At 59.4% G+C, this 113,592-nt stretch carries 104 protein-coding genes (1 of these 104 cut by a window edge); 51 read left to right on the plus strand and 53 right to left on the minus strand.

Features of this window, described 5'->3' with window-relative positions:
* Nucleotides 1–50: 50 nt before the first annotated feature.
* Nucleotides 51–2,795 (plus strand): RHS repeat domain-containing protein, encoded by a 2,745-nt coding sequence (locus AC3WJW_RS15355; RefSeq protein WP_493726582.1) that lies wholly within the window; start codon nt 51–53, stop codon nt 2,793–2,795.
* 82 nt (nt 2,796–2,877) lie between these two features.
* On the opposite strand, the gene AC3WJW_RS15360 is transcribed toward AC3WJW_RS15355, so the two are convergent.
* The 13 genes from AC3WJW_RS15360 to yaaA form a co-directional block, all read right to left on the minus strand.
* Complete coding sequence (locus AC3WJW_RS15360) at nt 2,878–4,329, minus strand: mannose-1-phosphate guanylyltransferase/mannose-6-phosphate isomerase (protein ID WP_104449345.1); 1,452 nt, start codon at nt 4,327–4,329, stop codon at nt 2,878–2,880.
* A 212-nt stretch (nt 4,330–4,541) separates the two neighbouring features.
* Entirely contained in the window at nt 4,542–5,198 is a 657-nt protein-coding gene (locus AC3WJW_RS15365; protein WP_007972635.1) for an alginate O-acetyltransferase AlgF, read from the minus strand.
* A 14-nt stretch (nt 5,199–5,212) separates the two neighbouring features.
* Complete coding sequence (locus AC3WJW_RS15370) at nt 5,213–6,388, minus strand: alginate O-acetyltransferase (RefSeq protein WP_493726583.1); 1,176 nt, start codon at nt 6,386–6,388, stop codon at nt 5,213–5,215.
* Nucleotides 6,389–6,399: 11 nt separating this feature from the next.
* On the minus strand, nt 6,400–7,965 hold the full coding sequence (locus AC3WJW_RS15375; RefSeq protein ID WP_218477504.1) for an MBOAT family O-acyltransferase: 1,566 nt from the start codon (nt 7,963–7,965) through the stop codon (nt 6,400–6,402).
* A 213-nt stretch (nt 7,966–8,178) separates the two neighbouring features.
* Nucleotides 8,179–9,300: a mannuronate-specific alginate lyase gene (locus AC3WJW_RS15380; RefSeq protein ID WP_493726584.1), complete on the minus strand. Its 1,122-nt coding sequence runs from the start codon at nt 9,298–9,300 to the stop codon at nt 8,179–8,181.
* Nucleotides 9,301–9,308: 8 nt separating this feature from the next.
* Complete coding sequence (locus tag AC3WJW_RS15385) at nt 9,309–10,757, minus strand: alginate O-acetyltransferase (protein ID WP_218500780.1); 1,449 nt, start codon at nt 10,755–10,757, stop codon at nt 9,309–9,311.
* Nucleotides 10,758–10,767: 10 nt separating this feature from the next.
* Nucleotides 10,768–12,348, minus strand: a complete 1,581-nt coding sequence (gene algG, locus AC3WJW_RS15390; protein WP_493726585.1) for a mannuronan 5-epimerase AlgG — start codon at nt 12,346–12,348, stop codon at nt 10,768–10,770.
* A gap of 26 nt (nt 12,349–12,374) precedes the next feature.
* On the minus strand, nt 12,375–13,859 hold the full coding sequence (locus AC3WJW_RS15395) for an alginate export family protein (protein WP_493726586.1): 1,485 nt from the start codon (nt 13,857–13,859) through the stop codon (nt 12,375–12,377).
* Entirely contained in the window at nt 13,856–15,358 is a 1,503-nt protein-coding gene (gene algK / locus AC3WJW_RS15400) for an alginate biosynthesis TPR repeat lipoprotein AlgK (RefSeq protein WP_493726587.1), read from the minus strand. The genes AC3WJW_RS15395 and algK overlap by 4 nt, the downstream gene beginning before the upstream one ends.
* A 15-nt stretch (nt 15,359–15,373) precedes the next feature.
* Complete coding sequence (locus tag AC3WJW_RS15405) at nt 15,374–16,543, minus strand: PilZ domain-containing protein (protein ID WP_493726588.1); 1,170 nt, start codon at nt 16,541–16,543, stop codon at nt 15,374–15,376.
* A gap of 35 nt (nt 16,544–16,578) precedes the next feature.
* Nucleotides 16,579–18,060 (minus strand): mannuronan synthase, encoded by a 1,482-nt coding sequence (gene alg8, locus AC3WJW_RS15410; RefSeq protein ID WP_493726589.1) that lies wholly within the window; start codon nt 18,058–18,060, stop codon nt 16,579–16,581.
* Nucleotides 18,061–18,331: 271 nt separating this feature from the next.
* Nucleotides 18,332–19,648, minus strand: a complete 1,317-nt coding sequence (locus AC3WJW_RS15415; RefSeq protein ID WP_007972653.1) for a nucleotide sugar dehydrogenase — start codon at nt 19,646–19,648, stop codon at nt 18,332–18,334.
* An 810-nt stretch (nt 19,649–20,458) separates the two neighbouring features.
* Nucleotides 20,459–21,238 carry a peroxide stress protein YaaA gene (yaaA, locus tag AC3WJW_RS15420; protein WP_116581162.1) on the minus strand — a complete coding sequence of 260 codons (780 nt, stop codon included), beginning with the start codon at nt 21,236–21,238 and terminating at the stop codon, nt 20,459–20,461.
* A gap of 269 nt (nt 21,239–21,507) precedes the next feature.
* Between yaaA and AC3WJW_RS15425 the strand changes: the two genes are divergently transcribed.
* The 6 genes from AC3WJW_RS15425 to AC3WJW_RS15450 all read left to right on the plus strand — a co-directional run bounded on the left by AC3WJW_RS15425 (nt 21,508) and on the right by AC3WJW_RS15450 (nt 26,840).
* On the plus strand, nt 21,508–22,632 hold the full coding sequence (locus AC3WJW_RS15425) for a polysaccharide deacetylase family protein (protein ID WP_493726590.1): 1,125 nt from the start codon (nt 21,508–21,510) through the stop codon (nt 22,630–22,632).
* 336 nt (nt 22,633–22,968) lie between these two features.
* The gene (locus tag AC3WJW_RS15430) at nt 22,969–24,363 is read left to right on the plus strand and encodes a PhoH family protein (RefSeq protein WP_007972659.1); all 1,395 of its coding nucleotides are present in this window, start codon (nt 22,969–22,971) and stop codon (nt 24,361–24,363) included.
* A 225-nt stretch (nt 24,364–24,588) separates the two neighbouring features.
* Entirely contained in the window at nt 24,589–25,062 is a 474-nt protein-coding gene (moaC, locus tag AC3WJW_RS15435; protein WP_007972660.1) for a cyclic pyranopterin monophosphate synthase MoaC, read from the plus strand.
* Entirely contained in the window at nt 25,059–25,301 is a 243-nt protein-coding gene (gene moaD, locus AC3WJW_RS15440; protein WP_075945584.1) for a molybdopterin converting factor subunit 1, read from the plus strand. Before moaC ends, moaD begins: the two co-directional genes overlap by 4 nt.
* Before the next feature lie 3 nt (nt 25,302–25,304).
* The gene (gene moaE, locus AC3WJW_RS15445) at nt 25,305–25,757 is read left to right on the plus strand and encodes a molybdopterin synthase catalytic subunit MoaE (protein ID WP_218477550.1); all 453 of its coding nucleotides are present in this window, start codon (nt 25,305–25,307) and stop codon (nt 25,755–25,757) included.
* Between the two features lie 306 nt (nt 25,758–26,063).
* Nucleotides 26,064–26,840 (plus strand): ABC transporter substrate-binding protein, encoded by a 777-nt coding sequence (locus tag AC3WJW_RS15450; RefSeq protein WP_095965502.1) that lies wholly within the window; start codon nt 26,064–26,066, stop codon nt 26,838–26,840.
* Nucleotides 26,841–26,924: 84 nt separating this feature from the next.
* On the opposite strand, the gene AC3WJW_RS15455 is transcribed toward AC3WJW_RS15450, so the two are convergent.
* The 5 genes from AC3WJW_RS15455 to AC3WJW_RS15475 all read right to left on the minus strand — a co-directional run bounded on the left by AC3WJW_RS15455 (nt 26,925) and on the right by AC3WJW_RS15475 (nt 32,261).
* A complete protein-coding gene (locus tag AC3WJW_RS15455) occupies nt 26,925–27,566 on the minus strand; it encodes a helix-turn-helix transcriptional regulator (protein WP_493726591.1) in 642 nt (213 codons plus the stop codon).
* A 90-nt stretch (nt 27,567–27,656) separates the two neighbouring features.
* Nucleotides 27,657–28,784 (minus strand): NAD(P)/FAD-dependent oxidoreductase, encoded by a 1,128-nt coding sequence (locus AC3WJW_RS15460; protein WP_493726592.1) that lies wholly within the window; start codon nt 28,782–28,784, stop codon nt 27,657–27,659.
* 150 nt (nt 28,785–28,934) lie between these two features.
* Nucleotides 28,935–29,879, minus strand: coding sequence for an ornithine cyclodeaminase family protein (locus AC3WJW_RS15465; protein ID WP_493726593.1), 945 nt, complete (start codon nt 29,877–29,879; stop codon nt 28,935–28,937).
* 124 nt (nt 29,880–30,003) lie between these two features.
* Nucleotides 30,004–31,494 (minus strand): ATP-dependent RNA helicase RhlB, encoded by a 1,491-nt coding sequence (rhlB, locus tag AC3WJW_RS15470; protein WP_493726594.1) that lies wholly within the window; start codon nt 31,492–31,494, stop codon nt 30,004–30,006.
* A 110-nt stretch (nt 31,495–31,604) separates the two neighbouring features.
* On the minus strand, nt 31,605–32,261 hold the full coding sequence (locus AC3WJW_RS15475; RefSeq protein WP_493726595.1) for an alpha/beta hydrolase: 657 nt from the start codon (nt 32,259–32,261) through the stop codon (nt 31,605–31,607).
* 467 nt (nt 32,262–32,728) lie between these two features.
* On the opposite strand from AC3WJW_RS15475, the gene AC3WJW_RS15480 reads away from it, so the two are divergent.
* The 6 genes from AC3WJW_RS15480 to AC3WJW_RS15505 all read left to right on the plus strand — a co-directional run bounded on the left by AC3WJW_RS15480 (nt 32,729) and on the right by AC3WJW_RS15505 (nt 39,086).
* Nucleotides 32,729–33,760, plus strand: coding sequence for an amino acid ABC transporter substrate-binding protein (locus AC3WJW_RS15480; protein WP_493726596.1), 1,032 nt, complete (start codon nt 32,729–32,731; stop codon nt 33,758–33,760).
* 65 nt (nt 33,761–33,825) lie between these two features.
* A complete protein-coding gene (locus AC3WJW_RS15485; protein ID WP_493726597.1) occupies nt 33,826–35,007 on the plus strand; it encodes an amino acid ABC transporter permease in 1,182 nt (393 codons plus the stop codon).
* Between the two features lie 10 nt (nt 35,008–35,017).
* Nucleotides 35,018–36,115 (plus strand): amino acid ABC transporter permease, encoded by a 1,098-nt coding sequence (locus AC3WJW_RS15490; RefSeq protein ID WP_095943796.1) that lies wholly within the window; start codon nt 35,018–35,020, stop codon nt 36,113–36,115.
* 10 nt (nt 36,116–36,125) lie between these two features.
* Nucleotides 36,126–36,890, plus strand: coding sequence for an amino acid ABC transporter ATP-binding protein (locus AC3WJW_RS15495; protein ID WP_104449323.1), 765 nt, complete (start codon nt 36,126–36,128; stop codon nt 36,888–36,890).
* Between the two features lie 236 nt (nt 36,891–37,126).
* Complete coding sequence (locus AC3WJW_RS15500) at nt 37,127–37,786, plus strand: FadR/GntR family transcriptional regulator (RefSeq protein ID WP_429396661.1); 660 nt, start codon at nt 37,127–37,129, stop codon at nt 37,784–37,786.
* Complete coding sequence (locus tag AC3WJW_RS15505; RefSeq protein WP_493726598.1) at nt 37,776–39,086, plus strand: CynX/NimT family MFS transporter; 1,311 nt, start codon at nt 37,776–37,778, stop codon at nt 39,084–39,086. The genes AC3WJW_RS15500 and AC3WJW_RS15505 overlap by 11 nt, the downstream gene beginning before the upstream one ends.
* Before the next feature lie 7 nt (nt 39,087–39,093).
* Here AC3WJW_RS15505 and AC3WJW_RS15510 read toward each other — a convergent pair whose 3' ends face one another.
* The 5 genes from AC3WJW_RS15510 to AC3WJW_RS15530 all read right to left on the minus strand — a co-directional run bounded on the left by AC3WJW_RS15510 (nt 39,094) and on the right by AC3WJW_RS15530 (nt 44,996).
* On the minus strand, nt 39,094–39,744 hold the full coding sequence (locus tag AC3WJW_RS15510; protein ID WP_493726599.1) for a DUF1120 domain-containing protein: 651 nt from the start codon (nt 39,742–39,744) through the stop codon (nt 39,094–39,096).
* Nucleotides 39,745–39,822: 78 nt separating this feature from the next.
* Entirely contained in the window at nt 39,823–40,434 is a 612-nt protein-coding gene (locus tag AC3WJW_RS15515; protein ID WP_493726600.1) for a DUF1120 domain-containing protein, read from the minus strand.
* Between the two features lie 86 nt (nt 40,435–40,520).
* Nucleotides 40,521–41,663 carry a DUF1120 domain-containing protein gene (locus AC3WJW_RS15520; protein ID WP_493726601.1) on the minus strand — a complete coding sequence of 381 codons (1,143 nt, stop codon included), beginning with the start codon at nt 41,661–41,663 and terminating at the stop codon, nt 40,521–40,523.
* A gap of 10 nt (nt 41,664–41,673) precedes the next feature.
* On the minus strand, nt 41,674–44,157 hold the full coding sequence (locus tag AC3WJW_RS15525) for a fimbria/pilus outer membrane usher protein (protein WP_493726602.1): 2,484 nt from the start codon (nt 44,155–44,157) through the stop codon (nt 41,674–41,676).
* A 110-nt stretch (nt 44,158–44,267) separates the two neighbouring features.
* Entirely contained in the window at nt 44,268–44,996 is a 729-nt protein-coding gene (locus AC3WJW_RS15530; RefSeq protein ID WP_493726603.1) for a fimbria/pilus chaperone family protein, read from the minus strand.
* 472 nt (nt 44,997–45,468) lie between these two features.
* Between AC3WJW_RS15530 and AC3WJW_RS15535 the strand changes: the two genes are divergently transcribed.
* From AC3WJW_RS15535 to AC3WJW_RS15550, 4 genes are all read left to right on the plus strand, one after another.
* Nucleotides 45,469–46,092 carry a response regulator gene (locus AC3WJW_RS15535; RefSeq protein ID WP_493726604.1) on the plus strand — a complete coding sequence of 208 codons (624 nt, stop codon included), beginning with the start codon at nt 45,469–45,471 and terminating at the stop codon, nt 46,090–46,092.
* A 110-nt stretch (nt 46,093–46,202) separates the two neighbouring features.
* On the plus strand, nt 46,203–46,673 hold the full coding sequence (locus AC3WJW_RS15540; RefSeq protein WP_493726605.1) for a nuclear transport factor 2 family protein: 471 nt from the start codon (nt 46,203–46,205) through the stop codon (nt 46,671–46,673).
* 40 nt (nt 46,674–46,713) lie between these two features.
* Nucleotides 46,714–46,998 (plus strand): GIY-YIG nuclease family protein, encoded by a 285-nt coding sequence (locus AC3WJW_RS15545; RefSeq protein WP_007972703.1) that lies wholly within the window; start codon nt 46,714–46,716, stop codon nt 46,996–46,998.
* 84 nt (nt 46,999–47,082) lie between these two features.
* A complete protein-coding gene (locus tag AC3WJW_RS15550) occupies nt 47,083–48,018 on the plus strand; it encodes a glutathione S-transferase family protein (RefSeq protein WP_493726606.1) in 936 nt (311 codons plus the stop codon).
* A gap of 128 nt (nt 48,019–48,146) precedes the next feature.
* Here the strand turns inward: AC3WJW_RS15550 and AC3WJW_RS15555 are convergent, their stop codons facing one another.
* Nucleotides 48,147–48,497: a glutaredoxin family protein gene (locus AC3WJW_RS15555; RefSeq protein ID WP_493726607.1), complete on the minus strand. Its 351-nt coding sequence runs from the start codon at nt 48,495–48,497 to the stop codon at nt 48,147–48,149.
* The gene (gene yejK, locus AC3WJW_RS15560) at nt 48,497–49,501 is read right to left on the minus strand and encodes a nucleoid-associated protein YejK (protein WP_008018580.1); all 1,005 of its coding nucleotides are present in this window, start codon (nt 49,499–49,501) and stop codon (nt 48,497–48,499) included. The genes AC3WJW_RS15555 and yejK overlap by 1 nt, the downstream gene beginning before the upstream one ends.
* Before the next feature lie 474 nt (nt 49,502–49,975).
* Here yejK and AC3WJW_RS15565 point away from each other — a divergent pair, with 474 nt between their 5' ends.
* Together AC3WJW_RS15565 and AC3WJW_RS15570 are read left to right on the plus strand one after the other, a co-directional pair.
* Nucleotides 49,976–50,257, plus strand: coding sequence for an HU family DNA-binding protein (locus tag AC3WJW_RS15565; RefSeq protein ID WP_007905514.1), 282 nt, complete (start codon nt 49,976–49,978; stop codon nt 50,255–50,257).
* Between the two features lie 302 nt (nt 50,258–50,559).
* Complete coding sequence (locus tag AC3WJW_RS15570) at nt 50,560–50,997, plus strand: DUF3757 domain-containing protein (protein WP_493726608.1); 438 nt, start codon at nt 50,560–50,562, stop codon at nt 50,995–50,997.
* Between the two features lie 125 nt (nt 50,998–51,122).
* Here the strand turns inward: AC3WJW_RS15570 and rlmF are convergent, their stop codons facing one another.
* Complete coding sequence (rlmF, locus tag AC3WJW_RS15575) at nt 51,123–52,154, minus strand: 23S rRNA (adenine(1618)-N(6))-methyltransferase RlmF (RefSeq protein ID WP_493726609.1); 1,032 nt, start codon at nt 52,152–52,154, stop codon at nt 51,123–51,125.
* A gap of 232 nt (nt 52,155–52,386) precedes the next feature.
* Between rlmF and AC3WJW_RS15580 the strand changes: the two genes are divergently transcribed.
* The gene (locus AC3WJW_RS15580; protein WP_493726610.1) at nt 52,387–52,782 is read left to right on the plus strand and encodes a hypothetical protein; all 396 of its coding nucleotides are present in this window, start codon (nt 52,387–52,389) and stop codon (nt 52,780–52,782) included.
* 210 nt (nt 52,783–52,992) lie between these two features.
* Here AC3WJW_RS15580 and AC3WJW_RS15585 read toward each other — a convergent pair whose 3' ends face one another.
* From AC3WJW_RS15585 to AC3WJW_RS15600, 4 genes are all read right to left on the minus strand, one after another.
* Nucleotides 52,993–55,839: a valine--tRNA ligase gene (locus tag AC3WJW_RS15585; protein WP_493726611.1), complete on the minus strand. Its 2,847-nt coding sequence runs from the start codon at nt 55,837–55,839 to the stop codon at nt 52,993–52,995.
* 240 nt (nt 55,840–56,079) lie between these two features.
* Nucleotides 56,080–57,396, minus strand: a complete 1,317-nt coding sequence (locus AC3WJW_RS15590) for an MFS transporter (protein ID WP_493726612.1) — start codon at nt 57,394–57,396, stop codon at nt 56,080–56,082.
* 313 nt (nt 57,397–57,709) lie between these two features.
* Nucleotides 57,710–58,951: a transporter associated domain-containing protein gene (locus AC3WJW_RS15595; protein WP_493726613.1), complete on the minus strand. Its 1,242-nt coding sequence runs from the start codon at nt 58,949–58,951 to the stop codon at nt 57,710–57,712.
* Nucleotides 58,952–58,963: 12 nt separating this feature from the next.
* Nucleotides 58,964–59,776, minus strand: a complete 813-nt coding sequence (locus AC3WJW_RS15600; RefSeq protein WP_493726614.1) for a cytochrome C assembly family protein — start codon at nt 59,774–59,776, stop codon at nt 58,964–58,966.
* A gap of 210 nt (nt 59,777–59,986) precedes the next feature.
* Between AC3WJW_RS15600 and ffh the strand changes: the two genes are divergently transcribed.
* The 11 genes from ffh to AC3WJW_RS15655 all read left to right on the plus strand — a co-directional run bounded on the left by ffh (nt 59,987) and on the right by AC3WJW_RS15655 (nt 70,412).
* Nucleotides 59,987–61,363, plus strand: a complete 1,377-nt coding sequence (ffh, locus tag AC3WJW_RS15605) for a signal recognition particle protein (RefSeq protein ID WP_102698468.1) — start codon at nt 59,987–59,989, stop codon at nt 61,361–61,363.
* A gap of 250 nt (nt 61,364–61,613) precedes the next feature.
* Nucleotides 61,614–61,865 (plus strand): 30S ribosomal protein S16, encoded by a 252-nt coding sequence (gene rpsP / locus AC3WJW_RS15610; protein ID WP_007972721.1) that lies wholly within the window; start codon nt 61,614–61,616, stop codon nt 61,863–61,865.
* Between the two features lie 5 nt (nt 61,866–61,870).
* Complete coding sequence (gene rimM / locus AC3WJW_RS15615; protein ID WP_007972729.1) at nt 61,871–62,407, plus strand: ribosome maturation factor RimM; 537 nt, start codon at nt 61,871–61,873, stop codon at nt 62,405–62,407.
* Between the two features lie 2 nt (nt 62,408–62,409).
* Nucleotides 62,410–63,162: a tRNA (guanosine(37)-N1)-methyltransferase TrmD gene (trmD, locus tag AC3WJW_RS15620; RefSeq protein ID WP_493726615.1), complete on the plus strand. Its 753-nt coding sequence runs from the start codon at nt 62,410–62,412 to the stop codon at nt 63,160–63,162.
* A gap of 45 nt (nt 63,163–63,207) precedes the next feature.
* The gene (rplS, locus tag AC3WJW_RS15625; RefSeq protein ID WP_003175895.1) at nt 63,208–63,558 is read left to right on the plus strand and encodes a 50S ribosomal protein L19; all 351 of its coding nucleotides are present in this window, start codon (nt 63,208–63,210) and stop codon (nt 63,556–63,558) included.
* A gap of 98 nt (nt 63,559–63,656) precedes the next feature.
* Nucleotides 63,657–64,553: a site-specific tyrosine recombinase XerD gene (xerD, locus tag AC3WJW_RS15630; protein ID WP_102698467.1), complete on the plus strand. Its 897-nt coding sequence runs from the start codon at nt 63,657–63,659 to the stop codon at nt 64,551–64,553.
* 251 nt (nt 64,554–64,804) lie between these two features.
* Nucleotides 64,805–65,536 (plus strand): bifunctional protein-disulfide isomerase/oxidoreductase DsbC, encoded by a 732-nt coding sequence (dsbC, locus tag AC3WJW_RS15635; RefSeq protein ID WP_102698466.1) that lies wholly within the window; start codon nt 64,805–64,807, stop codon nt 65,534–65,536.
* Between the two features lie 133 nt (nt 65,537–65,669).
* Nucleotides 65,670–66,974 carry a homoserine dehydrogenase gene (locus tag AC3WJW_RS15640; RefSeq protein ID WP_085724141.1) on the plus strand — a complete coding sequence of 435 codons (1,305 nt, stop codon included), beginning with the start codon at nt 65,670–65,672 and terminating at the stop codon, nt 66,972–66,974.
* A 104-nt stretch (nt 66,975–67,078) separates the two neighbouring features.
* Nucleotides 67,079–68,488, plus strand: coding sequence for a threonine synthase (thrC, locus tag AC3WJW_RS15645; protein ID WP_493726616.1), 1,410 nt, complete (start codon nt 67,079–67,081; stop codon nt 68,486–68,488).
* Nucleotides 68,489–68,607: 119 nt separating this feature from the next.
* Nucleotides 68,608–69,963 carry a transporter substrate-binding domain-containing protein gene (locus AC3WJW_RS15650; protein WP_493726617.1) on the plus strand — a complete coding sequence of 452 codons (1,356 nt, stop codon included), beginning with the start codon at nt 68,608–68,610 and terminating at the stop codon, nt 69,961–69,963.
* 161 nt (nt 69,964–70,124) lie between these two features.
* Nucleotides 70,125–70,412: a DUF3509 domain-containing protein gene (locus AC3WJW_RS15655; protein ID WP_007971293.1), complete on the plus strand. Its 288-nt coding sequence runs from the start codon at nt 70,125–70,127 to the stop codon at nt 70,410–70,412.
* Between the two features lie 170 nt (nt 70,413–70,582).
* On the opposite strand, the gene AC3WJW_RS15660 is transcribed toward AC3WJW_RS15655, so the two are convergent.
* Together AC3WJW_RS15660 and AC3WJW_RS15665 are read right to left on the minus strand one after the other, a co-directional pair.
* Complete coding sequence (locus tag AC3WJW_RS15660) at nt 70,583–71,551, minus strand: TIGR02285 family protein (protein WP_493726618.1); 969 nt, start codon at nt 71,549–71,551, stop codon at nt 70,583–70,585.
* Nucleotides 71,505–72,704 (minus strand): CaiB/BaiF CoA transferase family protein, encoded by a 1,200-nt coding sequence (locus AC3WJW_RS15665; protein ID WP_493726619.1) that lies wholly within the window; start codon nt 72,702–72,704, stop codon nt 71,505–71,507. Before AC3WJW_RS15665 ends, AC3WJW_RS15660 begins: the two co-directional genes overlap by 47 nt.
* Nucleotides 72,705–72,851: 147 nt before the next feature.
* On the opposite strand from AC3WJW_RS15665, the gene AC3WJW_RS15670 reads away from it, so the two are divergent.
* The 3 genes from AC3WJW_RS15670 to AC3WJW_RS15680 all read left to right on the plus strand — a co-directional run bounded on the left by AC3WJW_RS15670 (nt 72,852) and on the right by AC3WJW_RS15680 (nt 76,557).
* Nucleotides 72,852–73,394 carry a YaeQ family protein gene (locus AC3WJW_RS15670; RefSeq protein WP_007971297.1) on the plus strand — a complete coding sequence of 181 codons (543 nt, stop codon included), beginning with the start codon at nt 72,852–72,854 and terminating at the stop codon, nt 73,392–73,394.
* Nucleotides 73,395–73,460: 66 nt separating this feature from the next.
* Complete coding sequence (gene recJ, locus AC3WJW_RS15675) at nt 73,461–75,170, plus strand: single-stranded-DNA-specific exonuclease RecJ (RefSeq protein ID WP_102698462.1); 1,710 nt, start codon at nt 73,461–73,463, stop codon at nt 75,168–75,170.
* A 280-nt stretch (nt 75,171–75,450) separates the two neighbouring features.
* Nucleotides 75,451–76,557: an NADH:flavin oxidoreductase/NADH oxidase gene (locus AC3WJW_RS15680; RefSeq protein ID WP_007971299.1), complete on the plus strand. Its 1,107-nt coding sequence runs from the start codon at nt 75,451–75,453 to the stop codon at nt 76,555–76,557.
* Nucleotides 76,558–76,624: 67 nt separating this feature from the next.
* Here the strand turns inward: AC3WJW_RS15680 and glpD are convergent, their stop codons facing one another.
* The 4 genes from glpD to AC3WJW_RS15700 form a co-directional block, all read right to left on the minus strand.
* On the minus strand, nt 76,625–78,163 hold the full coding sequence (gene glpD, locus AC3WJW_RS15685; protein WP_493726620.1) for a glycerol-3-phosphate dehydrogenase: 1,539 nt from the start codon (nt 78,161–78,163) through the stop codon (nt 76,625–76,627).
* A 325-nt stretch (nt 78,164–78,488) separates the two neighbouring features.
* Entirely contained in the window at nt 78,489–79,244 is a 756-nt protein-coding gene (locus tag AC3WJW_RS15690) for a DeoR/GlpR family transcriptional regulator (RefSeq protein ID WP_007971301.1), read from the minus strand.
* A gap of 95 nt (nt 79,245–79,339) precedes the next feature.
* On the minus strand, nt 79,340–80,845 hold the full coding sequence (glpK, locus tag AC3WJW_RS15695) for a glycerol kinase GlpK (RefSeq protein WP_492584587.1): 1,506 nt from the start codon (nt 80,843–80,845) through the stop codon (nt 79,340–79,342).
* Between the two features lie 74 nt (nt 80,846–80,919).
* Complete coding sequence (locus AC3WJW_RS15700) at nt 80,920–81,771, minus strand: MIP/aquaporin family protein (protein WP_218477669.1); 852 nt, start codon at nt 81,769–81,771, stop codon at nt 80,920–80,922.
* 348 nt (nt 81,772–82,119) lie between these two features.
* Here AC3WJW_RS15700 and ybaK point away from each other — a divergent pair, with 348 nt between their 5' ends.
* Nucleotides 82,120–82,590, plus strand: coding sequence for a Cys-tRNA(Pro) deacylase (gene ybaK / locus AC3WJW_RS15705; protein WP_493726621.1), 471 nt, complete (start codon nt 82,120–82,122; stop codon nt 82,588–82,590).
* Nucleotides 82,591–82,684: 94 nt separating this feature from the next.
* The gene (locus AC3WJW_RS15710; protein ID WP_493726622.1) at nt 82,685–83,467 is read left to right on the plus strand and encodes a PhzF family phenazine biosynthesis protein; all 783 of its coding nucleotides are present in this window, start codon (nt 82,685–82,687) and stop codon (nt 83,465–83,467) included.
* A 115-nt stretch (nt 83,468–83,582) separates the two neighbouring features.
* Here AC3WJW_RS15710 and AC3WJW_RS15715 read toward each other — a convergent pair whose 3' ends face one another.
* Both AC3WJW_RS15715 and argF read right to left on the minus strand, forming a co-directional pair.
* Complete coding sequence (locus AC3WJW_RS15715; protein ID WP_493726623.1) at nt 83,583–84,692, minus strand: ABC transporter ATP-binding protein; 1,110 nt, start codon at nt 84,690–84,692, stop codon at nt 83,583–83,585.
* Nucleotides 84,689–85,609, minus strand: a complete 921-nt coding sequence (gene argF / locus AC3WJW_RS15720; RefSeq protein ID WP_033047492.1) for an ornithine carbamoyltransferase — start codon at nt 85,607–85,609, stop codon at nt 84,689–84,691. Before argF ends, AC3WJW_RS15715 begins: the two co-directional genes overlap by 4 nt.
* A 404-nt stretch (nt 85,610–86,013) precedes the next feature.
* On the opposite strand from argF, the gene plzR reads away from it, so the two are divergent.
* The 3 genes from plzR (at nt 86,014) to grxD (ending at nt 88,984) form a co-directional block, all read left to right on the plus strand.
* The gene (gene plzR / locus AC3WJW_RS15725) at nt 86,014–86,304 is read left to right on the plus strand and encodes a PlzR type 4 pili assembly inhibitor (RefSeq protein ID WP_493726624.1); all 291 of its coding nucleotides are present in this window, start codon (nt 86,014–86,016) and stop codon (nt 86,302–86,304) included.
* A gap of 132 nt (nt 86,305–86,436) precedes the next feature.
* Nucleotides 86,437–88,545, plus strand: coding sequence for a molybdopterin oxidoreductase family protein (locus tag AC3WJW_RS15730; protein ID WP_493726625.1), 2,109 nt, complete (start codon nt 86,437–86,439; stop codon nt 88,543–88,545).
* A gap of 97 nt (nt 88,546–88,642) precedes the next feature.
* The gene (gene grxD / locus AC3WJW_RS15735; RefSeq protein WP_007971318.1) at nt 88,643–88,984 is read left to right on the plus strand and encodes a Grx4 family monothiol glutaredoxin; all 342 of its coding nucleotides are present in this window, start codon (nt 88,643–88,645) and stop codon (nt 88,982–88,984) included.
* Nucleotides 88,985–89,213: 229 nt separating this feature from the next.
* Here grxD and bfr read toward each other — a convergent pair whose 3' ends face one another.
* The gene (gene bfr, locus AC3WJW_RS15740; RefSeq protein WP_493726626.1) at nt 89,214–89,687 is read right to left on the minus strand and encodes a bacterioferritin; all 474 of its coding nucleotides are present in this window, start codon (nt 89,685–89,687) and stop codon (nt 89,214–89,216) included.
* A gap of 198 nt (nt 89,688–89,885) precedes the next feature.
* The gene (locus AC3WJW_RS15745) at nt 89,886–90,104 is read right to left on the minus strand and encodes a bacterioferritin-associated ferredoxin (RefSeq protein WP_007985869.1); all 219 of its coding nucleotides are present in this window, start codon (nt 90,102–90,104) and stop codon (nt 89,886–89,888) included.
* A 310-nt stretch (nt 90,105–90,414) separates the two neighbouring features.
* Here AC3WJW_RS15745 and AC3WJW_RS15750 point away from each other — a divergent pair, with 310 nt between their 5' ends.
* Nucleotides 90,415–91,017: a peroxiredoxin gene (locus tag AC3WJW_RS15750; RefSeq protein ID WP_007971324.1), complete on the plus strand. Its 603-nt coding sequence runs from the start codon at nt 90,415–90,417 to the stop codon at nt 91,015–91,017.
* Between the two features lie 205 nt (nt 91,018–91,222).
* Here AC3WJW_RS15750 and rnt read toward each other — a convergent pair whose 3' ends face one another.
* Nucleotides 91,223–91,900, minus strand: a complete 678-nt coding sequence (gene rnt / locus AC3WJW_RS15755) for a ribonuclease T (protein ID WP_007972317.1) — start codon at nt 91,898–91,900, stop codon at nt 91,223–91,225.
* Nucleotides 91,897–92,943: a dihydroorotase gene (gene pyrC / locus AC3WJW_RS15760; RefSeq protein WP_493726627.1), complete on the minus strand. Its 1,047-nt coding sequence runs from the start codon at nt 92,941–92,943 to the stop codon at nt 91,897–91,899. The genes rnt and pyrC overlap by 4 nt, the downstream gene beginning before the upstream one ends.
* Nucleotides 92,944–93,102: 159 nt before the next feature.
* On the opposite strand from pyrC, the gene AC3WJW_RS15765 reads away from it, so the two are divergent.
* Complete coding sequence (locus tag AC3WJW_RS15765) at nt 93,103–94,008, plus strand: flagellar protein MotY (protein WP_493726628.1); 906 nt, start codon at nt 93,103–93,105, stop codon at nt 94,006–94,008.
* Between the two features lie 129 nt (nt 94,009–94,137).
* Complete coding sequence (locus tag AC3WJW_RS15770; RefSeq protein WP_007972320.1) at nt 94,138–95,355, plus strand: argininosuccinate synthase; 1,218 nt, start codon at nt 94,138–94,140, stop codon at nt 95,353–95,355.
* Between the two features lie 150 nt (nt 95,356–95,505).
* Here AC3WJW_RS15770 and AC3WJW_RS15775 read toward each other — a convergent pair whose 3' ends face one another.
* Nucleotides 95,506–96,216, minus strand: a complete 711-nt coding sequence (locus AC3WJW_RS15775; protein ID WP_493726629.1) for a hypothetical protein — start codon at nt 96,214–96,216, stop codon at nt 95,506–95,508.
* Between the two features lie 474 nt (nt 96,217–96,690).
* On the opposite strand from AC3WJW_RS15775, the gene AC3WJW_RS15780 reads away from it, so the two are divergent.
* On the plus strand, nt 96,691–97,317 hold the full coding sequence (locus AC3WJW_RS15780) for a response regulator transcription factor (protein ID WP_085724164.1): 627 nt from the start codon (nt 96,691–96,693) through the stop codon (nt 97,315–97,317).
* 81 nt (nt 97,318–97,398) lie between these two features.
* On the opposite strand, the gene AC3WJW_RS15785 is transcribed toward AC3WJW_RS15780, so the two are convergent.
* The 8 genes from AC3WJW_RS15785 to metG all read right to left on the minus strand — a co-directional run bounded on the left by AC3WJW_RS15785 (nt 97,399) and on the right by metG (nt 104,329).
* On the minus strand, nt 97,399–97,578 hold the full coding sequence (locus AC3WJW_RS15785; protein WP_007972325.1) for a PA3496 family putative envelope integrity protein: 180 nt from the start codon (nt 97,576–97,578) through the stop codon (nt 97,399–97,401).
* A 106-nt stretch (nt 97,579–97,684) separates the two neighbouring features.
* Nucleotides 97,685–98,323, minus strand: coding sequence for an endonuclease III (gene nth / locus AC3WJW_RS15790; protein WP_007972326.1), 639 nt, complete (start codon nt 98,321–98,323; stop codon nt 97,685–97,687).
* Between the two features lie 25 nt (nt 98,324–98,348).
* The gene (locus tag AC3WJW_RS15795) at nt 98,349–98,933 is read right to left on the minus strand and encodes an Rnf-Nqr domain containing protein (protein ID WP_493726630.1); all 585 of its coding nucleotides are present in this window, start codon (nt 98,931–98,933) and stop codon (nt 98,349–98,351) included.
* Nucleotides 98,926–99,537 carry an RnfABCDGE type electron transport complex subunit G gene (locus AC3WJW_RS15800; RefSeq protein WP_493726631.1) on the minus strand — a complete coding sequence of 204 codons (612 nt, stop codon included), beginning with the start codon at nt 99,535–99,537 and terminating at the stop codon, nt 98,926–98,928. Before AC3WJW_RS15800 ends, AC3WJW_RS15795 begins: the two co-directional genes overlap by 8 nt.
* Nucleotides 99,534–100,520, minus strand: a complete 987-nt coding sequence (locus AC3WJW_RS15805; protein WP_493726632.1) for an RnfABCDGE type electron transport complex subunit D — start codon at nt 100,518–100,520, stop codon at nt 99,534–99,536. The genes AC3WJW_RS15800 and AC3WJW_RS15805 overlap by 4 nt, the downstream gene beginning before the upstream one ends.
* A complete protein-coding gene (rsxB, locus tag AC3WJW_RS15810) occupies nt 100,507–101,520 on the minus strand; it encodes an electron transport complex subunit RsxB (RefSeq protein WP_493726633.1) in 1,014 nt (337 codons plus the stop codon). The genes AC3WJW_RS15805 and rsxB overlap by 14 nt, the downstream gene beginning before the upstream one ends.
* Nucleotides 101,517–102,086 (minus strand): electron transport complex protein RnfA, encoded by a 570-nt coding sequence (locus AC3WJW_RS15815; protein WP_493726634.1) that lies wholly within the window; start codon nt 102,084–102,086, stop codon nt 101,517–101,519. Before AC3WJW_RS15815 ends, rsxB begins: the two co-directional genes overlap by 4 nt.
* 191 nt (nt 102,087–102,277) lie before the next feature.
* Complete coding sequence (metG, locus tag AC3WJW_RS15820) at nt 102,278–104,329, minus strand: methionine--tRNA ligase (protein ID WP_095965459.1); 2,052 nt, start codon at nt 104,327–104,329, stop codon at nt 102,278–102,280.
* Between the two features lie 222 nt (nt 104,330–104,551).
* Between metG and apbC the strand changes: the two genes are divergently transcribed.
* Nucleotides 104,552–105,646 carry an iron-sulfur cluster carrier protein ApbC gene (apbC, locus tag AC3WJW_RS15825; protein ID WP_493726635.1) on the plus strand — a complete coding sequence of 365 codons (1,095 nt, stop codon included), beginning with the start codon at nt 104,552–104,554 and terminating at the stop codon, nt 105,644–105,646.
* A gap of 95 nt (nt 105,647–105,741) precedes the next feature.
* On the opposite strand, the gene AC3WJW_RS15830 is transcribed toward apbC, so the two are convergent.
* Nucleotides 105,742–106,500 (minus strand): SDR family oxidoreductase, encoded by a 759-nt coding sequence (locus AC3WJW_RS15830; RefSeq protein ID WP_493726636.1) that lies wholly within the window; start codon nt 106,498–106,500, stop codon nt 105,742–105,744.
* 166 nt (nt 106,501–106,666) lie between these two features.
* On the opposite strand from AC3WJW_RS15830, the gene AC3WJW_RS15835 reads away from it, so the two are divergent.
* The 4 genes from AC3WJW_RS15835 (at nt 106,667) to groL (ending at nt 110,179) form a co-directional block, all read left to right on the plus strand.
* Complete coding sequence (locus tag AC3WJW_RS15835) at nt 106,667–107,398, plus strand: HugZ family pyridoxamine 5'-phosphate oxidase (protein ID WP_493726637.1); 732 nt, start codon at nt 106,667–106,669, stop codon at nt 107,396–107,398.
* 66 nt (nt 107,399–107,464) lie between these two features.
* The gene (locus AC3WJW_RS15840; RefSeq protein WP_015096676.1) at nt 107,465–107,941 is read left to right on the plus strand and encodes an FxsA family protein; all 477 of its coding nucleotides are present in this window, start codon (nt 107,465–107,467) and stop codon (nt 107,939–107,941) included.
* Nucleotides 107,942–108,189: 248 nt separating this feature from the next.
* On the plus strand, nt 108,190–108,483 hold the full coding sequence (locus AC3WJW_RS15845) for a co-chaperone GroES (RefSeq protein ID WP_007985847.1): 294 nt from the start codon (nt 108,190–108,192) through the stop codon (nt 108,481–108,483).
* Between the two features lie 49 nt (nt 108,484–108,532).
* The gene (groL, locus tag AC3WJW_RS15850) at nt 108,533–110,179 is read left to right on the plus strand and encodes a chaperonin GroEL (RefSeq protein WP_102698443.1); all 1,647 of its coding nucleotides are present in this window, start codon (nt 108,533–108,535) and stop codon (nt 110,177–110,179) included.
* 149 nt (nt 110,180–110,328) lie between these two features.
* Here groL and AC3WJW_RS15855 read toward each other — a convergent pair whose 3' ends face one another.
* Nucleotides 110,329–111,072: a phosphatase PAP2 family protein gene (locus tag AC3WJW_RS15855; RefSeq protein WP_493726638.1), complete on the minus strand. Its 744-nt coding sequence runs from the start codon at nt 111,070–111,072 to the stop codon at nt 110,329–110,331.
* A 217-nt stretch (nt 111,073–111,289) separates the two neighbouring features.
* Between AC3WJW_RS15855 and colR the strand changes: the two genes are divergently transcribed.
* From colR to AC3WJW_RS15870, 3 genes are all read left to right on the plus strand, one after another.
* Entirely contained in the window at nt 111,290–111,973 is a 684-nt protein-coding gene (colR, locus tag AC3WJW_RS15860) for a two-component system response regulator ColR (RefSeq protein WP_007985839.1), read from the plus strand.
* Nucleotides 111,963–113,237: a sensor histidine kinase gene (locus AC3WJW_RS15865; RefSeq protein WP_493726639.1), complete on the plus strand. Its 1,275-nt coding sequence runs from the start codon at nt 111,963–111,965 to the stop codon at nt 113,235–113,237. Before colR ends, AC3WJW_RS15865 begins: the two co-directional genes overlap by 11 nt.
* Before the next feature lie 153 nt (nt 113,238–113,390).
* A protein-coding gene (locus tag AC3WJW_RS15870) for a class I SAM-dependent methyltransferase (protein ID WP_493726671.1) crosses the window boundary here: on the plus strand, nt 113,391–113,592 show its start. It continues 467 nt past the right edge of the window; the window shows 202 of its 669 coding nt (coding positions 1–202); it begins with the start codon at nt 113,391–113,393; the stop codon falls past the right edge of the window.

The following is a 113,592-nucleotide window of genomic DNA, read 5'->3' on the forward strand; positions in this document are numbered from 1 at the left end:
ACCGATAAGTTTTCGGTGTTAGCTGGCATGAGTTAATCAGGCGACTCCCCATGTGGCCACATACTCCGTCAGTTCAACGCAATACCCCAACGCTGAGCGTCGCTGATCCGCGCAGCCTGGCTGTGCGTTCGGTGGCTTATTGCCGGGGAACAGAAGCCGCGGCGGCTGAAGTGCGGATCAATCGTTCGGTCTATGACCCGGCCGGGCATGTTGTCGCCGCGTGGGGTCCGCGGCTGTTTCAGGAGGGGGCGGCGCTGGCTAATCTGAGCGAGGTTCGTACCCTGTCTGGCAGCGTGTTGGCTTCGAGCAGTGTCGATGCCGGTTTGCGCGTCAGTCTGTTTGGTGAGGCCGGTCAAGCGCTGCACAGTTGGGATGGCCGGGGTTCCCGGCGCTGGATGCAGTATGACGAGCAGTTGCGTCCGCTGGCGGTGTTCGAGCAGGCGGTGGACGGCGAAGCGCTTTGCACGGAACGCTTTTGTTATGGCTTGAGCGATCAGGCTGCTGCCGAGCGCAACCAATGCGGCCAACTGATCCGCCACGATGACCCGGCGGGCTCCCTGCGGTATACCGAGTTCGGGATGCACGGCACGGCGCTGGAGCAGACGCGGCATTTTCTGAGGGTGTTGTCGCTGCCTGACTGGCCGGAGTCGATAGCGGATCGTGAGTTGCTGCTGGAGGCGGGCGAGGGCGCAACCACTCGCTTGCACTTCACCGCGCTGGCCGAGGCGATCGAACAGACCGATGCCAAAGGTAACCGACAGTTGTTCAGATGGACCCTCGACGGCGAGTTGCACGAGGTTCGCCTGCAACTCAGCGGTGCATCAACCCCGAAAACGCTGGTCAGCGCCATCGCTTACAACGCCTACGGCCAGACCGAACGGGAAGTCGCCGGCAATGGCGTAATCACCACGCTGGAATACGACGCGCAAAATGGCCGCCTGACCCGCCTCAGCGCCCAACGCGGCAACAAAGCCCTGCAAGACCTGAGCTATGCCTACGACCCGGTGGGCAACGTGCTCAGCATCGAGGATGCCGCGCTTCCGATTCGCTACTTCGCCAACCAGCGCATCGAGCCGACCAGCCATTATTGCTACGACAGCCTCTATCAACTGATCGAAGCCACCGGTTGGGAGGCTGGGGGCTCAAACAAGGGGCCGCAGTTTTCAACTTTCGATGATCCCGCGGCTTGCGCCAATTTCCGCCAGCAATATCGCTACGATCCGGGCGGCAATCTGCTGGAGTTGACCCACGAAGGTCCGCAACGCCACGGTCATCGATTGGTCGCGTCGACGCACAGCAACCGGTGCCTGCCGGTGATTGAAGGCGTGGAACCGGGCGAGGAGGATTTCCTTGGCAGTTTTGACGCCAATGGCAATCTGCTCAACCTGCAACCAGGACTATCGCTGTGTTGGGACCAGCGTGATCAATTGCACGAAGTACGGCCGGTCGAACGTGATTCCGGCCTCAATGATAGCGAGCGCTACGTTTACGGCGCCGACGGTATGCGCGCGCGCAAGGTTCGTTTGACGCAAACCAATGCACGAACGCTGATCTCTGAAGCTCGCTATCTACCCAATCTGGAACTGCGCAGCCACAGCGGCACCGGCGAAGTGCTGCAGGTGATCAGTGTGCAGGCCGGACGCAGCAGTGTACGGGTGTTGCACTGGGAGTCAGGGCCACCCAATGACCAATACCGTTACAGCCTGAATGATCACCTGGGGTCCTGCGTCCTGGAACTCGATCAGGCGGGGGAGGTGATCAGCCAGGAGCGTTATCACCCGTTTGGCACTACCGCGTGGTTTGCCGGTAGAGGGGAAGTTGAAGCCAGTTATAAAACCGTGCGTTATTCGGGGAAGGAGAGGGATGCGACCGGGCTTTATTATTATGGGTTCAGGTATTACGTGCCTTGGCTACATCGATGGTTGAATCCAGATCCGGTGGGCACTATAGATGGATTGAATTTATATCGATCCATGGGCAACAATCCCTTGTTCTATCGTGATAGGTATGGCCTTGTGGGGACCCCCTCCCAAGAACGTGGAGATAACCGTTATCACGATCTTTCGAGCAAGAGAATTATTTATCCATTACAGGCTGCCGGTATGCAGCCGATTCGTAATTTTTTTGCAAATAGTCAGGACTTTCCAACACGCGCTTACCGCGATGAAATTCCGCGGGTACTTGAAGAGCTTAACGTTCAGCGTGGCCTCTCCTTTACTAACACGCATCAAGCCCATGTCATTGCAGCTGTTCGAACACAAACGGCTCCCCCTTCGGGGGCCGTGCTCTACCACTCTGGAGAAATTATTTCCGGTGCCTTGAATTTTACAGTAGGAGAGCGTGCAACGAGTCGGATCATGGGACCTATGTCTGTAATCTTTAACAGCCCCATTGAGACGCCTAAGGTACTTTTTACGCGACGGCAACAAGTGGCCAGCACAGTGGATTTTGTCGGAAGATTGGGGATGTACGCTCGAAACCCTATAACCAGTATGGCGGGGCACACAGCAGTGACCTTCGCGCGTGTAATGAGGGTTTCCGAGGCTCAAACACAAATGCAATACCGCCAGTTGGCTGTAAAAACTGCAATAGCAAAAGGGCAACCGGACAGTTTTGACATGATTCGATCAGTAACCGATCAACATAATTGGTTAAGCACTTTGGCATTACCTACACCACCTACGCCCCCTAATTCACCGAGTGGCTTGGTGATCCGCTCATTCGCTGCGGCATTCCCTGTTACGGCCGCAGTTCATACCATTGAAATACCGCGTGTCAGGCGCAAATCAATTTGAAAAAAAACGTCCAACCGCCTGCGGATCGGGAGCGCAGTCGGCTGGACGGAGGCTTCAAGTTAAACGGTTTTTACCAGCGCAATCACTGCGCGATCGTCTTCACCGCAACTCCACGCTCAACCGGCGTCGAGCGCCCGTAGATATCTTCAAACCGCTCGATATCGTCCTCACCCAGATAACTCCCGGATTGCACTTCGATAATCTCCAACGGAATCTTCCCCGGGTTACGCAGGCGATGTACCGAAGCAATCGGAATGTAAGTCGACTGGTTCTCCGTCAGCAGGAACACATTCTCATCACAGGTCACCTCGGCCGTGCCACTGACTACGATCCAGTGTTCAGCACGGTGGTGATGCATCTGCAGCGACAGGCAAGCGCCCGGTTTGACCGAGATGTGCTTGACCTGGAAGCGGCCGCCCATGTCCACCGAGTCGTAGGAGCCCCACGGACGGTAGACCTCGCAGTGGTTCTGGGTTTCGCTGCGGCCCTGTTCGTTGAGGGTGTTGACCATCTGTTTCACGCCTTGGACCTTGTCCTTGTGGGCGATCATCATGGCGTCCTTGGTTTCGACCACGACGATGTTTTCCAGGCCGATCACCGACACCAGTTTGCCGTTGCCGTGGATCATGCAGTTTTTGCTGTCCTGGATCACCACGTCGCCTTTGGTGACGTTGCCGTTGGCGTCTTTTGCATTCACTTCCCACAGCGACGACCAGCAACCGACATCGCTCCAGCCGGCGGTCAGCGGCACGACGCAGGCGCGTTGGGTTTTTTCCATCACCGAGTAGTCGATGGAGTTGTCCGGGCAGCAGGCGAAGGTGGCTTCGTCGAAGGTGATGGTGTCGGCGTCCTGGTGGCTGCGTTCCAGGGTCAGCAGGCAGGTGTCGTAGATGTCCGGATCGTGCTTTTTCAGCTCTTCGAGGAAGCGGCTGGCGCGGAACAGGAACATGCCACTGTTCCAGAAGTAACCGCCGGACTGGACGAACTCGGTGGCGCGCTTCACGTCGGGTTTTTCCACAAAGTGCGAGACGCGGCTGACGCCTTCGGGCAGCAGCGAGTCGTTGGTCGACTTGATGTAGCCGTAACCGGTTTCCGGCTTGGTGGCCGGCACGCCGAACAACACCATTTCACCGTTTTCGGCGGCGACTGTGGCCAGGGCCAGGGCGCGTTGCAGGGCTTTCTGGTCTTCCAGGACGTGGTCGGCCGGCAATACCAGCATCAGTTCGTCGCGACCTTCATTGACCAGCATCATCGCGGTCAGGGCCACGGCCGGCGCGGTGTTGCGACCGAACGGCTCCATCAGGATGCGCTGGGATTCCAGTTTGCGCGCCGCTAATTGCTCGTTGACGATGAAGCGGTGGTCCTTGTTGCAGACCACGATGGGCGTGTCCATGCCTTCGAACACCAGGCGTTCCAGGGTTTGCTGGAACAGGGTGTGTTCGCCGGTCAGGGCCAGGAACTGTTTAGGGAATTGTTTGCGGGAAAGCGGCCAAAGACGTGAGCCACTACCACCTGACAAGATCACCGGAATCATGTTGTTACTCCTTGAATATCGATTGGTTAGAGCTACTGCGTTCTGTCGTTTCACTCTTGTTTTTGTTCCGTGCCGAAAGGCTGCTGTAGGAGCTGCCGAAGGCTGCGATCTTTTGATCTTTGGCGTCCTGACGAGCGCAAAAAATCAAGATCAAAAGATCGCAGCCTGCGGCAGCTCCTACAGGGATCAATGCCGGCCTTTCGGTAAATTCATTAGCGCGTCGATACCGGGCGTTTCACCCAGACCGGCGACAGGCTGCTGCCGCTGCCGGTGACGTACAGCACCGCGGCTTCACCGCGTTCCAGGGCGACCGGTTTCACGTCGCCGACTTTGGTGGTGCCGTCATAGAGCGCCAGGCTGACTTTCACCGGGTTGATTTCACGTTCGCCGCGACCCTTGGGGGCAACGTTCGGCACCACGTCAGTCTTGCCATCGGCGGTTTTCAGGGTCAGCGCCTTGTCGCTGAGGTTCTGTACGCGGACCAGTGACTTCTGCTTGTTCTTGAACGGCGGCTCTTCGATCAGTTGCGGTGCGCCGCTGGCGTTGTTGACCAGGGTGTAATAGTGGTCGCCGGCCAGTTTCACCGGCAGGCTCTGGCTGCCGACCTTGGCGCTGTAGTCGCCGCCCGGCATGAAGCTGAAGTCACTGCTCGACAGTGGTGCGACATCGCTCAGGTTGGTGCTGCCGACGGTGGCGCTGACTTCGGCGTTGCTGGCGTTGTAGATGCGCACGAAGGTCGAGCCTTTCGGCGCGGTCGGGCCGTACAGGGCGGCGTCGCCAGCGGCGAAAGCCTGTACCGACAGCACGCTGAGGCCGGCAACCAGAGCAAAGCTTTTAGCGAGACGACGAGGAGTTGTAGTGAAAGTCATGGTGTACCTCTCTTTCAGTTTTGCGCCCGGTCGGGCGTCTCGGATTTAGTGTTTGCAGCTACGTTTTGTTGGCGGGCGCCGGCTTGTTTAAGCTCTGCGACCCACTGCGGGTCGGCGTCGCCGATTTCGTTGTTCACAGGCAGATATCGTTCAGGGAACTCCCAGATCAGCACCTGTGGCGGGCTGTTCTTGAAGGCATCGCTTTTCAGGTAGCTGAGCATCGGCAGAATCGGGCCGTGGCCGTCTTCGGCGTAATTGACCACGTCGCTGTGCAGCGCCTGCTTGAGCGCACCCACAAAATTCCAGCTGGGGTTGGCGCTGTAGCTGGTGCCGATCAGGGCCACTGGCACTTCGGTGTTGGCGAACAGCGCGTCGTCGCCGGCGGGCTGATCTTCAGCCGCGACCGTATTGCGCTTGTGCAAGGTTTCTTGCTTGGGCATCAGGTTTTCGAACAGCGGGTCCAGTGGCAGGAACAGACGCAGGTCGCCCTTGTGGGTGACGGTTTCGGCCGGTTCGGTGACGAAGCGCTGCGGTTCGCCGCTCAGCGGGTACTTGTCGGCAATGGTCTTGGCCAAACGATTGGCCGCGATCTCGGCGCCTTCCGGGGTCCAGTGGGTGTCGGTGCGCAGGAACACTTGCTGGCCGTTCTGCTTGGCCTGTTGCAGCGGGCCGAGCAGGTCAGGGGCCGGAATCCGGTCGGCGGCCAGGCGCTGGTGGAAGTCCTTGTAGAGGTTGGCGTGGATGCTCGCCGGTTTCTCCTCACCGAGGTGTTCCGGGTACAGACGCACCTTGGCCGGCACCACCGCCATCACCAGTTGCACGCCTTTCTCTTTCAAGGTCTGGCGCACGCCTTCGACCAGCGCGTAGTTGCCTTGCAGGTTCAGCTCTTCGTTGACCACCGGATGAAACTCTTCATCGCTGTACAACCACTGGTCGCGACCGAGCACCACGCCCGGACGACCTTCGTTGAACAGTTTGAAATCCAGCGCGGCCCAGAGATTGGTGCCCAGGCGCTTGATCGGGAACTCGTCGTCGTAGTGGGTTTCCACGGCCTTGGACCAGCGACCGTTGAGCACCGTCGCATCGGCGTTGGTGCTGAAGCCGAAGAAGCTGCGCACCGACCACAGACCGAGCACCAGCAGGGTCACAAGGAACAGCGCGATGTAGAAGATGCGTAATGAGCGGGTCATGGTCAGATCCCTCAGAACTGGAAGTAAAGGAACGGCGAGAAGCTTTGCGCCGAGAGTTTGAGAATCGAGGCGATGAACAGCAGCAGCACCAGCGCACGCATCACGTAGCGCGACCAGTCAGCGGTCCAGTAGGCCGGTTGCACCTGGGCTTCGACGCCGACGGTGTAGCCAGGCTGGTGGATGCTTGCCGGGTTATCCCCAGGCACGGCCTTGATCGTTCCCGGTGTCGCCGCGGCCGGGCCGTCGGCGTCGACGTTCACTGCAGGCTTGGTCTTCACCGGAGGCTGATTGGTGTAGAAGTCGCGCAGGCCGAAAAACGCCAGAGTCACGTAGGCCACGATCAGCGTTGCCACTTGCAGGCCGGTGAGGCTGGCCTGGTTGAGTTCCGACAGCGACCAGTCGCTGAAGCTGAACATCGCGCCGTACATGCGCCCGGCGACGTGCAGGTTTTCCGCACGGAAGATCACCCAGCCCATCACCACCAGCAGGAAGGTCATTGCCCAACGGATCGGGTTGAAGCTGCGTGGCGAGGTATTCAGGCCGATGGCTTTTTCAATCGCCAGCCACATGCCGTGCCATGCACCCCAGACGATGTAGGTGATGTTCGCGCCGTGCCACAGACCACCGAGCAGCATGGTCAGGAACAGGTTGCGATAGGTCATCAGCGTGCCTTTGCGGTTACCGCCCAGGGTGATGTACAGATAGTCACGCAGCCAGGTCGACAGGCTGATGTGCCAGCGCCGCCAGAACTCGGTGATCGACTGGCTGACGTAAGGCTGCTTGAAGTTTTCCATGAAGCGGAAACCCATCATCAAGCCCAGGCCGATGGCCATGTCGCTGTAGCCGGAGAAGTCGAAATACAGCTGCGCGGTGTACGCCAGGGCGCCGAGCCAGGCATCGCCCGTTGTCGGGTTTTGCAGGGCAAAGCAGTGGTCGGCCACGACGGCCAGGGTGTCGGCAATGAAGACTTTCTTGATGAAACCCTGCATGAACCGCGTGCAGCCCTCGGAGAACTTGTCGAGGGTGTGGGTGCGGTTGTTGAACTGGTCGGCCAGGTCGCGAAAACGCAACACGGGACCGGCGATCAAGTGCGGGAAGATCGCCACGAACGCCGCGAAGTCGATCAGGTTGCGGGTCGCCGGGGTGTCGCCACGGTAGACGTCGATGATGTAGCTGATGGACTCGAAGACGTAGAACGAGATCCCGATCGGCAGCAGCACGTGGGTCAGGATGAAAGGCTCCAGGCCCACCGACGTCATCATCGCGTTGATGCTGTCGACGCCGAAGTTTGCGTACTTGAAGTAGCCGAGGATGCACAGGTCGACGGCCACGCCGAGCAGCAGCCAGCGCTGTGCCGGTTTGGTCCTGACCCCGGCAGCACCGACTTTCAGGCCGATCCAGTAGTTCCACAGCGTGACGCCGGCGAACAGTGCGAGGAAGTCCACACGCCACCAGGCGTAGAACACGTAACTGGCAATCAGCAGCAGCAGATTGCGATAGCGTTGCCCGCTCAGGTAGTACAAGCCGAGGAAGATCGGCAAGAACAAAAACAGGAACACGTTGGACGAAAAAACCATCCCGATCTCTCCTTGTTTGAACCAACAGTCAAGGGCCAACGGCCCCCCCAAACCCCCCACAGAAATTCGGGGGGCATAACCCACATCTCACAGCTGACAACTAACCCTGTGGGAGCGAGCTTGCTCGCGATTGCGGTCTGACATTCAGCATCGATGTCGGCTGACACTCAGTCATCGCGAGCAAGCTCGCTCCCACAGGGTTTTGTATTTGGTCTAGGAACCCTTGCCCTTTTCATTGGCCGGGTCGTAGACCTTGGTCAGGTCACCGCCGAGGCGGAAGGTCTTGAACGGTTGCATCTTGTGTTTCTTCGCCAGCACCTCGGGCGAGCAGGTGTAGAGCGTGCAGAACGGTTCGAGCCAGGCAAATTTCGAGTCGACCTTAAGGTCGGTCATGTCCTGTTCCTTGCCGTTCTTTTCCTCGAACTCATCCGGGTCTTTCACCCCGGCGAGCACGCGATCACCGAGGCGTTTCAATGCACCGTTGTTTTCCTGACGCAAGTCCACACCGTTGACCTGGGCGAAACTGGCGATCATCGCCAGCGGCGGCAGGGCATAGTTGTGGTACGCCAGGGCCCGTTGTTCACGCTTGAGTTCGTTGGGCAGATAACCGTTGGCGTCGACCTGGTTGGCGCCGACCTTGAATTCCTTCACGGCCCAGTCGAACAGGTCGCGGCGGTTGGTGGCGACGGACGTGGCCATCACCGACCAGGCGGCCCAGTACGAGTGGTTGTTGGTCTGCTCGAGCGGCAGGTTGTCCCAGTCGCTGACCACCTGGTCGGCCATCTTGCTGAACCAGGCTTCGATCAACTGCGACTCTTGCTGATGGTTGGCCAGCGGACGGGAGTCGGAAAACTTCAGGCGAATGTATGAAGACGCCATGCTGCCCAGCGCCCATTTGCGCATCGACTTGCCGGTGTGGTTGAAGTCCTTGGACATCAAGGCATCGGCCTTGGCCCACGCGGTCAACCAATTGAGCGTGCATTCCAGTTGTTCCGGGCGACCGTCACGCATGAACTGCATCACGCGCTTGCTGGTGCCGCGCTCGATCTTGGTGATGTCGGCGGTGCTGTCGCGGAAGGCTTTTTCCGACTGCACGTTGAGGGTCGCGCGGGCCTTGTCCGAACCTTCGTACTTGCTGCGAAATTGCAACGAGCCGGTGTAAGGCGTCGGCATCGCATCGCAGCCTTCGCTCTTGTCGCCCGTCTTGAATTTATCCACAGGCGCAAAATAGCCCTGGGGTGGACGCAGTGGCGCCGCCGCTTGCGTGGCCCCGGCGAACATCGCCAGGCTCAAGAGCGTCGGTGCCAACAGTGTTGATAATTTCGGATTGCGCATAGCAGACCTCATTGCCCGACCGAAGCAGTACGCTGCTCGGTGCCCGGGAATACGTTGCGTTTGCAAATTTTCGCTTCGACTTTCTGAGGCGCGGCACCGGCTTCGGGGCCCTGGACTTCAACGGCCAGCAGGTTTTGCGAAGCCCAGTCTTCGTCCGTGCGCAACTCGAAAGCGAAACGCCCGTCAGTCTCGGAGGTTTCCGGTTTGTCGATCTTGATGTCCTCGTGGCGACCATTCATGTACCAGAGGGTGGCTTGCAGGGTTTTCACCGACGTATCGGCGAAGCGGATGTCGACCTGGTGGCTAGCGTTGCGCAGGTCCATGTTCTTGCTGTTGACCATCAACTCGTTTTTGCCCGGCTTGAGCGTGGCGCTGCCGGACATCTGTGCATCCTTGCCTTCGCAACCGTTGTCCAGCAGCGCCATCATCTGGCGGTAGATGGTTTCCTGGTCGAGGCGGTACAGCGGCGAGAATTCCCAGATGAGAATCTTCGGCGGGTTCTTCTGGAATTCGTCGCTGCCCAGGTACTGCAGCATCGAACCTTCCAGGCCGCCGCCGGGGAACGCCACGTTGAGAATGTCGGCGCCTATGGCCTCTTCGAGAAAACCGGCGAAGTTGTAGTTCTTGCCACTGTGGGAGGTACCCACGAGGGTGATTTGCGGGTTGCCGGAGTCGCCGAACAGGTCGCCATCACCCGCTTCGCCCTTCGGCTCGGTGGTGAACTGATCCATGTACTGGATCGCGTAGCTGGTGCCACAGAGTTGACCGGCCATGTTGTGCAATGTTCCGGTCTTGCCCATACGCCCCGACTTTTTGGTCTCGAATTCGCGCTTGGGAATGTCAGCGAATTCAGGCAATTGCTTGACCTTCTCGGCGACGATTTTCGCCGTGCGCTGGGCACCGTACGGGGTCCAGTGCTGGTCGCCACGGAAGTAGAAATCGTGGGCGGGCAGGGTGTCTGGCAACGACTCGTTGGTCAGCGGCGACAGATCCGGAACGACGTAGCCCATCTGCGCGAAACGGCCGAGCATGGACTTGTAGTTCCGCAGCGCCTTGTCGAAGTCGAAGCTGGCTTTCTCCGCCGGGTTGAGCTTGTTGCGGTTCACCAGGCCACGGGTCGGCTGGTACACGACAACCAGTTCCACGCCTTTGCTCTTGAACGCATCGTGCAGTTGCTTCATGCGTTTGTAGCCGGCGGGCGTGGTGTCGAATTCGGTGCGCAAGTCTTCTTGCGTACGGAACAGCCAGTCGCCCTGGGCCTGCACCAGCGTGGTGAAGTTCTGCTGATAACGGGTGGTGTAGTTCTTCGCGTCGTGGGCGGCCGGGCACAGGCTGCAGCAAGGCTCCGCGGTGAAGCTCGGTGCTTTGACTTCGTCGGCGCGAACACCGCCGCTGGCCGCGAGAATGCCGGCGGTCAGGGCCGACAGGCTGAGTAACTTGATCAAGTGTGGGTGCATAAGATTATCCTCAGTCCCGCATTTCGGTCTGGCGTTCGACGGGGTCGATCAGCACGGCTTTCTGCTGGCGCACCAGCAGGTCGAGAATTTCATCCTGGCGCTCGCCAAGGATGCCGGTGAAGCTGATACCGCTGGACTTGGTCGGTGCGAGCATCGACACGCGATACAACTCGACACTCAGCGGCGAGTCGATGGACAGCGGGCCGCTGCCGTTGGCCGCCAGTTCACCGCCGACCACGATCAGCGACACCTGGGCGTCGAACGGGTCGAGCTTGATGTCACGGTCGGTGTTGCTCAGGTCCTTGATGTGGCCGTAGACGCCGGTCAGGCCGTTGGCCATGGCGACGTTTTCGTACAGGCGAATGTTCACGCTGTTACGAATACGGATGCCGTGGCGCCGGTTGCTCAACACGCGGTTGCCCCACAGCAGGTTGTCGGCACTCTCGTAGAGGGTGATGCCGTCGGTATGGTTCTGGTAGATCTCGTTGTGGGCAATCAGGTTGTTCACGCTGTTACGGTCGATCACCAGACCCGACAACTTGTTGTCGTAGCTGCGGTTGTTGAAGATGAAGCTGTCGTTGACCTCACGGGAAATAATGATCCCGTGCTTCTTCTTGGTCCCGTACACCGTGTTGTCGGCAATGATCAGGCCGTGGGAACGGTCGTGCGGGTCGATGCCGTAGACGATGTTGTCTTTGTAGGTGTTGCCCTTGACCACGAAGTCGCGGGTCTCATAGCAGTAGAAGCCGTACCACATGTCCGAGAACTCGGAGCCGACGATCCAGCCGGTCGGCTCAGGACGCTTGAGCACCTTGGCCATGTTCGGCGTGTACTGGGAAATACTCACGCCGTAGGACTTACTGTTGGCATAACCGAAACTGGCGATCTTGCTGTTGGCGATGTAGGTCTCGGTGCCGCCCCAGGACAGCAGGAACGGACGGAACTCCTTCGGCGAATTGAACGTCGCCGGGCCGTTGTCCTTCTCGCGCCAGCCAGTGATTTTGGTGTCACGCACGAACAACTGGCCGTCGTTGACCAGGAACGCACCGCCCTCCTGGGACAGGCGCAGTTCCTGGGTCTGCTTGTCGATTTCGAGGATGCCGTGACGACCGACCACGATCGGCAAGCGGGACAGGAACACACCCGGCGAGGTTTCGCTGAAGTACTGCTTGGGGACTTTTTTCGCCAGGTCCTTGAGGTTCATGTAGCCGTCATCGACGAAGATCGCCTGGGGGATGCCGTGCTGACGCACCACCCACTCGGCCATCTTGTTGTCGCCACCGATGAAGTCCTTCAGGGCGTCTTCCTGCATCATCCGGCGCAGGCTGATCTTGCCCGGTTTGCTGCGCACGATTTTTGCCGCGATGGCTTCGGCTGTGTAGCCGGAAACGTCCGGCAGTTTCGGCGTGGCCAGTTCCAGCGGCGCGGTCGGTGCGCTGCTGACGGTGTAGGTCTTGGCCTGTTGCAGTTCCTTGGCAACAGTGGCCGGCTTGGCGGGCGCAGCGGGCTCCACAGTCGCGAAGGCAGCCGCACTTGCCAGTAGCATCGCGCCAGCCAGCAAGGTCAAGGAACCTTTCTTGGCACTGTTCATGTCGGGGACTCCCTTCGCGCTCTGCATCAGAATTTCCAGACCACGTCGATGAACGCGCGATGCATGTACGAATCGACTTCTTTGCCATAGGCGTCGCCGGGCTTGAACACACCGCCACGGAAGCGCACCAGGGCCGAAGGTTCATCGATCGCCTGACTCATCGACGCCGGCAACAGGCCTTGCTTGAAGTACTTGGTGACCACCAGGTCCATTTCCTGACCGAGGTCTTTTTCGCCATCGTTCAGCGGCAGCGAAGTGCTGGAGAGAATCGCGCCGGTGACGTCGTCGGTGTTGTTCTGCACGGCGTCGATGCCGTCGCTGGTGATCGGCTTGTTGCCGTCGACGCGCCAGAATTTGTGGTAGATCAGACTGGCGTCGTACTCGTCGTTGAGCATCCACGAACCGAACAGCGTGGCCGATTGCATGTTGTTCATTTCGCCACGGAAGGCTTCGCCGAAACGGTGCACGCGTGAACGTGTACCGGTGTAGTTCGAGCGGTTGCTTTCCAGGCCGTTCTGTTCGTAATCGGCGCTGGCCCGGGCGTAGGCCGCACCGACTTGCCAATGCGGATCGAGGCGCAGGCGCACGCCCAGGTCGGTGGCCCAGCCATCGACATTGCCGCTGCTCTTGGGTTGTGCCGGAGCGGTGCCATCAGCGTTCAGCGGGTTGACCGTGTCGCGGTCGCCACTCATGCCGGTGATGCTGCCCCAGTAGTTGAAGGTATTGGTGTTGCGCCAGTTGTAGGCATCGCTGTTGGCCTGCAAGCCCAGCCAGCTGATGTCGCCATTCTGTTTTTTGTCCAGCGAATCGGAAGGTACACCCGGTTCCGGATAGTCGAGCTTGCCGTCATCGTGAGTGTGGTGACCGCGAATGCCGGCCCAGTGACCCGGTGTCCATTGGTATTCGGCATCGGCGTAGGCGTGCAGGCGATCCTTGTCCTTGGGGGACAGTTCTTTCAGGTCAGTGCGGTACTCGCTGAAGCGCTCGGCGACACCCGCGTTGGCGCGCAACAAGGTGGTGTCGAAGGTCCAGTTCAGGGCTTCGATGTTGGTATCGCGCCATTGACCGTCGTCGTTGTGCAGACGCTGACGACCGAATTTCAGGATCTCGCCGGGGTAGGGCGTGAAACCGCTGTAGCCGACCCAGAATTCGCGCATGGCCAGGTAGTTCTTCTTGGTCTGGCGGTCATTGTTGCTGGTGTTCTCGGTGCCTTCGGACTCTTGCAGTGTGTCGGTCTCGATGATGTCGGTGGACGTCACCGCCTGACCCATGGCGTAAGCGCTCCACGCGCCGCTTTCGCCATATACCCACGGGCGCAGGTCAAGGCCGACGCCGTTGACGTCGCCGCCGCGCTGGGTGCCGAGGTCACGGTCGTCTTCGGACTGGCCGGTGATCTTCATGTCCAGGCCGAAGTTCTTGGTTTCTTCAGTCATCGCAGCAAGCGTCGGGCAAGACCAGATCAGCGCGAATGTCAGGCCGATACCAGCCTTCATGAATGGATTCAACTTCATTGGGATTCCTCGCTGACTTCTTCTTGCAGGGTATGCAGTTCCGGCGTGTTCGGGCTCAGGGCACCGCGCACGGCCTGTTCTTGTTTCAACAGGCGTTGGGCTTCGGCCAACCTGTCGGGCGGCAATTGCGTTTGGATTGTTTGCGCAAGCTCGGTGGCTTGCGGCGTATTCTGGGCCAGGGCCAGTTGGCTGAAGACGTAGGCGTTCAGCGGATCGGGCTTGGTGCCCTTGCCTTGGGAAAACAGTTGGGCGATGGCGAAGTCGGCGCTGTTCTGGCCGTTGCGCGCAGCGGTCAACAGATGGTCGAGAGCCTTCTGCGGATAGACCTTGCCCAGGTAGCCACGGCGATAGATCTGACCGAGGTAGTAATCGGCGGCGACTTCGCGGCCAACGGCTTTCTGGAAATGCTCCTCGGCGACCTTGGCGTCGGCCGGCACCAGCTTGCCTTCGAAGTAGAGCTTGCCCAGCAACAACTCGGCGCGTGGCTGGTCGGCGGCGCGGCCATTGTCCAGGTACTTCATCATCTGGTCGACGTCGCCCAGTTCGGGGAAGTCGTAGATCAACTGCGCGAGGCTGACCCACGACGCCGGGTAGCCCGGTGCGATCGGTTCGAGCAGCGATTGCGCGGTCTTCTCGTCGGTCTTGCCCAGGGTCGCATCGGCGAGCACGCGAGCGACGCTGTCGACGCGCTGCGCCGAAACGCTGCCGCGAGCGTGAGCCGCTTGCATCTGCTTGATCAGCTCGGCCTGTTGTTCTGGCTTGGCCTGTTTCTGGTAGACCGTGGCCAGCTCGACGTAGCAGATGTCGCTGGTGTTGAGCGCGGCCTTGCAGATCTTTTCCACGTCATCCAGATGCTGGTCGTAGGTGCCCTGGGTGCGATAGAGCAGCACTTGCGCCAAGCCGGCTTCCGGCTTGTTCTCGGCACGCCATTGGCTGATCTGCTGCTGGGCGTTGACGTTGGGGAAGCTGTGCGGGTACTGCAGGTACAGCATCGCCAGTGGAATCAGCGTGTTGCCTTCGCCCGCGGCGGCGGCTTTTTTCAACAGGGTTTCGGCTTCGTGCTGCTCGGCTTCGGTGGAACCGGGCTTGGCCACCAGCAGGCGACCGAGGCGTGCCTGGGCGCGCGGCGAAACGCTGGCCGCGGCGCGGTAAGTCGCCTCGGCCTGTTTCATCTGCGCCGGGTCATGGCTGTCGACCTGGATATCGGCCAGGCCGACCTGTGCTTCGCTGTAGCCCAGGTCTGCCAGTTGCCGGTAGTTCGCCGCAGCGGTGGCGGTATCGCCGCGCTTGAGCGCTTCGTTGGCCAGGCGCTGGTCGGGGAGGCCGGCGCAGCCAGTGAGGCTGACTGCCAGGGCTAGCGAACAGAACGCAAATCCCCTGTGGGAGCGAGCTTGCTCGCGATGCGGCTGGCTCGGTGCATCAGACAAACCGCGTCGATCCCATCGCGAGCAAGCTCGCTCCCACAGGGTCGGCGGCGTGTTGAGGGTTGGAGTAGTCACAGGCATGTCCTCGACTTAAAGACCGACAGCCATGGCTTTGTCGATCAGCCAGTTCAGGTTCGGGCCACGGTCGCTGTTCACTTCCACCGGGCGGCCGGCGAGGGAGCTGTCCAGGCTTTCGTCCGGCTGGATCAGCACGCGGATGTCCGAAGACAGGTCGGCGCTTTTCAGGCTGGTGCTGCTGACGATCTTGCCGGTGCGGCTCTTGTCCTCGCCGGCGATCTGGAAGCGCACCGAAGTACCCGGACGCACGTCGCCGAACTGGCGATAGGAGAAGCGCGCTTCAACATTGGCTTCGCTGTTGCGCGGCACCAGTTGGAAGATCACGTCGCCCTTGCTGGCGTACTGACCGTTGGCGACCATTTGCTGGGCCACGGTGCAATCGCAAGGCGAGGTCAGGGTGCCGGTCATCTGCTTGCCGAACAGTTCTTCAACCTTGGCCGGTTGCAGTTGGTCTTCGTCCAGATGGCCCTTGAGCACGTCGAGCATGCTGGTGCTGAAGGTCGCCAGCGGTGCGCCCTTGGCGGCCACGCCATCGGCTTTCACCAGACTCTGCACGGTGCCGTCGCGGGGCATGGTGATGTTCACGCCCGGTACGCTGACCAGACCGGCCTGGGCGTGGCTGACGAAGTACATGCCGTACACCGATTTGAAAACAAAACCGAAGGCGGCCAGACCGACAACGAAGATCCCCAGGCTGAAGGTCACGGCTTTCAGGCGTCCGAACGCGGACATGCCGTGGCCGCCGTCCTTGACCTTGCGCGCCTTGGTGAAGTTGTCGCGCTGCAGGGTCGCCAGCATTTCACCCACGCTGACGATGTCACCGGCCAGGTGCGAAGTGATCAGGTGGCGCAGGGTCGAGATGTCCCGTGGTTCCAGGTTCTGGAACTGGCAGCCGGCGCGTCCGGTCTCGCGGTCGAAGGAGCGGACCTGCAACTCGACGTCCATGGCCAGGCCGAGGTTGTCGATGACGAACTGCAGGCGGGCCTTGTACACATCGCCATTTTTCAGCGGCAACTGACCGGCGTTGAACGCCAGGCCACCGGCGGACAGGTCGATCACCCGGGCTTCGACCGGTGTCCGGTCAGGGCCGAAGAAGCGCAATTTGGCCGGGATTTTCACGCGGGCGTGTTGGCGCTGGGCTTCGGATTCGTGCACTACGTTGGCGTTGACGGCGGTATTCATAAGGGCGATTTCCTGGTTAATTCAATAAGGGGCGGTCAGACCATCAACAGCAGCACGGCGACAAAAATGCTGCCGGCAGAGAAGGTCATGGTCCGAGACGACCAGGTGTTGAACCAACGTTGAAAGCTGGCGAGATCACGGGTCAGAGAAGTGGGTTGGCGAGTCCAGGACTGTTGGTCGAGGCGGAAGAACACGTAGATCTTCACCAGCGCGCCGACGATCTGGTTGTAATAGAGAATCGCCGGGTAGGCCGGGCCGATCCGGTGTCCGGAGCACGACAGCAACAAGGTCAGGATGAACCGGGTGATGCCAATCCACAGCAGGTACACCAGGATGAACGCGGTGCCGTACTTGAAGCTGGCGATCAACGCCACGGTCAGGCCCAGCAGCGAGGTCCACATCGATACGCGCTGGTCGAACAGCACCACCGAAGTGAACATGCCGAGGCGTTTGATCCCCAGGCCCAGGGCACGGGAGTTCTGCCGCAGGTTGTTGCCGTACCAGCGGAACATCAGTTTGCGACTGGCCTTGATGAAGCTCTTTTCCGGCGGGTGTTCAACGGTGTTGATCGCCGCGTCGGGCACGTAGAAGGTGTCGTAGCCCAGGCGCATCAGGCTGAACCAGCTCGACTTGTCATCGCCGGTAAGGAACTTGAAGCGACCCAGGCGCCAGTGTTGCAGCGAGTCGCTTTCCACGTCGGCGATGAATTCCGGGTTGGTGACCACGGTGGCACGGAACACCGACATGCGCCCGGTCATGGTCAGCACGCGCTTGGACAGGGCCATCGAGCACATGTTGATGTGGCGCTGGGCGAAACGCAGCTTGTGCCATTCGCTCATGATGTAGCCGCCGCGCACTTCGCAGAACTCGTTGGTGGTCAGGCCACCGACGTTGCCGAACAACTGGAACCACGGCACGGTCTTGCGCACTGCGCCTTCGCCGAGCACGGTGTCGCCATCGATCACCGCGACCACGGCGCGATCATCCGGCAGGTGCCGGGAGATGGCGCGGAAGCCGTAGGCCAGGCCATCGCGTTTGCCAGTGCCAGGAATGCGCACGAAGTCGAGCTTGACCCGGGCCGGCGGGTTCATCCGGTTCCACAGGCTTTTGACCAGCAGCTCATCGGACATTTCCACGATGGAGCAGACCACGGTGGTCGGCAGGTCGCAGTCGATGGCTTCGCGGATCACCGAGCAGTAGACCTGCGCAGTGGTCAGCGCGTCGATACGGAAACTGGTGACCATCAGAAACACGTGGGACGGGTCAGCCGCTTTGCCCAGCTTGCGCACTTTGCGCCGCAGGTGCGGGTAGACGATGTACAGAAAGATCATGCCGCGCACAAAGTGCGTGGCACCCATCGAGTAGCGCCAGATACCCACGGCGCCAATCAGGAAAATGAAGTCCTTCGACTCGGAGTCGAACGTGGACACGGGCAACGCCATGGCGAGGCCCATCAGTAAACTCAGGTAGAACAGCCAACCGGCGGCCTGGAGTAGGCCGTGCTTTAGCCTGTGCATAATCTGCATCCGTCTCGATCTCGGGCGAGGCCCGATTGGGTTAAGGCAGGCTTACAAAAACTTGCAAGGTCACTGGTGACACCGATTTTCGAAACTCGGGTGAACCCGTGTAGGAGCTGCCGAAGGCTGCGATCTTTTGATCTTTTTCGGATTCACTCGGGACTCAAGTGATCCCGGTAAAGATCGCAGCCTCGTTTCACTCGTCAGCTCCTACAGTCAGCTCCTACATCGGTTTACACAGTTGCCGCGCGTCGCCGCGTGGTTTCTGTGTTTACCAGCAGATGCCTTCGGTACGACCTTTGACGCTGGTGGCTTTGGACATGAAGCCCACCAGGTCGATCACCTGCTTGCCGTGTGGTACGTCCTGCACCAGGGCACGGAATTTCTCGTCACGGTTGCCGAGGATGATCACGTCGGAGTTGTTGATCACCGCGTCGAAGTCGGCGTTGAGCAAGGACGAGACGTGCGGGATCTTCGACTCGATGTAGTCCTTGTTCGCGCCGTGAACGCGGGCGTACTCGACGTTGCTGTCGTAGATGCTCAGGTCGTAGCCCTTGCCGATCAGCATTTCCGCCAGGTCAACCAGCGGGCTTTCGCGCAGGTCGTCGGTACCGGCCTTGAAGCTCAGGCCGAGCAGGGCGACTTTGCGTTTGTCGTGGCTGGAAACGATGTCGAAAGCGTTCTGCACCTGGGATTCGTTGCTGCGCATCAGCGAGTTGAGCAACGGCGCTTCCACGTCCAGGGAGCCGGCGCGGTAGGTCAGCGCGCGCACGTCCTTTGGCAGGCACGAGCCGCCGAAGGCGAAGCCCGGGCGCATGTAGTACTGGGACAGGTTGAGGGTCTTGTCCTGGCAGACCACGTCCATCACTTCGCGACCGTCGACGCCGACCGCCTTGGCGATGTTGCCGATTTCGTTGGCGAAGGTGACCTTGGTGGCGTGCCACACGTTGCAGGTGTACTTGATCATCTCGGCGACCGCGATGTCCTTGCGGATGATCGGTGCGTCGAGTTCTTCGTACAGCGATTGCAGAACGTCACCGGACGCTTTGTCGAACTCGCCAATGACGGTCATTGGCGGCTGGTCGTAGTCGGCGATCGCGGTGCTTTCGCGCAGGAACTCAGGGTTCACGGCCACGCCGAAATCGACACCGGCCTTCTTGCCGGAGCAGTCTTCGAGAATCGGAATGACCACGTTGGCCACGGTGCCCGGCAACACGGTGCTGCGCACGACGATGGTGTGGCGAGTGGTCTTGTCACGCAGGACAAAACCGATTTCGCGGCACACTGCCTCGATGTAGTTCAGTTCCAGGTCGCCGTTTTTCTTGCTCGGCGTGCCCACGCAGATCATCGACAGGTCGGTGTCGCGAATCGCCTCGGCGAAGTTGGTGGTGCCACGCAGGCGACCGGTCTGGATGCCCTGGGCCAGAAGTTCGCCCAGGCCTGGTTCAACAATCGGCGATTTGCCGGCATTGATCATATCGATCTTGTCTTTGGCCACATCGACGCCAACGACGTCATGACCCCGTGCAGACAGGCAACCGGCACATACTGCGCCAACGTAACCCAAACCAAATATGCTGATGCGCATCGCAATTACCTCTGTATTGATCAAGCCATTAGATGGCCGGAGTTAATGGTGTTCAGCGTGTTTTAGTGCACTCGCAAGTGCGCCTTACAGGCGCAGCAATGCCCTGTGCTGGCATATAAGTTACGAGTGTCTAAATAAATGCACTCAATGGGTGCGCAACTAGGCCTTGTTGTTATGATTTGCCCTGTTATGCAGCCGATCCTCCTTTCGAAGGATGCAGGTGCAACGGCCTTGCACGCTTGATGTCAGGCCGAAAGCCCGTAGATCAAGCGGTTGGGTGCTCGGGTGAGCACGTTTATAGGGGCGCTGCCGTGGCCTTGTAGGGGATAGTCATACCGCGTTATCTCCTGTCCGCTCGCTGTTGTTCAAATCAGTGATTAGTCAGCGCAAGTTAGTATTGCAACTTCGCTACAAGAATCGCTTATCTGCGTAAGTTATCTCGTACAGGTTCGGCGAGAATCGTTACCGGTGGTATGAGCGGCGCGTTTGGACATAGTTCCGGTCCGCTCATCGTGAAATCTGAAATTTCTTGAAATATTGAGAAAGATGGCACTGCTCTCAAATTGATAGCACTTGCCGTTTGGCCCTTTATATATAGGCGGATAATTGGGGCGGATAGTTTTTTGCCACTACTGTTAAAAAAAGTCAGTGCCACTACGCAAAAAAATGATTGAAGTCGAGTGAAACTAAAGTTAGGAAAACGATCGATGGTTTTTTGACGCCAATAGGCTGGCGATCAGGGGGGGGAATTGTCGGACGATCAATGGGCAGCGCATGAGGGGGTGTTCGCTCATGCGCTGACCGGCTGCATCACTCTGGTGCGTGATCGCGCAGAAACACCAGGTTGTCCGGTTTGGACTGTTCAGCGCTGTAGCGATAGCCTTGAACGTCGAATTGCTTGAGGGTGGCCGGATCGTTGATGCGCTCTTCGATGACGAAGCGGCTCATCAAGCCGCGGGCCTTTTTCGCGTAGAAGCTGATGATCTTGTACTGGCCGTTCTTCAGGTCCTTGAATTCGGTATTGATGATGCGTGCGTTCAAGGCGTTGCGCTTGACCGCCGAGAAGTACTCGTTGGACGCCAGGTTGAGCAGCACGTCATCGCCTTGATCGACCAGGGCTTCGTTCAGCCATTCGCTGATGCGTGTACCCCAGAAGGCATACAGGTCCTTGCCCCGGGCGTTGGCCAGCCGGGTGCCCATTTCCAGGCGATAGGGTTGCATCAGGTCCAGTGGACGCAGCAGGCCGTACAGGCCGGACAACATGCGCAGATGCTGCTGGGCATAGTCGAAATCGGCTTCGCTGAAGGTTTGTGCATTCAGGCCGGTGTACACATCGCCCTTGAAGGCCAGCAGCGCCTGCTTGGCGTTTTCCGGGGTGAACGCGGGCGTCCAGCTGCCGAAACGCGCGGCGTTGAGCCCGCCGATCTTGTCGGAAACGTGCATCAATTCGCTGATCTGTGCCGGGGACAACTCGCGCAACTGCAGGATCAGCTCCTGGGAGTGGTCGAGGTACTGCGGCTGGGTGAAGCGCTGGGTGGCGGGCGGTGTTTCATAGTCGAGGGTCTTGGCGGGTGAAATCACCATCAGCATGAAGTCGTCTCCTTTAATCGTGGCCGCGATTCTAGGGGGTTGTCGGCGTTGACTCCAGCTATCGGGGTAATAGGTGATGGCCGGTGGCCTTGCACCAAACCCTGTGGGAGCGAGCTTGCTCGCGATTGCGGTCTGACATTCGGAAAAGATGTTGGCTGATGCACCGTCATCGCGAGCAAGCTCGCTCCCACAGGAGATTGGGGTTGCTGCGGGAATGAGGGCCGCGATCAGCTATAGTGCCGCGCGGGTTTTGTTATGGAGACATCCCATTGCGCATCGCTTTTCTCATTTCGATCTGGCTACTGAGCGTCGGCGCCATCGCGGCACCGGGCGATGTGGCGACGCTTGATCGCAGCACCTGGCCAGAAAAACTCGTCAGTCCAACGCTGTTCGACGTGGCGTCGAGGGCCGAGATCCTCATGTTTTCCAGTGTGCTGTTGGCCAGCGAATCGCTGGATGAACCCGCCCTGGCCCAGCGCCTGGGCTTGCGCACCATCAACCTGGAGTCGGTCAACCGGGTTCGCCAGCATCTGTGGCAACGGCTGCTGGCCAACTACAACTACGCCCAACAGAGTTGCGATCAGGATGCGTCGTTCTGTTTTCTGGTCGAAGACATGCCCACCCTGCGCGAACAAGCCGCCAAGTTCCAGGTCAGTGCAGAAAGCTACTACATCAAGTGGGCCGAACCGAGTCGTGCGTTCCATACCCAGTACCTGGACGAACAATTGCGCAAGGCCGCCCTGTTCCCGCAAACCAGCAGTGAAGTCGATCATTTTGGCGACTATGAGCGCTCCGGCGACGGGATGCATGACCGGCTGTTTCTGCTGACCTTCGACAGTGCTGCCAACGCCGCGCCGGACAACACCGCCTGGGTCACCGAGTACCTGCGCAAGTCGAACATGAGCGGGACGTTCTTCGTCCTCGGCAAGGACATCCAGGCCCGTTTGGCCGAGCAATCGGTGAGTCACCTGCAAGCGACCTACTCGACCCAGTGCATCGGCGTGCAAGGCTGGGAGTTTCGCTCCCACAGTCACTGGCAGGACTGGCAGGACTCGGTGCGCCGCAGCGCCGAACTGGTCAAAAGCAAGCTGCCGGAGAACTTCGTGCCACTGTTCCGTCCGCCCGATGGCCAGCGTCGTTCCGATGCCGAAGGTTTCTTCAAGGCTCAGGGTTTGCAGGTAGCGCTGTGGGACATCGATGCCCAGGACGGCGCCGGCAAACTCAAGGGCAACCCGAGTGCGCAACGGGTGCTGACCCTGATGCTGCTGTGGCGGCACGGGGTGATCAATTTCAATGTGAAACAGGATGCAGTGAAAACGGCGTTGCCGTGGCTGGTCACGCAAACGGCGCCGGTCGGGATCGGTTGGGAGGATTGCCAGGATGCGTTTCGCTGAAACGGCCAAACCCAGTAAACATTGGGTTTTTTGCGAATTTGCAGGAGAATTCGTTGCAGGTTGACTTCCGACTGTAAACGGGTGATGGCAGTCCGCCAAGTGTTATTGGTCACTCTGAAAAATAAACTTCAAAAAAGCGTCAAAGTACTTTTTTCTGTCACACGTTTTGGAGTATTACGAAGACAGACCGCCGAAACCTGCAACACAGGTGGCGTCTCCCAAGACCCCGCTATGCAGGCAAAACACTTGAGTCCCCGCAGGTGTATTCGGCAGTCACTTCGAGGCGCAGCACCGTCAGGGTATTGCGTCGAATGGCTCCCACAAAGGTGACCGAGTATGGATGATCACGGACGTAGCTCTTCTTCCAACCAGCCAATCCTTTATGTACTCGATACCAACGTATTGATTCACGATCCAAACGCGCTGCTCAACTTCGAAGAACACCACGTCGCAATCCCGATGACCGTGCTTGAAGAGCTCGACAAGCTCAAGAGCGGGCATCACAGCGTTGCCGCCGAATGCCGCCAGGCCATCCGCCTGATCGACAAGACCCTGGGCGATGCCTCACCCGAGGACGTCGAGCAGGGTGTTCCGATCCAGCGTGGCAAAAGCGGGCCCAAGGGTTTGCTGTCAATTCTGATGAGCAAGCATGCCGAGCCGAACCTGATTCTGCCCGAGCACCTGAATGACAACAAAATCATCAATCAACTGATCGATCTGCACACACGCGACCCGAAAAAGCCCGTGGTGCTGGTCACCAAAGACATCAACATGCGCCTCAAGGCGCGCGCCTGCGGGATCGCGGCCGAGGACTACAGCACCGACCAACTGGTCGATGACGTGTCCTTGCTGCCCAATGGCTACCACAACATGACCGGCTCTTTCTGGGACCGTGTGAGCAAGGTCGAAACCCGTCAAGACCACGGCCGCACCTGGCACCAGGTACAGTTGATCGACAACCTGCCGGCGGTGCACATCAATGAATTCATCATTGATGAGCAGGGCTTTGTCGGCTGGATCAAGGAGATCGAAGAGGACCGCTTGCTGATCCTTGACCTGCACCAGGAACCACTGTTGCACCAAGAGGCCTGGGGCCTGAAACCGCGTGATATCTATCAGAGCCTGGCGTTGTACGCCTTGCTCGATCCGGACATCCACCTGGTCAACCTGTCGGGTGCCGCGGGCTCGGGTAAAACCATCCTGGCGCTGGCCGCTGCGATCGAGCAGACCATGGTCAGCAAACGTTATCGCCGCATCATCGCCACCCGGAGCGTGCAGGGCCTGGACCAGGAAATCGGCTTCCTGCCCGGCACCGAGGCGGAAAAAATGGAGCCGTGGCTGGGCGCCATCACCGACAACCTCGAAGCCTTGCACATGGATGACGAAAGCACCCATGGCAGCGTCGACTACATCCTCAGCAAAGTGCCGTTGCAGTTCAAATCCCTCAACTACATCCGGGGGCGCAGCTTCCAGCAGAGCCTGATCCTGATCGACGAATGCCAGAACCTCACGCCGCACCAGATGAAAACCATCATCACCCGTGCCGGCGCCGGTTCCAAAGTGGTGTGCCTGGGCAACCTGGCACAGATCGACACCCCTTACCTGTCCGCGACCAGCTCCGGGCTGACCTACCTCACTGAACGCTTCAAGGACTTCCCGAACGGGGTGCACATCACCCTGCAAGGGGTACCACGCTCGATCCTGGCCGAATACGCCGAATCGCACTTGTAATCGCTTCATCGAAACCGGGCGGCCTCAAAAGCCGCCCGGTTTTTTATGGCGAACAACAATCCCTGTAGGAGCTGCCGAAGGCTGCGATCTTTTGATTTTGCTTTTAAGGGCAAGATCAAAAGATCGCAGCCTTCGGCAGCTCCTACAGGGGCACGTCCGATAATCGTGCGTGCGAAAAATTGACCCACAGGTTTACAATCGACGCTCCTGATCAGGAGTAATCCCGTGCTGACACATCTCGATTCCCAAGGCCGCGCCAACATGGTCGACGTCACTGAAAAAGCCGTGACGTTCCGTGAGGCGACGGCCCAAGCGCTGGTGCGCATGCTGCCCGAGACCCTGCAGATGATCGTCAGCGGCGGCCACCCCAAGGGTGATGTGTTTGCCGTGGCGCGCATTGCCGGCATCCAGGCGGCGAAGAAAACCAGCGATCTGATTCCCCTGTGCCATCCGCTGATGCTGACCGGCGTCAAGGTCGAGCTCAGTGCCGAAGGCGACGATTCGGTGCGCATCGTGGCGCGCTGCAAGCTGTCCGGGCAGACCGGCGTCGAGATGGAAGCCCTGACCGCCGCCAGCGTCGCCGCGCTGACGATCTACGACATGTGCAAGGCCGTAGACCGCGGCATGACCATCGAAAGTGTGCGTCTGCTGGAGAAGGTCGGCGGCAAGAGCGGACATTTCCAGGCGGAGCAGCCATGAACGTGACCGTGAAGTTTTTCGCCCGTTATCGTGAAGCGCTGGGGCTGGACTCGGTGAAGGTTGAAGGCAACTTCGCCACCGTCGACGATGTCCGCGCGTTGCTGGCCCAGCGTGACGGTGCCGAGGTATTGAGCGAGCAGAACCTGATGTGCGCCCGCAACGAAGACCTCTGCCAGCTCGACGAGCCGGTCAGCGAGGGCGATGAAGTGGCGTTCTTTCCGACCGTGACCGGAGGCTGAACCATGGCCATTCGCGTGCAGTCCACGCCGTTCGATCCGGGCGCCGAGGTCAACGCCATGCACGACGCCAATGTCGGTGTGGGGGCGGTGGTGAGTTTTGTCGGCTATGTGCGCGACTTCAATGATGGCCTGGACGTCGCCGGGATGTTCCTCGAACACTATCCCGGCATGACTGAAAAGGCCTTGGGCAAGATCGCCATCGAGGCCGAGCAGCGCTGGCCGCTGCTCAAGCTCGAAGTGCTGCACCGCATCGGCGCCCTGGAACCGGGCGAGCCGATTGTCTTCGTCGGCGCGGCCAGCGCTCATCGCCAGGCGGCATTCGACGCCTGCGCCTTTGTCATGGATTACCTGAAAACCCGCGCACCGTTCTGGAAGAAAGAAATCACCAGCGACGGGCCGCGTTGGGTCGAGGGACGTGACAGTGATCATGCGGCGGCAGATCGCTGGAAGCAGTAGTTCCTTCTGCGTTCTTTAGTCAGTCATCGCGAGCAAGCTCGCTCCCACAGTGGATCTGGTCGAACATGAATTTTGTGTACGACGAAGAACCTGTGGGAGCGAGCTTGCTCGCGATGAGGCCTTTCGATTCAACCAATCACTCCTGGATTCACCACCCGACCATCGGCCGGCACGGTCTGCATTTGCCCGATTGACGGGCAATACATAAAAGTCCAAGATGGAATTATAAGTACAAAAAAGGTTTCCACCCCGTTTCAGCTTTTTCTTCTGTCTTGCCAAACCAACAACAACCGCGAGAAAACGAACATGAAGAAGTTCCCCCTCATCACCGGTCTGGCCCTGAGCCTGTTGGCGTGCAGTTCTGTGTTCGCCGCCGAGAAAACCCTGCGCATCGGCATCGAAGCCGCGTATCCACCGTTCGCTTCGAAAACCGACAAAGGCGAAATCGTCGGTTTCGACTATGACATCGGCAATGCCCTGTGCGCGCAGATGAAGGCCAAGTGTGTGTGGGTCGAAGGCGAGTTCGACGGTCTGATTCCTTCCCTGAAGGTGAAGAAAATCGACATGGCGCTGTCGTCCATGACCATTAATGAAGACCGCAAGAAGTCGGTGGACTTCACCCACAAGTACTATTTCACTTCGTCACGGCTGGTGATGAAGGACGGCGCGGTGGTGGATGACCAGTACGCCAGCCTCAAGGGCAAGACCGTCGGCGTGCAGCGTGCCACCACCACGGACCGTTACGCCACCGAGGTGTTCGAGCCGAAGGGCATCAACGTCAAGCGCTACAGCAATAACGAAGAAATCTACATGGACCTGGCGGCCGGTCGCCTCGACGCGATTTTTGCCGACACCATTCCACTCAATGACTTCCTGTCGATGCCGCGTGGCAAGGGTTACGCCTTTGTCGGGCCTGAGCTGAAAGATCCGAAATATGTGGGCGAGGGTGCGGGGATTGCCGTGCGCAAGGGCAACACTGAACTGGTCAGTGAGTTGAACACGGCCATTGATGGCATTCGTGCCAGTGGTGAGTATCAGAAGATTTCCGACAAGTATTTCAAGTCGGATATTTATGGCGACTGATTAAAAAGATCGCAGCCTGCGGCAGCTCCTACAGGGGAATGCGTTCTACTGTAGGAGCTGGCGAAGCCTGCGATCTTTTGATTTTCAGCCCTTCAATTCCTTCAAATGCTTGTACACCGTCGCCCGGCCCATGTTCAGCACATTGGCTACGTAGTTCGATGCGCTTTTGCCTTTGAACGCGCCTTCGGCGTGCAACGCCAGCACCAGCTCACGCTTGTGGTCGCGGGTCAGCAGGTTCAGGCTCAACTGACGTTCGCGCAACCAGGCGTGGAGGAAGGTGTTGATCCGCTCCTGCCAGTCATCGCGGAACAGTGCATCCGGTTGCGGGATCAGCTTGGTCGGCGACAGGAACAGGTCCAAAGCGGCCTTGGCATTCTCGAACAGCGAAATATTCAGGTTGATGCATAGCACCGCCAGCGGATGACCTTCGTTGTCGCGCAGTACCGTGCTGAGGCTGCGAATCTTCTGGCCATCCCAATTGAGCTTTTCATACGGCCCGATGTTTCGTTCGCTGACATCGTCGCTGAGCATGTCTTCCAGCGCCGAGTCGTCGCCGATTTCCCGCTTGGACAGGTTGTTGGCGATGTAGTCGACCTTTTGCGTGCGCAGGTCATGCAGCACCACTTCGGCGTGGGGGAAAAACAACGTGGCGATGGCATCGGCGATCGCCCGGAAGTTATCCAGCGATAGGGTGTTCGGGGCCGAGTCTTTTTCGGGGGCGTTCATACTGTGGAACTCCAGGCAGCGTCAGCGCCCCATCAAAGGGGCGCTGAAAGTGTGCCGTAATCGTGTGGGCACGTCACCTGAGGATCAGGCTCAGCCGAGGCGGGCAGGGGAGAGCATGTCGGCATTCAGGCCGAAACGGCCGAGCGACTCGGGCAACGCTGCACCGCGCACCAGTGCCGCACTGGCCTGGCCCATGGCCGGCGAAGTCTGGATGCCATACCCGCCTTGCGCCGCGACCCAGAACAGCCCTGGCACCTGTGGATCGAAGCCGGACAGCAAATCGCCGTCGCTGACGAAGCTGCGCAGGCCGGCCCAGGTGCGGGTCGGGCGGCGAATGGTCAGGGTCGTGGCTTCTTCGATCTGGTAGATGCCCATGGCGATGTCCAGCTCTTCAGGCTGTACGTCATGGGGTTCCACCGGGTCGGCGTTGGCCGGCGAACCGAGGAACATCCCGGCGTCGGGTTTCATGTAGAAGGATTCGTCGAGGCTGACCAGCATCGGCCAATGATGGATGTCCACACCCTCCGGGCCGGCGAAGATGAATGCGGCGCGACGTTTCGGTTGCAGGCCCAGGGGCCTGGCGCCGGCCAGTTCGCCGATCCTGTCGGCCCAGGCGCCGGCGGCGTTGATGATGACCGGGGCGCTGAACGTCTGAGTGCCGGTCTGGACGTGCCATGTACCCTGGTCATCGCGGCTCAGGCTGACGACTTCGGCGTCGGTGTGGACTTCGCCCCGGTTGCGGCGGATGCCGCGCAGGTATCCCTGATGCAGGGCATCGGTGTCGATGTCGGTAGCGGTCGGATCGTAGATCGCACCGTGGACTTTTTCCCGGCGCAGGATCGGCACCAGCGCGCAGGCCTCGTCGGTGCTGAGCAATTGCATCTCCGGCACCGTGGCTTTCGCGCTCTGGTATTGCCTGTTCAGTTCGTCCGGGTCGCCGGTGAAATCCACGGTCATTTCGCCCCGTGGGGTCAGCAGCGGGTGTTCGCAGAAACCGCTGGGCGGATTGTCGAAAAAGTCCCGGCTGGCCAGGGTCAGTGCGCGAACCTGCGGGGTGCCGTAGGCGGCGGTGTACAGCGCCGCCGAACGTCCGGTGGAATGGTAGGCCGGATGGGATTCGCGTTCGAGAACGATCACACGGCCATGCTGCGACAGCCAGAAACCGGTGGAAGCGCCGGCGATACCGCCGCCGATGATGATGAAATCTGCCTGGCTCATGAACGTCTCCTGATGGGGCGTAAATGCCAATGGTGTAGAGATTTCCTGTGGGAGCGAGCCTGCTCGCGAAAGCGTCGGATCAGTCAACATCTATGTTGAATGAAAGATCGTATTCGCGAGCAGGCTCGCTCCCACAGGTGAGTGGTGGTGTCAGCGGGACAGGCGGTAGATGGCGTTGGCCAGCGCAATGTCTTCCAGGCCCAGGCCGATGGAGCGGAAAAACACATGCCGATCGTAACCGGGGCGCTGGACTTTATCGCTGTGCAGGTCCGGCAGGTCGCCGACAATCAGGCTCTTGTCCCAACCGTGTTGTTCGCCGGCGATCAGCATTTCACCGGCCGCGCCCGGGGTGGTCAGGCGATAGTCGCAGAACACCTGCATGTCATTGAGGCTTTGCGGCGGCACTTCGTGGGCACGCGGGGCGTTGGTGCTGATAGAGGTGATCAGCGCCGGTTTGCGCAAGCTCGACGGATCGATCACCGGACCGGCGGATGAGGTGCAGAGCATGATCACGTCGGCGTCCTGCACGGCAGCTTCGCGACTCTCGACGATGTTCAGGCGTGGCTCGATGTTTTTCAGCAGGCTCACGGTTTGAGCGTCATCGCTCAGGTTCGGCGCGTACAGGCTGATGCTCTGCCAGTCGCGCAGGCTTTTCACGTAATGCAGGTGCGCCTGGGCCACTTTGCCGCTGCCGATGATGGCCAGGCGATTGGCTGTCAGTGGCGCGAGTGCATCGACCGCCACGGCAGTGGTCGCGGCGGTGCGTGCGGTGGTCAGTTCACCCGCGTCGCACAGCAACAGCGGCTGGCCGGTCTGCATCGACATCAGCACAGTCCACGCGGTCACCAAGGGGCCCTGCTCACGGACGATGTACGGCGAAGTCTTGATGCCGTACACGCCGTCTTGGGCCAACACCCCCAGGTAGTTGATGAAGTCGCCGGCGCCCTGGGGAAATTCCACCAGTTGTTGTGCCGGTTGCACGGCTTGCCCGGCCGCCAGGTCACGGAACATTTTGCGCAGGATCTGCGGCACGTCGACCTGCGCCAGTAACTCGCGAGCCTGATGTTGGTTGATCACTTGGGGCGTATGGGACATGGTCGGCTCCGGGACTGAAAGTAAACTAATTTGTCTATTATGGACTTTTAGTTGTATCTCACAATATCCGGGCGAAAAAAAAAGCGCAGTCCGTTTCCGGCTGCGCTTGTCTTTCCAGCGTCGTTTAGTGCGGACGCTTGCGCTCAACCGCCCGCAACAGATGCGTCGGTGGTGTTTCACAGCTGATCTTGCGCCCCAGTTTTTCCTCGATGGACGGTAACTGGTAGGAGTCGTCTTCACCGGCAAAGCTGATGGACACACCGTCGGCGCCAGCACGACCGGTCCGTCCGATGCGGTGCACGTAGTCGTCGGGCACTTCCGGCAGGGTGAAGTTGATCACGTGGCTGATGCCGTCGATGTGGATACCGCGACCGGCCACGTCAGTGGCGACCAGGACGCGGATCTTGCCTTCGCGGAAGCCTTCGAGGGTCTTGATGCGCTTGTGCTGCGGAACATCGCCGGACAGTTGCGCGGCGTTGATGCCGTCGCGCACCAGGCGTTCTTCGATGCGCCGCACTTCATCCTTGCGGTTGGCGAACACGATCACCCGTTCCCAGCCATTGTCGTTGACCAGGTTGTAGAGCAGTTTGTATTTGTCGGCAGCGGCCACGGCGTAGATGTGCTGCTCGACGTTTTCGTTGGCCACGTTGGTGACTTCGATTTCGACGATGGCAGGGTCGGTGGTCCATTGCTTGGCCAGGTTCATCACGTCTTCGGTGAAGGTCGCGGAGAACAGCAGCGTCTGGCGCTCGGCCTTCGGCGGCGTCTGGCGAATGATCTGGCGCACTTGCGGGATGAAGCCCATGTCGAGCATGCGGTCGGCTTCGTCCAGCACCATCACTTCGACCATGTCCAGGTGCACGTCGCCGCGCTGGTTGAAGTCCAGCAGGCGGCCCGGTGTGGCTACCAGGATGTCGCAGTGGCGGGCTTCGAGGTGCTTGAGCTGCTTGTCGAAGTCCATGCCGCCGACGAAGGTCATGACGTTGAGGCTGGTGTACTTGGTCAGGTCGGCGGCGTCCTTGGCGATCTGCACCACCAGTTCGCGGGTCGGCGCGATGATCAGCGCCCGTGGCTCACCCATGTAGCGCTCTTTCGGCGGCGGGGTTTGCAGCAACTGGGTGATGATCGAGATCAGGAACGCAGCGGTTTTGCCGGTACCGGTCTGGGCGCGGCCGATGGCGTCTTTGCCGGCGAGGGTGAAGCCCAGCACCTGAGCCTGGATCGGCGTGCAATACGGGAAGCCCAGGTCCTGGATGGCGTGCATCAGTTCAGGGGCCAGCTTGAAATCGTGGAAGCGGGTTTTGCCTTCCTGGGGCTCGACAACGAAGTCTTCGAGTTTCCATGGGATGACCGGCGCCTTGGGCTTGGGTTCGCGGCGCGGTTTGGCGGGTTTCGGTATTTCGCTGAGCGGCTGTTCCGGGGCTGCTATCGCCACAGGCTGGGCAGTGGGTGCGGGCTTCGGCTCATGCTTGGGTGCCGCCGTGGTGGCGGCCCGTTCAGACTGATTACCGTCGGTGCGGTGGCTGGGAGCGTGAGACGGAGCGCTGGGGACTGGCGCGAGTTGCTCAGTCTCGCTTTTACCGAACATTTTCTTGAGTGCTTTGAGCACGGTCATCTCATCAATTGGTTAAGGAATGTACGCCGGCCAGTGTAATGCAAGAATCGGGCGCGGCGTAGTGGGATGGATCAAAGGGGCCTTTTAAACAAAGAAAGGAACCTGAGTGGTTAACGCAAGCGCTCGGTGAGCCAGGTGCCGATGTCGCGAATTTCCTCGGGTAACACTTCGTGGCCCATTGGGTATTCCTGCCATGTCACGGTGACACCACGATGCTTCAAGTGCTCGTAGGCGCTGCGTCCCATCGAGTTCTGCACCACATCGTCGTATTGGCCGTGCATCGACAGTACCGGAATGCGCTGCTGGCTGGCGGACAGTTGCAGTTCGTCGCTGAAGGTCGGTGCATAAGTAGAAAGGGCAACGACGCCACCCAGCGGTCCCTGCCACTTCAGAAACGCAGTGTGGAACACCACGGCACCGCCTTGGGAAAAACCGGCCAGAAAAATCCGCGAGGCGTCTATTCCGCTGGCCTTCTGCGATTCGATCAGTTCGATGATCCAGTTGGCAGACTCTTCCAGTTGCTCGCGGTTGATCGCGCGCGCGGGGCTCATGGCCAATATGTCGTACCAGCTCGGCATCTCGTATCCGCCGTTGATGGTGACGGCGCGGCTCGGCGCCTGGGGCAAAACAAAGCGGGTGCTCAACAGGGATTCCTGCAGGGCTTCGGCCACTGGCAGGAAGTCGTAGCGATCGGCACCCAGGCCGTGCAGCCAGATAACGCAGGCGTCTGCGGTCTTGACGGGTTCAAGAATCAAGGGGTTGGTCATGGCTGCTCCAAAAGTGTGCGTGCGCTCTCATTGAGTGCGAGTGCTGAGTGCGTGTCTGGTTGATCAGTTACGAAGATGTCGCAAGGTTACAAGTTTTGCTATTGACCTGCAGCTGAACCGCTTCGACGAGCGGTGTGGTACGGGCTTTGCTATGGGGAAACGGTGCAACCCATCTCGCGCCCGGCGGTAACACTATCAGTGTACTGCCGACTGTGGGATAGCAATGAATCCGGTGATGGATGTTCGCCAAAGGCCGATTCGGGGCTTCGCGAACGTGAAAGGGCTACAGCCCGTTCGGCCGACTGGTGAGAGCGAGTTTTCCATGACGTGGATTTTCTCCTACTAGACTCATAGCTAACGTCTTACGTCGGTTGACCCAAAAACAAGCCAACACGGGTCGACTACGCCTCAAAAGGGTGCGACAGGACTCACGCTCCGACACAACAAGAGCAAAACTGGAGGTTTGAATGAAGATGTTGAAATCCACCCTGGCTATCGTGACTGCAGCCGCAGTACTCGGTGTCAGCGGGTTTGCCCAGGCGGGCGCAACCCTGGATGCAGTGATGAAGAAAGGTTTCGTGCAGTGTGGCGTCAGCGATGGCCTGCCAGGCTTCTCGGTTCCGGATTCCACCGGCAAGATCGTCGGTATCGATGCTGACTACTGCCGTGCAGTGGCGGCCGCTGTCTTCGGCGACGCGTCCAAGGTCAAGTTCAGCCAGTTGAACGCCAAGGAGCGCTTCACCGCGCTGCAGTCCGGCGAAATCGACATTCTGTCGCGCAACACCACCATGACCAGCTCCCGTGATGCGGGCATGGGCCTGAAATTCCCGGGCTTCATCACTTACTACGACGGCATCGGCTTCCTGGTAAACAACAAGCTGGGCGTGAAAAGCGCTAAAGAGCTGGACGGTGCAACCATCTGCATCCAGGCCGGTACCACTACCGAGCTGAACGTTTCCGACTACTTCCGCGGCAACGGTCTGAAATACACCCCGATCACCTTCGACACCTCCGACGAAAGCGCCAAGTCGCTGGAATCCGGTCGTTGCGACGTACTGACCTCCGACAAATCCCAGCTGTTCGCCCAGCGCAGCAAGCTGGCTTCGCCGAAGGACTACGTGGTTCTGCCGGAAACCATTTCCAAGGAACCTCTGGGCCCGGTCGTGCGTAATGGCGACGACGAGTGGCTGGCCATCGTGCGCTGGACTGGCTACGCCATGCTCAACGCTGAAGAAGCCGGCATCACTTCGAAGAACGTCGAAGCCGAAGCCAAGGGCACCAAGAACCCTGACGTTGCCCGTCTGCTGGGTACCGACGGTGAATACGGCAAAGACCTGAAAGTGAAGAAAGACTGGGTCGTGCAGATCGTCAAGCAAGTGGGTAACTACGGCGAAGTGTTCGAGAAAAACCTCGGCAAGAGCACTCCGCTGGAAATCGACCGCGGGCTGAACGCTCTGTGGAACGCTGGCGGCATTCAATACGCACCACCAGTGCGCTGATGGTTCTATCACCCGGTGGGCCAACCACCGGGTGATGTTCTGTTCCATTATTTCCGGGGCACTTCATGCAAAATTCAATCGGCGCACCAAAGCAGAGGCTCAGCCTCAGCGATCCACGAGTGCGCGCGTGGGTATTCCAGATCATCACGATTGTCGGGGTGGTCTCGCTGGGCTGGTATCTGTTCGATAATACCCAGACCAACCTGCAACACCGGGGCATTACCTCCGGTTTCGACTTTCTGGAGCGCAGTGCCGGTTTCGGCATCGCTCAACACCTGATCGACTACACCGAAGCGGACACATATGCCCGGGTGTTTGTCATCGGCCTGCTCAACACGCTGCTGGTGACCTTCATCGGCGTGATCCTGGCGACGATCCTGGGTTTCATCGTGGGTGTGGCGCGGCTGTCGAAGAACTGGATCATCGCCAAGCTGGCGACGGTGTATGTGGAAGTCTTCCGCAACATTCCGCCGCTGCTGCAGATCCTGTTCTGGTACTTCGCGGTGTTCCTGACCATGCCGGGGCCGCGCAACAGTCATAACTTCGGCGATACCTTCTATGTCAGCAGTCGCGGCCTGAACATGCCGGCGGCGTTGATGGCGGACGGTTTCTGGCCGTTTGTGATCAGCGTTGTAGTCGCCATCGTCGCCATTGTGCTGATGAGCCGCTGGGCCACCAAACGCTTTGAAGCCACCGGTGTGCCATTCCACAAGTTCTGGGTCGGCCTGGCGATGTTCCTGGTGATCCCTGCGCTGTGCGCGCTGGTTTTCGGTGCGCCGGTGCACTGGGAGATGCCGGAGCTCAAGGGCTTCAACTTCGTCGGTGGCTGGGTACTGATCCCGGAACTGCTGGCGCTGACCCTGGCGTTGACCGTGTACACCGCGGCGTTCATCGCCGAGATCGTGCGCTCGGGCATCAAGTCGGTCAGCCACGGCCAGACCGAAGCGGCGCATTCCCTCGGCCTGCGCAACGGCCCGACCCTGCGCAAGGTGATCATCCCGCAAGCCCTGCGCGTGATCATTCCACCGCTGACCAGCCAATACCTGAACCTGGCGAAGAACTCCTCGCTGGCGGCCGGTATCGGTTATCCGGAAATGGTCTCGCTGTTTGCCGGGACCGTGCTCAACCAGACCGGCCAGGCGATCGAGGTGATTGCCATCACCATGAGCGTGTACCTGGCGATCAGTATCAGCATTTCCCTGCTGATGAACTGGTACAACAAGCGCATTGCGCTGATCGAGCGGTAAGGAAAAGCGCATGAGTACTCATACTTTCAAACCTGACATGCCGCCACCGAACCGCAGCATCGGTGCGGTGGCGTGGATGCGCGCGAACATGTTCTCCAGCTGGCTCAACACCCTGTTGACCCTGTTCGCGTTCTACCTCATCTACCTGGTGGTTCCACCGATCCTGCAGTGGGCGATCCTTGACGCCAACTGGGTCGGCACCAGCCAGGCCGACTGCACCAAGGAGGGCGCCTGCTGGGTGTTCATCCAGCAGCGCTTCGGCCAGTTCATGTACGGATACTATCCGCCGGTACTGCGCTGGCGCGTGGACCTGACGGTGTGGCTGGCGATCGTTGGCGTGGCGCCGTTGTTCATCTCGCGCTTTCACCATAAGGCGGTGTACGGGCTGAGCTTCCTGGTGCTGTACCCGATTATTGCCTGGTGCCTGCTGCATGGCGGCGTATTGGGTCTGGACGCTGTGGCGACCAGCCAGTGGGGCGGCCTGATGTTGACCCTGGTGATCGCCACTGTCGGTATTGCCGGTGCGCTGCCGCTGGGGATTGTCCTGGCCCTGGGGCGTCGTTCGAACATGCCGGCGATTCGGGTGGTCTGCGTGACCTTCATCGAGTTCTGGCGCGGCGTGCCGTTGATCACGGTGCTGTTCATGTCCTCGGTGATGCTGCCGCTGTTCCTGCCTGAGGGCATGAACTTCGACAAGCTGCTGCGGGCGCTGATCGGCGTGATCCTGTTCCAGTCGGCCTATGTGGCAGAAGTGGTGCGCGGTGGTCTGCAAGCGATTCCCAAGGGGCAGTACGAGGCGGCTGCGGCGATGGGGCTGGGCTACTGGCGCAGCATGGGCCTGGTGATTCTGCCGCAAGCCCTGAAGCTGGTGATCCCCGGCATCGTCAACACCTTCATCGCGCTGTTCAAGGACACCAGCCTTGTGATCATCATCGGCCTGTTCGACCTGCTCAACAGCGTCAAGCAAGCCGCAGCCGATCCGAAGTGGCTGGGCATGGCCACCGAAGGCTATGTGTTCGCTGCCCTGGTGTTCTGGATTTTCTGTTTTGGTATGTCGCGCTATTCCATGCATCTGGAACGCAAGCTCGACACAGGCCACAAGCGTTAGGAGTTCTTTTATGAGCGAAGCAAATAAAAAGCCTGTGAGCCCTGAAGGCATTATTCAGATGCAGGGCGTGAACAAGTGGTACGGCCAGTTCCACGTGTTGAAAGACATCAACCTCAACGTCAAGCAGGGCGAGCGTATCGTGTTGTGCGGCCCGTCGGGTTCCGGCAAGTCCACCACTATCCGCTGCCTCAACCGTCTGGAAGAACACCAGCAGGGCCGCATCGTGGTCGATGGCGTGGAACTGACCAACGACCTCAAGCAGATCGAAGCGATCCGCCGCGAAGTCGGCATGGTGTTCCAGCATTTCAACCTGTTCCCGCACCTGACCATCCTGCAGAACTGCACGTTGGCGCCGATGTGGGTGCGCAAGATGCCCAAGCGCAAGGCCGAGGAAATCGCCATGCACTACCTGGAGCGCGTACGCATTCCGGAGCAGGCGCATAAATACCCGGGGCAGTTGTCCGGCGGTCAGCAACAGCGTGTGGCGATCGCCCGCGCGTTGTGCATGAAACCGAAAATCATGCTGTTCGACGAGCCGACCTCGGCACTCGACCCGGAGATGGTGAAAGAGGTACTGGACACCATGATCGGCCTGGCCGAAGACGGTATGACCATGCTCTGCGTGACCCACGAAATGGGCTTCGCCCGCACCGTGGCCAACCGCGTGATCTTCATGGACAAGGGCGAAATCGTCGAACAGGCCGCACCGAACGACTTCTTCGATCACCCACAGAACGAGCGCACCAAGCTGTTCCTGAGCCAGATCCTGCATTGATCGAACCCAGGCGCTGAAATAAACCCGGACCGAGTTCCGGGTTTATTTTTGCCCGCGATTTTGTGCCCATCCCTGTAGGAGCTGCCGAAGGCTGCGATCTTTTGATCTTCGCTTCTGAAAAAACAAAATCAAAAGATCGCAGCCTTCGGCAGCTCCTACAGGGGGTTGTGTGGGCAGCTTAAGCTGACTAACATGTCAGAAAATTCATCCTATGATTGGATGAGAGGGCGAATTGCATGTCAGAAATCTCTCCATTGGTAAAACGATCCCTGGTCGATCAGGCCCTGGACCAACTGCGCCTGCGTATCAACCAGGGCATCTGGGTCGTTGGCCAGCGTTTGCCCACCGAGCCAGAGTTGTCGGCGGAGCTGGGCATCAGCCGCAACACCGTGCGCGAAGCCATGCGCGTGTTGGCGTTTTCCGGGTTGATCGAAATCCGCCAGGGCGACGGCAGTTACCTGCGGGCGGTAGTCGATCCGCTCGATACCCTGAAGGCGCTGTCCCGTTGCTCCCTTGAGCAGGCCCGGGAAACCCGGCACATCCTTGAAGTCGAGGCCATCGGCCTGGCAGCCATGCGCCGCACCGATGAAGACCTGGTGGCATTGCGCGAGGCGCTGGGTGTCAGCGGCAGTCACTACCATGGCGATCTCGACACCTACATCGCCTGCGATCTGGTGTTCCACCGTCGCCTGGTGGACGCCGCGCACAACCCGACCCTCAGCGAGTTGTATCGCTATTTCTCCAGCATCGTCGGCGCGCAGTTGCGCCAGACCCTGAGCATCGTCCCGCGCCGCCAGGAAGTGTTCGACCTGCATATCGAATTGCTCGATGCCGTCGAACAACGCGACCCGGAGCGGGCCAAATCCCTGTCGAGGCAGTTGATCAATGAACCTTGAAACCGAGAAGTCGATACCGCGCGGTGAATTATCCACAGCCGCAAAACGTTCGGCAGAGCTGGAAGAGCTGCTGATCGACGCCGAGGCCGATGACGAACAGGTTCAGCAAACCCACCCGGTTCTGCGCCGTCCGTGGCTGTTGCTGCTGGGCCTGATTCTGGTGGCGCTGAACCTGCGCCCGGCGCTGTCGAGCATGGCGCCGATGCTCAGCGAGGTCTCGAAGTCCCTCGGCTTGTCGGCGTCCGCTGCAGGATTGCTGACCACGTTGCCGGTGCTTTGCCTTGGCCTGTTTGCGCCCTTGGCACCGCTGCTGGCCAGACGCTTTGGGGCTGAGCGGGTGGTGCTGGGCATTCTTCTGACCCTGGCTGGCGGGATCATCCTGCGCAGTTCATTCGGTGGGATCGGCCTGTTTGCAGGCAGTGTGCTGGCCGGTGCCAGCATCGGCGTGATCGGTGTGTTGCTGCCAGGCATCGTCAAGCGCGATTTCCCGAAACAGGCCGGGACCATGACCGGTGTCTACACCATGGCTCTGTGCCTGGGCGCGGCGATGGCGGCGGGTGCGACCGTGCCGCTGAGTGAGCACTTCGACAACAGCTGGGCGCTGGGCCTCGGCTTCTGGGTTATTCCAGCATTGGCGGCGGCGCTGTTCTGGCTGCCGCAAGTCAGCCAGCAACACGGCGCGCACAACGTTGCCTACCGCGTTCGAGGCTTGCTGCGCGATCCGCTGGCCTGGCAGGTGACCTTGTACATGGGCCTGCAATCGTCCCTGGCCTACATCGTGTTCGGCTGGTTGCCGTCGATCCTGATCGGTCGCGGCCTGACCCCGACCCAGGCCGGGCTGGTGCTGTCGGGTTCGGTGATCGTGCAACTGGTCAGCTCCCTCGCCGCGCCATGGCTGGCTACACGTGGCAAGGACCAGCGCCTGGCGATCGTGATCGTGATGGTCCTGACCCTTGGCGGTCTGTTCGGTTGCCTGTATGCGCCGATCGAAGGCTTGTGGGGCTGGGCGATCGTGCTGGGGCTGGGGCAGGGCGCCACGTTCAGCCTGGCATTGACCCTGATCGTGCTGCGCTCGCGGGACTCCCACGTGGCGGCGAACCTGTCGAGCATGGCCCAGGGTTTTGGTTACACCCTGGCGTCCATGGGGCCGTTCGCGGTCGGTATCGTGCACGACTGGACCGGTGGCTGGACGGCGGTGGGCTGGATCTTCGGTGTCATCGGCCTGGGTGCGATCATCGCCGGTCTCGGTGCCGGGAGGGCGCTGTATGTGCAAGTCAGCAGCGAGAAGATTCAACCGTGACGGATGCCTATAAATAGACAAGCTCCAGGGTCGCGGAACCGTCGAGCATTGCATCGTCACTCAGGTCCAGCGTTGAGGTGGGGGCAATGATGGCGACGAGAGTGACCCGGCTGCTCAGGTTCTTGATCTCGACAGGGCCTGCGGTGCTGCCCGCCACATCGGTGAAGCCCAGATAGCTGTTGGCGGCAATCGGTATGGGGTTGAAACTGGATGTACTCCACCCCCGCCCGCCAGTGGTGGAGTCGGTTCGATACACTTGCGGCAGAGCGTCCGCTACGGTGCGGGCAGGATCGAAGCGCAGTGAGTACAGGCCGATCCTGTTGCCGCTGCGGTCGAAATTCAGACCGTAATAGATCTCACTGTTGACGATGGCCGAGCCTTCGCGGTTATCCCGCATGATCAATGCGAAAGGCGCCGCTGTGTTGCAGCTGATGTTGAGGTCGAGGAATTCGTCACGCAGTCGCGTCCTTGTGTCGACGTTAAGGTCCTGTCGGGAGATTTTTCCGTAGTCGACAAGACCGTTGTTGGAAAAAGTCGGGGTGCAGGCGACCGGGGTGATGGTGCCTTTGACCAAGAGTGCATTGGGGGACGCCGCGAGAGCAGCAGTCGCCGTGCCCATCAGCAGTCCGGTGGTCAGAGTCATGGGAATACGCTTCATCGATAAATTCCTTTTATTCGTAGAGGCATAGGCGCTGAACCGTTCATTCAGACCACGAACGGTTCAGCGACTTGACGCTTAGTAGTAAATCACTTCGAACGTCGCGGAGCCGTCAAAGGTGATTTCGTTAGTCAGGTCCAGCGAGTCGGCGCGAGCGATATAGGTGTCGACCTGAAAATCATAGGTGACATCTTTAGCCTCAATCGGTAGGGAGCCGCCAGTAGTGGTAAAGGACAAGAAATGTCCCGGTTTGGCGTCGGTGGCTTTCACCCAGTTTGTATGGTCGGTAGATTCGATTGCGTCCACTGGAGTTGCCTCCGCTGTGACTCCCTTGATAATGGGTGCAAAGAAGCCCAACTGTTGGTTGGCAGGGGTCAGACCAAGGCCAAAATACCTACCAACCGGTGATGTGTTGGGTTTATTGTCAATCGGATTCAGTGAGAAACCGATTGCAGCAGTACAGGCTATGGCCAATTTCATCGGATGTTCCCCAATCAGCGTATTCTGATCTAGCTTAAGTTTTGATGACGAGATCTTGCCGATATCAATGAGACCGTTGTTGGAGAAGGTCGGTGTGCAAGCTTCTGGCGTGATAATGCCTTTGACCTCCAGGGTATCGCCCACGGCGAAGGCCTGAGGGGCGGTGCCGATCATGGCTGTTGTAGCAAGTGCTGCGAGGTACTTTTTCATGGATCAAACTTCCTTTCTTTCATTGTTGGCCTTGAATGTTCCGAGGGGCGTAAGTGCACCGCGGCTTCAACGAGGCAAGGTGGGTGTTACGGGTAAAGAATTTCGATCGTCCCCGAGCCGTCGAGGTGAACGGCGGTGCTCAGATCCAGGCTCGCGGTGGGGGCAATGACGGCCTCGACCGTCACCGTGGTTGTGAGGTTCTGGATAAAGGCCGGGCCTGCGGTGCTACCGGCGCTGTCGGTAAAGCCCAGATAGCTTCTCTGGGCGAATGGAATCGGGTTCGGACTGGAGGTGCTCCAGGCCGCGCCTGAGGTGGTGGAGTCGGTTCGATACACACGGGCGAAGCTGTCGGCGCTGGCGTTAGTGGGATCGACATTCAGTGAGTACAGGCCGATCTTGTTGCTGCGGTGATCCAGACCCAGCCCGTAGTAAATCTCGCTGTTGATCGTTGCCGAGCCCGGGCGGTTGTCATGCATGACCAGGGCAAACTCCATCGGGGCGTCGCAGTCGACCCGCAGGGTCAAATCCTTGGGTGGCAGTCGGGTGCTTTTGTCAGCGTTCAGGTCGTTTTTCGATAGCCGACCGAAATCCACCAGGCCGCCATTGGACAGTTCCACTTTGCACGCGGTGGGCGCGAAACTGGCGCGCAGGGTTATCTCCCTTGAGAGGCCCGTCGCGACCGCGTCGAACAGGCCGGTGGTTTCCCAGACTACGGCGTCACGTATCTGCAACGCTTTTTCCGACGCCCAGGCGGTCAGCTCCAGTTGCGCCGAAAGACTTTGCCCTTGCGCCGCCACACCGCCCCGAACCGGAACGATGGCTTGCTGCGGTTGCCAATGCAGACTCGAAGCGGATGTTTCAGGTACTTGGCCGACGGCAGAAATCAAGCCCAGTTCCACTGGTTGCCCATCGAGCACGGCGTCACTCATGCGCACGGCATAGCTGCCGTTTTCGGCAAAGCGAAAGCGCTCGGCGGTCGCGGACATGGCACGGTAGAACAGGGTCATGTCAGTGGGTTGGGGGCAGCTCAGGTTCAGGCTCAGGTGGCGCTCGCCCAGGGTTCGCTCTGCGGAGCCATTGGCGCGTATAGCCCGATTCGTCAAACCGTAATCGAGTACCGGCTGACTCAGGGTGAGCTTGCATTCGTCGGCGAGGGCCCAGGCGTGCGGCGCCAGTCCGCTCGACATCAACGTGCCGAGTGTCAGCAACAAAGGGTGGGGCAGCTTCATGGGGAGATCCTCAAAGTGTGCGGCACCGGGCGGCAGCGGTCTCGTAATACACCTGGGTATTGGCCTTGGCCGGCAGTTCGAAACGCAGTTCGCAGCGCTCCAGCCCTGGTGCGGTTATCCACAGGTCGCGGGTGTTCAGTACGTTGGGCAGAAACACCAATCCACCTTCTTGAGCGAGCGTGATGAACTCACCGTCTGCGCTGCTTACCGTTGCGCCACGGGGCAGGGGGGCACCGTCGTCCGTGGTGACTTTGAGCAGGGCTCGGCGGGTCAAGGTGACGCCGAACTCGACCTTGTCGACGGCCCCGCGCCCGGCGGAAACCACGGCCAGTCCGTTGTTGATATCGAGGTTGCGTGGCAGCGAACGGGTGTCGACTTCTACCGGGCTGCGCCCATAGGCGCTCACTTGAGGCACCACTGCCTGACCTTTCCAGTCGGTCCAGACCGGACCGCTTGGGGTCGAGACTTTGATGGCGCTTTCATCGCCAACAGAAAGCAACGCGAAGGTGTCCCGCACGGCGTATGGCGATAACGTCAAGCCGTCGCCGTGCAGGACGGCCCCGCCACGCGCGCCAACCTGGTAGCTGGAACGTTCGGCATCGGAGCGGGTGTAGTTCAAGTCCAGTTGGCTGTAGCGCGGCAGCAGGGACACCCCCGCCGAGGACTGCACTTGTCTGTCTCGTGTGTCGTGCTCAACACCGACCCGGTAGCTCAACTGGTCGTTGATCTGCTCGTTCAAGCCGACACCGCTGCGGTATTCGTCAGCGGAACTGCGTACCCAGGTGCGCGCCCGGCGACGTTCACCCAGTGGAATGCTGAGGCTCAGGTAAACACTGTCGTCGCTACGTTGGGTGCCGCTGACTTGCCATTGCGCGGTGGCCGACACCGACACGTCGCCAAACCGAGTGCCCCAGGACGCCAGGGCGCGGCTGCTGTTTTGCCCGTCGAATGTCGTTGAACGATTGAAGCCGCTGCTGAGCGCGCCAAACCCGGGGTGTGACCAGGTCAGCGACAGGCTCTGCTGATCGCGGTAGCGCGACTGGCTACGCTCCGACTGAGTATCGAACACCGCCTCGGACAAGTCGCGATAGCCGAATGTCCTGTACGAAGTTGCGGCATTGATCGACCACTGTTCACCCAAACGTTGCGAAACATTCAGGTCGGCCTGAAGCCCCCTGTCGGCCTCGCGGGTGCTGGTGTCGGCCGCTTGCAGGGTGGTCTGGATCTGTGTGGCGGGCCCTGGCAGCAGGCTCAGGCCAGCGCCCGCAGCACGGTAATCGGCGGTACCGGTGGCACCGGTGCTGAGCAGGACATTCGGGTTGAGTGCTCCACTCCAGCCGCCGCTGATCACCCAGGGGGCGCCGCTCCGGGCATCACCGAGACTGCGTACCTGGCCGGCGGCCAACGAAAAGCCGGGAGCCGGCAGGCCAACGCCGAGCATGGCGACGGGGACCGTGAAGCGTTGCTCGCTGCCATCCGTTTCCTTGACGGTGACTTCAACATCGGAGCGACTGTCGAGCCGACGTACGTTACTCAGGGAAAAAGGTCCGGCCGGTACCACTGTCGAGTGGATCAGCGACCCGTTCTGGCGTATTTCGACCTGGGCCTGGCTGCGGGCAATCCCTTCGATGGGATTGCTTTGGCCTTCGACCTGGAGCGCCTGCTCCGTCATGACCTGAACGCCGGTGATCTGCGCGCCGGCCAGTACCGGGTTGTAGAGATTGACCTGACCCGCTTGAAGCACGGTTTCGTAGCGGGCAAAGGTACGCTGGGCGTAAGCCGCCAGGTGAGTGGTGTGCGATACATCGTTCTGCCAGGTCTGCACCTGACGGCTGCGCACAATCCAGTCGCCGGCATTGAAACCGGCTTCGGTGTTGGCTGAGAGGTAGCGGCTCGATCCATTGCCGTATTGGCTGTGGAGGCTGTTGACGTCGTAGTTGAGTAACCCGGCGATACCGCCGGTTTGATAGCCGGAGATATCCCGGACCACCGGACGTATCGCCTGGGTCGGCACTATCAATGAAAGACCGAGATTGGCCGGATCCTGTTCGATTCGGGCCTGCGGCCAGGTGGCAAGTACATCGAAACAGCCTTTGTCGTTGGCCGGAAACGATGGCTCGCTAAGGTTTGCCGCATCAAGCAGGGAACGGTCAAAGCACAAGTCGCCGTCGCGATTGAACGTGACGTCGACCCGGCCGTGACGCTGGCCATTGACTGTGAGGGTGATCGGATGTCGGCCAGTGGTGAAGCTCGGGGCGGCCAATAGTTGGGTTGCGAGACTGGGGTCGATACCACGTTGAATCAGCGTTTTCCGGTCGAACGAAGTCAGCAACAAATCGGCATTGAGGTCTTCGGCATTGGCTTCGAGTCCTGTCAGCACGTTGCCAAGCAGCAACACCATGCCGGTCCGGACTCGCGACAGATGAGGGGACGTGCTGGCCGACCGAATCGCAGGCATGGCTTCGCCATCACGGTATTTCAATACGGTGTTCATGGGGTTCACTTGGGTTCTGCCAGGGTGCCGGATTGATCCGCTTCGGCTTCCGTCACGCTGAAATGTCGACGCCTGCTTTTCCCTGCACGGCGCTATCGATGATGTCTGCTCTAGAGGGCGATCGGCGCGTCATAGGGCGGCACGGCAAAGCCATAGACGGTCGCTGGATTGATTCGGACCTGGGTCGCAGTCTTTGCAGGGACCGAAATGCTGATCTGGTCACCGGGCAGTACGTAGGTTCGCGGTAGCGTCGCGGCGCTTCCGGAAGGCAGCAGTTGTACTTCCTGAGCCAGGCGTACGACATAAGGTGTTTCGTTGCGTACGGTCAGTTGACCCTCCTGCAGCGACCATTTCAGGTCGGTCCATGGGGTGCGGTTGGGCGCCAGGCCCGCAGGATGGAGGATGATCGGCAGGTTCTGGCGCACCGTCACACCCACACGGGCATGCCCGGCTTCGGTAGCAGGTTTGCCTTGGGGGATCCCTTCAAAAATCGCCCGCTTCAAACGCTGGGTGAGCAGGGGCTTTTCCGATTGCAGGATGAAGCGCACCAACTGCGTCCTGGTGGCTTCAACGCGTGCCAAGGGTGGCGTCACGAACACCAATGGTTCGGTGTCTTCGGGAATGTCTTCGATGGTGACGTGTAGCAGTGCCAGGCTGGCGTCGGTATTGGTCACGGATACGGCGGTTTCCCCGTTGGCTTCATTGACGATAATCACGGAGGTATCGGGCACCATGCCGTCGGCGTGGACCTGTACGGTCCATATCAGAGCGCACGCACCGATACCCGTGTGGGTCAGGCGGCGCAACTGCTTGAAAAATATTGTCTTGATGTCGCTCATTGGATTTCCCGGATAAAAGACTGTTGGCATGGCTCGCAATACAGATAGCGCAGGGACTCCGTGAACAGGCAGGCAGTGCTCAGGGGTGTAGGCGTCGTCTTCATGTAATGGATAGTCAGGCAAAGAGTGTGTGCAGTTCTGGGCAGGTGTGGCCGGACTGCTTGGCAGGCGACAAGTTAGCGGGCAAGGGGCGCTGGAGGAATGCAACTAATACGAAAAGAGAGCGGGCGTGTATGAAAGAGTGTTGCGGACTACGCAACGTTTTCTAACGAGGACTCTTTTAGTTGTAGTCCTCCTGCGTAGTCCTCAGCGCACTGCAATGTAGGAACCATCTATTTGTTGGATGGGCAAAGAGTTAGCCCATTGAATACATTGGGGATACGAGGTCGGAGGATTTTTCGAGGCGTTGTGGAAGGGGCAGGAACGGCGCTACTTTCCGCGCTTTTGCGCCACCTGCAGGAGGTATCCCACAATGCGAGTCGTTATTGCTGACGACCATTCCGTCGTTCGTGTCGGGCTGCGCATACTCATCAACGCCAGTCGACGATGCGTGATCGTCGGCGAGGCCGACAGTGTCGACAACTTGATGGATCTGCTTTCAAGTACGTCCTGCGAACTGCTGATCACCGACTTCTCCATGCCGGGAGGGCTGCAGGCCGATGGCTTGAAAATGTTGAGTACGATTCAGCGTCATTACCCGACCTTGCCGATCATCCTGGTGACAATGTTTACCAGTGTGGTAACGGCAAGGGCTGCACTGGCGCAAGGGGTAATGGCCATCGTCGCCAAAACCGCATCGGCGACGGAGTTGCCCCTGGCAATCAATGCGGTGCAGGAAGGGCGCCGTTACCTCAGCAAGTCCCTGCGCACGCTGTTGGCCAATACCCGCGATCAGTTTCACGAATCACCCTTGTCGGCCAAGGAGCACGAAGTGGTCCGAATGCTCGCCACTGGCATGACCGTCAGCGAAATCGCCGTTCACTTCAATCGCAGCGTGTCGACCATCAGTAAACAAAAGAAAATGGCTATGCTCCGGTTAGGTATTTCCACGGACGTTGATCTTTTTTCCTACGCCCGGGACAGCGGAATGACCTGAATAGTCATCGCGTTATTTTCATCGTGAATGCCGATAGTGTTCGATGCATTTGCAGACTATCGTGCGGGCACTCTTTCGAAATCATTATGCAAACCCGGGGGACCCCGTAGATGAGTGAAGCCCATAGCGCCTTGATCACCCGTTTCTATCAGGCTTTCCAGCGCCTGGATGCCGAAGCCATGGCTGCCTGCTACACCGACGACGTGGTGTTCAGTGACCCGGCGTTCGGTGAGCTTCGCGGTCGCGATGCCGGTGACATGTGGCGCATGCTGACGACTCGGGCCAAGGATTTCTCCCTGACCTTCGATCATGTTCAGGCCGACGGGCGCACCGGTGGCGCCCATTGGGTCGCGACCTACCTGTTCAGCCAGACTGGCAACACTGTGGTCAACGATATCCAGGCGCGCTTTGTCTTCCGTGACGGCAGGATTTGCGAACACCACGACAGCTTTGATCTCTGGACCTGGTCGCGTCAGGCATTGGGTTTCAAAGGTCTGCTGCTGGGCTGGACGCCACTGGTGCGCAACGCCGTTCGCGCCCAGGCATTGAAGGGGCTGAAGGCATTTCAGGCCGGTCGCTGATAAGATCGCGGCTTGTTTCCTTTCAAGTCTTGATCGTGCCGTGACCACCCCAAGCGAGTCTCCCGTCAGCAAGCCCTGGTTCGTCTACCTTGTTCGCGCGGCCAATGGTTCGCTGTATTGCGGGGTCAGCGATGATCCCGTGCGCCGCTTCGCCAAGCATCAAAGTGGCAAGGGGGCACGGTTCTTTCTTTCCAGCCCGGCCATGGCGCTGGTCTACACCGAACTTTGTCGCGACAAAAGCGATGCGCTGCGCCAGGAACGGCTGATCAAGAAACTGCGCAAAAGCGCCAAGGAATGTCTGGTCGCGTCTTATCAATCTGGCTGATCGGCTCCCATCAGGCACATCTGTAGGCTGCCAACCGATTGCGCGCTAAGCTGCGGATTCCTAATCTGTGCGGCGGAGCCGAGCATGTCCGAGTTGATTCTGCATCATTACCCGACGTCCCTCTTTGCCGAGAAGGCCCGCCTGCTGCTGGGCTTCAAGGGCTTGTCATGGCGCTCGGTGAAGATCTCGCCAGTGATGCCCAAACCGGACCTTACGGCATTGACCGGTGGCTACCGCAAGACGCCGGTGTTGCAGATCGGTGCAGATATTTATTGCGATACGGCATTGATTGCCCGGCGACTGGAACAGGAAAAAGCCTTGCCGGCTTTCTTTCCGGAAGGTCAGGAAATGATTACCGCGTCGTTTGCAGCCTGGGCCGACTCTGTTGTGTTCCAGCACGTGGTCAGCCTGGTGTTCCAGCCGGAATCGATAGCGGTGCGCTTTGGCAGTTTATCGCCGGAAGCGATCAAGGCGTTTCTGGCCGACCGCGCCGGTTTGTTCAGTGGTGGTAGCGCGACAAAATTGTCTGCCGAGCAGGCCAGGCATCAGTGGCCAACGATCATGTCGCGGCTGGAGCTGCAGTTGCAACGTGAAGGGGGTGATTTCCTGTTCGGTGAACCGTCGATTGCCGACTTTGCCCTGGCCCATTGCCTCTGGTTCCTCAAGGCCACACCGGTGACGGCTCCACTGGTCGAGGCTTACCCGGCAGTCAATGCGTGGCTCTCTCGGGTATTGGGCTTTGGTCATGGCGCCTCCAGCGAGATGACGTCCGAAGAGGCACTGGAGGTGGCGCGCAGGTCCACACCAGCGGCATTGCCGGATGAGCAGTTCGTCGATCCCAACGGATTCACGGCGGGTCAGCAGGTGGTGATCGCCGCCACGGACTACGGCGTTGATCCGGTCGCGGGAGAGCTGCTGTTTGCCGGCAGCGAAGAATTGATCGTACGGCGCAAGGATGAGCGTGGCGGGGTGGTGCATGTGCACTTCCCGCGGTTTGGTTTCCGTATCGAAGCCATCTGAAACCGACATACACCTGTGGCGAGGGAGCTTGCTCCCGTCGGGTCGCGAAGCGGCCCTTGAAGAGGGACTGCTGCGCAGTCCAGCGGGAGCAAGCTCCCTCGCCACAAGGGTTTTGTGAACCTGGTCAGTTATTTCAACGCCGCCAGAATCGCATCCGGGTCATACCCACGAATCAGGGTTCCGTTCACATCGATGATCGGAATCCCTCCGCCACCCAAGGCCTCATAGTCCTTGCGTGCGACGGCATCTTTCTCGATATCGAATTCCTTGTACGGAATGCCTTTCTGATCGAGAAAGCGCCGGGTCAGCTTGCAGTAACCACACCATTCGGTGGCGTAGAGCACGACGTTGGCCCGGGCCTGCGTCTGGGCTGGCACCACTTGCGAAGGGTTGAACACCCGCTCGATCTTGCCCCAGTTCTGGTAAGCCACGACCACCAGCAGGATCAGCAGGAATTTTTTCAGTATGCCGCCGAGCATCAGTTGCGCCGCTTCAGCTGATCGGTGAGCGAAGTGGGCAGGCCCTTGATGATCAACGTGCCGGCTTCTTCGTCGTACTCGATCTTCGAACCCAGCAGGTGCGCTTCGAAACTGATCGACAAGCCTTCGGCGCGGCCAGTGAATCGACGGAACTGGTTCAGGGTGCGTTTATCGGCCGGGATTTCCGGCGACAGGCCGTAGTCCTTGTTGCGAATGTGATCGTAGAAGGCCTTCGGGCGTTCTTCGTCGATCAGCCCCGACAATTCTTCCAGGCCCATCGGCTCACCGAGCTTGGCTTGGCTGCTGGCGTAATCCACCAGGGTCTTGGTCTTCTCACGGGCGTCGTCTTCCGGCAGGTCTTCGCTTTCAACGAAATCACTGAAGGCCTTGAGCAGGGTGCGGGTCTCACCCGGACCGTCGACGCCTTCCTGGCAGCCGATGAAGTCGCGGAAATACTCCGAAACCTTTTTGCCGTTCTTGCCTTTGATGAACGAAATGTACTGCTTGGATTGTTTATTGTTCTGCCACTCGGAAACGTTGATCCGCGCCGCCAGGTGCAATTGGCCCAGGTCCAGGTGACGGGACGGGGTCACGTCCAGCTCATCGGTCACGGCCACGCCTTCGCTGTGGTGCAGCAGGGCGATGGCCAGGTAGTCGGTCATGCCTTGCTGGTAGTGTGCGAACAACACATGGCCGCCGACGGACAGGTTCGATTCCTCCATCAGTTTTTGCAGGTGCTCGACCGCCACGCGGCTGAACGCCGTGAAATCCTGGCCGCCCTCAAGGTACTCCTTCAGCCAGCCGCTGAACGGGAACGCGCCGGACTCCGGATGGAACAGGCCCCAGGCTTTACCCTGTTTGGCGTTATAGCTTTCGTTGAGGTCGGCGAGCATGTTCTCGATGGCCGCGGACTCAGCCAGTTCGGAGTCACGGGCGTGGAGAACTGCAGGTGTGCCGTCGGGTTTTTTGTCGATCAGGTGGACGATGCAATGACGGATCGGCATGGGCTTCTCGGCTGAATGAGGAGAGGAGGGCGTGCTCCCCCGAAAAAGCGCCCAGTGTACCGCAACCCTCTGTAGGAGCTGCCGAAGGCTGCGATCTTTTGATCCTGTTTCTAAAAATACAAAGGCAAAAGATCGCAGCCTTCGGCAGCTCCTGCAGGAGGGATAGAGGGCAATTGGCAGGCGACCGACGGCGCTTATGCGTTTTTTTCCTGTTTTAGCGCAATAAAGCTGACCAAATGGGTAGCTAGAGGCGGATATTTCCACGTCTGTGTGCTAGCTTTGCCCGGTCTTGCGCGAAGTCACTGCGTTAAGCGTGCAGTCAGCATTTGTCAGGTCGAACCAAACCCTGATTTCGGTATCTATAACCCCGATCCCGAGGTTATTTGGCCGAGGGTGCCAGATCCAGAAGATCGGGCTCGATGGCTGACATTGCACTCTGCAATCCATATGAATTTGATAGGGAAGGAACACTAAATGGCTCTTACTAAAGACCAACTGATCGCCGACATCGCTGAAGCTATCGACGCGCCGAAAACCACCGCGCGTAACGCTCTGGACCAACTGGGCCAAATCGTTGCCGATCAGCTGGAAAACGGCGGCGAAATCACTCTGCCAGGTATCGGCAAGCTGAAAGTGACTGAGCGTCCTGCCCGCACTGGCCGTAACCCTTCGACTGGCGCTGCCATCGAAATCGCTGCCAAGAAAGTGATCAAGCTGGTTGTGGCCAAAGGCCTGACCGACGCTGTTAACAAGTAAGACTTGTTAAGAAAAACCGTGCGCCGGAGCGATCCGGGCACGGTTTTTTTATGGGCGTTGAAAAAGTTTACGCAAGGTAAACTTTGGCAATAACTTCTTTGTGGAAGCGGTTGTTACCGCGCGTTTCATCGGGATTGCTCGTTTGTTCTGAATAACACTTTTCTCCCTGTATAAAACGAATGCTCCTACAGAGCTGATAGTTGAGTGCGCGCCTTGGGTCGGTAGTATCGATAAGGTGTAGCGCACGGCTTTGCGTAAAAGCCAAATCCAAATTTCAGTTGTTCGTTACAGGGGCGTTTTTTATGAAAGTTAAACAGTTGTTGATGTGTGTATCGTTTCTGGTGTCCGGTCAGGCGTTGGCCAATGTGACCGAGTACTGCCCAAGCCCTGCTGACATCAAGGAGTTGGCAGCCGGTGCCTATAAGGCCCCGACAGCCAGTGGCGACGGGGAATGGTACGGTGTTTCGCAAACCGGGCGTGGGCCGGTAGGTGAGTTCGAACTGGCGATATTCGCCCCTCGCGTAGCAGCCGAGGGTGGCACTGTTGCCGGTGAAATTCTGCGTTGTGGTTACATGCTGAAAAATGGAGGCGAACTGGATATGCGGTACAAGCGAGAGGGAACTGTCGTCAGTATTGATACCAATGGGCCATGGGAGGAATGGCTGGGTCAGTATTACTGTGATAGCAAGGAGGCGCGGACCTGTGCGTTCAAAGAGAATGTTCGTGTAACAAAGCGCTGAGTTGCCAGGAAAGTTGTCAGTTAGTTTAAGATTGCGGGCCTGAGCATCAGCGTTAACCGCCAAGGCTTGTAAAAAAGCCGTGTACAGGAGTCATCCCGACACGGCTTTTTTGTGCGTCCGGGTTTTTACTCTGCAGTAGCTTTCAACCATCGCGCCTGACGCCAGGCCTGTTGCTGCGCCTGGGTCTGGAAGGTCCAGGCGACGAAGCGGCTCTGCTTCTGTCCCTGACCCATTTCCACCACCCGACTGTCCAGCGCGCCGGCCTTGGTCAGGGCCGTCTGGATCGCCGGCAGGTTCGACGCTTTCGACACCAGCGTGCTGAACCACAGCACTTGTTGCGCCACCTGCACGCTCTCGCTGACCAGTTGCGTGACGAAACGCACTTCCCCGCCCTCACACCACAGTTCCGCCGCCTGCCCGCCAAAGTTCAGCACCGGCAGCTTGCGTTTCGGATCGGCCTTGCCCAGGGCTCGCCATTTGCGCGTACTGCCCCGCGTAGCCTCGTCCAGCGAGGCATGGAATGGCGGGTTGCACATGGTCAGGTCGAACCGCTCTGCGCTCTCCAGCAGGCCTGTGAGGATCTGCTTGGGGTTGCTCTGCTGGCGTACCTGGATCGCCTTGTTCAGGCCATTGGATTGAATGATGGCCTTCGCCGCGGCGATGGCGGTCGCATCGATGTCGGAGCCAAGGAATTGCCAGCGATAATCGCTGTAACCGATCAGCGGATACACGCAGTTGGCGCCCATGCCGATGTCCAGCACCTTCACGGCAGCACCACGGGGGATCGCTCCGTCATTCCCGCTGGCCAGCAGGTCGGCGAGGAAGTGCACGTAATCGGCACGACCTGGCACTGGCGGGCACAGGTAGTCGGCCGGAATGTCCCAGTGAGCGATGCCATAGAACGACTTGAGCAGCGCCCGGTTGAACACCCGCACGGCCTCCGGGCTGGCGAAGTCGATGCTTTCCTTGCCATACGGATTGATGATTACGAATTTTTTCAGTTCCGGCGTGCTTTTGATCAGCGCCGGAAAGTCGTAGCGACCCTGATGGCGATTGCGCGGGTGCAGGCTGGCCTTCTCACGCGGCGCCGCGGCTTTGGCCGCAGGCGCGGATTCAGGCTTTTTGCGCGCAGGTTTTGGTGTGCGGGGGGCGGTCATGGCGGTGGTCGATTCGGGTATGGCTAAAAGTGGCGGGCATTGTCCCACATCTGAAAACTGACGGGTTGTTTTGTCTGGATTTTGAATGTGCTTATTGCTAATGAATATAGCTAACTGTCAGATATGACAGTAGGTTTATTGTTTTTTATTGTTTTTAATTAAGTTGTCTTGATGGTGCTTGTTGATACAAATGTTCCTCATATAAAAGGGTATGTTATCTTGGAGATATAAAATGATTAATCCTACTGTTGAGTTTTTGCATACGATCGACTCTGAACTTTCCTGTGGTTCTTTTAAACCGGCGGATCAGGATGTGTGGCTCGAAGTGCTCGTAGGGTCGCTGGAAGGGGCGCAGAGCGGTGCTGTGCTCAAGCTTGATTTTGAGGGGAGTAATAAGCAGGATGGCTCCGACCCAATTCCCGAAACAAAGACATCGTTGAAACACTTTCTCACTCCGGAGAATATTAGGGATGGGGTGGTTTTAAAGATTGCAGCATGGGAGAAAAATGTTAAATATGTTGAAGATGGTTCGGTTCGTGCCACTCTCACCATTAATGGCGGTAACTCTACGACTGTTCTAACTCGGGCTCATTTTCTCCTTCCTGGCGGTGGTAGTTGTAGGTTCTAAATTTATGCTGGTCGCTCGGGGAACCCCCAAAAATATCTCGCCGATTTTGTATCTCTCGGCCCCGAACCATGTCTTGCCGCATAGACGGGAAAGCGCATTTATCCTCGGGCAATCAGGTTCAAATCCCCGAAGTATCCGATCAAAAAAAATGCCAGTCAGTTTAACTGACTGGCATTTGTCTATCGGGTGCCCTATATCACCTAGCGGTGTTTACAGACTGGCAATCCGCGCATGCTGCTCGGCCAGTTTGCCCAGGGCCTGTTCGGCCTCGGCCAGTTTGGCGCGTTCTTTCTCGATGACTTCGGCTGGCGCCTTGTCTACGAAACCGGCGTTGGACAGCTTGCCGCCGACACGTTGCACTTCACCCTGAAGACGCTGGATTTCCTTGTCCAGACGCGCCAGCTCCGCACCTTTGTCGATCAGGCCGGCCATCGGCACCAGCACTTCCATCTCGCCGACCAGTGCGGTGGCGGACAGTGGTGCTTCTTCGCCGGCAGCCAGCACGGTGATCGATTCGAGGCGCGCCAGCTTCTTCAGCAGGGCTTCGTTTTCGGTCAGGCGGCGCTGATCTTCGGCGCTGACGTTCTTCAGGAACAGCGGCAGCGGTTTGCCCGGGCCGATGTTCATTTCGCCACGGATGTTACGGGTGCCGAGCATCAGGCCCTTGAGCCATTCGATGTCGTCTTCGGCCGCCTGATCGATGCGTGTTTCGTTGGCCACCGGCCAAGGTTGCAGCATGATCGTCTTGCCTTCGATGCCCGCCAGCGGCGCGATGCGCTGCCAGATTTCTTCTGTGATGAACGGCATGAACGGATGCGCCAGGCGCAGGGCGACTTCCAGTACGCGCACCAGGGTGCGGCGGGTGCCGCGCTGGCGTTCAACCGGAGCGTTTTCGTCCCACAGCACAGGCTTGGACAGTTCCAGGTACCAGTCGCAGTACTGGTTCCAGATGAACTCGTACAGCGCTTGTGCCGCCAGGTCGAAACGGAACTGGTCGAGTTGGCGGGTCACTTCGGCTTCGGTGCGTTGCAGCTGCGAAATGATCCAGCGATCCGCCAGCGACAGCTCATAGGCTTCGCCGTTCTGGCCGCAGTCTTCGCCCTTGTCCAGCACGTAACGTGCGGCGTTCCAGATCTTGTTGCAGAAGTTGCGATAGCCTTCGACGCGGCCCATGTCGAACTTGATGTCGCGACCGGTGGACGCCAGCGAGCAGAAGGTGAAGCGCAGGGCGTCGGTGCCGTAGCTGGCGATGCCTTCGGCGAACTCGTCGCGGGTCTGCTTCTCGATCTTCTTCGCCAGTTTCGGCTGCATCATGCCGGAGGTGCGCTTCTGCACCAGGGCTTCGAGCTCGATACCGTCGATGATGTCCAGCGGGTCCAGGACGTTGCCCTTGGACTTGGACATCTTCTGGCCCTGGCCGTCACGCACCAGGCCGTGAACGTACACGGTCTTGAACGGAACCTGCGGCGTGCCGTCTTCGTTTTTCACCAGGTGCATGGTGAGCATGATCATCCGGGCAACCCAGAAGAAAATGATGTCGAAGCCGGTTACCAGGACGTCGGTGGAGTGGAATTTCTTCAGGAACTCGGTTTTTTCCGGCCAGCCGAGGGTGGAGAAGGTCCACAGGCCCGAGCTGAACCAGGTGTCGAGAACGTCGTTGTCCTGTTGCAGGGCAACGTCCGGGCCGAGGTTGTGCTTGGCACGCACTTCGGCTTCGTCGCGACCGACGTAGACCTTGCCCGACTCGTCGTACCAGGCCGGGATGCGGTGGCCCCACCAGAGTTGACGGCTGATGCACCAGTCCTGGATGTCGCGCATCCACGAGAAGTACATGTTTTCGTACTGTTTTGGTACGAACTGGATGCGGCCGTCTTCAACGGCGGCAATCGCAGGTTCGGCCAACGGCTTGGTGGACACGTACCACTGGTCGGTCAGCCACGGTTCGATGACGGTGCCGGAACGGTCGCCTTTCGGCACTTTCAGGGCGTGGTCGTCAACGCTGACCAACAGGCCGGCAGCGTCGAACGCGGCCACGATCTGCTTGCGCGCTTCGAAGCGGTCGAGACCGGCGTATTCGACCGGGATCTTGCCGTCGATGGTCTCGTTCAGCGTGCCGTCGAGGTTGAACACCTGGCAGGCCAGCAGAACGGTGGCGTTCTTGTCGAAGATGTTCAGTAGCGGCAGGTTGTGACGCTTGCCGACTTCGTAGTCGTTGAAGTCGTGGGCCGGGGTGATTTTCACGCAGCCGGTGCCGAATTCAGGGTCGCAGTAATCGTCGGCGATGATCGGAATGCGGCGGCCAACCAGTGGCAGCTCGACAAATTTGCCGATCAGGGCTTTGTAGCGTTCATCGTTCGGGTTCACGGCCACGGCGGAGTCGCCGAGCATGGTTTCCGGGCGAGTGGTCGCGACGATCAGGAAATCGTTGCCTTCAGCGGTCTTGGCGCCATCGGCCAGTGGGTACTTCAGGTTCCACAGGAAACCTTTCTCGTCGTGGTTCTCCACTTCAAGGTCGGAAATCGCGGTGTGCAACTTGGTGTCCCAGTTCACCAGACGCTTGCCGCGGTAGATCAGGCCGTCTTCGTGCAGGCGTACGAAAGCTTCTTTAACGGCTTCCGAGAGGCCGTCGTCCATGGTGAAACGCTCGCGGCTCCAATCTACGGACGAGCCGAGGCGACGGATCTGACGGCTGATGTTGCCACCGGACTCATCCTTCCATTCCCAGACTTTCTCGAGGAATTTTTCGCGGCCCAGGTCATGGCGGCTCTGGCCCTTGGCTTCGAGCTGACGCTCTACCAGCATCTGCGTGGCGATACCGGCGTGGTCGGTACCCGGCTGCCACAGGGTGTTGCGACCCTGCATGCGGCGGAAACGGATCAGGGCGTCCATGATCGCGTTGTTGAAGCCGTGCCCCATGTGCAGGCTGCCGGTGACGTTCGGCGGCGGGATCATGATGGTGTAGGACTCGCCCGCGCCTTGCGGGGCGAAGTAATTCTCTGACTCCCAGGTGTTGTACCAGGAAGTTTCAATGGCGTGCGGCTGGTAGGTCTTATCCATGCGCGGCGGGACCCTATTGGCATTTATTCAGGAAAAGCCGGGAAGTATAGCGGGGATGAGCCGATGCGCGTAGAGCGAGGTGACAATGGGCTTGGGAAAAATTGTTGTTTTTCGGGAGGCGTTTTGTCTGCAATGACGCCATCGCGGGCAAGCCACGCTCCCACAGGATCAGTGTCGATCACAAAATAGTGGTTCGACAACAGACCTGTGGGAGCGTGGCTTGCCCGCGATGGCGGTGGGTCAGGCGACCTGATTCAAATCGTTATGCCGCGTTTCCTTCAGGCACAGCACCGCAATCAAACTCAGCACCGCGGCCCCGGACACATAACCGCCGACGTAGCTCAGACCGCCCATCGCCACCAGTTTCTGGGCGAAGAAGGGCGCTGCGGAGGCGCCCACGATACCGCCCAGGTTGTAGGCCGCCGAGGCACCGGTGTAGCGCACGTGGGTGGGGAACAGCTCCGGCAGCAGCGCGCCCATGGGTGCAAATGTCACGCCCATCAGAAACAGTTCGATGCACAGGAACAGCGCCACACTCCAGGTCGAACCTTGGGTCAGCAGCGGTTCCATGAGGAAGCCGGACAGGATCGCCAGCACGCCACCGATGATCAGCACCGGCTTGCGCCCGTAACGGTCGCTGGCCCAGGCCGACAGCGGGGTGGCGGCAGCCATGAACAGCACCGCGAAGCACAACAGGCCGAGGAAGGTCTCGCGGCTGTAGCCGAGCGTTGCAACGCCGTAGCTCAGGGAAAACACCGTGGAGATGTAAAACAGCGCATAGCACACCACCATCGCGCCGGCCCCCAGCAAGACTGGCACCCAGTATTGGCCGAACAGCTCGAACAGCGGGATCTTCACCCGTTCCTGGCGCGCCATGGCGTTGGCGAATACCGGGGTCTCATGCAGCTTGAGACGCACGTACAGGCCAACCATCACCAGCGCGGCGCTGAGCAGGAACGGAATACGCCAGCCCCACGAGCGGAACTGTTCATCGTCCAGCACCACGGCGAGGGTCAGGAACAGGCCGTTGGCCGCCAGGAAGCCAATGGATGGACCCAACTGCGGGAACATGCCGAACCACGCACGCTTGCCTTTCGGCGCGTTCTCCGTGGCCAGCAATGCCGCGCCACCCCATTCGCCGCCCAGCCCCAGGCCCTGGCCGAAGCGCAGGACGCACAGCAGGATCGGAGCCCAGGCGCCAATGCTGTCGTATCCCGGCAGCACGCCGATCAGCGTGGTGCACACGCCCATCAGCAGCAGCGAGGCGACCAGGGTCGACTTGCGGCCGATACGGTCGCCGAAGTGGCCGAAAAGGGCCGAACCCAAGGGGCGTGCGAGGAAGGCGATGCCGAACGTGAGAAACGCCGACAGCATCTGGGCGGTGCCAGATGTCTGCGGAAAGAACACCGGGCCAATCACCAGCGCTGCGGCGGTGGCATAGACATAGAAATCGTAGAACTCGATGGCGGTACCGATGAAGCTCGCAGTGGCCACGCGGGTAGCGGAGTTCGTCGGTTGTGCAGGTGTGGAGTCGCTGTAAGTCGTGCTGGTCGTCATGCGGTGATCCCTGACAGTCATGTGCCCCAGTGGAGCGAATTATTATGGTCGAGAACCCAGGGATGTGGGTGGGGACGCGGTCGCTGTTTCAGGTAGGAACAGTCGTCGGTTTGTTGCGGATCTTGCTGATGAGCGGGCCGGAAGCTGCGAAGTGCGGGGTAAGCACGGGGCCGGCGAGGCTTGGGTAAGCGGTTCGATTATAGGAAGGTGGCTAACGATTCAACAAGCGCAAAAGATCGCAGCCTGCGGCAGCTCCTACATTGGAATGCGTTCCCCCTGTAGGAGCTGCCGCAGGCTGCGATCTTTCAACAATCTAACGGGCGGGTAAAGCAGCGAGAGCCGGGTTGGTAGGCCAAATCAACACCCGTGTGACACGGTTGTCCTCAGTCGCGAGAATTTCCAGTCGATAGCGGCCGATTTTCAGGCATACAGGGCAGTCCGGGATGGTTTCCAGCGCTTCGGTGACCAAGCCGTTCAGGGTTTTCGGGCCATCGCTGGGCAGGTGCCAGCCGAGGCTCTTGTTCAGTTCGCGGATGGACGCGGCTCCATCGATCACCAGGCGTCCGTCGGCTTGCGGGTGAATGTGCGGGTTGTCCAGGCTGTGCTGGCTTTCGAACTCGCCGACGATTTCTTCGAGAATGTCTTCCAGGGTGACGATGCCCAGCACTTCGCCGTATTCATCGACCACCATGCCCAGGCGTCGCTGCTGTTTGTGGAAGTTGAGCAGTTGCAGCTGCAGTGGGGTGCTTTCCGGCACGAAGTACGGCTCGTGGCTGGCCGCCAGCAAGGCTTCCCTGGTCAGGCTCGCATCGGGCAGCAAGTGCAGGATATGCCGGGTGTTGAGGACGGCTTCGACCTGGTTGATATCACTGTGGAATACCGGCAGGCGCGTGCGCTTGTTGTGGCGCAATTGTTCGATGATTTCTTCGATGGAGTCATCGAGATTGATGCCGTCCACGTCGCTGCGCGGTACCAGGATGTCATTGACGGTGATGTTGTCCAGCGCGTGGATGCCGGGCAGCGGGTGAGGGCGGCTTACGGTTTCGGAGGGTGCATGCCGCTCCGTCAGCGCTTCGTCCTCACTCTGTTGCACCACTTTGGCTTTACGGACGAATGGGCGCGTCAGCAAGCGGCTGATGCTGGTGAGCAGCCATGCCGCGGGATAAATGACTTTCAGCGGCAACCGCAGCAGATTGTTGCCCTGGGCCAGGATCGCATCCGGATAGCGAGCGGCGAGGGTGCGTGGCAAGTAGTCGGAAAACACCAGCAACATGGCGCCCGCCCCGAGGCAGGCGACCCACGGGCCGTTCTCGGCCCAGGTGAAAATGGCCAGCAAGGTGCTGATGACCACCACGAGTGCGCGGCACAGTGTGTTGCAAAAAATCAGGCTGGCCAGGGGGAAGCTGAGTTTCGCCACCGGCTTGTCGCTGGAACGCGTTGCGGTGCGCTGGGCCAGCAAATGCTGGTGCGCGGCTTCGACGGCGGTAAACAGCCCCGACCATAAAACCAGTAGGGTCACTACCGCGAGCATCGGCCCTATGGGCAAGTCGTCCATTAATGCCGCCCGTCAGATATGCAGGATGTATTCACGAACCAGCTTGCTGCCGAAATACGCCAGCATCAGCAGGCAAAAGCCGGCCAGGGTCCAGCGAATGGCTTTGTGTCCGCGCCAGCCGAGGCGATTGCGTCCCCACAGCAGCACGCTGAACACGACCCAGGCCAGGCAGGCCAGCAGGGTTTTGTGCACCAGATGCTGGGCGAACAGGTTCTCGACGAACAGCCAGCCGGAAATCAGCGACAGCGACAACAGCGTCCAGCCGGCCCAGAGAAAACCGAACAACAGGCTTTCCATGGTTTGCAGCGGCGGGAAGTTCTTGATCAGCCCGGAGGGGTGCTTGTGCTTGAGTTGGTGGTCCTGGACCAGCAGCAGCAAGGACTGGAACACCGCGATGGTGAACATGCCATAGGCCAGAATCGAAAGCAGGATATGGGCGAGGATGCCCGGCTCCTCATCGATGACCTGTACCGTGCCGGCGGGGGCAAAGTGCGCCAGCATCACGGTCAAGGCCCCAAGCGGGAACAGCAGGACCAGCAGGTTTTCCACCGGAATCCGCGAGCAGGCCAGCAGGGTCAGTGCGATGACCGCCACCGCAATCAGGCTGGCGGCACTGAAGAAGTCCAGGGCCAGGCCGGTCGGGGTCAGCAGGTGGGTGATCAGGCTGACGCTGTGGGCCAATACGGCGAGCACGCCGAGCATGACCAGCAGGCGTTTGTTGACCTTGGCGCCGGACGCCAGGTGAGTGCCCTGGTAAATGGTCGCAGCGGCATACAAGCAGGCGGCGGCGAGGGTAGTTAGCAAGCTGGGTGACAAAGGGAGCATAAATCCTGTTAGGCAAGCCCGAAAGTCGCTGAGTTTGGCATAGAACCCCTGCCACACGAAAGACTGCGCAACCCGACGGCGAGGTGTCCGCCGGCCACAGTCTTCGCTATAATCCGCGACCTGCCCACGCCGCAGGCTCGCCGAGCACACGTTTAGTCCGGTCCGGGCCGCCATTATCCCGGTCTACACAGGGCCTGAAAGGATCGCGCAATGTTTGAAAACTTAACCGACCGTCTCTCGCAGACGCTGCGCCATGTCACCGGCAAGGCCAAACTGACCGAAGACAACATCAAAGACACCCTGCGTGAAGTGCGCATGGCGTTGCTCGAAGCCGACGTCGCCCTGCCGGTGGTCAAGGACTTCGTCAATTCGGTCAAGGAGCGTGCCGTCGGTACCGAGGTGTCGCGCAGCCTGACACCGGGCCAGGCCTTCGTGAAGATCGTCCAGGCCGAACTCGAAAGCCTGATGGGCGCGGCCAACGAAGACCTGAACCTGAGCGCAGTGCCGCCAGCGGTCATCCTCATGGCCGGTTTGCAGGGCGCTGGTAAAACCACCACCGCCGGCAAGCTTGCGCGCTTCCTTAAAGAGCGCAAGAAGAAGTCGGTCATGGTCGTGTCCGCCGACGTTTACCGTCCGGCGGCGATCAAGCAGCTGGAAACCCTGGCCAACGACATCGGCGTGACCTTCTTTCCGTCGGACCTGAGCCAGAAGCCGGTCGACATCGCCAATGCGGCTATTAAGGAAGCAAAACTCAAATTCATCGACGTGGTCATCGTCGACACCGCCGGTCGCCTGCACATCGATGAAGAGATGATGGGCGAGATCAAGGCGCTTCACGCTGCGATCAACCCGGTCGAAACCCTGTTCGTGGTCGACGCCATGACCGGCCAGGACGCCGCCAACACGGCCAAGGCCTTTGGCGATGCATTGCCGCTGACCGGCGTGATCCTGACCAAGGTCGACGGCGACGCCCGTGGCGGTGCCGCGCTGTCGGTGCGCGCCATCACCGGCAAGCCGATCAAGTTCATCGGTATGGGCGAGAAGAGCGAAGCGCTCGACCCGTTCCACCCTGAGCGTATCGCCTCGCGCATCCTCGGCATGGGCGACGTGCTCAGCCTGATCGAGCAGGCGGAAGCGACCCTCGACAAGGACAAGGCCGACAAGCTTGCTAAAAAGCTGAAGAAGGGCAAGGGCTTCGACCTCGAAGACTTCCGCGATCAGCTGCAACAGATGAAGAACATGGGCGGCCTCGGCGGGCTCATGGACAAGCTGCCGAACATGGGTGGCGTGAACCTGGCGCAAATGGGCAACGCCCAGGGTGCGGCAGAGAAGCAATTCAAGCAGATGGAAGCCATCATCAACTCCATGACCCCGGCCGAGCGCCGCGACCCCGAGATGATCAGTGGTTCGCGCAAGCGCCGGATCGCCATGGGTTCCGGCACCCAGGTGCAGGACATCGGTCGCTTGATCAAGCAGCACAAGCAGATGCAGAAGATGATGAAGAAGTTCTCTGCAAAAGGCGGAATGGCCAAGATGATGCGCGGCATGGGCGGTATGTTGCCCGGCGGCGGCATGCCAAAGATGTAAAGAATCCGCGCCGGCCATCAGGTCGGCGCACCCCCACACGGACGTGGGATACACAGCAAACCCGCACTTGGCGGGAGCTGACCGGCCGTTTTCAACGACGGCTCTATAGCAAATCTGCATGGCGGCCGATAGACCGCCGGAAAAAGTCATTTGCAAAAGTCCGGATATTCCTTAGAATATGCGGCCTTTCGGGCACCCATGCCCGCTGTGCCTTTAGATTTGCAGCACCGACTACAGGAACGATGTTCACATGCTAACAATCCGTCTTGCCCTTGGCGGCTCCAAAAAGCGCCCGTTTTACCACTTGACCGTAACCGACAGCCGCAACCCGCGCGACGGTTCGCACAAGGAACAGGTTGGCTACTTCAACCCTGTTGCCCGTGGTCAGGAAGTTCGTCTGTCCGTGAACCAAGAGCGCGTAGCCTACTGGCTGAGCGTTGGTGCACAACCTTCTGAGCGCGTTGCTCAGTTGTTGAAGGAATCTGCTAAGGCTGCGGCCTGAGCAATATGAACGCGACGCCAGCTGTTGCTGATGATTTGATCGTTATCGGCAAGATTTATTCTGTTCACGGCGTTCGCGGCGAAGTGAAGGTGTACTCCTTTACTGATCCGATTAAGAACCTGCTGGATTACAAAACCTGGACGCTCAAGCGTGACGGCAATGTAAAGCAGGTAGAGCTGGTCAGCGGACGCGGGAATGACAAGTTCCTGGTCGCAAAGCTCAAGGGGCTCGATGATCGCGAAGAAGCTCGTCTTCTGGCCGGTTATGAGATCTGCGTGCCGCGCAACCTGTTCCCTGAACTGACCGACGGCGAGTACTACTGGTACCAGCTGGAAGGTCTCAAGGTCATCGACACCCTCGGACAACTGTTCGGGAAGATCGATCACCTGCTGGAGACCGGCTCGAACGATGTCATGGTGGTCAAGCCTTGCGCTGGCAGCCTGGATGATCGCGAACGCCTGTTGCCCTATACCGAGCAATGTGTGTTGGCTGTCGATCTGGCGGCAGGCGAGATGAAGGTGGATTGGGACGCGGATTTCTAAGCGTGGCTAACTTGCGCGTAGAAGTGATCAGTCTGTTTCCCGAGATGTTCTCTGCCATCAGCGAGTTCGGCATCACCAGTCGTGCGGTGAAACAGGGGCTCTTGCAGCTCACCTGTTGGAATCCGCGAGACTACACGACGGATCGACATCACACTGTGGACGATCGCCCGTTTGGCGGTGGTCCGGGCATGGTGATGAAGATCAAGCCCCTGGAAGATGCTCTGGTTCAGGCCAAGGCAGCAGCCGGGGAGGCGGCGAAGGTAATTTACCTGTCGCCCCAAGGCCGCCAGCTGACTCAGTCGGCGGTACGCGAGTTGGCGAATCTGGATGCATTGATCCTGATTGCCGGCCGCTATGAAGGCATTGACGAGCGTTTTATTGATGCTCATGTCGATGAAGAGTGGTCGATTGGTGACTATGTACTGTCTGGCGGCGAGCTGCCGGCGATGGTCCTGATCGATGCGGTTACACGACTGCTGCCTGGAGCTTTAGGGCATGCGGACTCCGCCGAGGAAGATTCCTTTACGGATGGTTTGCTGGATTGCCCGCACTACACCCGACCGGAGGTGTATGCGGATCAGCGTGTTCCCGACGTATTGCTAAGTGGCAATCACGCGCACATCCGGCGTTGGCGTTTACAGCAGTCCCTTGGTCGGACCTTTGAACGACGCGCCGATCTTCTGGAAAGCCGCTCGCTTTCTGGAGAAGAGAAGAAGCTGCTCGAGGAATACATCCGCGAGCGGGACGATAGTTAACAACGTATCGATGGTAGATCCGACGATTTACCTTAGGAGCACAGCATGACTAACAAAATCATCCTTGCACTCGAAGCAGAGCAGATGACCAAAGAGATCCCTACCTTTGCCCCGGGCGACACCATTGTCGTTCAGGTGAAAGTGAAGGAAGGCGACCGTTCGCGTCTGCAAGCGTTCGAAGGTGTTGTTATCGCCAAGCGTAACCGCGGCGTAAACAGTGCATTCACCGTTCGTAAAATCTCCAACGGTGTTGGCGTAGAGCGTACTTTCCAGACCTACTCCCCGCAAATCGACAGCATGGCTGTCAAGCGTCGCGGTGACGTACGTAAAGCCAAGCTGTACTACCTGCGCGACCTGTCGGGTAAAGCAGCTCGCATCAAGGAAAAACTGGCTTAAGTCCAGCTTCCGATGCAAAAAAAGCAGCCTGCGGGCTGCTTTTTTGTTGCCTGCGATTTATCTTCGTTAACCGTGTTGCCGGTCTTGCCTGAGCCTTTATGCCCGCCATTGATCATCCCCTGATAGACCAGTTCCTTGACGCCCTCTGGCTGGAGAAAGGACTTTCCGACAACACCCGCGATGCCTATCGCAGTGACCTGGCTCTGTTCAATGGCTGGCTGCAGGAAAAAGGCCTGGAGCCGATCAACGCCGGACGCGAATTGATCCTCGACCACCTGGCCTGGCGCCTGGAGCAAAACTATAAGCCCCGTTCCACAGCACGATTTCTCTCGGGTGTGCGTGGCTTCTATCGCTATCTGCTGCGGGAAAAGCTGATCGTCGTCGATCCGACCCTGCGCATAGATATGCCGCAACTGGGTAGGCCATTGCCCAAATCCTTGTCGGAAGCAGACGTGGACGCGCTGTTGGCTGCACCGGACCTCAGCGAAGCCATCGGCCAGCGTGACCGGGCGATGCTCGAAGTGCTTTATGCCTGTGGTCTGCGGGTGACGGAGCTGATCAGCCTGACCCTGGAGCAGGTCAACCTGCGCCAGGGGGTGCTGCGCGTGATGGGCAAGGGCAGCAAGGAGCGGTTGGTGCCGATGGGCGAGGAGGCGATTGTCTGGGTCGAGCGCTATATGCGCGATGCCCGCAGCGAACTGCTTGGCGGGCGTCCCAGCGATGTGTTGTTCCCGAGTCAGCGTGGCGAGCAGATGACCCGCCAGACCTTCTGGCACCGGATCAAGCACCAGGCCAAGGTCGCCGGGATTGGCAAGTCGCTGTCGCCGCACACGCTGCGGCACGCTTTTGCCACACACTTGCTCAACCACGGCGCCGATTTACGGGTGGTGCAGATGCTCCTTGGCCACAGCGATCTGTCGACCACCCAGATTTACACACACGTCGCCCGCGCCCGCTTGCAAGACCTTCACGCCAAGCATCATCCCCGAGGCTGAACACAGTCCTGTGTAGGAGCTGCCGAAGGCTGCGATCTTTTGATCTTGAAAAAACAAATCAAAAGATCGCAGCCTTCGGCAGCTCCTACAGGGAGCCTTATACGTCGAGGTCAAAATGTCTTGCGTCAGGCGCATTCGGTCATGCGAATCTTATGTGATAGGCTTGGCCGGTTTGCACGATGGGCGGTTATGACCCGGTGTTTCGGCACGGGCGTTCTGATCGTCCCATATGTTCGCCTTCAGGAGTTCTCATGCGTCTGACCCAGATTTTCGCCGCCGCAGCCATTGCGTTGGTCAGCACCTTTGCCGTCGCCGATGACGCGGCCGACAAAGCCATTCGTAAAAGCCTGGAGAACCTCCAGCTCGAAGTGCCGGTAGAGACCATCACCGCCAGCCCGATGCCCGGCCTGTACGAAGTCAAGCTCAAGGGCAGCCGTGTGCTGTACGCCAGCGCCGACGGCCAGTACGTGGTGCAGGGCTACCTGTTCGATCTCAAGGACGGCAAGCCGGTCAACCTGACCGAGAAGACCGAGCGCCTGGGCATCTCCAAGCTGATCAACGATATTCCGGTTGCAGAAACCGTGGTGTACCCGGCCATTGGCGAAACCAAGTCGCACATCACCGTATTCACCGATACCACCTGCCCGTACTGCCACAAGCTCCACGCCGAAGTGCCGGAGTTGAACAAGCGCGGCATCGAAGTGCGTTACGTCGCGTTCCCGCGCCAGGGCCTGGGCTCGCCGGGTGACGAGCAACTGCAAGCCGTGTGGTGCTCGAAAGACAAGAAAGCGGCCATGGACAAAATGGTCGACGGCAAGGAAATCAAGGCCGCCAAGTGCGATAACCCGGTTTCCAAGCAGTTCGCTCTCGGCCAGTCGATTGGCGTGAACGGTACACCGGCCATCGTTTTGGCCGACGGGCAGGTCATTCCGGGCTACCAGCCTGCGCCACAAGTCGCCAAACTGGCGCTGGGCGCGAAGTAAATTCGCATCGTCACGGGCAGCCATTGACGATCATGGTCCGGCAGCGACATCGCCGGGCCATTAATAGAGAGCCGCGAGCATGCGGCTGTTTTCACGGCCGGCCTTGAGTCGGCCGTTTTATGGGGAGTTCACAGTGAAACCGGTCAAAGTAGGCATCTGTGGGTTAGGGACCGTCGGTGGCGGTACCTTCAACGTACTTCAGCGCAACGCCGAGGAAATTGCTCGTCGTGCCGGGCGTGGGATCGAAGTGGCACAAATTGCCATTCGCACGCCAAAGCCTCAGTTCCAAACGACCGGTATTGCGATTACCAACGATGTCTTCGAAGTGGCCACGAACCCTGAGATCGACATCGTTATAGAGCTGATGGGCGGCTACACCGTTGCCCGCGAGCTGGTACTCAAGGCCATCGAGAATGGCAAGCATGTGGTCACCGCGAACAAGGCGCTTATTGCTGTTCACGGTAATGAAATTTTCGCCAAGGCACGCGAGAAAGGCGTGATCGTTGCGTTCGAAGCGGCGGTGGCCGGTGGCATTCCGGTGATCAAGGCGATCCGCGAAGGCCTGTCCGCCAACCGTATCAACTGGGTGGCCGGCATCATCAACGGCACCGGCAACTTCATCCTGACGGAAATGCGCGAGAAGGGTCGCACCTTCGAGGACGTATTGGCCGAAGCCCAGGCTCTGGGTTACGCCGAAGCCGATCCGACCTTCGACGTTGAGGGGATCGACGCTGCTCACAAGCTGACGATCCTGGCCTCCATCGCGTTCGGCATCCCGCTGCAATTCGACAAGGCCTACACCGAAGGCATCACCAAGCTGACCACCGCTGACGTGAACTACGCCGAAGCGCTGGGTTACCGCATCAAGCACCTGGGCGTGGCGCGCAGCACCGCGGCCGGTATCGAGCTGCGCGTGCACCCGACGCTGATCCCGGCCGATCGCCTGATCGCCAACGTCAACGGCGTGATGAACGCGGTGATGGTCAATGGCGATGCTGCCGGTTCGACCCTGTTCTACGGTGCTGGCGCCGGCATGGAGCCGACCGCTTCGTCGGTGATCGCCGACCTGGTGGACGTGGTTCGCGCCATGACGTCCGATCCGGAGAATCGCGTGCCGCACCTGGCGTTCCAGCCTGATTCGCTGTCGGCTCACCCGATCCTGCCGATCGAAGCCTGTGAAAGCGCCTATTACCTGCGTATTCAGGCCAAGGACCATCCGGGCGTATTGGCTCAGGTCGCGAGCATCCTCTCGGAACGCGGCATCAACATCGAGTCGATCATGCAGAAGGAAGCCGAGGAGCACGACGGCCTGGTGCCGATGATCCTGCTGACCCACCGCGTGCTGGAACAGCACATCAACGATGCCATTCAGGCACTGGAGGCTCTCCAGGGTGTGGTTGGACCGGTAGTCCGGATTCGCGTCGAACATTTGAATTAACACAGCGGCAAGCTGCACGCTTCAAGCTGCAAGTAAAAGCAGAGCCGCTTTTCACTTGTCGCTTACAGCTTGCAGCTTGCAGCCCAAACCGAAGGTTTGCCCCTATGCGCTACATCAGTACCCGCGGCCAGGCACCGGCCCTGAATTTCGAAGACGTCCTGCTGGCAGGCCTTGCCACCGACGGCGGTCTGTACGTCCCGGAAAACCTGCCACGTTTCACCCAGGAGGAAATCGCGTCCTGGGCAGGCCTGCCGTATCACGAGCTGGCCTTCCGCGTCATGCGTCCGTTTGTCACCGGCAGCATTCCAGACGCTGATTTCAAGAAAATCCTTGAAGAAACCTACGGCGTGTTCGCCCACAGCGCCGTCGCGCCGCTGCGTCAACTGAACGGCAACGAATGGGTGCTGGAGCTGTTCCACGGCCCGACCCTGGCGTTCAAGGACTTCGCCCTGCAACTGCTTGGTCGCCTGCTCGACTACGTGCTGGAAAAGCGCGGCGAGCGCGTGGTGATCGTCGGCGCCACCTCCGGTGACACCGGTTCGGCCGCCATCGAAGGCTGCAAGCACTGCGAAAACGTCGACATTTTCATCCTGCACCCGCACAACCGCGTGTCCGAGGTGCAACGTCGGCAGATGACCACCATCTTCGGTGAGAACATCCACAACATCGCCATCGAAGGCAACTTCGATGACTGCCAGGAAATGGTCAAGGCCAGCTTCGCCGACCAGGGTTTCCTCAAGGGCACCCGTCTGGTCGCCGTGAACTCGATCAACTGGGCGCGGATCATGGCCCAGATCGTTTACTACTTCCACGCGGCCCTGCAGCTGGGCGGCCCGGCACGCTCGGTGGCGTTCTCGGTGCCGACCGGCAACTTTGGCGACATCTTCGCCGGTTACCTGGCGCGCAACATGGGCCTGCCGATCAACCAGTTGATCGTCGCCACCAACCGCAACGACATCCTGCACCGCTTCATGAGCGGCAACCAGTACGTCAAGGAAACCCTGCACGCGACGCTGTCGCCGTCCATGGACATCATGGTGTCGTCGAACTTCGAACGCCTGCTGTTCGACCTGCATGGCCGCAACGGCGCGGCAATCGCCGGCCTGATGGATTCGTTCAAGCAGGGCGGCGGTTTCAGCGTCGAGCAAGAGCGCTGGACCGAAGCCCGCAAGTTGTTCGACTCGCTGGCCGTGGATGACGCGCAAACCTGCGAAACCATCGCCGAAGTCTACGAGCAGACCGGTGAAGTGCTCGATCCGCACACTGCCATCGGGGTGAAAGCTGCACGCGAGTGCCGTCGTAGCCTGGACATTCCAATGGTGATCCTGGGCACCGCCCACCCGGTAAAATTCCCGGACGCCGTGGAAAAAGCCGGTGTAGGAAAAGCTCTCGAACTGCCTGTACATCTTTCTGATTTGTTTGAGCGAGACGAACGTTGCACCGTATTGCCAAATGACCTGAAGGCCGTGCAGGCCTTTGTCAGCCAGCATGGCAACCGTGGCAAGGCGCTGTAACCGGTCAGCGCTGTTACATTTTGAAGCCCGTCTCCTGACGGGCTTTTTCATTTCTGCATGCACACTTGTCGTGTTCTCGCCGCGAAAGGACTGGCGAGTGGATCACCAAGGACGTGGGAATGCCGTTTACAAGTGTGTTCAAGCCAGTCGCGCGCTGGCTGATTTTATTCGGCATCGTGGGCGTCGCCGAATGGGGAGGGGCAAGTCCTGAAGCGATTCAGGAGCGTGGGGAGACCGTTGCACGTTCAGCGGTCGTGCTGGATGACCAGGAGCTGCAGTGGATAGCCAGCCATCCACGGGTCGTGGTCACGGCACTGGAATACCCGTTGTATCACTTCAAGGATGAGCAGGGTCAATGGACGGGTCTGAACAGTGACCTGCTCAAGCGCATCAGTGACATGACGGGGTTGCAGTTCGTTTACGAAGAGTCCTTTTCCGTTGATCAGATGCTGGCTCGTCTGGAAAGCGGCGCGGCGGATTTGAGTACCACGCTGTCAATGAATGATGAACGCCATGCGTTTCTCGATTTCAGCCATGCGTACGGTGGTGCGGGATGGGTCTTTGTCGGATTGGCCGGGGCACCGCCGGTGCAGTCGCTGGAGGAACTGTCGAAGCGGGTACTGGTGCTGCCGACCCGGCATGCATTGGAAGCGATGATCCGTCGCGATTTTCCGTCCATCGAATTGCGTTCGGTCAAGACCTACGCCGAAGCCCGTGCCTGGGTTGAAAGTGGTGAAGCCTACGCCACCATCGAGAGCGAAATCGGCGCCCAGCTTTTTCCGTCGGGCCGGCTGCAGATCGGAGCTGCGGTGCCGTACAAATGGGATGCGGATTATCTGGCGGTGCGCAAGGGGCAGCCGCAGTTGCTGAGCATCCTCAACAAGGCGCTCGAGGCCTTTCCTGCTCAGGAGATGCGCGACCTTCGCCGCAAGTGGTTCGGTGGCGCTACCACGGCACAGGGGCCTGGCCTATGGCAGCGGCTTGACCAGTGGGTCTGCTGGGGCATGTTTGTGCTCAGCCTGTTCGGCCTGTTGTCCCTGCTCTGGAACCGGCGGTTGGCGGTGGTCGTCAGGCAGCGGGTCGAGGCCCAAAGGAACCTGCGCGATCAGCTCGCATTCCAGCATGCCCTGATGGATGCCATGCCTGACCCGATGTTTGTCCGCGACCTGCAAGGGTGTTTGATCATGTGCAACAAAAGTTATGAGGACGCCTTGTCGACACGTTTTGACCAGATGCAGGGGCGGCAGTTGATCGAGGTCGATGTCATGCCCAGACAAACCGCGGAACTGCTGCATGCCGAGTTCATGGCGCAGTTGAGTACGCGCAGGACGCGCTTCTTCGAACGTCAATTGCTATTCAAGGAGGGTGTCCGGGATATCTACCAGTGGACCGTGCCGTTTTATACGGCGGATGGCCAGATGAAAGGCTTGTTGGGAGGCTGGGCCGACATCGCCCGGCGCACCCGACAAACGTGACGGCCAGGTTTTTTCTCTGTCATGTTCGCCGTGCATGCTCTCTTGACTGTACGGCAGGTTCGCCTGCGGTCAGTCTCCAGAACTTTCTTCTCGGGCAAGTGGTCATCTGTTACAGGCATGCCCCTGGCACGTTGTTTTCGGACTAATGAGTGGTGATCGGGATGGAAAGTATCAGTCTGTTGCTCGGTGAGGCGCTGAGCCCGTATCAGGTCACATTGACCCCGTCAGGCATTCGTGGCGAATGTCGGGTGACCCTGAAAAATGCTATCGGCGCGACCGTGGTCGAGCGCGAGTTCAATCAGGCCCAGTTGAATGACAAGCGCCTGCTGACGGATGTGGTCGACGGTTTGCATCGCGACGTGCTGATCGCTGAAGGACGCCTTGAGCCTTGTGTCATCGCGGCATTGCGTAATGCTGCCAGGGACAAGCTTCTGGCCAGCCGCAATTGAACGGATTTTTGTGGGAACCTTCCCGCGCCCGGGTCAGTCAGACTTTGTAACAGCAGGATCAAGCATTGTGCTCCGGTGCTTGTAGCTTGCTGCTACTGGTCTCCAAACAGACCACGTTTAACCCCGAGTCGTTTCCCCACTTCTCGGGGTTTCTTTTTGCCCGGGATTGATCATGGCTGCGCCAGATTGTCGAAAAACGCCTTGGTGTCTTTCAGGTATTCACTGCGGCTTCGCGGATCCAGCCAGGCGGCATAAGCCTCGTCCAGGCGCTCGCGGGGCAGGGTGCGCAGCACCTGATTGATTTCGGCAATGGCCTGTCGGCCCTTTGGTGTGTCGGTGCAACCGATGTAGCCGGACAGGTATTTGCCCGTGCCACGGATTGGATAGAACTGCAATTCATCCTCGGCGATTCCTTGCAGCGAAGCCTGGTAGCGGATTTCCGGGCGATAGCCCAACAGCAGGCGCAAACGCCCAAGGCGCTGCATTTGCAGGAGGCTGCCCAGGGCGTCGTTGCCGTAATGAGGCGTCAGCACGTCGGCGGGTGCTTGCTTGAGCAGCCCGTCGAGGTATTCGCCGTAATTGCGCTCGGCGATGATCCCCAGTTTTTCGTTGCCGCTGGCGAGCAATTTTGCGAGGTCCACTTCACCATCCTTGATAAAGGGGGCCAGTACCTCCTGGTCAACGCGCCTCACGGCCAGGCCATTGCTCATGGCACGAAAGACCGGGATGGAAAAGGCGATCCACTGTTCCCGTTCCTTGCTCCAGTTCAGCGCCGCGTCACAGACGAGGGACGGTTCGTGAAGCATCTGCAGTCCACGCGCGCGATTGACCCTCATCACGCTGTGCTGGTATTGCGGCATGCCGGCAATCAACAGGGGAAGCAGTTGATCGATGACGCCCTGGTCCTTTTTCGGCCCGTCGAAGATCGTCAGCGGCGGCAGGTCGCGTTTGAGCCAGATCAGGGTTTCCCTGGTTTGCGCCAAGGCTGACGGGACCGGTTCAATGAGCAGGAGCAGGGTCGTCAGCACGCAAAGCAAGCAGCCAGCGCGCGACGGGCAGTACCGAATGACCCATGCAGGCAGGCGCCTCAGTTCAGATGGCTCCGTCTTTGCGCAACTGTGCGATCTGTGTCGCGTCATAGCCAAGTTCCTGGAGTACCTGTGCGTTGTGCTCACCCAGTTGTGGCCCGACCCATTCACATTCACCGGGTGTCTCTGAGAGTTTCGGCACGATTCCCGGCATCTTGAAGTCTTTACCGTCCGGCAGTTTGGCCTGCAGGAACATTTCACGCGCCAGGTACTGAGGGTCATTGAACATGTCTTCGGCGCTGAAGATCCGGCTGGCCGGCACGTCGGCCTGATTGAGCAACGACAGCACCCTGTCCAGCGGCAGCGAATTGACCCAGCGATCGATGACGCCATAGATCTCGTCGCGCCGCGCATCGCGGCCATCGTTGCTGGCAAGCAGAGGGTCGTTGGCGAGGTCTTCCCGGCCAATGATCAACATGAAGCGTTTGAAAATGGCGTCGCCATTGGCCCCGATCTGCACGTGCTTGCCATCGGCACTGGTGTGGATCGAGGACGGGGTGATGCCCGGCATGATATTGCCCGTGCGTTCGCGAATGAAGCCGAACACGTCGAATTCCGGGACCATGCTTTCCATCATGGCGAAGATGGCTTCGTACAGCGCCACGTCTACCACTTGCCCCTGGCCGCCGTTGACCTCGCGATGACGCAGGGCCATCAACGCGCCGATCACGCCCCAGAGCGCGGCAATCGAGTCACCGATGGAAATGCCGGTGCGCACCGGTGGCCGGTCTTCGAAGCCGGTGATGTAGCGCAGGCCGCCCATGGACTCGCCGACCGCGCCAAAGCCGGGCTGATCTTTCATCGGGCCGGTCTGGCCGAAACCCGACAGCCGCACCATGACCAGTTTCGGGTTCAGAGCGTGCAGGACGTCCCAGCCCAGGCCGAGTTTTTCCAGGACGCCGGGACGAAAGTTCTCGATCAGAATGTCGGCTTCACCCAGCAACTGTTTCAGGATCGCCTGACCTTCGGGGTGTTTGAGATTGAGGGTCAGGGACTTTTTGTTGCGCGCCTGGACGAACCACCACAAGGAAGTGCCTTCATACAATTTGCGCCATTTACGCAACGGGTCACCGCCGTCCGGGGATTCGATCTTGATCACATCGGCACCGAATTCAGCACAAATGCGCGAGGCAAACGGGCCGGCAATCAAGGTACCCAATTCGATGACTTTCAGACCGGAAAGCGGTTTGGCGGTGAACGGCATGCGGGATCCTGCTGGACAAGGGATGGGCGAATACAGCGTTTTAACATAGCCGACTGTCAGGCGCTTCAGGTTGATCACCTTCAATTCGTGGATTGCCCGTCGCATCGGTTAGACTTGCCGCCTTTCCTCGTATCAAGAAGCCCGTTCATGGCCCAGCCGTCCACGACCTACAAGTTTGAACTGAACCTCACCGACCTCGACCGTAGCGTCTATGAGAGCGTGAAGCAGACCATCGCCCGTCATCCTTCGGAAACCGAGGAGCGCATGACCGTGCGCCTGCTGGCCTACGCCCTCTGGTACAACGAACAGCTGTCGTTCGGCCGTGGTCTGTCGGAAGTGGATGAACCGGCCTTGTGGGAAAAAAGCCTGGATGACCGCGTCCTGCACTGGATCGAAGTCGGCCAGCCGGATGCCGAGCGCCTGACCTGGTGCTCGCGCCGCACCGAACGGACCAGCCTGCTGGCCTACGGCAGCCTGCGCGTGTGGGAAGGCAAAGTGGTGCCCGCGGTAAAAAACCTGAAAAACGTCAATATCGCTGCCGTGCCTCAGGAAGTCCTGGAGACCCTGGCCAAAGACATGCCACGCGTCATCAAGTGGGACGTGATGATCAGCGAAGGCACGATCTTCGTCACCGACGACCGTGGTCAGCACGAAGTCCAGTTGCAGTGGCTGGCCGGTGAGCGCGGCTGATTTTTCGCCGCTTCAGCGCGTCACCCGGTTTTATCCTACGTATTGAAGAGAAGCATCTTTCACCCCATGCGCATCGAACCTCGCCTGCTGCCCGACACCCTGCCATTCCTCGGTGATATTCCGCCGCTGTTGACCCGCCTGTACGCGGCTCGTGGCGTGCAGTCCGAGGCGGAACTGGACAAGAGCCTGGCGCGGTTGATTCCGTTCCAGCAACTCAAGGGCATCGATGCCGCCGTGGATCTGCTGGTGACTGCGCTTGAACAGCGCCAGCGCATCCTGATCGTCGGCGACTTCGATGCCGACGGCGCGACGGCCAGCACTGTCGGCACGCTGGGCCTGCGTTTGCTGGGTGCGGCACATGTCGATTACCTGGTGCCCAACCGATTCGACTACGGCTACGGCCTGACACCGGAAATCGTCGCGGTGGCGCTCGAGCGTCAGCCGCATTTGCTGATCACCGTCGACAACGGCATCTCCAGCGTCGAAGGCGTGGCAGCGGCGAAAAAGGCCGGGCTCAAGGTGCTGGTTACCGATCACCACTTACCTGGCGACGAACTGCCGTTGGCCGATGCCATCGTCAATCCGAACCAGCCAGGTTGCGCGTTCCCGAGCAAGGCCCTGGCCGGTGTCGGGGTGATTTTCTATGTGCTGATGGCCCTGCGTGCGCGTTTGCGCGAGCTCGGCTGGTACACCAGCAAGCCGCAGCCGAATATCGGCGAACTGCTCGATCTGGTGGCCTTGGGCAGCGTGGCCGACGTGGTGCCGCTGGATGCCAACAACCGGATTCTGGTGCATCAGGGCCTCGAGCGGATTCGCGCCGGACGTGCCCGGCCGGGGATCAAGGCGATCCTCGAGGTGGCCAAGCGTGACCATGCGCGCATCACCTCCACCGACCTGGGTTTCATCGTCGGTCCACGCCTGAACGCCGCAGGGCGCCTGGATGACATGAGCCTGGGCATCGAATGCCTGCTGACCGAGGACGCAGCTTTGGCCCGTGAGATGGCGGCTCAACTGGACGGCATGAATCAGGATCGCAAATCCATCGAGCAGGGCATGCAGCGCGAAGCGCTGGCCCAGCTCAAGGATCTGCCGGTGGAGTCGATGCCGTTCGGCTTGTGCCTGTTCGATCCCGAGTGGCATCAGGGCGTCATCGGTATCCTCGCATCACGGATGAAAGAGCGTTATTTCCGCCCGACCATCGCCTTTGCCGATGCCGGTGACGGCCTGCTCAAGGGGTCCGGGCGTTCGGTCCAGGGCTTTCATATCCGCGACGCCCTGAGCGTGGTGGCGGCGCAGCATCCGAATCTGATCACCAAGTATGGTGGCCACGCAATGGCAGCCGGCCTGACGCTGCCGGAAGCGAATTTCCCCTTGTTCGCCGAGGCCTTTGACGCTGAAGTGCGCCGGCAACTGCGCGAAGAAGACCTGACTGGGCGCTTGTTGTCGGACGGTACCCTGGCAGTGGAGGAGTTTCACCTGGAACTGGCCCGCGCCCTGCGGCATGCCGGCCCTTGGGGGCAGCACTTCCCGGAACCGTTGTTTCATGGGGTGTTCCAGTTGGTCGAGCAGCGCGTGGTGGGCGAGCGGCACCTCAAAGTGGTGCTCAAAAGTGAATGTGGTTCGGTGAAGCTCGACGGCATTGCCTTCGGGATCGACCGCGACATCTGGCCGAATCCGACCATCAAGTGGGTGGAACTGGCCTACAAGCTCGACCTCAACGAGTTTCGTGGCAACGAGACGGTTCAACTGATGATTGCCCACATCGAACCGCGTTGAACCCAAACCTGTAGGAGCGAGCTCGCTCGCGATGGTCGTGAACGATGGCGCTGGGAACCTGATACCCCGCGGTGTCCTGTCGTCCATCGCGAGCGAGCTCGCTCCTACGAGGGGGCGACATCCGTCGATGTCGACTAGGCTCTAATCACTGCTTGATTTTGGTCTTGTGACGTCTTGTCGATTTTTTTGCCCGCGGGGGCGGGTGTTGTACCTTTTTCCTGTCACTCGTCGACTATTCAAACAGAACCTGGAGCCTGCCCACTGATTCGAGAGGTGCCCCATGAGTCTGCTGCTTGAACCCTTTACCCTTCGCCAATTGACCCTGCCCAACCGCATCGCGGTGTCGCCAATGTGCCAGTATTCCAGTGCCGATGGCTTGGCCAATGACTGGCACCTGGTCCACCTCGGCAGCCGTGCGGTCGGCGGGGCCGGGCTGGTGTTTACCGAAGCCACGGCGGTCACCGCCGACGGGCGTATCACAGCTCAGGACCTCGGTCTGTGGAATGACGAGCAGATCGAACCCCTGCAACGCATCACCCGCTTCATCAACGCCCAGGGCGGCGTTGCCGGCATTCAACTGGCCCATGCCGGGCGCAAGGCCAGTACCTACCGGCCATGGCTTGGCAAGCACGGCAGCGTCAAACCCGACGAGGGCGGCTGGGTGCCGGTCGGACCTTCACCGATTGCGTTCGACCCACAGCACACCCAACCCAGGCAACTGGATGACGGCGAGATCGCCCAAGTGATCCAGGCCTTTGTCGATGCGGCAAAGCGCTCGCTGACGGCCGGTTTCAAGGTGGTCGAAGTGCATGCCGCCCATGGCTACCTGCTGCATCAGTTCCTGTCGCCGTTGAGCAATCAGCGTCGCGATCAATATGGTGGTTCGTTCGAAAATCGTATTCGGCTGGTGCTGCAGGTCACCGAAGCGATACGTGCGGTTTGGCCTGAAGAGTTGCCGGTGTTTGTCCGGGTGTCGGCCACCGACTGGGTCGAAGACGGCTGGAACCCCGATGAAACCGTGGAACTGGCGCGTCGGCTCAAAGCCTTGGGCGTGGACCTGATCGACGTCTCGTCGGGCGGTACGGCGGTGAATGCCGAAATTCCCACAGGCCCCGGTTACCAGACCCGCTTCGCCGAACGTGTGCGCAAGGAGTCGGGCATGGCCACCGGCACGGTCGGCATGATCACCGAGCCGGCCCAGGCCGAGCACATCCTGCGCACCTGCCAGGCGGACATCATCTTCCTGGCCCGGGAGTTATTGCGCGATCCGTACTGGGCGCTGCACGCCGATGATGACCTGGGCGGGCACAAGGCCGTGTGGCCGGCGCAGTATCAGCGGGCGACTCACCGTGAGCAGCCGATTCACGAATCGGATTTGCGCGACTGAAATCCATCGATACGAAAAAGCCCCTGAATCGCGAGATCCAGGGGCTTTTGCTTATGCCGGTGACCAATCAGGCCGCTTCGATCTTGCTGCGGTTCTGTTCGACCTGGTTCAGGTAGTCCTTGAGCTTGTCCTGTTCGGCAACTGTCGTGAACAAGCCGAGCTTGCTGCGACGCCAGAGGATGTCGTGGGCGCTGGTGGCCCATTCTTCGCTGCACAGGTAGTCGACTTCACGGGTGTAGAGACCGCCGCCGATATGCTCTCCCATATCGCTGAGGCCCTGCACACCTTCGAGCATGCGCCAGGTACGGCTGCCGTAGGTGGTGGCCCAGCGGCGAGCGATCTCGCTCGGTACCCAGTCAAACTGGTCGCGGATACGCGAGCTCAAGGCTTGCGGGGTGGTCATGTCTTCACCGCCCGGCAGCGTGGCGCTGGCGGTCCAGCTCGGTTTGATGTGCTTGAAGTACGGGGCCAGTTGCGCCAGCGCCGACTCGGCCAGTTTGCGATAGGTGGTGAGCTTGCCGCCGAACACCGACAGCAGTGGGGCTTCCTCGCCACTGCCCGACAGCGCCAGGGTGTAATCGCGGGTCACGGCCGAGGGGTTGTCGGATTCGTCGTTACACAGCGGGCGCACACCGGAATAGCTGTGCAGGATGTCGTCGCGGCTGATCTGCTTTTTGAAATGGGCGTTGACCACGTTCAACAGGTAATCGGTTTCGCCGTCGGTGATCGCAACGGCAGCCGGATCGCCGGTGTACTCGCGGTCGGTGGTGCCGATCAGGGTGAAGTGGTTCAGGTACGGAATAGTGAACACGATGCGCTGATCTTCGTTTTGCAGGATGTGCGCGTGTTCGCCTTCATACAGCTTCGGCACGATCAGGTGGCTGCCCTGGATCAGGCGGATGCCGTAAGGCGATTCCATCTTCAGGTCGTCGCGAATGAACCTGGCGACCCATGGCCCGGCCGCATTGACCAATGCCTTGGCGCGAATCGAAAACAGGCTGCCATCGCTGCGTTCCAGGTGCAGGTGCCACAGACCCTTGGTGCGGCGCGCGCTGACGCAACGGGTTTGGGTGTGAACGTGGGCACCTTGCTCCCGGGCGGCCATGGCGTTCAACACCACCAGGCGCGCGTCGTCGACCCAGCAATCGGAGTATTCGAAACCCTTGGTGATTTCGCTTTTCAGCGCGCTGTCGGGGCCGAACTTCAGGCTTTTCGAACCCTGGAGTTGCTCGCGCTTGCCCAGGTTGTCATAGAGAAACAGCCCGGCGCGGATCATCCATGCCGGGCGCAGGTGCGGGCGGTGCGGCAACACGAAACGCATTTGCTTGACGATGTGCGGCGCCTTGGCCAACAGCACTTCACGCTCGGCCAGGGCTTCACGCACCAGGCGAAATTCGTAATGTTCGAGGTAGCGCAGACCGCCGTGGATCAACTTGCTGCTGGCCGACGAAGTATGGCTGGCCAGGTCATCCTTTTCGCAAAGGAACACCGAGAGACCGCGACCGGCGGCATCTGCTGCGATCCCCACACCATTGATCCCGCCACCGATGACGGCGATATCGTAGACCTCGGCGAGAGGGGGCGTAGGCAAGGTGGAAGTGGGCATCGGCACGGCCTCGGAATTCTTTGATGTTCTGTATTTGAATTCGAACATTAATGTTCATTTGCGAAAATACTAGCCCATAAAGAGGCGCACAGCCAGTCAGCTTCGATTGAAAATACTCATCGAAGGGCCGTTAAAGGAAAATTTACGAACATTTTGAAATGTGGCTGGCTTGAGATCGACGGAGTTTAAGTGACCGCCATCGCGAGCAAGCTCGCTCCCACAAGGAGTTGAGTCGGTCACAAAACTTGTGTACGCCGTCAATCACTGTGGGAGCGAGCTTGCTCGCGATGGCGGCAGTGCAGGCGCCGTAGATATAGCGGTGAGGTTAAACGACTTCCAACCGAACCTTGTGCTGGTTCAACAGCTGCGCCAGCGCCGGGGATGGCTGCTGATCGGTGACCAGGCAATCGACCAGGCTGATCGGTCCCAGGCGAATCATGGCGTTGCGCCCGAATTTGCTCGAGTCGGCCGCGAGTATCACTTGTCGGGCATTGGCGATGATCGCCTGGGATACCCGCACTTCCTGATAATCGAAGTCCAGCAGGCTGCCATCCTCATCGATACCACTGATGCCGACCAAGGCAAAATCGACCTTGAACTGGTTGATGAAGTCGACACTGGCCTGACCGACCACGCCGCCATCGCGCCGCACGTTGCCACCGGTCAGCAGCACGTCGAAGTCGTCCTTGGCGCTGAGCATGGAGGCCACATGCAGGTTGTTGGTGATGATCTTCAGGTGACTGTGGTTGAGCAGCGCCCGGGCGATGGATTCGGTGGTGGTGCCGATGTTGATGAACAACGAGGCATGGTCGGGAATCTGCGCGGCAATGGCTTCGCCGATACGCTGTTTCTCATCGCGCATCTGATCGGCGCGCATGGCGTAGGCGGTGTTTTCGACACTGGAGTCATAGGCGGCGCCACCGTGGTAGCGACGCAGCAGGTTGGCTTCCGCGAGCTGATTGATGTCGCGGCGGATGGTCTGCGGTGTAACGACGAACAACGTGGCCATTTCCTCGATGCTGACATAGCCGCGTTCGCGAACCAGCTCGAGGATTTGCTGCTGACGGGGAGGCAGATTCATGGGGCGTCCTTTGGGCTGCCGTGCAAAATTTGCCCATGATGCCGCAGGAATCTGCTCCCGACCAGTTACATACAGATACGGGGGCTGTAGTTCGCTTATTCAGCCTCGTCTTCAACCGCCCAATCGCGGGTGCGGCTGACCGCTTTTTTCCAACCGGCGTAGAGTTTTTCCTTCGCCGCTTCATCCAGCGTCGGCTCGAACCGTCGCTCGATCACGGCCTTGCCACGCAACTCTTCCAGGCTGCCCCAGAAGCCACAGGCCAGGCCTGCCAGGTAAGCGGCGCCGAGTGCTGTGGTTTCGCGCATTTGCGGGCGCTCGACCTGCGTGCCGAGGATGTCGGCCTGGAATTGCATGAGGAAGTTGTTGGCCACCGCGCCGCCGTCCACGCGCAGAGCTTTCAGGCGCTCCCCGGAGTCCTGCTGCATGGCGTCCAGCACGTCGCGGGTCTGGTAGGCAATCGACTCCAGCGCGGCGCGAATGATGTGGTCCACGCGTACGCCGCGGGTCAGGCCGAACAATGCGCCACGGGCATACGGGTCCCAGTACGGTGCGCCAAGTCCGGTGAAGGCCGGCACCAAGTACACGCCGTTGCTGTCCTTGACCTTGTTGGCAAAGTATTCGGTGTCGTGGGCGTCGTTGATGATCTTCAGTTCGTCACGCAGCCACTGCACGGTAGAGCCGCCGTTGAATACTGCACCTTCCAGCGCATAGGCCACTTCGCCACGGGGGCCGCAAGCGATGGTGGTCAGCATGCCATGCTTGGATTTCACCGCTTTGTCACCGGTGTTCATCAGCAGGAAGCAGCCAGTGCCGTAGGTGTTTTTCGCCTGGCCTGGCTCGACGCACATCTGGCCGAACAGAGCGGCTTGCTGGTCACCGGCGATACCGCCGATGGCGATGCCGCTTTTGGTGTGGCCGTAGATTTCCGAGGACGATTTAACTTCCGGGAGCATTTCGCGCGGAATATCCAGCAGCTCCAGCATCTTCGCGTCCCACTCCAGGGTGTGGATGTTGAAGAGCATGGTGCGCGAGGCGTTGGTGTAGTCGGTGACGTGCACCTTGCCGCCGGTAAATTTCCAGATCAGCCAGCTGTCGACGGTGCCGAACAGCAGTTCGCCGTTGCGCGCGCGTTCGCGGCTGCCTTCGACGTTATCGAGAATCCACTTGAGCTTGGTGCCGGAGAAGTAGGGGTCGGTGACCAGGCCGGTGGTGTCGCTGATGTATTGCTCGTGGCCATCGCGCTTCAGTTGCTGGCAGATTTCGGTGCTGCGCCGGCACTGCCAGACGATGGCGTTGTAGATCGGGCGGCCGGTGTTCTTGTCCCACACCACGGTGGTTTCGCGCTGGTTGGTGATGCCGATGGCGGCTACCTGGTCGTGGTGCAGGCCGGCTTGTGCCAGGGCCTCGACCATCACGGCGCTTTGGGTGGCGAAGATCTCCATCGGGTCATGCTCGACCCAACCGGCTTGCGGGTAATGCTGTGCGAACTCCCGTTGGGCGGTGCAGACCACGTTCGCGTCGCGGTCGAAAATGATCGCGCGGGAGCTGGTCGTACCCTGATCGAGGGCAATGATGTAGTTCTTATTCTGTGTGTCGGTCATGTCGATTGCCTTGGACGAAAAAAGGGAGTGAGGTCTGGCGCGCGATCAAAGGGCAGGGGCACGCGCCAACGGTATCAGGACGTTCTGGGTTTGCCGTCAATGGCAGGTCGCTCATCCTTTGTAGCAGGTACGGCGCCGGGCAGATGGCGGGCAATCAGCCCGCGATAGGCGGCGGCGCCGAGGCAGGCACCGACAATCGGCGCAAAAACAGGAATCAGGAAGTACGGAATATCGCGTCCGCCGGTGAAGGAAATTTCACCCCAGCCAGCGAAGAAAGTCATCAGTTTAGGGCCGAAGTCCCGCGCAGGGTTCATGGCAAAACCGGTCAGCGGTCCCATCGAGCTACCGATCACCGCAATCAGCAGGCCGATCAGCAGCGGTGCCAGCGGGCCTTTGGGCAGGCCATTGTTGTCGTCGGTCAGGGACATGATCACGCCCATCAGGATGGCCGTAATGATCACCTCCACCAGAAATGCCTGGGCGGTGGTGAGCGCAGGATTCGGGAAGGTGGAGAATACTGAGGCCAATTCAAGGCTGGCTTGCGTGCCACGAACCATGTGCTGCGTTTGTTCGAATTCGAAGAATAGATTGCTGTAGAGCGTGTAAACCAACAACGCGCCACAGAAGGCACCTGCCACTTGGGCGAGTACGTAGAAAGGCAATTTGCGCTTTTCGAAGTCCGCGAAAATGCTCAGGGCAATGCTGACGGCAGGGTTCAGATGAGCCCCGGAAACCCCGGCGGTGAGGTAGATCGCCATGCTGACGCCGACGCCCCAGATAATGCTGATTTCCCACAAACCAAAACTGGCACCCGCGACCTTGAGCGCGGCAACACAACCGGTACCAAAAAAGATCAGCAGCGCCGTACCCAGAAACTCGGCCATGCATTGGCTCGAGAGCGACGGTTGTTGTAAAGCAGTAGTCATTGAAACCTCATTTTTTTTGTTGTCTGGCGCGTTCTTGCCTTCATGGTCAACGCGCGTTTTTCACCGAGGCAGGATCCCCATCCTGGTCGCGGTTTACTGCCGGGTACAGCGGTAGGACGTTTCGTGCAGTTTCAGAAACGAAAAAATATAGACAAGAAACGCTGCTGTCAAAGGTCGAAAGTGAACCGTCAGTCACAAAAAAACTATTCATTGCATGAATGAATGAGTCATTGCGCAATGGGATGGCCAGGCAATGGCGTTATGGATGCGCCGCCGTAGAGCCTTTTAACGACCAATGTCCTAGAATCCGGCGCAGTATTTTCTTCTGCCGCCCAGTCTGGAGCTGCCATGACCCCCGCATTGGATTTATTGAAAAAGGTTCGGGCCGAACATCGCGTACACAGTTACGAACATGACCCGAAGGCCGCCTCCTATGGCCTGGAAGCCGCGGAAAAACTCGGGCTCGACCCGGCGCAAGTGTTCAAGACCTTGCTGGCGGCCAGCGAGAAAGGTGAGTTGCTGGTGGCTGTGGTGCCGGTTGTCGGCAGCCTGGACTTGAAAGGGCTGGCCCAAGCCGCTGGCGTGAAGAAGGTCGAAATGGCCGATCCGGCGGCAGCGCAGCGCTCTACGGGTTATCTGTTGGGCGGGATCAGTCCGCTGGGGCAGAAAAAGCGGTTGCGTACCTTCATTGATAACTCGGCCCAGCCCTTCGCCAGCATTTTTGTCAGTGCCGGCCGGCGTGGACTGGAAGTCGAACTGGCGCCGGCCGTGCTGGCCGAACACACCCAGGCGAAGTTTGCCGATATCGGCCGTGCGTGAGCGCAGCGCTGTATGGTGAAAATCAGCCGGTTCTGTCACTGGTGCCGGTTCGGTCGACGCTGCATGCTCGGCGATCTGACAAAGGGAGAAGGTTATGCAGTTGGAGTTTCATCAGGTCGACGCGTTCAGCAATCAGCCATTCAGCGGTAACCCGGCGATGGTCTATCGGCTCGATACCTGGCTCGCCGATAAGTTGATGCAGAAGATTGCCGCCGAGCACAACCTCGCCGAAACGGCGTTTGTCGTGCGCGAAGGGCAGGGCTGGCACATCCGCTGGTTTACACCGACCACCGAGGTGCCGTTGTGCGGTCACGCGACACTGGCCAGTGCCCATGTGTTGTTTGAGGTCTATAAAGAGCCGGTCGAGCGACTGGACTTTATCTGCAAATCCGGTCCGTTGAGCGTGACCCGTGAAGGTGGACGACTGTGGCTGGATTTCCCGTCGATCACTGCATCGCCGGTGAACGTGATCTCGGACATCGAGCGTGCACTGGGCGTGAAGGCTGTCGAGGTACTGGCTTCGAATGAGTTGTTCGTGGTGCTGGAGTCGGAACAAGCCGTGCTCGACTGCAAGCCGGACATGGTGGCCCTGGCGAAACTGCCATGGTTGGGCGCCATCGTGACGGCGCAGGGCGAGCAGCACGATTTCGTGTCCCGTTACTTCGCCCCGGCAATCGGCATCAATGAAGACCCGGTGACCGGATCGACCCATTGCCTTTTGATTCCGTACTGGTCGAAGCGTTTGGGCAAGTCGAGCCTGACGGCCTGTCAGCGATCGACCCGGGGCGGGGAGTTGTTCTGTCGGCTGGAAGGCGAGCGGGTGAAGATCGGCGGGGATGCGACGCTCGTTGCAAGCGGAACGTTGATGCTGGGCTAACTCAAATCCAATTGTGGGAGCGAGCCTGCTCGCGAAGGCGGTGTGTCAGTCAACATCATCATTGGCTGACACACCGCCTTCGCGAGCAGGCTCGCTCCCACAGGGGTTGTGTTGATCAGTGAGCGGAGCTGTAGCGCCGGACACCCGATTCAACGGTAGGAATCTGTGCCGCCGTGCTGCCGGACGCCTGGAACAGCACCAGGTGTTCCGCCGCGACACGAATGCCCACATCCGCCCCGACCTGGCGATCGACATGGCTCGGAAAGATCGACTCCAACTGCGCGCCTGTCGGCAGCTGCAAGCGATACAGGGTCGACGCACCGAGGAACGTCTTGCCGGCGATTCGCGCCTTCAGTGCGCTGTCCGGTGCGTAGACGATGTCGTCCGGACGCAGCAGCACGTCCACGGCGCCGCCTACCGGCCAGGTGTAGGCCCGGTTGCCGCGCAACTCACCCAACTCGGTTTGCACCGACTCCGGGCTGCTCAACTGACCGCGAATGAAATAGCCCTGGCCGATGAAGCTGGCTACAAAGGGCGTCAGTGGTTCGTGATACAGGTTGTAGGGCGTATCCCACTGTTCCAGTCGACCTTCCTTGAACACGCCAACGTGGTCGCTGACCGCGAAGGCTTCTTCCTGGTCGTGTGTCACCAGAATCGCGCTGGTGCCACGGGCCTTGAGGATGTCGCGTACTTCATGGCTGAGCTTGCGGCGCAATTCGCCATCGAGGTTGGAGAACGGCTCGTCGAGCAACAGCAGTTGCGGTTCCGGCGCCAGTGCGCGGGCCAGGGCGACACGTTGCTGCTGCCCACCGGAAAGCTCGTGGGGGAAACGCTTGCCGAGGTTTTTCAGGTTGACCAGTTCCAGCAGCTCTTCGGTGACGCGATCCTTTTGCGGATGCTTGCGAATACCGAAGGCGATGTTGTCGGCCACGCTCAAGTGCGGGAACAGCGCGTAGTCCTGGAACACCATGCCGATGCGGCGTTTCTCCGGGGCGAGGGTGTAGCCGGCGCTGGAGATGGTCTCGCCGGCCAGCTGAATTTCGCCTTCGTGTACCGGTTCGAAACCGGCAATCGCCCGCAGTGTGGTGGTCTTGCCGCAGCCGGAAGAGCCCAGCAGGCAACCGATGTCACCGGCGTTCAAATGCAGGTTCAGGTTCTGTACTACGCGCTGGTCTTGATAGCCGCAGGCGAGGTTGCGCAGGTTAAGCAGTAATGGCTGGCTCATGCGTGGTGATACGCCGGTTCGACGAGGAACTCGAGCAGGGCTTTTTGCGCATGCAGACGGTTTTCGGCTTGATCCCAGGCCACCGAGCGTTTGTCGTCGAGCAGGTCGACGCTGATTTCCTCGCCACGGTGCGCCGGCAGGCAGTGCATGAACAGCACGTCGTCAGCGGCCAGGTCGAGCAGGGCGCGGTTGACCTGGAACGGTGCGAACAGTTGCAGGCGCTTGGCGGTTTCCTCTTCCTGGCCCATGGAGGTCCAGACGTCGGTGCTCACCAGGTGTGCACCACGCACGGCGTCTTTCGGATCGCGAACGATGGAGACCCGATCGCCGGCCTTGGCCAGGAACACCGGGTTGGGCTCGTAGCCTTCCGGGCAGGCAACGCGCAACTGGAAGTCGAACTGGATCGCCGCTTCTATATAGCTGTTGCACATGTTGTTGCCATCGCCGATCCAGGCCACGGTCTTGCCCTGAATCGAGCCACGGTGTTCGAGGAAGGTCTGCATGTCGGCCAGCAACTGGCACGGGTGCAGGTCATCGGACAGGCCGTTGATCACCGGTACGCGGGAGTTGGCGGCGAACTCGGTCAGGTTGCTGTGGGCAAAGGTACGAATCATCACCGCATCGAGCATGCTCGACATGACGATGGCGCAGTCGCCGATCGGCTCGCCACGGCCCAGTTGGGTATCGCGTGGCGACAGGAAGATCGCCTGGCCGCCGAGCTGGATCATGCCGGCCTCGAAGGAGATCCGGGTGCGGGTCGAGGATTTTTCGAAAATCATCCCCAGGACGCGGTTTTTCAGAGGCTCGAACAGTACGCCGCGGTTACGCAGGTCCTTGAGCTCAACGCCTCGACGGATCACGCTGACCAGCTCTTCGGGCGTGCAATCCATCAGGGAGAGAAAGTGCCTTGCGCTCATCATTGACTACCTTTTTGCTACAAACCGCAGATGCTCAAAGCCTTGTTTGACGGAACAACGGGCGAGACCTGCGGCGTAAGCCGCACGGGGCGACGAAATAGGGGAAGGCGCGATCTTATAATTAAATGTCGCGTCTTACCAATAGGGCTACAGTTTTTAGGGAGTTTCAGAGGTGCTACGGGTTCACCGAGGTAGCGCTTTTGAAGTCTGTTTCCTGAATGCAGCGGTTCATTTGTACACCGGCCTCTCGGGGCTTGGCAATCAGGCGGGGCGGCAATGGTGCGGTGACAGTCGGTTTCTGACTTGCCGTTCCAGGTCTTGAGCCGCGTGTCGCCAGCTTGAAATATTTGCTAATGCAAAGTGCTGGGTTATAAATAAATCTCGAGTGACGCGGAAGCTTCCCGATGGAATCGAAAGAACAACTGCTAATGGAGCTACTGGGCCTCACGGCACGCTCGCTGACTCACCTCACCGCTTCGATGACGACGATGTCCTTCGAGTTGTTGCGCAGCGAAGACGAGGTCACCCGGGCTGCCGGTCGTCACATGATCGATCGCATGGCCACCATCAGCGCCGGGCTCGACGAACACTGGCGCCTGATTGGCGAACTGACCGGTGTCGATGTCGCTCACGGGGCGTTCGAAAACCTCCAGGAAATCCAGTTGCAGGTGCCGCCCAGGCTGCCTTCGAACTGAACCCGCGCGGCCATCGGCTGGCCTGATACCCCTCGATTCACGAGACGAACGTCGCTGGCGTGGCGTCGGGTCTGGCGCCATAGTTTTGTTTCCGCGGCCATCGGTGCCCGCCCATGACAAGACAGACTGGCCATGACCAAGACTCTCCATCACCGTGCGTGCCATTTGTGCGAAGCCATCTGTGGCCTGACCATCGAAACCATCAAGGTCGAAGACGGCAGCGTGCAGATCACGTCGATCAAGGGCGATCCCCAGGACGCGTTCAGCCGTGGTCACATCTGCCCCAAGGCCGTGGCCCTTCAAGACATCCAGAACGATCCGGATCGCCTGCATCAGCCGATGCAGCGGGTGGGCAATGAATGGCAGCCCATCGAGTGGGACGCGGCATTCAACCTGGTGGCCGAGCGCCTGGCGGCGATTCAGGAGCACCATGGGCAAAACGCCGTGGCGGTCTATCAAGGCAACCCGAGCGTGCACAATTACGGGTTGATGACCCACAGCAATTACTTCCTCGGCCTGCTGAAAACCCGCAACCGGTTTTCCGCGACGTCGGTAGATCAATTGCCGCATCACCTGACCAGTCATTTGATGTACGGCCACGGTTTGCTGCTACCGATCCCGGACATCGATCACACCGATTTCATGTTGATCCTGGGCGGCAACCCGCTGGCTTCGAACGGCAGCATCATGACCGTGCCCGACGTGGAAAAGCGCTTGAAGGCGATACAAGCCCGGGGTGGCAAAGTGGTGGTGGTCGACCCTCGCCGCAGTGAAACGGCGGCGATTGCCGATCAGCATCTGTTCGTGCGCCCGGGCGGTGATGCCGCGCTGTTGTTCGGGTTGCTCAACACCTTGTTCGCTGAAGGCCTGACCCGCGACAGCCATCTGCCGGTAGACGGTCTTGAGGGCGTGCGGGAGGCCGTCGCGCCGTTCACCGCCGAGGCCATGAGTCCGTTGTGCGCCGTACCGGCCGAACAGATCCGCCAATTGGCGCGAGACTTCGCCGCAGCGCCCTCGGCTGTCTGTTATGGCCGCATGGGCGTCTCGACCCAGGCCTTCGGAACACTTTGTCACTGGGCGGTGCAGTTGATCAATCTGGTCACCGGCAACCTCGACCGCGTGGGGGGTGCCTTGTGCACCGAACCGGCGGTGGACCTGGTGGCGACGACTTCGGGCGGGCATTTCAATCTGTGGCAGAGCCGGGTTTCCGGGCGCCCGGAATACGCCGGAGAGCTGCCAGTCTCTGCGCTGGCCGAAGAGATGCTCACCGAAGGGCAAGGGCAGGTCCGGGCGCTGATCACCGTGGCGGGCAATCCGGTGCTGTCCACGCCCAATGGCCGAAAGCTCGAGCAGGCACTGGACGGGCTGGATTTCATGGTCAGCATCGACCTGTACATCAATGAAACCACGCGCTACGCCGACCTGATCCTGCCATCCACATCGGCGCTGGAAAACGATCATTACGACACCACATTCAACCTGTTCGCGGTGCGCAACGTCAGTCGTTTCAACCGCGCAATCCTCGCCAAGCCCGAAGGGGCATTGCACGACTGGGAGATCTTTGTCGGGCTGGCCAAGGCGTTTGCCGCCAGGACCGGCAAAGAGTTGAAACCTACCATCGCCCCGGCGCAAATGATCGATCGCGGCCTGCGCATGGGGATGTACGGCGACACCTCGGAGCACAAGCTATCGCTGGCGACTTTGTTCGATCATCCCCATGGCGTCGATCTCGGCGCGCTCAAGCCTAACCTTGCACCGCGCCTGAAGACTGCCAATCAACGCATCCAGGCCGCGCCGAAGGCGATTCTCGCTGACCTGGCACGCTTCGCAGCCTTGAAGGCGCCGGCCGCCGACGAGTTGTTGATGATTGGCCGCCGGCATGTACGCAGCAACAACTCATGGATGCATAACTATCATCGGTTGGTGAAGGGCAAGCCACGACACCAGTTGCTGATGCATCCGGACGACCTGGCCAGTCGCGGGCTCAGTGACGGACAGCGCGTTCGGGTCAGTTCGCGGGTGGGTGTGATTGAGGTCGAAGTGCTGGGCAGTCTTGATATGATGAAAGGCGTGGTCAGCCTGCCGCACGGCTGGGGCCATGCGCGGCCGGGTGTGCAAATGACGATTGCCAGCAGCCAGCCGGGGTCCAGCGCCAACGACCTGACCGACGACTGCCAGCTTGACGAGTTGTCGGGCAATGCCGCGCTCAATGGCGTGCCGGTGACCGTGGCGGCGGCTTGAATCAGTCTGACGGAGAGACCGAGCAGGGCGCTCGGCTTTCCGTTACAATGCGCCACCGTGCCGACCCATGAGTCGGAAAGTTCAGCCGAGGTGCTCCATGGATATCATCGAAACGATTAAAGAGCAGATTGCCAACAACACCATTCTGCTTTACATGAAAGGCTCGCCAAATGCCCCGCAGTGCGGCTTCTCCGCGAAAGCTGCACAGGCCGTGATGGCGTGTGGTGAAAAGTTTGCGTACGTGGACATCCTGCAGAACCCGGAAATCCGCGCCAACCTGCCAAAATACGCCAACTGGCCAACCTTCCCGCAACTGTGGGTTGCCGGTGAGCTGGTCGGTGGTAGCGACATCATGACTGAAATGGCTGCTGACGGTTCGCTGCAGAGCCTGATCAAGGACGCCGCCGCCAAGGCCGCGGCTCCAAAGACCGAAGCCTGATTCGCTTCCTGTAGGAGCGAGCTCGCTCGCGATGGACTAAAGAGCGCCGCGGGGAACCAGATTTCCCGCGTTATCGTTGACCACCATCGCGAGCAGGCTCGCTCCTACAACGGCAGGTATTAAAAAGCCCCGCCACTCGAAAGAGGGCGGGGCTTTTTATTGTGTCTGTAGGAGCAGGCTGCGATCCTTTGATCCTGGAAAGTCAAAAGATCGCAGCCTGCGGCAGCTCCTACTCTTCGCCCATCTGCGATTGCAGATAGTTTTCGATACCGATCTTGTCGATCAGGCCCAATTGGGTTTCCAGCCAGTCGATATGTTCTTCTTCGGACTCGAGGATATCTTCAAGCAGCTCACGGCTGCCAAAGTCGCCAACTTTTTCGCAATGCGCGATAGCCACTTTCAGGTCGGCATGGCCGGTTTTCTCGATACGCAGGTCGCACTCGAGCATTTCCTTGGTGTGCTCGCCGATGTGCAGCTTGCCCAGATCCTGGACGTTCGGCAGGCCTTCAAGGAACAGGATCCGCTTGATCAGCTTGTCCGCGTGCTTCATCTCGTCGATGGATTCGTGGTACTCGTGCTTGCCGAGCTTGTTCAGACCCCAATCTTCATACATGCGCGCATGCAGGAAGTATTGATTGATCGCGACCAGCTCATTGGCAAGGATCTTGTTGAGATGCTGGATGACTGTAACGTCGCCTTTCATGATGGGGTCCTGCCCTGTTTTAGCTGTCAATACAACAGAGTTTGAGCCGCGTATTTAATAGTGTCAAACCTAAGTTATTGAAACTTAAATGAAAATTAATCGGAATAAGAATGTTTGTGTTCCGCGTCTAGAGCATAACTAGTTGATTTAGAGGCATAAAAAAACCGGACATATGTCCGGTTCTTTGAAAATCGATACTTAAGCGGCTGTAAATTCTGCTGGATAGGGAATTGCAGCCTGGGCCGTTTGCAGTTTGGTCAGGGTCTCGCGGACCACTTCCTTGGCAAGACAGGCACATTTGCCGCATTGACTGGCAACGCCGGTAGCCACTCGGACTTCCTTGTAGCTGCAGCATCCTTCATAGATCGCATCGCGGATTTGACCGTCGGTGACGCCAGTGCAGAGGCAAACATACATAAGGAAGACCGTCGCTGATTGTGACTCAATTGCGATGGATCTTAATGTTAACGAGAATGATTGTCAAAGTGGTTTCAGAGTACTTTTTGTCATAAGCGGGGATGGCTGACGAACGGTCTATATGGCAAACCGGTGATACAAAACCGTCGGGGATTTCATCGTACCGGGAAAAAACAGCTAAGCCAGCTCAAACACGCGGTGTATGATGGCCGGTCTTTTGCGACCGGGGTTCGTGTCACAGGGCTGTCGCCTGAGGGTGGCAGGCTGATGCGAACCCTGTTTCTCACGCTATTACACCAGGAGATATCCAATGAGCGTACTCGTAGGCAAACAAGCCCCTGACTTCACCGTACCGGCCGTACTCGGCAATGGCGAGATCGTAGACAGCTTCACCCTGTCTTCGGCGATCAAAGGCAAATACGGCCTGGTGTTCTTCTACCCGCTGGACTTCACCTTCGTTTGCCCGTCCGAGCTGATCGCTCTGGACAACCGCATGTCCGAGTTCAAGGCGCGCAACGTTGAAGTGGTCGCTGTGTCGATCGACTCGCACTTCACCCACAACGCCTGGCGCAACACCCCGGTCAACAACGGCGGCATCGGCGAAGTTCGCTACACCATGGCTGCCGACATCAAGCAGGAAATCATGAAGGCCTACGACGTTCAGTCCGCTGACGGCGTGGCGTTCCGTGGCGCGTTCCTGATCGACGACAAAGGCGTTGTCCGTTCGCAGATCATCAACGACCTGCCGCTGGGCCGTAACATGGAAGAGCTGCTGCGTCTGGTCGACGCTCTGCAATTCCACGAAGAGCACGGCGAAGTCTGCCCTGCCAACTGGAAGAAAGGCGACAAAGGCATGAACGCTTCGCCAGAAGGCGTTGCGGCTTACCTGACCGAGCACGCTGCCGCTCTGTAAGGCGCACGCTGCAGGTAAAAAAACCGGCCATCGAGGCCGGTTTTTTTATGCGCGGGATAAATCTGGAACCCCTGTAGGAGCGAGCTTGCTCCGGGCGGCGTTCCGACGATGGACTCAAGAACACCGCGGGGAACCAGAGCGCCCGCGTTATCGTTAACGACCATCGCGAGCAAGCTCGCTCCTACAGGTGTATCAGGGACCGCCATCAATCGTTGAAATCTTCCCAGCCACCCATCTGTTTCCAGCGATTGACGATGCCGCAGAACAGCTCTGCCGTCTTCTCTGTGTCATAGCGCGCCGAGTGAGCCTCACGGCCGTCGAAGTCGATGTCCGCTGCCTGACACGCCTTGGCCAGCACCGTCTGGCCGTATGCCAGGCCAGCGAGCGTCGCGGTATCGAAACTGGAGAACGGATGGAACGGATTGCGCTTCATGTCCAGGCGCGCAACCGCCGCATTCAGGAAGCCCAGGTCGAAGCTGCTGTTATGCCCGACCAGGATCGCCCGTTTGCAACCGTTGGCCTTGAGGGCCTTGCGCACGCCGCGGAAGATATCGTTGAGGGCAGACTCTTCACTCACGGCCATGCGCAGCGGGTGATCGAGCTTGATCCCGGTGAATTCCAGGGCTGCCGCTTCGATGTTCGCGCCTTCGAATGGCTCGACCCGGAAGAAGTAGGTGTGATCCGGGTAGACAAAACCCTTTTCATCCATGGCGATGGTGGTCGCGGCGATTTCCAGCAGGGCGTCGGTGGCCGAGTTGAAGCCACCGGTTTCTACGTCGACGACCACCGGCAGGTAACCACGAAACCGTGCGGCCATTGGATGACGGGAACCGCCACCGCCGCCATTGCCTTCCAGTTCGTCGTCGAAATGGTCTTCACTCACGCGTGTTCCTCCAGCAGGCGCCAGCGCAGTTTTTCACCGGCGCGCAGCGGGATAACGGTCAGCTCGCCAAACGGCAGGCTGGCAGGGGCGGTCCATTCTTCGCGGACCAGGGTGATGCGATCGGTGTTGGCCGGCAGGCCATAGAAACGCGGGCCGTTGAGGCTGGCGAAGGCTTCGAGCCTGTCCAGCGCATTGCGCTGTTCGAACGCTTCGGCGTACATCTCGATCGCCGCATAAGCGGTGTAGCAGCCGGCGCAACCACAAGCGGCTTCCTTGGCATGCTGGGCGTGGGGGGCCGAGTCGGTGCCGAGGAAGAATTTTTCGCTGCCACTGGTGGCGGCGTCGAGCAGGGCTTCCTGGTGCGTATTGCGCTTGAGGATCGGCAGGCAGTAGAAATGCGGCCGAATCCCGCCCACCAGCATGTGGTTGCGGTTGTACAGCAGGTGATGCGCGGTGATGGTCGCGCCAACGTTGGCCGAAGCCGAGTTGACGAACTGCACGGCGTCAGCGGTGGTGATGTGTTCGAACACCACCTTGAGGGTCGGGAAACGCTCGACCACACGACGCATGTGTTCGTCGATGAAGATTTTTTCGCGGTCGAACACGTCGACATCGCCACGGGTGACTTCGCCGTGGATCAGCAACGGCATCCCGACTTCGGCCATGGCCTCGAGTGCAGGGAAAATCTTGTCGATGCTGGTAACACCAGAGTCCGAGTTGGTGGTCGCGCCGGCCGGGTACAGCTTGGCGGCGTGCACGAATCCGGTGGCCTTGGCCTCGCGGATTTCTTCAGGCTGGGTGCGGTCGGTCAGGTACAGGACCATCAGCGGCTCGAACGGGCTGCCGGCCGGGCGGGCAGCGAGAATCCGCTGGCGATAGCCGTCGGCTTCGGCCGCGTTGCGCACCGGTGGAACCAGGTTGGGCATGATGATGGCGCGGCCAAAGGTGCGCGCGACATCCGCGACGGTATTGGTCAACACGGCACCATCGCGAAGATGAATGTGCCAGTCGTCGGGACGCAGCAGGGTCAGGCGGTCGGACATGAGGGGATTCCAGGCGGGTCAAACTCAAGGGAATGCTACCGGAAAAGACTCTTGCAGGCACTCGCTATCAAGTTTTGCCGCCAGCTTCCGATATCCAACGGGTATGCCGTAAACATGTGTGTGTCGGTCTTTTTGTTGTAGAAACCAGTGGAGCCTCCCGTGCGCCAGCGTTATTTAGCCTTGCTCAGTGTGTTTGCCAGCCTTCCCGCGATGGCGCTCACTTTTCAGACCCGCCTGGAGAGCATTGAGTGGACGGTCGAAGGCGACAAGTTCGAATGCCGCCTGACACAGCCGATTACCGACTTCGGTTCGGGTGAGTTCGTGCGCAAGGCCGGTGAGCAGGCAACGTTTCGTCTGAATGCCTATAACCCGATGATGGGCGGAGGTTCGGCGACCTTGCTGGCCGCTGCTGCACCTTGGCAACCGGGGCGTGACGATATCAACCTGGGCACGGTGAGGATCGGCAGCGGCAACGTGTTGTTCAACAGTTCGCAGGTGCAGGCCGGACGCCTGATCAGTGGCCTGATGGACGGTCGCAGCCCGGTGGTTCGCCATGCCTCGGGGGATGGCCGGGTGTCGGAAGTGCGCTTGCTGCCGGTCAGGTTCACCAAGGCGTTTGCCGATTATCAAAGCTGCGTGGCCAAACTGTTGCCGCAGAACTTCGAGCAGGTGAAACAATCCCAAATCGGCTTCCCAGGCGGCGGAATCGAGCTCGACAGTGCCGCGAAAGCCAAGCTGCAGGTCATGCTGGAGTACATGAAGGCTGATCCGACGGTCAATCACATCGAGCTCGACGGTCACTCCGACAACAGCGGCAACCGCCTGACCAATCGCGACCTCTCGCGGCGCCGGGCCTTGGCAGTGATGGAGTTCTTCAAGGCGAACGGCATCCAGGAGTCGCAAATCACCCTGCGCTTCCATGGCGAACGTTATCCGCTGGCGCCCAATACCAACAACGCCAACCGTGCGAAGAACCGTCGGGTAGCGGTACGTCTGGAGCGGGGAACGCCCGCGGAACAAGTCGCCCCGCAAGCGACGAAAGCGGCCACTTCGGCAACGTCCTGACCCTTCGGTCATCGTCGCGCTCTCGACAGATTCTGTCGCTTGGTCGTCATAAGCTGTCGCGCCTCTGTAAATTATCCTGCATGAGCGGTAGACTTCACGGCTTTCCGTAGAACCCCGTGGAGTGATGGCATGGCGGACGTAAACAAGGTCGTTCTGGCGTATTCCGGCGGCCTGGACACTTCGGTGATCCTCAAGTGGCTGCAGGATACTTATAACTGTGAAGTGGTGACCTTCACCGCTGACCTGGGTCAGGGCGAAGAGGTCGAACCTGCACGTGCCAAGGCTCAGGCCATGGGCGTCAAAGAGATCTATATCGACGACTTGCGCGAAGAGTTCGTGCGCGATTTCGTTTTCCCGATGTTCCGCGCCAACACCGTTTACGAAGGCGAGTACCTGCTGGGTACTTCCATCGCTCGTCCGCTGATCGCCAAGCGCCTGATCGAAATCGCCAACGAAACCGGCGCTGACGCCATTTCCCATGGCGCCACCGGCAAGGGCAACGACCAGGTTCGTTTCGAATTGGGCGCGTACGCCTTGAAGCCTGGCGTGAAAGTGATTGCTCCCTGGCGCGAGTGGGACCTGCTGTCCCGTGAAAAGCTGATGGACTACGCCGCGAAGCACGCGATCCCGATCGAGCGTCACGGCAAGAAGAAATCCCCGTACTCCATGGATGCCAACCTGCTGCACATCTCCTATGAAGGCGGCGTGCTGGAAGACACCTGGACCGAGCACGAAGAAGACATGTGGCGTTGGACCGTTTCCCCGGAAAACGCTCCCGACAAGCCGCAGTACCTGGAACTGACCTACCGCAACGGCGACATCGTCGCGCTGGACGGCGTCGAAATGACGCCGGCCACCGTGCTGGCGACCCTGAACCGTATCGGTGGCGAACACGGTATCGGCCGTCTCGACATCGTCGAGAACCGCTATGTGGGCATGAAGTCCCGTGGCTGCTACGAAACCCCTGGCGGCACCATCATGCTGCGTGCCCACCGTGCGATCGAATCGATCACCCTGGACCGCGAAGTGGCTCACCTCAAAGACGAGTTGATGCCCAAGTACGCCAGCCTGATCTACACCGGTTACTGGTGGAGCCCTGAGCGTCTGATGCTGCAACAGATGATCGATGCGTCCCAGGTCAATGTGAACGGCGTTGTGCGCCTGAAACTGTACAAGGGCAACGTGATCGTCACTGGCCGCAAGTCCGACGACTCGCTGTTCGACGCCAACATCGCGACCTTCGAAGAAGATGGCGGCGCATACAACCAGGCAGATGCTGCAGGCTTCATCAAGCTCAATGCCCTGCGCATGCGCATTGCAGCGAACAAAGGCCGGAAGCTGTTCTGAGACCTTTGAGATCGTGATGGATGCCTGACCTCGTCCTCGACGAGGTCAGGCACCTGAAAACGGGGGTGTGGTGCCAGGTACTGCGCTATCGGATTTATTCGTTTTCACTGACGGTTTCCTGCCTTTCTCCTTCCAATGGTCTGTCCTGTTCTACGCATTGTTGTTTGCCGGTTGTCCGGCTTGATCAATGACCGTCAACCTTTGCGAGACGGGATCGTAGGCAATGTAAAAGGCAGAGCAGTGCTTCCTGGTCTGTCTGGAATGTTTGAGTGCACTGGCCTTCAGTAAAGTCTCTGAAATGGCACAAGTGACAAACACAATCACGTACGCCATTTTTTCCCGCGGCTTCTGGATTTTTTCCAGCAGCGTTTCAAATTCGACCTCCTTGCTCATACCGCGTGTATCAACGATGCACAGGTCTTTTACAAATTCCGGTAATTGAAGTTGATGGTGAGCGAAGACGGTGCTGTGCAGACCAATCTCCGTTGGCGGGTCCTGTGCACCGCGGGGCGACCGAGCTGGCTGCTGGCCATTCGTTGAGGTTTCCATAGCGGAATGCGCGGACGACTTCCCGGACACTTTCTTTTCCGACCGCCCAGCATCTACCATCGCCTTCATGAAATGTTTTCCCTTTTCAAAATCGGAAGGCGCATACAGTGATCGGTAGTTGAAGTTGAGTGTCGCGAAAAAAAGCAAAAGTAAATAAAACGGAAAGCTGATCAAAAACCAGACATAGAGTTCTCTTTCCTCTTGGTCAAGGAAGGGGAGAGAAACAGCGGCCGAAGCTTCAGAGAGTGTTGCGAATATCGCAATGATTGTCATTGGGTTGGTGATCAGCTTTCTGTCATGTTCTGTGCTCATGTTGAGTTCTCATTTCTTGAATGGTTTTTGAGGTTTTTTTGATGTGGTTGTTTTAGTTCCTTTTGATGATCGTTGGTGATGCTTTAATGATTACTCAAAAAATATAATTTGCTGTAAGGATAATTGGATACTAGTTGTGTGATGTTTCTGGAGTGAATGTTTGGCGCGAAAATGTCAGGTAGATTTTTAACGTAGAAATAGATACTTGTGGTTGTCAGGGCGTGGCCGTTCACGTTGGCTTTTAGAAAATTCTGGTCGTAAATCGACAGAGCCGATTGCTGAAAACTGCGCCACCATGACGTTGATACAGTTTTCAACTCATTCTGTTCGAGGGATTTTTGTAGGAGAAATCCGTGTTGTTTGTAGGGTATGTCTCTTGGTGTGGGTGGTTGGAAGGGGCGACATGCCATGGGTGAAACGACTAGGCTATTGTGCGGGCTCTAAAAATTCGAACAGCGAAAATTGGACTTGCCCATGAATAAAGTGCTGATCGTGGATGATCACCCCGTCATTCGTCTTGCGGTACGTATGCTAATGGAACGTCATGGCTACGAAGTTATTGCAGAAACCGATAATGGTGTGGATGCACTGCAACTAGCCCGTGAACTTGCTCCGGATATCGTCATTCTGGATATCGGGATTCCGAAGCTGGACGGGTTGGAAGTCATCGCGCGTTTGTCTTCGACCTCGATGCCGATGAAAGTGCTGATTCTGACTTCCCAGGCCCCGGGGCATTTTTCCATGCGTTGCATGCAGTCCGGTGCGGCCGGTTATGTCTGCAAACAACAAGACCTGACGGAGTTGCTCAGTGCAATAAAGGCCGTATTGTCAGGCTACAGTTACTTTCCCAATCAAGCCTTGCATACCGTGCGTTGCAGTTTGGGGAACGCCAGTGAGGCCGACATGGTTGATCGGTTGTCGGGGCGGGAAATGATGGTCCTGCAGCAATTGGCCAGAGGGAAGACCAATAAGGAAATTGCCGATGGAATGTTTCTCAGCAATAAAACAGTCAGTACTTACAAGACCCGTCTGTTGCTCAAACTCAATGCAAGGTCCCTGGTCGATTTGATCGAACTGGCACAACGCAATGGCCTGGTGTGATGGCGTATCTGCGCGACAAGGGGCGTTTAGCGGAGTATGGCACTTAAAAAAAAAGCCTCCGTTTCGGGAGGCTTTCAGGTGTCATAAGTCAAAATCGTAGTCGGCCAATTGCTTTTGCAGTCGGCGCTCCTCCAGCAGATTGTCGATGGTGCGGCGTTTGCTCAGATTAGTTTTCGCTACTTCAACCACCGGCTCGGCGTCATCGGTTTCGGCGGTGGTGAAGTCGTCTTCTACGTCCAATTGCTCTTTGCCAGTACTCATTTAGTTGCTCCAGGCTAAGAAGGCCTTTGGCGCTCCTTATATCGACAATCTCCCGGCGGGTAAAAAAGATTTTTTCAATCGATAATTCAATAATCCCAATAGCGCCTCAATCGTCGGAGGTTTTGTGCTTGTATTCGCACAAGTCCTCGATCCGGCAGCTTCCGCATCGGGGCTTGCGGGCGAGGCAGACATAGCGGCCGTGAAGGATCAGCCAGTGATGGGAGTCGAGCAGGTACTCCCTGGGCACGAATTTCATCAGTTTTTTCTCGACCTCCACCACATTCTTGCCGGGCGCAATGCCCGTGCGATTGCTGACCCTGAAAATGTGCGTGTCGACAGCCATGGTCAGCTGACGGAATGCCGTATTGAGTACCACATTGGCGGTTTTGCGGCCGACGCCGGGCAGCGCTTCCAGCTCTTCGCGGGTTTGCGGTACTTCACCGGCATGACGCTCGACCAGCAAGCGGCAGGTTTCGATCACGTTTTTCGCTTTGCTGTTGTACAGGCCGATGGTCTTGATGTACTCCGACAGTCCCTCGACTCCCAGGGCATGGATCGCTGCCGGGGTATTGGCAACCGGGAACAGCTTGGCGGTGGCCTTGTTGACGCCGACATCGGTTGACTGCGCCGAGAGAATCACGGCAATCAGCAATTCGAACGGTGAGGAATAGGCCAGTTCGGTCTTGGGTTCCGGGTTGTCTTCGTGCAGCCTGCGGAAAATTTCCAGACGTTTTGCGGCATTCATGGGCAGTGCGTTTCCTCGTAGGCAATCAATGGGTGGGTTTGGGGCGCCAGGCCTGCCAGGCGGCGATCAGCAGTCCGAGCAGAATGAACCCGCCAGGGACCAATGTGGCCAGGCGCAGACCGCCATCGGCCACCAGCACCCAGCCTTGCCAGTCAGTTTGCGTTGCACCGGACAGCCACGATAGTCGGTTTCCGAGGGTCGCGTTGCCGATGAGTTCGCGCAGCAGTCCCATAGCGATCATCAACGTGACAAACAGGCCACTGAGTCCCAGGCGCTGGCGCCAGCCGTTCTGAAAGAACCCGGATTGCTCCAGTACGACGCATTGCAAGGCGATCATGGCGCCATAAAACCCCAGATGTTGCTGCCATTGCAGCGACCAGGCTTGTGCCATGAGTTCCGCGCAACTGGTGAGTGTGGCGGCCAACAGAACGCTGGCCGGCAAGCGGGCCGCCGGGACCAGTCGGGATCGCAGGGCGCCCATGGCCAGGCTGAACAACTGGGTCACCAGCATGAACATCAGGCACAGGCCAAGTGCAGCCATCAGCGAGTGGGTGGCACCGATCAGCGGCGTCAGCATCAGGGCGTTGCGCAGCGTCGATGAGTTATCCATGGGCAGGGTCCCCGAGCAGTTGTTGCCGGTGTTCATCAAAGTAGCGCAAGGCATCGTGCACGGCATTGATCACTGCTCTTGAGGTGATGGTCGCGCCTGCGATCTGATCGAACTGCCCCTGATCCTTTTTCAGCGCCCAACCGCTGTCAGCGGGTTCTGTTCGGGATTTTCCGGAAAAAACCTGCAGCCAGTCATTGGGCCAGTCGGCGATCCGTGCCCCCAGTCCAGGTGTTTCCGACTGTTTGAGGGTTTTGACGCCCAGCAACCTGCCATTGGCGTCGACAGCGATCATCAGCTCGATGGCGCCGGCGTAGCCAAGGGTTTGACTGCGCAGCAACACCGCGATGGGCTGGTCGCCCCGGGTCGCCAGATAGCCACCCAGCAAGGTGCTGTTTGCCAGGGTGGTTGTTTCGATCCCGATGGGGTGGTCGAGTGGTTGATTGTCGTAGCTGTCTGGCGGTATCAGGTCCAGCAGCTTCCGGCTGTCGAGCAGGCGCTGTTCGGCTGCAATGCGCGGCGCGCTGCCGAGTTGCACGAAGTACGTCACACCCATGCCGAGCGCGGCCAAAAACACCAGAAGCGTGACGCTTGATGTCCGGCTCATGACGCCTCCGGCTGTTGTCTGGCCGCCACCAACCGCTCCAGCGCCGGCACGCAAAGGTTCATCAACAGCACGGCAAAGGCGATGCCGTCCGGATAGCCGCCCCAGGTACGAATCAGATAAGTCAGGAGCCCGACGCCGACGCCGAACAGCAATTTCGCCCCAGGGCTTCTGGCGCCGGACACCGGTTCGGTAATGATGAAGAACGCCCCCAGCATGGTCGCACCGGTCAGCAGGTGAAACAGCGGCGAGCCATGGGAGTCGGAGCCCGACCCGTTCCAGCACAGCAGGCTGATGACGAACAGGCTGGCCAGCATGCCGACCGGTGCATGCCAACTGATCACTCTTCGTTGCAGGAGAAACATTCCGCCCGCCAGAAACGCCAGGTTCACCCACTCCACACCGCGTCCGCCGTAGTGGCCGAATGCCGGATTGCCGGCAAACAGTTCATCCATGGTCAGGCTTTTGTTGATCCGCAGGCTGTCCAGTGCCGTGGCCTGTACCCACGCATCCGGTGCCTGGCCGAATCCGAACACTTGCTGCAAGCCACTCAACAGGTCCATGCCATGGGGCGATGGCCAATGGGTCATGGGTTGGGGAAAGGCCACCAGCACCAGAGCAAATCCGAGCATCGCCGGATTGAAGGGATTTGAGCCAACGCCGCCATATAAGTGCTTGCCGAAAATCATCGCAAAGGCGGCTGCGCTGAGGGTCAGCCACCATGGGCAGTAAGGCGGCAGCGCCAGCGCCAGCAAGGTGGCACTGACCAACGCGCTACCGTCACTCAGGGTTGGCCTCAGCGGTCGTTTGCGCCATTGCACGACGGCAGCTTCAACGGCCAGCGCAACAGCGGCCGCCAGAACCAGGTTGATCAACACGCCCCAGCCGTATAGCCAGAACGCGGCGAGCAGTCCCGGCAGCGTGGCCAGCAGCACCAGCTTCATGGCCTGCTGCAGGCGCTCATCAACGGTTTCAAGGGCTGGCATGGGCGTTCACCTGGCGTTCGGCTTCGCCGAGTGCGCGCTCCAGGGCTTCGATGTGCTCCGCCGGTGCTTCGTTGGCCTGAGCCTTCTTGAGTTCGGCACGGCGCATGGCCAACTGGATCTTGGCCCGTTTCAGATCGGCATCATTTGACGACACCGTTGCGACTGTAGGCGCAGGGGCTGGTGGCGCGGCGTTTTCCAGTTGCGCCAGGTTTTGTTCGGCGTCTTCGAACTGCTGTTGCAGGACAATCAACTGCGATTGCTGTTCGAAGGTCGGTGGATGTCCGAAGGCTTTCAGCGATTTGTGCAGCTGTGCCCGACTCATCGCCACATCGATCTTCGCCTTTTTCAGCGCGGCATCGGCATTGGCGGCTTTCTGTGCGCGGACGCGCTCGAGGGCGGCCTGTACCGGGTCGACTGCCGCTTCGCTAGGTTGCGTGGCACGTTGCCGAGCCTGGCGTTCGGCGATTTTCTGTTGCTCTTCGCGCTGCAACCGGGCATTGCGCTGTTCGAAGCGGCGCCGCGCGTGATCGCGCTTGAGGGCACGGGCCTGCCGCGCTTGCGGTGTGAGGGCCAGGCCCCCGACTACCGGCAATACAGTGTCCAGCGGCAGCGGGCGCATTTCGATGCAGTCCACCGGGCAGGGTGCTACGCAGAGGTCGCAACCGGTGCACTCATCGATGATCACCGTGTGCATCAGCTTGGCCGCCCCCACAATGGCATCGACCGGGCAGGCCTGAATGCACTTGGTGCAACCGATACACTCGGCTTCGCGGATATAGGCGATCTGTGCAGGTGCCGAGCCGCGAGTGATGTCGAGCTCCAGCACCGGCACCTTCAGCAACTCGGCCAGGGCCGCGATGGTTTCCTTGCCGCCGGGCGGGCACTTGTTGATCGGCTCGCCGCTGGCAATGCCTTCGGCGTACGGCTTGCACCCGGGGTGGCCGCACTTGCCGCATTGGGTTTGCGGCAAGAGTGCGTCGATGAGTTGAATCAGACTCATGTTTTGATCAGTCCGCTGAATCCGAGAAAAACCACTGCGATCAGGCCGGCACCGATCAGGTCGATCGGCAGGCCGCGAAAGGGCAGGGGCACATCGTTGTCGGTCGTGCGTTCACGCAAATCAGTGAACAGGCTCAACACCAGCCAGAAGCCCAGTCCTGCGCCGAGGCTCAAGGCTGTGGCGTGAAAGAAACCCTTGTCATCCTGAGCGTTGAGCAAGGCCACGCCGAGCACGCCGGCATTGCCCAGCAACAATGGCCAGAGGCCTTCGAACGGCAGTGTCGAAAACACCCGCGCCAGCAGCTTCAGCAACGGGCTAATCAGCAGCACGCTCAATGGTAGAAACACAAACAGGCGCAGCGCCGTCAATTGCAGCGGCTCCAGCAGCCAGTGGTAGAACGCGTAGCCGAGCATGCCTACGATCAGCATCAGGCATGTCGTCGCAATGCCCAGGGCATGGACCTGACGGCGCTGGCCGGCCAACAGTGGATCGACGCCCAGCGGCCAGTGCAACACGAGGTTGTTGATCAGGGCGGCGCTGATAAGCGTCAGAAGCGTTTCGGTCATGATCGTCCATATCCGATGCTGGATAACTCTGTAGGAGCTGCCGCAGGCTGCGATCTTTTGATCTTGCTCTTACAAAAGCCAAGATCAAAAGATCGCAGCCTGCGGCAGCTCCTACAGGAGTCAGTATGGGCCAGACATGAAAATCCCACAGTCGCGCCAGGCACGACTGTGGGATCGATTTGCCGCAGATCTTACTTGATGCGCTGACCCGGCTTGGCGCCGCTGTCAGGGCTGAGCAGGTAGATCTCTTCACCGCCAGGACCGGCTGCCATCACCATGCCCTCGGAGATGCCGAACTTCATTTTCCGTGGCTTGAGGTTGGCGATCATCATGGTCAGGCGGCCATCGAGCTTGGACGGATCCGGGTAAGCGCTCTTGATCCCGGAGAACACGTTGCGTTGCTCGTCACCGATGTCCAGGGTCAGGCGCAGCAGCTTGTCGGCGCCTTCCACGTGTTCGGCCTTGACGATCAGCGCGACGCGCAAATCGACTGCCGCGAAGGTGTCGAACTCGATTTCCGGCGACAGAGGATCCTTGGCCAGTTCGCCATTGCCGGCAGGTGCGGCTTCGCCGGTGTCGGTCTGGCTGGCGGTCAGGTCTTCTTTCGAGGCGTCGGTCATGGCTTGTACCTTGACCGGGTCGATGCGGGTCATCAGCGGCTTGAACTCGTTCAACTGATGGTTGGCGAGCAAGGTCGCGTGGTCGTTCCAGGTCAGCGGTGCGACATTGAGGAACGCCTCGGCGTCGGCGGCCAGCAACGGCAGCACCGGCTTGAGGAAGATCACCAACTGGCGGAACAGGTTGACGCCGGTGGCGCAGATCGCCTGGACTTCATCCTGCTTGCCTTCCTGTTTGTTCAGCGACCACGGAGCCTTGTCGGCGATCCAGGCGTTGGCGCGGTCGGCCAGGCCCATGATCTCGCGCATGGCGCGGGCGAAGTCGCGGGCTTCGTAGGCGTCGGCAATGCCTGGCGCGGCGGCCAGGAAGGCTTCGGTCAACTCAGGTGCGGCGTTGGTGTCGACCATCACGCCGGCATTGCCTTTGTGAATGAACCCGGCGCAGCGGCTGGCGATGTTGACGACCTTGCCCACCAGGTCGGAGTTGACCTTCTGCACGAAGTCCTCGAGGTTCAGGTCGAGGTCGTCGACGCCACGGCCGAGCTTGGATGCGTAGTAATAGCGCAGGTATTCCGGCGACAGGTGATCCAGGTAGGTGCGGGCCTTGATGAACGTGCCGCGGGACTTGGACATCTTCTGGCCGTTGACGGTCAGGTAGCCGTGCACGTTGATCCCGGTCGGCTTGCGGTAGCCGGCGCCTTCGAGCATGGCTGGCCAGAACAGGGCGTGGAAGTTGACGATGTCCTTGCCGATGAAGTGGTACAGCTCGGCGGTGGAGTCTTTGCCCCAGAACGCGTCGAAGTCCAGTTCCGGCGTGCGGTTGCACAGGTTCTTGAAGCTGGCCATGTAGCCGATCGGCGCATCCAGCCACACGTAGAAGTACTTGCCCGGCTCGTCGGGGATCTCGAAACCGAAGTACGGCGCATCGCGGGAGATGTCCCACTGTTGCAGGCCGGCATCCAGCCATTCGGCGATCTTGTTGGCCACGGCATCCTGCAGGGTGCCGCTGCGGGTCCAGGTTTGTAGCATTGCCTGGAAGTCCGGCAGCTTGAAGAAGAAGTGCTGGGAATCCTTGAGCACCGGAGTGGCGCCGGAGATCGCCGACTTCGGATCCTTCAGGTCGGTCGGCGCGTAGGTCGCGCCGCATTTTTCGCAGTTGTCGCCGTACTGGTCTTCGGTGCCGCATTTCGGGCAGGTGCCCTTGATGAAGCGGTCGGCCAGGAACATTTTCTTTTCCGGGTCGAAATACTGGGTGATCGAGCGCGTGGCGATGTGCCCGGCGTCACGCAGCTTCAGGTAGATCTGGCTCGACAGCTCACGGTTTTCTTCGGCGTGAGTGGAGTGGAAATTGTCGAAGTCGACCAGGAACTCGGCAAAGTCGGCGCTGTGTTCAGCCTGGACGTTGGCGATCAGTTGTTCCGGGGTGATGCCTTCCTTTTCCGCGCGCAGCATGATCGCCGAACCGTGGGCGTCGTCGGCGCAGACATAGATGCATTGATTGCCGCGGTGCTTCTGGAAGCGCACCCACATATCGGTCTGGATGTATTCCAGCATGTGGCCAAGATGGATCGAACCATTGGCATAGGGCAGGGCGCTGGTGACGAGGATCTTGCGTGGCTCGGACATGGGGCTCGGCTACTTGATGAAACGGAGGTCGGCCACTATAAAGCGCTGGCGCATATTTTTCATCCTGTGAGCCTGTTTCATTGGATGAGTAACAGGGGAAAGATCAAAAGATCGCAGCCTTCGGCAGCTCCTACAGGGGGCTCTTGTAGGAGCTGCCGAAGGCTGCGATCTTTTGAGGTACGATACCCATCATCTTTTCCAGTCCCGTTTTCGGAGTTGCCCATGAGCGCCGTCAATCGCGCAGCGGTGGAAGCCGTCCTTCGCCAATACACCGACCCTTACCTGAACCAGGACCCGGTCAGCGCCGGGTGCGTGCGCAACATCGACATCCAGGGCGACCGCGTCAGCGTCCAGCTCGAATTGGGTTACGCCGCCGGTCTGTTCAAGAGCGGCTGGGCGCAGATGCTGGAAATGGCCATTCAAGGTCTGGATGGCGTGTCGAGTGCCAAAGTTGATATCACCAGCGTGATTGCCGCGCACAAGGCCCAGGCGCAGATCCCGGGGCTGGCCAACGTCAAGAACGTGGTGGCCGTGGCGTCCGGCAAGGGCGGCGTGGGCAAATCCACCACAGCGGCCAACCTGGCCCTGGCCCTGGCCCGCGAAGGCGCCAAGGTCGGGATTCTCGATGCGGACATCTACGGTCCGAGCCAGGGCATCATGTTTGGTATCCCGGAGCGCACCCGACCTGAGGTCAAGGAGCAGAAATGGTTCGTTCCGCTCAAGTCCCATGGCGTCGAAGTGATGTCCATGGCCTTCCTCACCGATGACAACACACCGATGGTCTGGCGTGGTCCGATGGTCTCCGGCGCCTTGCTGCAACTGGTGACCCAAACCGCGTGGGGCGACCTGGATTACCTGGTCATCGACATGCCACCGGGTACCGGTGACATCCAGCTGACCCTGGCGCAGAAAGTGCCGGTGGCCGGTGCAGTCATCGTGACCACCCCGCAGGACCTGGCTTTGCTGGACGCGCGCAAGGGCGTGGAAATGTTCCGCAAGGTCAACATTCCGGTACTGGGCGTGGTGGAAAACATGGCCGTGCACATCTGCTCCAACTGCGGACATGCCGAGCATCTGTTCGGTGAGGGCGGTGGCGTGAAGCTGGCCAACCAGTATGGCGTCGAGCTGCTGGCCTCGTTGCCGCTGTCGATGGTCATCCGCGAGCAGGCCGATGGCGGCAAGCCTACGGTGATCGCCGAGCCTGACAGCCAGATCGCCATGGTTTACCAGGAGCTGGCCCGTCATGTCGGTGCGCGGATCGTACTGCAGGAAGCTTTGACGCCGGCGATGCCGAACATCAGCATCAGCGACGATTGATTCCTGTTAAAAGATCGCAGCCTGCGGCAGCTCCTACAGGGGATTGATGTTCACCCTGTAGGAGCTGCCGCAGGCTGCGATCTTTTGATCTTGCTTTAAATCCGCAATCCGCCATCCATCTCCAGAATCCGACCGGTGTAATAGTCGTTCTCGAAGATGTACGCCGCCGAATGGGCGATCTCTTCCGGCTTGCCCATGCGCTTGAGCGGAATGCCGGCGGTCATCTTCTCCAGCGCTTCAGGCTTCATACCCAGGGTCATCTCGGTTTCGATGAAGCCCGGTGCAATGCCGGCCACGCGAATGCCGTAGCGCGCCAGTTCCTTGGCCCAGGTCACGGTCGCCGCAGCGACACCGGCCTTGGCCGCCGAGTAGTTGGTCTGGCCGACGTTGCCGGCACGGGAAATCGACGAGATATTGATGATCGCGCCGCTGTTGTTCAGCTCGACCATTTTCGCCGCGACTTCACGGGTGCACAGGAACACGCCGGTCAGGTTGACGTCGATGACCGCCTGCCACTGGGTCAGGCTCATCTTGGTCATTTCGCCATCCTTGACCTTGAGCAACAGGCCGTCACGCAGGATCCCGGCATTGTTGATCAGGCCGTGGATCGCGCCGAAGTCTTCGGCGACCTGGGCGACCATGTGGGTCACTTGCTCTTCGTTGGCGACGTTGCACAGGTAAGCTCGGGCTTCGACACCCTTGGCCTTGCAGGCCGCGACGGCAGCGTCGAGTTTTTCCTGATTGAGGTCGACCAGGGCGAGTTTCGCGCCCTTGCCGGCGAAATACTCGGCCATGGAACGACCTAAACCCTGGCAACCGCCAGTGATAATGATTACTTTGTCAGTGAGTTGCATTCGCATGTCCCCCGGTAGCAGGTCTGAGTGGTTTCCTTGTAGAGAGCCTCTCGATCTGCGCCTGACGTGGCCCGGCTACACATGAGAACTGCCCCCGATGGCATGCTGGGACTTTCACCAGCAGCTTGTCCGTTTTTATGACGGATTCTATATAAGGAGTCATAAATTGAGCGTTGAAGCGGCTAAGCATGCACGAGAATTGCTCCTCAAGGAATACCGTGGAGTGCTCTCGACGCACTCCAAGTCAATGCCCGGTTTTCCGTTCGGCTCCGTGGTTCCCTACTGTCTGGACGAGCAGGGCCGGCCGCTGATCCTGATCAGCCGCATCGCCCAGCACACCCATAATCTGCAGAAAGACCCGAAATGCTCGCTGTTCGTGGGCGAGCGTGGGGCTGAGGATGTCCAGGCCGTCGGTCGCCTGACCTATCTGGCTGAAGCGCAGCAACTCGAAGACGAAGCCGCCATCGAAGTCGCCTCCGAGCGTTACTACCGCTACTTCCCGGAGTCGCAGGGTTATCACAAGGCCCACGATTTCGACTTCTGGGTGCTCAAGCCGGTGCGCCACCGTTACATCGGCGGGTTTGGGGCGATTCATTGGGTCAACGACCTGACCCTGGCCAACCCGTTCGCCGGCAAGGCCGAAGTGAGCATGGTCGAGCACATGAACGCGGATCACGCCAAGGCCATCGCCCATTACGTCGAACTGGCCGGGCTGCCGAACAACGTGCCGGCGCAAATGGCCGGTATCGATACCGAAGGCATGCACCTGCGTATCGGCCAGAGCCTGTACTGGTTGCCGTTTCAAGCGCCTTGTAATACGCCGACACAAGTCCGCGAGGCCTTGGTTTCTCTGGCTCACGCTGAACATTGGCCGAAAAATGAAGTGGCCGACGCTTGAATTCACGAAACGGCGACGTCATCTAAGGTGAACTGGCAAGGCATTCTTGCGTTGAGGAACCATTTGATGCGCCCTTTTTTGTTGCTCTTTCTGCTGTTCCCGGTGTTGGAGCTGTTCGTATTCGTCAAGGTGGCAGGGTCCATCGGGTTTTTCCCGGCCCTGCTGCTAATCATTCTCGGCTCGATGTTCGGTGTGTTCGTGCTGCGCATCGCCGGCCTGGCCACGGCCCTGCGAGCCCGTGAAAGCCTGAACCGCGGCGAGTTGCCGGCCCAGACCATGCTCGAAGGCCTGATGCTGGCATTGGCCGGTGGCCTGCTGATTCTTCCGGGTTTCATCAGTGATGTGATCGGCCTGTTCCTGCTGCTGCCGTTCAGTCGCCGTCTGCTGGCGGGCAAGATGCGCCAGCGCGCCGAAGAGCAGGCCATGCGTCAGCGAGCGTTCGCCGACGACCTCCAGGCCCGTGGCGGTCCAGCCCCCCGCGAGCCTTTGGGGCGTGAACCGAATGTGATCGAAGGCGAGTTCGAACACCGCGATACCAAGTAAAACGCACATCGACACGGCACCTTCGGGTGCCGTGTTCGTTTGCGGGGCACCGACCTGAAAAATTTTCGCTCCCCGCCCTTGTAATAAGCTTATGCGCCCTTATGTAACGGTCACCGCAAGGTTTCTGGCGAACACGCCAGACAGACTTCCGCGGTTCGCTTGACGAACCGCAACCGGCACCGCCGGCCTTTGTTAAACCCGCCGGGACTACACCGGCCGATGAAAACCACAATTAGGAGAGATCGACAATGAAGCTTCGTCCTCTGCATGACCGCGTCGTCATCCGTCGCAGCGAAGAAGAAAAGAAAACCGCTGGCGGTATCGTCCTGCCAGGTTCGGCTGCTGAAAAAGCCAACAGCGGCGAAATCCTCGCTGTAGGCACCGGCCGCGTACTGGAAAACGGTGAAGTGCGTGCACTGTCCGTGAAAGTGGGCGACAAGGTTGTGTTCGGTCCTTACTCCGGCAGCAACACTGTGAAAGTCGACGGCGAAGACCTGCTGGTAATGAGCGAGAACGAAATCCTCGCCGTTATCGAAGGCTGATTCCCCGCTCATTTTCCCGCTACTTCAAAGTATTTAAGGAATATCGATCATGGCTGCTAAAGAAGTTAAATTCGGCGATTCCGCCCGCAAGAAAATGCTCACCGGTGTCAACGTCCTGGCTGACGCAGTAAAAGCGACCCTGGGCCCGAAAGGCCGTAACGTGATCATCGAGAAGAGCTTCGGCGCTCCGACCATCACCAAGGACGGCGTTTCCGTAGCCAAAGAAATCGAACTGGAAGACCGTTTCGAAAACATGGGCGCGCAGCTGGTCAAAGACGTTGCCTCCCGTGCCAACGATGACGCAGGCGACGGCACCACCACCGCTACCGTTCTGGCTCAGTCGATCGTCAACGAAGGCCTGAAAGCCGTCGCTGCCGGCATGAACCCGATGGACCTCAAGCGCGGTATCGACAAAGCGACCATCGCGATCGTCAAAGAGCTGAAAGCCCTGTCCAAGCCATGCGCCGACACCAAGGCTATCGCTCAGGTAGGCACCATCTCCGCCAACTCCGACAACTCCATCGGCGACATCATTGCCGAAGCCATGGAAAAAGTCGGTAAAGAAGGCGTGATCACTGTTGAAGAAGGCTCGGGCCTGGAAAACGAACTGTCGGTTGTTGAAGGCATGCAGTTCGACCGTGGCTACCTGTCCCCGTACTTCGTCAACAAGCCAGAGACCATGGTCGCTGAGCTGGACGGCCCGCTGATCCTGCTGGTCGACAAGAAGATCTCGAACATCCGCGAAATGCTGCCAGTGCTGGAAGCCGTTGCCAAAGCCGGCCGTCCACTGCTGATCGTGGCCGAAGACGTTGAAGGCGAAGCCCTGGCGACTCTGGTTGTGAACAACATGCGTGGCATCGTCAAAGTCGCAGCCGTCAAGGCTCCAGGCTTCGGCGACCGTCGCAAGGCCATGCTGCAGGACATCGCCGTTCTGACCGGCGGTACCGTGATCTCCGAAGAGATCGGCCTGAGCCTGGAAAGCGCAACCCTGGAAAACCTGGGCAGCGCCAAGCGCGTGACCCTGTCCAAGGAAAACACCATCATCGTTGACGGTGCTGGCGTACACGGCGACATCGAAGCACGCATCGCTCAGATCCGTGCCCAGGTTGCCGAGACTTCCTCGGACTACGACCGTGAAAAACTGCAAGAGCGTCTGGCCAAGCTGTCCGGCGGCGTTGCCGTGATCAAGGTTGGCGCTGGTTCCGAAGTTGAAATGAAAGAGAAGAAAGCCCGCGTTGAAGACGCCCTGCACGCTACCCGTGCAGCCGTTGAAGAAGGCGTGGTACCTGGCGGTGGCGTGGCCCTGATCCGTGCTCTGGAAGCACTGACCGAACTGAAAGGCGACAACGCCGATCAGGACGTGGGTATCGCTGTTCTGCGTCGCGCTGTTGAAGCGCCACTGCGCCAGATCGTTGCCAACTCCGGCGACGAGCCAAGCGTAGTCGTCGACAAGGTCAAGAACGGCGAAGGCAGCTTCGGCTACAACGCTGCGACTGGCGAATACGGCGACATGATCGAAATGGGCATCCTGGACCCAACCAAGGTTACCCGTTCGGCTCTGCAAGCTGCAGCCTCGATCGGCGGTCTGATCCTGACCACCGAAGCTGCTGTTGCTGATGCACCGAAGAAAGACGGCGGTGCTGGCGGCGGTATGCCAGACATGGGCGGTATGGGCGGCATGGGCGGCATGATGTAAGCCAGCCTTACCCCTGTACGAAAAAACCCCGCCTGCGAAAGCAGGCGGGGTTTTTTATTGCCAGTCAAAAGATCGCAGCCTTCGGCAGCTCCTACAGAGGAATGCGATCCCCTGTAGGAGCTGCCGAAGGCTGCGATCTCTTGATCTTCTCAGGCGCTGACCGGTGCCGCTTCGGTTCTCTGCTCAGTCTTTAATGCCGGCCGATACAGAATCCAGTAATACGACCCCAGGCAAATCAGCCAGCAGAACACCGCCGTCCACACGTTGTGCGAGAAGAAGTGCGCCCCCTGCATCATCCGGCCGATGGAAAACACCGAACCCAGGGCAAATGCAAAGACAAATGCCGCACGGGCCATGCGCGGGCGACGGTCACGCAGCACGAAGAACAACGCAAACAGGGTGAAACCGGTCGCAGCATGGCCGCCGGGCCAGCAGCGACCGGGCTTTTCGGTGGCCGGGCGCGGGCTGAGCAATTCGCTATAGGTTTCATGACCGCCGAATTGCTCCAGGCTCCATGGGCATTGCACCGCCGTCACCGCTTTCATCGGCGTGACAAACGACGTCGCCAGTCCCAGCGAGAGCACCAGGCAACCCAGTTCCCGCTTGAACGGTTTGAGCCTGGCCATGAAAAACGAGGCGATGAAGCCGAGGATGGCAAACACCGAGAAGGCGATGACTACCTGCTTGGCGCGATCGTGCAGGATATCCTCGAGGAAGTAACTGTGGCGTCCGATGAATTCCCCGGCGACCGGGTCGTAAAACAGCCTGGCCAGGTCCATGTCCAGACTGGTCAATTCAAGCAACACCAGAATGATCGCGGCAACGGCAGGGACTCCAAGGCACACCCAGAAATTGAGCGGACGAGGAGCGGGGCGGGCGAGGGTCGAAACCATGCGAGTTCCTTGGTCGGTAAAGTGTTGTGAAAGGCGCAGCCGCGCAGAGTTTGAACCCGATTATGTCGTCAACGTGTGAGTCGATAGTGAAAAAGTCGTTAATGCCGCAAACGTTTGATTACAACGGTTACAGCAGCACGCAATCCTAGCCCTGAGCCACACTTGGCCTTAAGCTGCGCGGGCCATGACGGCCGTTACTGTGGACGGAGAGACACCCATGCGAATTCTATTGGTTGAAGACAACCGCGATATCCTGGCCAACCTGGCCGATTACCTGGGGCTCAAAGGCTATACCGTGGATTGCGCGCAGGATGGTCTGTCGGGCCTGCATCTGGCGGCCACCGAGCATTACGACTTGATCGTGCTCGATATCATGCTGCCCGGCATCGATGGATACACCCTGTGCAAGCGCCTGCGCGAAGATGCCCGGCGCGAAACGCCGGTGATCATGCTCACGGCCCGCGATCAACTGGACGACCGTCTGCAAGGCTTCAAGTCCGGCGCCGATGATTACCTGATCAAGCCGTTTGCCCTGTCTGAACTGGCGGCGCGTATCGAGGCGGTCATGCGCCGGACCCAGGGCGGCGGGCGGCGGACCTTGCAGGTCGGCGACCTGAGCTATGACCTCGACACCCTGGAAGTCACCCGCGAAGGCCGATTACTGAAACTCAACCCGGTCGGCTTGAAGTTGCTGGCCGTGTTGATGCAGAAAAGCCCTCATGTGCTGCGCCGTGAAATTCTTGAAGAGGCCCTGTGGGGGGACGACTGTCCGGACAGCGACAGCCTGCGCAGCCATGTCCACCAACTGCGCCAGGTGATCGACAAGCCGTTCGCCAAACCGTTGTTGCAAACGGTTCACGGCGTGGGGTATCGCTTGGCCGAGGGGCGTGATGGAGTTTAAGCAGAGCCTTTCCCAACGCATCATCATTGCCTTTGCGCTGATGAGCGCCCTGGTGGCGGGGGCCTTTGCCATGGGCATCGTGGCGACCGTGCACCTGGTGGAGGAAAAACTGATTTCGGCAGGCCTGGGCGGTGATTTGCAGCGCCTGTTGCTGATGGACAATGTCACGGACTGGAGCCATCGCCCCGAACCGGACCAATTGTTCTACTTCAGCAACGGGCCAGGCGATTTCAGGTTGCCCAAGGATTTGCGCCATCTGGAGCCGGGTTTTCACGAAGTCTTCCGTGAAAACCTGTCGTACCACGCCATGGTCGAAATCGTCGACGGCCGACGTTACGTGCTGTTGCAGGACCAGAGCGACTTCGAAGAGCGCGAGCGGGTGCTGTTTGCCGTGGTGCTGGTGGGTTTCGTACTGAGCCTGGCGCTGGCGGTGTTTCTCGGCTGGGTCCTGGCACGCAAGGTCATGGCGCCGGTGGTGCGGCTGGCCCGGCAGGTACGCCATCGCGATCAACTGCTCGGCCTGGCCCCCCCTTTGGCCCCGGATTATGCCGCCGACGAAGTGGGCGAATTGGCCGTGGCCTTCGACGCTACCCTCGGGCGCTTGCGTCAGGCCCTGACCCGTGAGCGCTTGTTTACCAGCGACGTCAGCCACGAATTGCGTACGCCCCTGATGATATTGGCCAGTTCCTGCGAGTTGTTGCTGGAAAACCCTGGTCTCGATCAGCGCGGCCGCGCCCAGGTCGAACGCATCGCCCGGGCCTGTGAAGAAATGCGTGAGCTGGTGCAAACCTTCCTCATGCTGGCCCGTGCCCAGCGCGAAGACGCTGGCATGTCGCCGCAACAGCCCCTGGGCCAGGTAGCCGAGGGCCTGGTCGGTCTGTGGCGCGAGCCCATTGAAAGCAAAGGGTTGAAGCTGATCTTCGAACCGGGCAACCCTGAGGCCGGGAGTTACAACGCGACGCTCCTGCACGCGGTGATGGGTAACTTGCTGCGCAATGCCTTGCATTACACGGAACGGGGCTTCATTCGCCTGAGCCTGACGGGCACGGGATTTCTGGTCGAAGACAGCGGTGTGGGCATTCCCGAGGAAAAACGCGAGGCGATGTTTGAACCCTTCGTCCGGGGCACTGAAAAACGCGGGGAAGGCTTGGGCCTGGGGCTTTCACTGGTGCAGCGGATCTGTGAAAACCAGGGCTGGAGCGTCAGCCTGACGACGATGGAACCCAGTGGCTGCCGTTTTCAGGTGGAGCTGTCCCGAACTTGATCTGTTGAGTCAGTCGTGCAGAAAACCCTATCAATTCAGTAAAACCCTGTAATAATTCCGGGTTTCCCATAACGATATTTTCACAAATGGATGACCAGTCACCGACACCACGAAATCTAAGGTAGTTGCATCAGAAGTTCAGGAGACCTGATGATGGACGGCCCGATCAAACTCGATTTTTCAGAGAAGTACGACGATCAGCACGCGCAGCGCTATTTGCGTAAACACCAGGAAGGTCTCGGCCGTCGATTGTCCCATTGGCGTGACGAACAACTGGCGCGCAAGGCGCTGGCCCTGGTTGGCGAGCCTGGTCTGGTCCTCGATTTGCCTTGTGGTGCAGGGCGTTTCTGGCCCT

This window comes from Pseudomonas sp. GW821-FHT07G06, from assembly GCF_058986625.1.

Excerpts from the sequence above, each read along its gene's own strand:
- AC3WJW_RS15355 (WP_493726582.1), top strand. The coding sequence starts at position 51 with ATGTGGCCACATACTCCGTCAGTTCAACGCAATACCCCAACGCTGAGC.
- AC3WJW_RS15360 (WP_104449345.1), bottom strand. The coding sequence starts at position 4,329 with ATGATTCCGGTGATCTTGTCAGGTGGTAGTGGCTCACGTCTTTGGCCG.
- AC3WJW_RS15365 (WP_007972635.1), bottom strand. The coding sequence starts at position 5,198 with ATGACTTTCACTACAACTCCTCGTCGTCTCGCTAAAAGCTTTGCTCTG.
- AC3WJW_RS15370 (WP_493726583.1), bottom strand. The coding sequence starts at position 6,388 with ATGACCCGCTCATTACGCATCTTCTACATCGCGCTGTTCCTTGTGACC.
- AC3WJW_RS15375 (WP_218477504.1), bottom strand. The coding sequence starts at position 7,965 with ATGGTTTTTTCGTCCAACGTGTTCCTGTTTTTGTTCTTGCCGATCTTC.
- AC3WJW_RS15380 (WP_493726584.1), bottom strand. The coding sequence starts at position 9,300 with ATGCGCAATCCGAAATTATCAACACTGTTGGCACCGACGCTCTTGAGC.
- AC3WJW_RS15385 (WP_218500780.1), bottom strand. The coding sequence starts at position 10,757 with ATGCACCCACACTTGATCAAGTTACTCAGCCTGTCGGCCCTGACCGCC.
- algG (WP_493726585.1), bottom strand. The coding sequence starts at position 12,348 with ATGAACAGTGCCAAGAAAGGTTCCTTGACCTTGCTGGCTGGCGCGATG.
- AC3WJW_RS15395 (WP_493726586.1), bottom strand. The coding sequence starts at position 13,859 with ATGAAGTTGAATCCATTCATGAAGGCTGGTATCGGCCTGACATTCGCG.
- AC3WJW_RS15405 (WP_493726588.1), bottom strand. The coding sequence starts at position 16,543 with ATGAATACCGCCGTCAACGCCAACGTAGTGCACGAATCCGAAGCCCAG.
- alg8 (WP_493726589.1), bottom strand. The coding sequence starts at position 18,060 with ATGCACAGGCTAAAGCACGGCCTACTCCAGGCCGCCGGTTGGCTGTTC.
- AC3WJW_RS15415 (WP_007972653.1), bottom strand. The coding sequence starts at position 19,648 with ATGCGCATCAGCATATTTGGTTTGGGTTACGTTGGCGCAGTATGTGCC.
- yaaA (WP_116581162.1), bottom strand. The coding sequence starts at position 21,238 with ATGCTGATGGTGATTTCACCCGCCAAGACCCTCGACTATGAAACACCG.
- AC3WJW_RS15430 (WP_007972659.1), top strand. The coding sequence starts at position 22,969 with ATGGATGATCACGGACGTAGCTCTTCTTCCAACCAGCCAATCCTTTAT.
- moaD (WP_075945584.1), top strand. The coding sequence starts at position 25,059 with ATGAACGTGACCGTGAAGTTTTTCGCCCGTTATCGTGAAGCGCTGGGG.
- moaE (WP_218477550.1), top strand. The coding sequence starts at position 25,305 with ATGGCCATTCGCGTGCAGTCCACGCCGTTCGATCCGGGCGCCGAGGTC.
- AC3WJW_RS15450 (WP_095965502.1), top strand. The coding sequence starts at position 26,064 with ATGAAGAAGTTCCCCCTCATCACCGGTCTGGCCCTGAGCCTGTTGGCG.
- AC3WJW_RS15455 (WP_493726591.1), bottom strand. The coding sequence starts at position 27,566 with ATGAACGCCCCCGAAAAAGACTCGGCCCCGAACACCCTATCGCTGGAT.
- AC3WJW_RS15460 (WP_493726592.1), bottom strand. The coding sequence starts at position 28,784 with ATGAGCCAGGCAGATTTCATCATCATCGGCGGCGGTATCGCCGGCGCT.
- AC3WJW_RS15465 (WP_493726593.1), bottom strand. The coding sequence starts at position 29,879 with ATGTCCCATACGCCCCAAGTGATCAACCAACATCAGGCTCGCGAGTTA.
- rhlB (WP_493726594.1), bottom strand. The coding sequence starts at position 31,494 with ATGACCGTGCTCAAAGCACTCAAGAAAATGTTCGGTAAAAGCGAGACT.
- AC3WJW_RS15475 (WP_493726595.1), bottom strand. The coding sequence starts at position 32,261 with ATGACCAACCCCTTGATTCTTGAACCCGTCAAGACCGCAGACGCCTGC.
- AC3WJW_RS15480 (WP_493726596.1), top strand. The coding sequence starts at position 32,729 with ATGAAGATGTTGAAATCCACCCTGGCTATCGTGACTGCAGCCGCAGTA.
- AC3WJW_RS15485 (WP_493726597.1), top strand. The coding sequence starts at position 33,826 with ATGCAAAATTCAATCGGCGCACCAAAGCAGAGGCTCAGCCTCAGCGAT.
- AC3WJW_RS15490 (WP_095943796.1), top strand. The coding sequence starts at position 35,018 with ATGAGTACTCATACTTTCAAACCTGACATGCCGCCACCGAACCGCAGC.
- AC3WJW_RS15495 (WP_104449323.1), top strand. The coding sequence starts at position 36,126 with ATGAGCGAAGCAAATAAAAAGCCTGTGAGCCCTGAAGGCATTATTCAG.
- AC3WJW_RS15500 (WP_429396661.1), top strand. The coding sequence starts at position 37,127 with ATGTCAGAAATCTCTCCATTGGTAAAACGATCCCTGGTCGATCAGGCC.
- AC3WJW_RS15505 (WP_493726598.1), top strand. The coding sequence starts at position 37,776 with ATGAACCTTGAAACCGAGAAGTCGATACCGCGCGGTGAATTATCCACA.
- AC3WJW_RS15510 (WP_493726599.1), bottom strand. The coding sequence starts at position 39,744 with ATGAAGCGTATTCCCATGACTCTGACCACCGGACTGCTGATGGGCACG.
- AC3WJW_RS15515 (WP_493726600.1), bottom strand. The coding sequence starts at position 40,434 with ATGAAAAAGTACCTCGCAGCACTTGCTACAACAGCCATGATCGGCACC.
- AC3WJW_RS15520 (WP_493726601.1), bottom strand. The coding sequence starts at position 41,663 with ATGAAGCTGCCCCACCCTTTGTTGCTGACACTCGGCACGTTGATGTCG.
- AC3WJW_RS15525 (WP_493726602.1), bottom strand. The coding sequence starts at position 44,157 with ATGAACACCGTATTGAAATACCGTGATGGCGAAGCCATGCCTGCGATT.
- AC3WJW_RS15530 (WP_493726603.1), bottom strand. The coding sequence starts at position 44,996 with ATGAGCGACATCAAGACAATATTTTTCAAGCAGTTGCGCCGCCTGACC.
- AC3WJW_RS15535 (WP_493726604.1), top strand. The coding sequence starts at position 45,469 with ATGCGAGTCGTTATTGCTGACGACCATTCCGTCGTTCGTGTCGGGCTG.
- AC3WJW_RS15540 (WP_493726605.1), top strand. The coding sequence starts at position 46,203 with ATGAGTGAAGCCCATAGCGCCTTGATCACCCGTTTCTATCAGGCTTTC.
- AC3WJW_RS15550 (WP_493726606.1), top strand. The coding sequence starts at position 47,083 with ATGTCCGAGTTGATTCTGCATCATTACCCGACGTCCCTCTTTGCCGAG.
- AC3WJW_RS15555 (WP_493726607.1), bottom strand. The coding sequence starts at position 48,497 with ATGCTCGGCGGCATACTGAAAAAATTCCTGCTGATCCTGCTGGTGGTC.
- yejK (WP_008018580.1), bottom strand. The coding sequence starts at position 49,501 with ATGCCGATCCGTCATTGCATCGTCCACCTGATCGACAAAAAACCCGAC.
- AC3WJW_RS15565 (WP_007905514.1), top strand. The coding sequence starts at position 49,976 with ATGGCTCTTACTAAAGACCAACTGATCGCCGACATCGCTGAAGCTATC.
- AC3WJW_RS15570 (WP_493726608.1), top strand. The coding sequence starts at position 50,560 with ATGAAAGTTAAACAGTTGTTGATGTGTGTATCGTTTCTGGTGTCCGGT.
- rlmF (WP_493726609.1), bottom strand. The coding sequence starts at position 52,154 with ATGACCGCCCCCCGCACACCAAAACCTGCGCGCAAAAAGCCTGAATCC.
- AC3WJW_RS15580 (WP_493726610.1), top strand. The coding sequence starts at position 52,387 with ATGATTAATCCTACTGTTGAGTTTTTGCATACGATCGACTCTGAACTT.
- AC3WJW_RS15585 (WP_493726611.1), bottom strand. The coding sequence starts at position 55,839 with ATGGATAAGACCTACCAGCCGCACGCCATTGAAACTTCCTGGTACAAC.
- AC3WJW_RS15590 (WP_493726612.1), bottom strand. The coding sequence starts at position 57,396 with ATGACGACCAGCACGACTTACAGCGACTCCACACCTGCACAACCGACG.
- AC3WJW_RS15595 (WP_493726613.1), bottom strand. The coding sequence starts at position 58,951 with ATGGACGACTTGCCCATAGGGCCGATGCTCGCGGTAGTGACCCTACTG.
- AC3WJW_RS15600 (WP_493726614.1), bottom strand. The coding sequence starts at position 59,776 with ATGCTCCCTTTGTCACCCAGCTTGCTAACTACCCTCGCCGCCGCCTGC.
- ffh (WP_102698468.1), top strand. The coding sequence starts at position 59,987 with ATGTTTGAAAACTTAACCGACCGTCTCTCGCAGACGCTGCGCCATGTC.
- rpsP (WP_007972721.1), top strand. The coding sequence starts at position 61,614 with ATGCTAACAATCCGTCTTGCCCTTGGCGGCTCCAAAAAGCGCCCGTTT.
- rimM (WP_007972729.1), top strand. The coding sequence starts at position 61,871 with ATGAACGCGACGCCAGCTGTTGCTGATGATTTGATCGTTATCGGCAAG.
- rplS (WP_003175895.1), top strand. The coding sequence starts at position 63,208 with ATGACTAACAAAATCATCCTTGCACTCGAAGCAGAGCAGATGACCAAA.
- xerD (WP_102698467.1), top strand. The coding sequence starts at position 63,657 with ATGCCCGCCATTGATCATCCCCTGATAGACCAGTTCCTTGACGCCCTC.
- dsbC (WP_102698466.1), top strand. The coding sequence starts at position 64,805 with ATGCGTCTGACCCAGATTTTCGCCGCCGCAGCCATTGCGTTGGTCAGC.
- thrC (WP_493726616.1), top strand. The coding sequence starts at position 67,079 with ATGCGCTACATCAGTACCCGCGGCCAGGCACCGGCCCTGAATTTCGAA.
- AC3WJW_RS15650 (WP_493726617.1), top strand. The coding sequence starts at position 68,608 with ATGCCGTTTACAAGTGTGTTCAAGCCAGTCGCGCGCTGGCTGATTTTA.
- AC3WJW_RS15655 (WP_007971293.1), top strand. The coding sequence starts at position 70,125 with ATGGAAAGTATCAGTCTGTTGCTCGGTGAGGCGCTGAGCCCGTATCAG.
- AC3WJW_RS15660 (WP_493726618.1), bottom strand. The coding sequence starts at position 71,551 with ATGACGCGACACAGATCGCACAGTTGCGCAAAGACGGAGCCATCTGAA.
- AC3WJW_RS15665 (WP_493726619.1), bottom strand. The coding sequence starts at position 72,704 with ATGCCGTTCACCGCCAAACCGCTTTCCGGTCTGAAAGTCATCGAATTG.
- AC3WJW_RS15670 (WP_007971297.1), top strand. The coding sequence starts at position 72,852 with ATGGCCCAGCCGTCCACGACCTACAAGTTTGAACTGAACCTCACCGAC.
- recJ (WP_102698462.1), top strand. The coding sequence starts at position 73,461 with ATGCGCATCGAACCTCGCCTGCTGCCCGACACCCTGCCATTCCTCGGT.
- AC3WJW_RS15680 (WP_007971299.1), top strand. The coding sequence starts at position 75,451 with ATGAGTCTGCTGCTTGAACCCTTTACCCTTCGCCAATTGACCCTGCCC.
- glpD (WP_493726620.1), bottom strand. The coding sequence starts at position 78,163 with ATGCCCACTTCCACCTTGCCTACGCCCCCTCTCGCCGAGGTCTACGAT.
- AC3WJW_RS15690 (WP_007971301.1), bottom strand. The coding sequence starts at position 79,244 with ATGAATCTGCCTCCCCGTCAGCAGCAAATCCTCGAGCTGGTTCGCGAA.
- glpK (WP_492584587.1), bottom strand. The coding sequence starts at position 80,845 with ATGACCGACACACAGAATAAGAACTACATCATTGCCCTCGATCAGGGT.
- AC3WJW_RS15700 (WP_218477669.1), bottom strand. The coding sequence starts at position 81,771 with ATGACTACTGCTTTACAACAACCGTCGCTCTCGAGCCAATGCATGGCC.
- ybaK (WP_493726621.1), top strand. The coding sequence starts at position 82,120 with ATGACCCCCGCATTGGATTTATTGAAAAAGGTTCGGGCCGAACATCGC.
- AC3WJW_RS15710 (WP_493726622.1), top strand. The coding sequence starts at position 82,685 with ATGCAGTTGGAGTTTCATCAGGTCGACGCGTTCAGCAATCAGCCATTC.
- AC3WJW_RS15715 (WP_493726623.1), bottom strand. The coding sequence starts at position 84,692 with ATGAGCCAGCCATTACTGCTTAACCTGCGCAACCTCGCCTGCGGCTAT.
- argF (WP_033047492.1), bottom strand. The coding sequence starts at position 85,609 with ATGAGCGCAAGGCACTTTCTCTCCCTGATGGATTGCACGCCCGAAGAG.
- plzR (WP_493726624.1), top strand. The coding sequence starts at position 86,014 with ATGGAATCGAAAGAACAACTGCTAATGGAGCTACTGGGCCTCACGGCA.
- AC3WJW_RS15730 (WP_493726625.1), top strand. The coding sequence starts at position 86,437 with ATGACCAAGACTCTCCATCACCGTGCGTGCCATTTGTGCGAAGCCATC.
- grxD (WP_007971318.1), top strand. The coding sequence starts at position 88,643 with ATGGATATCATCGAAACGATTAAAGAGCAGATTGCCAACAACACCATT.
- bfr (WP_493726626.1), bottom strand. The coding sequence starts at position 89,687 with ATGAAAGGCGACGTTACAGTCATCCAGCATCTCAACAAGATCCTTGCC.
- AC3WJW_RS15745 (WP_007985869.1), bottom strand. The coding sequence starts at position 90,104 with ATGTATGTTTGCCTCTGCACTGGCGTCACCGACGGTCAAATCCGCGAT.
- AC3WJW_RS15750 (WP_007971324.1), top strand. The coding sequence starts at position 90,415 with ATGAGCGTACTCGTAGGCAAACAAGCCCCTGACTTCACCGTACCGGCC.
- pyrC (WP_493726627.1), bottom strand. The coding sequence starts at position 92,943 with ATGTCCGACCGCCTGACCCTGCTGCGTCCCGACGACTGGCACATTCAT.
- AC3WJW_RS15770 (WP_007972320.1), top strand. The coding sequence starts at position 94,138 with ATGGCGGACGTAAACAAGGTCGTTCTGGCGTATTCCGGCGGCCTGGAC.
- AC3WJW_RS15775 (WP_493726629.1), bottom strand. The coding sequence starts at position 96,216 with ATGAGCACAGAACATGACAGAAAGCTGATCACCAACCCAATGACAATC.
- AC3WJW_RS15780 (WP_085724164.1), top strand. The coding sequence starts at position 96,691 with ATGAATAAAGTGCTGATCGTGGATGATCACCCCGTCATTCGTCTTGCG.
- AC3WJW_RS15785 (WP_007972325.1), bottom strand. The coding sequence starts at position 97,578 with ATGAGTACTGGCAAAGAGCAATTGGACGTAGAAGACGACTTCACCACC.
- nth (WP_007972326.1), bottom strand. The coding sequence starts at position 98,323 with ATGAATGCCGCAAAACGTCTGGAAATTTTCCGCAGGCTGCACGAAGAC.
- AC3WJW_RS15795 (WP_493726630.1), bottom strand. The coding sequence starts at position 98,933 with ATGGATAACTCATCGACGCTGCGCAACGCCCTGATGCTGACGCCGCTG.
- AC3WJW_RS15800 (WP_493726631.1), bottom strand. The coding sequence starts at position 99,537 with ATGAGCCGGACATCAAGCGTCACGCTTCTGGTGTTTTTGGCCGCGCTC.
- AC3WJW_RS15805 (WP_493726632.1), bottom strand. The coding sequence starts at position 100,520 with ATGCCAGCCCTTGAAACCGTTGATGAGCGCCTGCAGCAGGCCATGAAG.
- rsxB (WP_493726633.1), bottom strand. The coding sequence starts at position 101,520 with ATGAGTCTGATTCAACTCATCGACGCACTCTTGCCGCAAACCCAATGC.
- AC3WJW_RS15815 (WP_493726634.1), bottom strand. The coding sequence starts at position 102,086 with ATGACCGAAACGCTTCTGACGCTTATCAGCGCCGCCCTGATCAACAAC.
- metG (WP_095965459.1), bottom strand. The coding sequence starts at position 104,329 with ATGTCCGAGCCACGCAAGATCCTCGTCACCAGCGCCCTGCCCTATGCC.
- apbC (WP_493726635.1), top strand. The coding sequence starts at position 104,552 with ATGAGCGCCGTCAATCGCGCAGCGGTGGAAGCCGTCCTTCGCCAATAC.
- AC3WJW_RS15830 (WP_493726636.1), bottom strand. The coding sequence starts at position 106,500 with ATGCAACTCACTGACAAAGTAATCATTATCACTGGCGGTTGCCAGGGT.
- AC3WJW_RS15840 (WP_015096676.1), top strand. The coding sequence starts at position 107,465 with ATGCGCCCTTTTTTGTTGCTCTTTCTGCTGTTCCCGGTGTTGGAGCTG.
- AC3WJW_RS15845 (WP_007985847.1), top strand. The coding sequence starts at position 108,190 with ATGAAGCTTCGTCCTCTGCATGACCGCGTCGTCATCCGTCGCAGCGAA.
- groL (WP_102698443.1), top strand. The coding sequence starts at position 108,533 with ATGGCTGCTAAAGAAGTTAAATTCGGCGATTCCGCCCGCAAGAAAATG.
- AC3WJW_RS15855 (WP_493726638.1), bottom strand. The coding sequence starts at position 111,072 with ATGGTTTCGACCCTCGCCCGCCCCGCTCCTCGTCCGCTCAATTTCTGG.
- colR (WP_007985839.1), top strand. The coding sequence starts at position 111,290 with ATGCGAATTCTATTGGTTGAAGACAACCGCGATATCCTGGCCAACCTG.
- AC3WJW_RS15865 (WP_493726639.1), top strand. The coding sequence starts at position 111,963 with ATGGAGTTTAAGCAGAGCCTTTCCCAACGCATCATCATTGCCTTTGCG.